This window comes from Clostridium estertheticum subsp. estertheticum, assembly GCF_001877035.1.
GTDB lineage: Bacteria > Bacillota > Clostridia > Clostridiales > Clostridiaceae > Clostridium_AD > Clostridium_AD estertheticum.
In genome coordinates, this window is sequence record NZ_CP015756.1 from 3,401,807 (window position 1) to 3,517,149 (window position 115,343).

Here is a 115,343-nt window from a genome sequence, read left to right on the forward strand (position 1 = left end):
AAAAGGTATATAAAGTAGGGATAAAAACTTAACTGCAAAACCTGCCGCAGATAATATTGCAAAACCTTTCGTGGTAGATTGTTTATTTAACTTTGCTTTTTCACCCATAAATTCACCCTCTAAAATTTAAATATATCCCTCTTAATCTTTTTAAGTGCTGGTGGTAAGCTCTCTGCAATAGTTTTATTCTCCATATAAGACAAATCCTCTGGACAATTTTTAAATATTAACTTATATGCATACAAATATTGAGAGTCCAAGCCATACTTATTATTAAAAAAGCTATTTATTTTTTTATTTCCATATTTAGGATCACCAAGAATAGGATTACCAAGCATACTCAAATGAGCTCTAAGTTGATGGCTTCTGCCTGTTAAAAGGTTAATATCAAGTAAAGAAAATGTACCACAACTTTCTATAGTTTTAACGTCCATTGCTATTCTTTTAGTATCTGGCTTTGGTTCTTTAAATACTTGAGATATATTTGCATCTTCATTTTTGTATATATATCCTTCATAAATTCCATCCTTAATTCTTCCTGATACAAGTGCCATATAGTATTTTTCAATGTTACGATCTCTTATCATTTCATTCAATAATTTAAGAGATTTAAAATTCTTACCAAATATAACCATTCCCGAAGTGTTTCTATCTAATCTATTACAAGGTGCTGGCGTAAAGGTTATTTCATTTTCCGGTTTGTAATCACCTTTATCAAATAAATAAGAAAGTGCATAATCTGTTAAAGTAGGTTCTCCATCTTTTTTATCAGCATGAACTAAAACCCCTGGCCATTTTTCTACCATTAATATATTAGCATCCTCAAAAGTTATCTTAAGTTTATTATCAATTCTTACAAATTCATCCCTCTTAAACTCACTAGTGATATATTTTGTTTCAACAATATCACCTTCTACTAATGAATGTTTTTCCTTGATTTTGCTACCATTAACTCTAATATCACCTTTTCTAAAAGCTTTATATATTTTGCTGAGTGGCACATCTCCAAGTACCTTCCTCATAAATTTATCTGTTCTTTGTCCTGCTTCATTTGCTCCAATTTCTATCCTCATACATATCCTCCTAGATCTCTTTTATCTATTGATTAATTTCTATACATAATTCACATCAAGTATCAATTATATACTAAGTTGCATTATGATTTCAATAGAAATTCATAAGCTAACGTGCATTGCATAGCTACCCCTATCGATAAACATCTCTCATCTATATCAAATAAACTGCCATGAGCCGGGTTTATTATACCTTTTTCCTTGTTTCCACTCCCTAAGAAATAAAATAGCGATGGTTTTTCCATAGAGAAATAAGCAAAACTTTCCACACCCATAGTAGGCTTATCTAAATTATAAACATTACTTTCTCCGATTAATTCTTTTGACTTATTATCAAACATATCTGAAAGTTCATCATTATTATGAAGACATGGATAACTTTCCTCAATTTCAATTTCACATTTCCCTCTCATGGCTTTAACTATACCCTCCACTACTTGAACTAATCTTATCTCTATGTATTCTCTGTGTTCACTCTTCATTGTCCTAATAATCCCCGATATTGTAACGTCTTCAGGTATAATGTTTTGAGCTGTGCCACCATGAATTGAACCTACAGTTATAACTGCAGGATCTGTAGGTGGAATCTCTCGACTTACTATGCTTTGAAGTGCAACTATAACGTTGCTTGCTATTACAATAGGATCAATAGTCACATGTGGGCTTGCACCATGTCCACCTTTGCCTATTATTTTTATAGTAAATGGGTTTGATGCAGCGTACGCGATATCTCTTTTTAAACCAACGGTTCCAGCTTCTAACCATTCTTCTACATGAAGCCCAATAACAGCATCAACATTCGGATGCTCTAGTACCCCCTCTTTAATCATTAAAGGTGATCCACCAGTAGTTTCTTCTGCTGGCTCAAAAAACAATTTAACATTTCCCTTGAGTTCATCCCTCATATTATTTAATATCCTAGCTGCACCTAAAAGTATAGTGATATGAGCGTCATGTCCACAAGCATGCATTTTACCATTAATCTTAGATGAGTAATCACAAACTTTCTTATCTTGAAGAGGAAGTGCATCCATGTCTGCTCTTAAAGCAACCGTCTTTTTACCATTACCTCTTATAATAGCACAGATTCCAGTTTGTGCTACCTCATAAAATTCAATGCCTTCCACCTTCAAAAAATCTTTTACCTTTTGGCTAGTTCTAAATAAATCAAATCCCAGTTCTGGATTTTGATGTATATCGCGCCTAATATCTACTAACTCACTCTCAATATTTTTTGCCATATTTAAAAAATTCACAATTTCCACCCCTTCACTTATGTTAAATCATCCTATTTTTAATTTTGTTTCATCTGTGCTAATAATATCTTCCCAATATATTTCAATTACATCTCCATTATTTAGCGGCTGATAATACTCAGCTTTACTACCATTAAGCTTTAATATTAAGTTTCCTTTTGAAATAGTCAAATCAAAATCCACGTAATTAAAAATATCTACAAATATGTATTTATCTTTTCCTTTAAGACTTATCATATTTTTATTCACTTTAATATTCAAATTTTGTGTTTCCTTTTGTTCATTCTTATTAACTATCTTTTCCACCTTAATTTCTTTAGTAATTTCTGCTACCTTATATATTCTGTCCCCTTCTTTTATAACATAATCCGAAAGCAATTTTTTATTATCTATCATAAAATCTAAACCACAAGTATCATCACCAAAATACTTTGCATATTCACTAATTGTAGTAGGTATTACTATTGAAACATCATCATCTTCCCTTATTACACCATTTATTATAGTTCTTATACCATTAATAAATGCTACAGGCTCAATGTTACGAATTTCATCTTCAAAATAGAAACTTACAGTTTGAATGCTCTTTACATAATCCATAATTTTAGGCTCAGCACTTTTCCCATCTACACTAAAGCTAATGTCAATGATATCACCCTCAGCTACCTCAGAATCAATATTACTAAGCAAGTTATTAATCTTAATTTCAGCGCTCTTTGCTAAGCTTCCAAATGCCACTCTCTTTATTCCATCAACTATAAATCTTATATTACGTCCATTTTTACCAATCAATATCTTAGGATTTATACCCTCTTGCATCATCACATCCATAACAGTATGTTTATGTGCATTAAATAAACTTATAATCTTGTCATTTATCGTCACATCAACAAAATCATTTCCTAACCTTTTAATTGATACCAGTGCTATCCCTAAAACTGTAACACCAGTACTTCCAAGGTTAGAATCACATATACAGTCAGTTACTGACTCACGACCTTTAATAACGACACGGTTAATTGGTAGATTTAAAATTTTAACAATATTTTCTTTGATAAAAGGAGTATGTGCTCCACCCCCTACAAGAAATACGGCATTTGGTGCTTTTCCACCATTTAATTCAATTATCCTATTACCAATTTCTTCGGAAATTTTCACAACAATAGGATTAATTATTTTTAATACTTCCTCTGGCTCTAAAATATTTTCAAAACCTAACACATCTATGTATTGAATTTTATCTTTCCCACTACATTCTTTTTTAATTTTCTCAGCAGTATTAAAATCAACTAAATATGCTTGAGATATTATTTCAGTTACCTCATCTCCTGCCATCGGTACCATACCATATGCACTTATACTCTCTTTACTACTAATCGCAATATCAGATGTTCCTGCACCAATATCCACTAAAGCCAAATTTAGAAGTCTTAAGTTCTGTGGCACGGCAGCTTCCATTGCAGCTATAGGTTCAAGTGTTAAACTTACAACTTCAAGCGATGCCTTATCCATGACCGCATATAAACTATCAACTACTGATCGTGGAAGAAATGTAGCAATTATCTCTACTGCAATTTTTTCTCCTTTGTGCGATTTTAAGTTTGTGATTACGTATCCATTTAAATAGTAATTTTTCACACTATATCCCACACAATAAAGCTTACCTTGAGACGACTTTGCCACTTCCTCATCTGCCATTCTAACTGCAGTGAGTTCTAGACTTCTAATAGTTTCCCTATCAATTTCTTTATCAATATCAACTTCTATTTCAGACTTAACTTGCGTTGTCCTTAAAAAGCGCCCTGCTGCTGCAATCGCTACTTTAGTTAATTTAACATTTAAATTATCTTCTAATTCTTTTTTCACCTTTAATACTCCACTGGCTACCAATTGAATGTCATGAATTTGGCCATCAATCATAGCTCTTTCTTCATGTTCAATATAACTTTCAGCGATAACCTGGAATTTTTTCTCAGATATTATACCAACTGTCCCTATAATAGATCTTGTTCCTATATCTAAAGCAAATATCAGTTCCTCTAAATTTACATTTGTGATTTTCATTTTTATACCTCTTTCTCACAAAATTATTTGAATGTTACTAATCCGAATTAAGCTCATATTCATAGAATATGAGCTTAATGAAATTATATAACATTATATAACAATATTCAATAAAACTACTATATTAACTTAAATCATCTCCTTCGGAGCTGCAATATTAACGACTTCAGAAGGAAATTTATACACCCACTGAAGTTTTTTATTTGTTAGGGCATGTAATTACTACTTATAGAAGTGGGAGACTTTCCTTCTGAAATGTCGTTAAATGTCTCATTAATAAATAATTAAATATTATAATATATTATATAAAAACATTATATCCAATTATTTGTATTTATTACATTATATTCGCTATGCTTGCATCTTGCAACAATAACCCTTATAAAATATTATTTTAGGCTTATTATTATGGTACAGTTTATTTGCAATTTTATATAACCGCTCTATTAATTCCAATTTATTCCACCTTGTCACATAGCCTGTCTTCAACATTCATTCAAAATTTTCTTTATAATTCACATGTTTTGTGTTATAATACAGTTGAGGTGATTATCATCAATACTAAAACAATAGAAAAAATATCAACTGTAAAATTAGCTCATAAACTTGAAGCTCAAGAAAAAAAAGATTTAATATCTACGAATAATTTAATATATGATTCTGCTGAGGAGTATCTTAATAACTATAAGATTAATTAAACAAGGTAAACAATCGTTATATAAATAAACATTTACTTTTATTATATGTTTACCCTATTTTTAGTAATATTGAATTATAAAAAGTTGTACTCTTTTAGGGAGTGCAGCTTTTTATATAATGATTTGTTTGCATTTTTTTCAGTTATTTTCATGTAAACGTAGGTCATAAAGATATTTCTTTTATATTTCATTTTTTATATTGCGCAATTCTTGGACATACTGTATAGTGATAATTAAACATACTATATTGGAATTTTGGAGGCGTAAATATGAGAGTAAATGAAGTAATAATGAATGATAAATCAGCTTTTTTAATATATGTCACTCAGCAAGAACATGATGATCCGTCTTTTCAAACTATGTTGGATGGCTATAAAAAAAATTGCAATGACGTATCCGTTTTTATTAATGAATCTCTACCTATATGTGAAATGTTAAAAAAATTTGTTCAACAATATCAGCATTAAATCATCTCCTGCGGAGCTGATTATTAAAGACTTCAGAAGGATATGTAACTCGCACTTATAGAAGTGGGAGACTTTCCTTTTGAAATGTCATTAAATAAAAAAGGACTATCCACCAACTTCGGTAAATAGTCCTTTTTTTGTTTTGTACAAAATTTATGTGTAATAATTTAAATTTATACAATTCTCAATATGTTCCATGCCATCAAAATCACTTGTGCTGAATATTTATATTTATACTGCTATGCTTACCTGTTGGTGTAATTGCCGTTATATTTGCAGACATTAAAGCAGTCATTGGATTATACACTTTATTATTTTTTATGCAAGCAGTTCCATCAGAGTTCCTTTCAAATGTCGCCCCTACAAGCCTAACATGACCATCCAATTCACTAAATTTTGTGATTAAGTTTGCATTTTGATCTAATGCTATAAATGGAATTACCTTTGATTCACCAGAATATATATCTTCACTTGGAACTATTAATATGAACGAATCTATTTCCGCTTGCTTCTTCAATGTAATACTTATTGTTGAAGATGTACCTTTCAAAGTAAATGCATTGATTACTACTGGCCTATCCGTTAAAATAGTATCACTAGTTGCTGTTACTTTTATTAATCCTATCGATGGGTCTATAGGATCTTTTACAAGTTGGGCTACTACATATGGACTTGACGTATTCAGCATATGATCACCAGTCAATATCAATCCTTGTTCCATAAGCGTATAATTTGTTGTAGGTATCCCACTAATATCTTTAGCTAGGTATCCAGCATAGAAAACAGTTGTAGTATCCCCTGCAGTCAACATTTTACCATCAACATTTTTTAATGATAAAAGTTTTATATCACTTAATGTACTACCTTGTGTAGCTCCAGCTAATGTAACGCTTAATTTAGTATTTGTTGAAATTCCACTTATTGGGTCATTGGCAGTTATTACTATACCCGAAGTAAATGTCAAAAGATTCATGTTTGGTGTTACTTTAAGTCTACCATTTTTTCCTTCTACAGTACCCACTCCAGATTTGAAGATTATACCGTTAGCAAGAGATGTCGTTGTAATATCATTTCCTAATGAATCTAATACTTGATAAGTTGCATGTCCATCTCCAAAACCACTAGTTACATTATCAACTTCTAATTTAGTTGAAGTAATGTTAATCTTAGCAATTTTTTGTTGAGTTATTGCTATACCATTATTATATTTAATAGTTGAAATGTCTACAGAATCTTTATTCACACGCGACCCATCATTATTATTTATCCAACCGTTATCGTCTATTTTTATAAAAATATCACCTTTACTTTTAAGTACTGCATCACTAATTTGCTTTGCATTATTTAGATCGTTCGCATACTCTAAAGTATACATATTTTCTCCTATTACCACAGAAAAATTTGTAACATCGCTAAAACCACTTAACCCCAGTGCCATCACTGGCCTTGACAGCGTAGCTATCAATAACACAAATCCCATCATCATAATTTTTTTAAAATTTTTCATTAATCGATTCCCCCTATTTTTATTACATAAAAAAAATGCAATAAAAGCTATGTAAATATGAATTAACAAACATTAATATTTACTTTTTTATGTTGTTAATAGTTACATATTAACACAATTTATGTTAAAAATAAATATTTTAAAATTTACTTATAGGCGAAATGCAAAAACTTTATTCAACAATATCAGCATTAAAAACAAAAGGTCTATCCACACAATTATGTAAATAGCCCTTTTTTTACTTTTATAAATTTGAATAAGTTTTATATCTACCAATAACTATTGTAGGAGAAAATTTAAACACCCTTATTTGTTAGTATTTTATTAAACCAATTATTTTTTTTCTCACTCTTATATTCTACCCTAGATTGTTGCATATTTTCTAAACTTTCTTGTAGGTTATAACTACAATAGCAACAAAAAATTTCATTTTCATCTGCATCTTTTCCGCAATTTTCACATATAATCAATTTTATCCTCTACTTTCAACTATTATCTAATCTCTGATTAGTATTATCTAACCTAAACTAAATTATTCTATTCCATAATGAATAGAATTTTGAAAATAGTCTATAATTTAGACATCCTTTTATTTAGAATGTTTTAACTGAAAATAAAAAAGTACTGCACTTAGGAATTTGCCTTTGTGCAGTACTTTTTTATTTATAATTTCATTACCTATGATTATGTAGTTGTTTATTCTCACAGATTGTAAACATTGGTTGATTTATACTTTTGATATCAATGAATTATTATAAAGTACACTAGTATCAAATTTGCGTATAATATCCCCTTCAAACTTAATCTCTAAATCCTTATCATTAATGGAAATAACCGTCCCACCTCCGAAACTTTTATGCATTACAGTATCCCCTTCTTTAAAAGGTAAATTAACATCATTACCACCTATGATATTGCATTCCTTAATGAATCGTGAGGTTTCTTTAACCTTTCCTTTAACACTTTTACTAATGCATAACCAAACATTGTCTATGGCTCTTGTAATTCCTACATAAAATAGTCTTCTTTCTTCTTCTAAGTTATTCTCTATACTATTTACATGTGGGATATTCTCTTCATTACAATTGATCAAAAATACGTTTTTAAACTCCATACCTTTTACTCCATGGATTGTACTAAGTATTACCGCATCCTCTTCTACATTTCTCTTATGCTTACTTATTTCCTCTTTAACCTGTTCTACATGGGCTAGAAAAGCTATTATATTGTTATATCCTTCAGCTGATTGCCTAAATTCGTCTATAACATCTTCCATCTCGCCTAAGTCAATTTTGAATTTAGTACAATATTCTTTTATATAATCATGATACCCTATGCTTAATACTAAATTATCTATTGCACTGGCTAATGAAATTTTGTTTAAATAATGTATGTCTTTTTTTAACTTATCTATCATCTTCATCTGAAATATAGGTATACCATCAATTTCCTTTAACATTTCAAAACAATCCTCGCGTACAATATTTCTTTTTATATTATCTAAATTTAATCTGCTTACATATCTAAATGGCTTATTAATTATTCTAAGAAAACTTTCTTTATCACTTAGATCAATGCTTAATTTTAAATATGCAATTATATCTTTACATATAAAATGTTGAAAAAAATCATATTCTTTATCTAAAAGCATGAAAGGAATCCTTTTTTTAATAAAAACATCTATTAAGCTTCTGCATTCTACATTTGTTCTATATAATATGGCATTATCTCTATAATTTTTATCAGGGCCTGCCATATGTTTTTGAATAATATTACTAATTTCCTCTGCTTGTACATTTTCATTTACATTATTAAGTACAACAATGCCACCATCTTGCTCCTTAAATGCTACAATATTTTTTTCATTTCTCATCTGATTGTTTTTTATAGTATTCATGGATATTTCTACTATATTCTTTGGGCATCTGTAGTTCGTTGATAATTGTAATTTCCCTCCACCCTCAAAATGCTCTGAGAATTTAACCATACATTCAGGATTTGACCCTCTAAATCCATAGATACATTGATCCTCATCCCCCACTGCAAATATTGAGTTTTCCTCATTTAAAAGTTTTAATATCTCAACCTGCATAGAATCACAATCTTGAAATTCATCAACTAAGATATGTTTAAATAAAGATCTATATCCCTGAAGTATCTTATAATTTTTTATAAATAAATCTCTACAGCCTATTTGTAAATCATCAAAATCAAATAAATTTCTTTCTTTCCTATATTGCTCATAAATATTATATGCTGCTATAAATATTCCTTTATCAATACTAGGAGAGAACTTTTCTAAGATATCATCGCTTGTTTTAAATACTGAAATATTATTTATAACTTCTTTTACCTTTTCATCACCTACCTCATCCAAGTAGGACATTAGTACGTTTTTTATAAGTTTATATACCTCAAATGTATCTATTATTTTTATTTCACCATAATAATTTTTAAGTATTTTATAAAACAAACCGTGAAATGTTCCAAAAAACGGAACACTTGCCCTTCCATTAATAGCAATGTACCTATTTTTCATATTAATAGCTGCAGCTCTTGTAAAAGTAATTACAATAATATTTTTCGGGCTAAACCTTTGTTCATTTATTAGATGAACGATTCTATTAACAATAACAACTGTTTTACCACTTCCTGGTCCTGCTGTAACTAATAAATTTCTATTATTAGAAAAAACAGCATCCCTTTGCTCTTTACTTAATGTAGTGCTTATTTTACTATCTCCAATTTTATTATTCATATTATGTTTCTTCTCCACTCTCATCCACCTACTTTAATTTATCATATATTGTGTTTAAACCTAAAATACTAGTATAATAATCCTAACAAAACATTAATATATAATTATGTTATAATTCCATTATATACTTTTATTAAATTTCAAAGGGGAAAAAACTATGATATATTCAAAAGATTTTAATGTGAGAAATGAAAGAAATCTAACAATGCTTGTAGACTTTTATGAATTAACTATGGCAAATGGTTATCTTGATAATAATGTTCAAGACAAAATTGCATACTTTGATATGTTTTTTAGACGAATTCCTGATGGTGGCGGTTATTGCGTTATGGCCGGTGTACAGCAATTACTTGAATACCTTTCTGATTTATCATTTTCAAAGGATGATATAGCCTACTTAGTAAGCAAAAATACTTTTTCAGATAAATTTATTGATTATCTAAAGAGTTTTAAGTTTTCTTGTGACGTATGGGCAATACCCGAGGGTTATCCTGTTTTTCCTGGTGAACCCCTAGTTACAGTTAAAGGACCTATTATACAGGCTCAATTTGTTGAGACAATGATCCTTCTTACAATAAATCATCAAACATTAATTGCTACTAAAGCTAGTAGAATATGCAGGGCTGCAAAAGGTAGACCTGTAATGGAATTTGGTTCAAGGCGTGCTCAAGGCTATGATGGTGCTATATATGGAGCTCGTGCTGCTGTTATTGGTGGTTGCGTTGGCACTGCCTGTACTATCGCAGAGGAAATGTTTGATATTCCAGCACTAGGAACTATGGCTCATAGTTGGGTACAACTTTTCGATACTGAATATGATGCCTTTAAAGCTTGGACGATAACCTACCCAGATAACTGTGTACTTCTTATAGATACTTATAACGTACTACGCTCTGGTATCCTTAATGCTATAAAGGTGTTTAATGATGTACTTAAACCTATGGGTAAAAGGCCTAAAGGAATACGAATTGATAGCGGTGATATTACTTATCTAACTAAAAAAGTTAGAGAAATACTAGATGAAGCTGGATATGCTGATGTAAAGATTACTGTTTCTAACTCGCTCGATGAATATATTATTAGCGGAGTACTAGAAAACGGGGCACAAATTGATAACTTTGGTGTTGGCGAAAGGCTTATTACTGCAAGATCTGAACCAGTATTTGGTGGCGTTTATAAACTTGTTGCCGTTGAAAATGATGGAGTAATAATACCAAAAATTAAAATTAGTGAAAATGCAGAAAAAATTATTAATCCTGCTTTTAAAAAACTATATAGAATTTTTGATAAAACAACTCATAAAGCCATTGCAGATTTCATTACCTTGCATGACGAAAAATTTGATGAAAACAGACCCCTTGAAATATTTAATCCTACTTATACTTGGAAAAAGAAAAATCTTAAACACTACTATATAAAAGAGCTTATGGTTAAACTATTTGAAAATGGTAAACAAATTTATGAATCTCCATCTGTTATGGAAATAAAAGCATTTTCTGAGCAAGAAGTCTCTAAATTATGGACAGAGGTTTTAAGATTTGATAATCCCCATGCATATTATGTAGATCTTTCTTGGAATTTATGGAACCTAAAACAAGGTTTATTAAATCATTATTCTGAAATTCTTGAGGAATAACATGAATATGCCTATTACATCATAGATGAATGTTAGGAGGACGTATGGCACAACCATTAAAAATCAAAATTTCAAAAATTGCTCTAGATGAGCTAATGGAAATGATTCAACTTGATGAAACATGTGATAGCGTAAGATTTGTATTCGACAGTGCTTGTTGCAAGACTTCGAAAGTTGACATTTACCTAGATAATTTTAAAACAGGAGATATTAAAAACAATATTGAAACTTTAAAAATATTATATGATAGTACTCTTTTAGATAACATATGTGAACTCACAATAGCCTATAGCGATTCTAGATTTTGGGTTAAAACAACGCTTACAGTCGATAGTAAACCTAGTTGTCCAAAACATGGCAGTGACTCTTGTGGTGGTTGCTCTGGGCATTGTGGTTCACATTAATTACTAAGATTACAACAAAAAGCTAACCAAACTTAAATTGGTTAGCTTTTTAATATAGATTTATGTTGTTAAATCATCTCCTGCGGAGCTGCAATATTAACGACTTCAGAAGGAAATTTATATTCCCACTAAAGTTTTCTATCAGTTAGGGTATGTAACTCCCACTTATAGAAGTTGGAGGCTTTCCTTCTGAAATGTCGTTAAACATTTACTAACGGTCCCTGTGTTTGAGCAAACAAATTCTTAGAGCTCCCAAAGATATCCTTGCACGTAAGTTCTGGGAACCAAATTGAAATTTCACGTTCTGCACTATCTATACTATCAGAGGCATGAACTAAATTATTAGTTTTATCTATTGCAAATTTTCCTCTTATGCTTCCAATTTCTGCTTTAACAGGGTCCTTATCTCCATTAATTTTCCGTGTTATTTCAATAGCTTTTTCACCCATTAAAACCATCGCACATATGTTCCCTTCAGTAATATAATTTATTAGTTTTTCAAAATATTCGCGTCCCTCATGTTCACTATAATGTTTCCTTGCAATATCTTTTGTAGCCGTTATCATTTTAAGTGCTACAATTTCTAGTGATTTCTCTTCATACTGGTTAATGATTCTTCCAATTAGTCCACGTTTAACTCCATCAGGTTTAATTAATATCAAGGTTCTTTCCAATTAAACTCACTTCCCTGCTTAATATTTTAGGAAAACAAAATTAAGTTCCATTAGTTAATATTATGCACAATTACATAATATTAATACTACAAGTATCGATCTTTGTACAATGATTTCAATTGTGAATTTCTATCCTCACTAAATATATCATAATCAGTAATATTATTAATGATAAAGGGCTTAAAATCTTTTAACTCAACAAATGGACATTTGCCTCCATTGTCTGACCATTTATGTAAATCACACTCTTTAAAACATTCTACCTCTTCCTCCATAGTTGTTAAAAAAGGACACTGTAACATCTCATCACTCCATTCCCATATTTTGTCACTAAAGTAACTTTGTAACTTTAGTAACATTATAAGGCATTTTACCAATAAATTGAAGTGTTTTTTTAATATTAACTATAAATAATTAAATGTCGTTAATATCCAAGTTCCTCACCAATCACAATCACTGTCATATCTGTTCTCACAGGCCTTCTTTTAATTACAGAGTAAACTCTACATATTCTACTAGCTGCTTTACAATCCATGCAAACACCAGTTTTAGTACAAGGATTTGGCATCTTTAGTCTCATGTTATTCATTGGCGCCGCAATTTGTTCTAGTCTTTCAAAAGCTGAAGATTCATTTTTACAAATTTTATTAACACCAACTACAATAATAACTTTTTTAGGTCCAAATGTCATTGCGGCAATTCTATTTCCTACACCATCAATATTGACAAGTTCACCATCCATTGTCACAGCATTAGAACTACATATAAAAACATCACTAAGGAGTTCCCCTCTCATAGTTTCCATTTTATCATCAGGTGATAAAGTCGGATCGCCATGATCTAGAACAAATCCTCCAAGGGATGCTACCTTTTCTTGTATGCCGAGTTTTACTACGGTCATAGACCCTCCAAAGCCAACCTTATCTCCTTTACGTATATTATCCATTATAAATTTTGATGCCTCAACGCCTGTTTTTAAATAAATAGCTGAAAAATCATTTTTTTTAAGATTTTCTACCACCTTTAACCCTATAGTCTCATTATGTAAATTATAAATTTCTTTCATTTTTTTCCTCCTTTTTTAATATGCCTTATAGGCATATTGTATATAAAATATATCAATGATATAATTGTACATACTAGATGTTTTTTAAACAAGTACTAACTTATAAGTTACTTAGTATCTTAAGTGACCTAATATCCTAAATTACTATATATTACTAAATTTACAATAAGAAATACAGGAGGTATTTATGAGTGATAAAATAATGAAAATAAATAACAAAGAATATAGTTGTGCTATAGAATTAACATTAGATATTATAGGTGGTAAATGGAAGCCAATAATTCTTTGGAGATTAGCGAATAACGGTGTATTAAGGTTTAGTGAATTAAAGCGATCCATGGGTGTTATAACACAAAAAATGTTAACACAACAACTTAGGGAATTAGAAGCATACGAAATGGTTCATAGAAAAGTATATGCCGAGGTTCCGCCAAAAGTAGAATACTCTTTAACAAAACAAGGTAAAAGTGTAATGCCAATACTTGACATTATGTGTAAATGGGGAACAGATTATTATGAAGAATCTATAGATGACAAAAAAGAATAGTGTTATGTTTTAACTTTTAGGGCATATTATTTCCTAAAAGGAGTGATTTTTTTGAACATAACAAGTGTATCTCTATCATATATATTTTTTGTTGTTTCTATAATAGAATTTATATTTTTTCTATATTACAAATTTCTTGTGATTAACACTGGTGCTAAAAGTAAACGTCGAGAAAATATTATTGGAACTATGAAAGATCCTGAGCATTGGAGAAAAAGAAATAATATAATAGCATTTATTTCTCTATTTTGGTCCCTTATATCAATTTTTGCTTTTATTTATTTGAAATTTTTCTATGCTACTCATTTACTTTCAATAGTATATGTTTTTATCTATATAGCTGCTATTGTATTAAGTGTTTTCGTATTCATTAAGAAAAATAAGATTGTTACTAAAAAATAGCATAACCTAAAAGGCAGTAATAATTTAAACATTATTACTGCTTTTTAAAACTTTATTTTTCTAATACTTTGATAAAACTTTGATAAAACTTTTAATAATCTGAGCTGTGAAGCCCCATATTACGTAGTTATTATACTCATAAAAATATTGATCTAAAAAACCTTTCCTAAACTTGTAGTTTTTTCCTCCATTAATTAAATGGAAAGGAAAACCTTCTTGTTTTAAGGGTCCTATCTCCATATTATAATGTAATGGCTCACTCTCTAAAAAGAATTTTAATGGGACTTTAAATATATGATCAACTTCATATACGCTGGGGTTTATTTCACCATATTTTAGATACCCCACATAAGCATACATTATATTTCCATAAGGACTTATATAATAATCCATATCTCCAATTATTTTAATTTGATCTCTTTCCAAATTCAATTCTTCCATAGTTTCTCGCACTGCGGCTTCTTTTGGATCTTCATTTAGCTCAACTCTCCCGCCTGGTAGACAAACATCACCTGGCTGACTTCTTAATTTCAAAGCTCGTACTTCAAATACAATAGATAATTCATCATTATCCTCTACAAGTAATATCATAACCGCACTTTCATCAAACTCACCTATTACTTTAGGAATTCTATCCTTAAATATTTCTTCTACCTTATTTATTATCTTAATCACAACCTTTCTTACGCCACCAACGTGGCAAGTTTTTTAATAAAAACCTTTTATTTAAATTTTTATATTTTCATTTTAATCTATAAACCCATTTTACCATAAAAGACTTTTTTTGTGCCACCCACATGACAAGTGGCAAGTTTTATTAAAGTACTGACTGTGAATTGTAATTTAAAAGTAATTAACTTCAATACAAAGAAATCATTGACAGCCTACTGTGTCTATTATATAATAACAGTAGATAAGGAGGTGGTGTGCACGAATATTCTTATATCAGCACTTTCACAAACACCTATATATGAACAAATACAGAATCAAATAAAAGAAATGGTATTAAGTGGGAATATAAAATCTAAGGATCAATTGCCCTCTATAAGACTTATGGCAAAGGATTTAAAGGTGGGAATAATAACTGTAAAACGTGCTTATGAAGAACTTGAGAAAGAGGGCATTGTAATCAACTTACAAGGAAGAGGATGTTTTGTAGCAGAGATTAACCTCAAAAAAGTTAAAGAAATTCATATTGACATGCTTCGGGAAAGACTTCTCGAAATTAAAGACTTTGCCGACACTTCAGGGCTATCACATGAGGAAATCATTGAAGTTATAAATGAAATATATGGAGGTAATAAATATGACAAATAAGGCTTTGGAAATTAATAATTTGAACTCACAAATAGGAGATTTTTCTTTAAGTGGTATAAATTTTTCAATTGAAAAAGGAACTATTATGGGCTTTATAGGAAAAAATGGTTCAGGTAAAACAACGCTTATTAAAACAATACTTAATATGATTCCAAAAGCATCAGGAGAAGTGTTATTCAACGGTATTTCTATGTTTGGGAATGAAGAAACTGTCAAAGCAAAAATAGGAGTTGTGTTTGATACTCTAATCTATCCCCTTAATCTCAAACCAACTAAAATCAAAAAAATGATATCACCCTTTTATAAAACTTTTGATTGCCTTATATTTGACGAACTGATGGAACGGTTTGAGCTTGATCCAAATAAAAAGCTCTTAACATATTCAAAAGGTATGCAGATGAAATTCGGAATTGTAATGGCACTGTGCCATAGTCCAGATTTAATTATACTTGATGAACCCACAGCAGGGCTTGACCCAATCGCAAGAGCTGCTGTTATTGATCTACTATTAGATCTTATACAAAATGATCAAAAGTCCATACTATTTTCAACACATATTACAAGCGATCTTGAAAAAATTGCTGATTATATAACAATGATTGATAATGGTAAAATTATTTTTTCTAAAGGCAAAGACGAAATGCTTGATACTTATCTCCTTGCACATATTGAGAGAGACACTATGACAGATGTTATTAAATCTGAACTTATAGGAATAAAGGAAACGACTTTTGGATATGAGGGATTATGCACTAAAATTTTAAAACTTCAAGATTTAGCAGGTGTTAAAACTGTAAGGCCCACAATTGAGGACATTATGGTTTACATGGGTACGATAAAACGAAGATTAAAGGAAAGAGGTGCTTAATATGTTAAAAAAGCTAATTACTTTTCAGAAATTATTGATAAATTCAATGCCACCAATTAATATTAACTCCAAAAATACATCTGAGAAAATGCGTTATGGTCTTGGTGCTTTTGCTATGTTTCTTATGAACATGTTGATATTTACAGGAAATACATCATCTTCAAATGATGTTACCCCCATTCTTTTCCCTGTAATAAGTATATGGATGATTAACCGAATGCTTTACAGTGATCAAAGACTATTTGAAACTGTTCCTGTTAGTAGAAAATACACAGTGCTAAATGTATTCCTGCTGTCAATAATACTCATATTTATATTATATATTGCCGTCTCTATTGTTGGCTCAGCGTTTGTAGGTATTCTATTTGGATTTTTGTACCTTGTGTATCCCCAAGGATTTAGTCAATCACCCCCAGAACCTGCTGTCCATCAAATAATAAATACAACAAAAGGTAATATGTTAATGTTATACATATTAGTCATAGTTATTTTTGCTGGAGTTGCAATTACTTTTATAAAAAACAAAAAACTCAGGCTCACAAGCTTTGCAGGATTTGCTATTATTGGTTACGGACTTTTGTTTTTTCTAAAACTTACTATGCCTATATCACCGATCACTGGTAAAGTAGAGTTTCTTGAAAGTTTTTCTATCATGCCTCACGCAGGTACAATCTTGCTTTTCGTAGCTATTGCGACAATTATAATAAGCATTACTTCGGTTTTAATAGGCTATAAATTATATGTTGGTAAATCAAACTCTAGCAAATGCTACTAATTAGTCACTCAGAAAAATAGTAATCATTTTCAAACACAAGTGTTTTTTCTTCTTCATTAAACAATGTACCTTGTTCTTCATAAATTAAAATGCTATACTTATGCTTGTGTTTACTCATAGATAAATATAAAATTTAATTAAACTGGAGAGATGAAAATTGAAAAGAAGAAACCGACTTTTATTATTCACACTGCTCTTTACTTTAGTCTTTTCTACAACAGTTTTTGCCGCTACTAACCCACCAGAATTAGATGGTAAAGCTGCAATCTCTGTAGATATGGACACTAATGAAATTATTTACGCAAAAAACATTGATAATAAGATGTACCCTGCCAGCATAACAAAACTTATTACAGCTTTGCTACTTGCTGAAAATAAGACTGCAACGGACAACTTAAAATACACTAAGAATGCAAAGGCGCAACCACCATACTCTTATAACCTAAATATTCATCCCATAGCTATTGGAGATACAATGTCCGCTGACAATGTAATGGATGGACTTCTTCTTTATTCTGGAAATGATATTGCTTATATGATTGCAGACAACGTTGGTGGAAATCCAGTTAATTTTGCTAAAATGATGAATGATAAAGCCACGAAACTAGGAATGACAGCTTCTCATTTTATCACCCCGAATGGTTTAGATGATGCAAATGATAAGCATTTTACAACGCCTTACGACTTAACTCTCGCTGGAAGAGCCTCTTATAAAAATGATTGGGTAAAGAAATCTATGGGTAAAAAAACAAGTGTAATTAAATCTGCTAATGGTCCTGTTGCTACTGTTACTAACAGAAATAAACTGCTTGGCATAGATGGTAACGTAGGTGGTAAAACTGGATATACAATAAAGGCTGGAAGATGCCTAATTTCTATATATGAACGTAATGGTCGCCATATTTTGGGTGTCGTTATGAATTCTACATATAACCTACCAAAAGATACAATAGTTTTTGATGACATGACCAAACTTATTAATTATAGTTATGCTGCTAAAAAAGAAGTAACTACAAAAAAAGATACTGTTATTAAAACAATAATATCTGTACCCTATAAAGTTATTCCATTTATAGGACCAACAAAAACAATTAATATACCACTAGACTCAAAAGAAGATGTGACTTTTTATAAAAATGATGTCAAACGAGAAACTACCATTAAAGTCGATCCTATAAAGCCATGGAAACTTAATAAAAAAACCTCTATTGGAACTTTAGTTGTTAAACAAAAGGATTATGTAAAAACTTATAAATTATATCCAATGGTTTCAAAAGCTACTATACTCAAAAATAATATAATTATCTATGCTGCAATTGTGATTGTACTAATTGCTATTATAGTATTAGTTTTCCTATTGATATCTTCTATTCGTAGACGCAAAAATCGCAGTGGTAGAAGAATAAGATACTAGTACATTTATAAAAGGGATTATGTTAACTTTTTAGTTAATATAATCCCTTTTTAAATATAGTTATAAATTTTCATATACCTTCTTCCGTTTTCTAAAATTTAACCTACCGTCTAAACTAACTAAAGTTACTCCTACTATTATAACTACACACCCTAATACCTGCCAAATCGTAATGGTTTCATTTAGTATAACTGCTGCTGCAATCAGACTCATAATAGGCTGTAAATTTATATAGGTAGTTATAATTGTTGCTCCAAGTTCCTTAAGGCAATGTACATATACTACATATCCGACACATGAGCAAAAAATTGATAGAAAAATTAAATTTAATATAACCTTTGCAGAAGGAATTTGCAAATTACTAAACAATAGTGAGGGACTAAGAAATAATGATCCCCACATGATCTCATAAGTAGTTATAGTTATTACTTTATAATTTCCTTTGAAGCTACTACAAACCATGTTATAAATTACCCAAGAAAACACTGCCCCAAGCGCCATAAGATCTCCTATATTTCCTTTTGATAAAAAACTTACTCTTTCTTTAGATGCAATTATTATAATAATTCCAACTAAACTTAAGGTAGCGCCAGATATTTTTCCATAAGTTAATTTTTCTTTAAAAATTATTTTTTGGGAAAATATAGTAAATACAGGTATTGATGCAATTAAAATTGCGACATTTGATGCGGATGTAAATGCTACAGCATAATTCTCAAAGATGAAATATATTGCTACTCCAAAAAGCCCACCTAAAGCAAATTTAGATTTGTCTCTTTTTAAAACTTTTTCCTCAGGAAATTTTACTTTTAATATTATAAATAAAATTATAGCGGCTAGTACAAACCTATAAAAGGCTGATAATACTGGACTTACCTCTTCTGATACGACCTTTATGCTTAAATAAGATAAACTCCATATAAACATTAATATAATTGCCATTATATGCGGTGCCACTTTATTTTTCAATATATCATTCCCCCTTACTTCTCCTTTATTTTTATCAATGCTATAATTATATAGCAAAACTTTCAAAAATTAAACTCAATTTTGTCATAGTTATACATTTATTTTAGTCTCTTATAATAGTAGGTTTTCTAATATTATAACCTTAGTACTTACACCCTTTAATTAACATTCTAAAATAGTGTTTTGCAATTTCAGCATTGTCAATATATCACTTTTATAGTATTATAATATTGTATTCTAATATATATCGATGTTTATGATAATTTTCATCAATATATATTTCAATTATCAAAATAATTACGTAATCATACGTGGAGGTGTCAACTTGAGAAAAGAATTTTCCCTAAGTAATGATAAAGTAATGATAAATTTTACTGCAAAATATTGTAATACTCCTGTTAAATTATTAGAAAGTGTTGGATTCAGAAGAGTTTTTAACGCTTATCTCAAGAAAATCAAAAAGAAGAAATCAAATATATACAAATATTTGATAGAAAACACACACACAGAAACTGAGGATTTAGATATTTTAATAATACATTTGTTTAAACTCCTATCAGTACTAAATGCAAATGAAATTGTAGATTTAAATACTAAATATAGTTCTCTTATAAACAATAAAAGTACTTTTATAGATTTCGTAGAAGACTTCTACAGTTTTTGGAGAAAACTTGAAAGATATACTGTAATTCACAACAATAAAATAAATGAAGGTATAGAAAAAACAAGTTTTGTTGAAGCTAACAATGGTTTTTCAATGCTTATACTTGATTTATATAGAAAAATCGAAGAAAATGTTGTTGGTTATAAACCTAAAGTTTACAGACAATTACCAGCAGGTGGTAATGCTGGTTTAATTGTTAATACTATAAATTGGCCAATGCCTTTAGGATATGAACAATTGAAAAACATTCCATTTATTGATGCAATAATTCTAGATTTACCTTATATAAGTTACCCTAAAAAGAATACACGTGATGGGATTTTTGACGAATGTTTTGAAAACCCATTAAAAAATTGTACTATAACCCCAGACCATTGGTTTTGTTATCCAGCTAAGGTAGGTACACTCCTTGCATTCATTTATGTTCATAGAGATTTTATGGCTCATGCAATAACCCTTTGTAACTTATTCGAAATGGCAAAAGAAAAAGAGTACAGAGATATTAAACCAGATATAGTTTTTGTTTTCGGTGCCAAAGATCCTGCCCTTGATGTCAAAACAGTATTTTATGACGATAAGGAAAATGATATTATGCTTGGATATATAAATTATGGTGACGAAATAGATTACTTTGGATATGTAAAAAAGATGGCATTAACACTTCATAATTTAATAATGATTAAGCGAGGTTCACTACCAATTCATGGTGCGATGGTACACATTATTATGAATAATGGTAACAGTGCTAATGTTGTTATTATGGGTGATAGCGGTGCTGGTAAATCTGAAAGTTTAGAAGCTTTTAGAAGTTTAAGTGAAGATTATATAAGCGATATGACCATAGTATTTGATGATATGGGTTACTTAACTTTAAAAGAAGATTCAAAACCACTAGCCTTTGGAACTGAAATAGGAGCATTCGTAAGACTTGATGATCTAGATGCAGGTTATGCTTTTAAAGAAATAGATAGAAGCATATTTATGAATCCTGATAAGATTAACGCAAGACTTGTTATGCCAGTAGCAAGCTATAAAGATATTATTAAGGGTTACCCTATAGATTTATTCCTTTATGCAAATAATTATGAAGAAGTAAAAAATGGTATGGAAGAAATTAGTTTCTTTACAAATACAAAAGATGCAATTGATGTTTGTAAAAGAGGCGCTAGAATGGCAAAAGGTACTACAACCGAATTAGGTCTTGTAACATCTTATTTTGCAAATCCATTTGGACCTGTACAAAAACAAGAGCTAGTAAATGTTCTTATTGATAAATATTTTGAGGACCTTTTCAAAACAGGAGTAAAAGTTGGACAAATTAGAACATCCCTTGGAGTTAAAGGACAAGAAAAAGATGGTCCTAAAAAGGCTGCTAAGAAATTATTTGAATTAATTATAAAATAAATAATATGTGAAAAGGCCACTGAAATTTATGTGAATATTTCAGTGACCTTTTCGTTATTATTTGAATTCTTTTGTTATAACATCTGTTAGTTTTTTACATGGTATAATCTTTAAGTTCTTAAATTTAACCCCCGCTTTTAAACAATTCTGAGGTATGTATGCCTTTTTAAATCCCATTCTGTCTACTTCTTTTAATCTTTGTTCTAGAGATGGGACTTTTTTTAATTCACCGGTTAAACCGAGTTCTCCAATAAATACTGTATCTGTAGCTATTCCGTGGTTTAGCGATGAGGATGCTATGCTCATAACTACAGCAAGATTGACCGATGTTTCAGTTAGTTTAAGACCGCCTGTTGCTTTTATAATAACGTTCTTATCATAAAGCCCTATTCCTCCCCTTTCTTCAAGAATAGAAATAAGGGTTCCCAGTTGTTCCTTCCTTGCAAAACACTCACTTAGCCTGCTTGGGTAAGGAGTAAAAGATTTAGATACAAGGCTTTCTATTTCTATAACAATGGGTCTTGTTCCATCCTTTATAACCGCTAAAGCACTTCCTGGAACTAACTCATCTCTTTTGGTCATAAAAAACTCAGAAGGGTCAGTAATCTCTTCCATTCCTACGTCCGAAAGCCTAAACATGCCACTTTCTTCCGTATTTCCAAAACGATTTTTCTTACTTACCAAGTGTTTTAGTTCTTCTCCATCTTCTCCTTCAAGATATAATACAGTGTCTACTAAATGCTCAAGTATTCGTGGTCCTGCCATCTCATCGGCCTTTGTCATTTGGCCAACCAAAAAAACAGCTCTTGGTCTATCAGGATTTTTAGCTATATTCTTTAAAGCTGTTGCGCATTCAATTACTTGAGTAGGTGAACCTGCCCTAGAACTTGAATATTCGTCCAAAGTAAATGTTTGAATACTATCAAGTATTATTAAATCTGCATCGACTGTTTCTATATGTTGTATTATTTCATCTAACTTTGTATCCGAAACAACCCAAAAGTTATCGGCTATTTCTTTTACTGTTCGGTCAGCTCTATTTTTAATTTGACTTTTACTTTCCTCTCCAGATGCATATAAAATTTTATATTCTTTCAATGAAAGTGAATTTGCGAGTTGCAGCAAAAGTGTAGACTTTCCAGCCCCTGGTGGAGCCGATATAATAGTAACACTATCTCTAACTATTCCTCCACCCATAACTCTATCAAACTCTGAGACTCCAGTAATTATTCTATCACTGTTAGATTGAAGAACTGCCTTTAGTTTTGTAGGTTTAGTTGCAGCTACCAAACTATTTAAAGTATTTTGTTTAGCAGAAGTCGCCTTAACAAGTTTCTCTTCATATGAATTCCAGGCACCACAATCACTACATTTACCCATCCATTTTGGAGCATGTGACCCACACTCTTTACAAACATAGATTATTTTATCTTTTGCCAATTAGAGCCATCTCCCTTTAATTGTCATATTAGTAAAATTCACTTGCCATATCAAATTTGCTCTTAAGCCTCAATCCATTATTTAGTTGAAGTACTCTATCAGTATTTTTAACTATATAATTTTCAAGTTTATCCATGTATATATCACCCGGTATTTCACTTTGAGTAACCATTGTTAATCCTTTTTCCCAACTAGCCGTTAATTCTGGATTTAAAAGAGTAGGGATAGAATTTTTAACTACATCGAAGATAATTTCTCCAAGTAGTGTAGGCATAACCACTTGAGTTTTATTATTAGATTTAATATATTCTATTTTTTCAAGCTTTGTTAAAATTCCTGAGCGCGTGGCACTTGTACCAATACCAGAGCCTTTTATATGCTCTCTTAGCTCTTCATCTTCAATAAGTTTACCTGCATTTTCCATGGCTATAATTATCGAACCTGTAGTAAACCTTTTAGGAGGTGAAGTCTTACCTTCTTTAACTACTAATTCCTTAAGTGTCACCGTCTGTCCTTTTTTTAGCAGACTTAAAAATTTCATATTTGTACTTTCTCTATCATTGCTTTCATTATCAGGTTTTAAAACTTCTAAGTAACCAAGTTCGACACAAACCTTATCTGACGTAAAAAATCTTTCCTTATTTATCTTTGTTATAACAGAAACTTTGTTGTACACAGCCGGTGGATAAAATATTGCGAGAAACCGTCTTAGCACTAAATTATACACTTTCTTTTCCATTTCTTTTAATGATGAATAATTTTGAAGTCCTTCACCTGTTGGAATAATAGCATAATGATCTGTTACCTTGCTATCATCAACATACTTTGTTTTAGCAATACCACTATACCATTTTTTTTCTATAATATTCTTAGCTATATTATTAATCTCTGTATTTCCATTTAATTTCATTAATTTTTTTATATTTTGATCTATTTCTTTAGATATCGCTGTAGACAATACCCTAGCATCCGTTCTTGGATATGTAAGCATTTTTTTCTCATATAAAGCTTGAATTAGGCTAAGAGTTTGCTCTGGATTTATTTTAAATTTCTTAGAACATTCATTTTGCATTTCTGCTAAATTAAAAAGTAATGGTGCATTTTTATTTTCTTTTTTCTTAGAAATATTTTCAACCAAAACATTATTATCAATACTAGAATCTCTTAGCTCTCCTATTAAGTTTTCGGCATCTTCCTGGGTCTTAAATCCACCCTCGTTATATAGAATAGGTGATTCAAAATACTTTGAACCCTCTACAGCCTTCCATTCTCCATCATAATTACAGTCCTCGCTTACATTAAAGCTTCCAATAATTCTATAAAAAGGAGTAACTGTAAACTCTCGAACTTCTCTTTCCCTTTGGACAACCATCCCAAGAACACAGGACATTACTCGTCCAACAGCGATAACTATATAACTTTTTCCAAGATAAGTGCTTACAGTCTTTCCATAGACTAAACTTAGAAGTCTTGAGAAATTAATTCCCATTAAATAATCCTCTTTTGCTCTTAAATAAGCCGCTTCTGATAAATTATCATATGCGCTTAAATCCTTAGCTTCTTTAACACCTCGAATAATCTCCGCTTCTGTTTGTGAATCTATCCACACTCTTCGTTTTTGCTTATCAGGACACCCAGCCATTTCATCTACCAATCTGTAAATGTACTCGCCTTCTCTTCCTGAATCTGTACAAACATATATTCTATCAATATCTTCGCGAAGTAATTGACTTTTGACTATATTAAATTGTTTTTTAACTCCTTCTATAACTTCATATTTATATGATTTAGGCAAAAATGGCAACGTATTTAAAGACCATTTTTTAAGTTTTATATCATATTTTTCAGGATAACTCATTGTAACAAGATGTCCCACACACCATGTTACTACAGCTTTGTCAGACTCTATAAATCCATCTGACTTTCTACCATTTATTTTTAATGCTTTGGCAAACTCCGCAGCAACACTTGGTTTTTCTGTAATAAATAACGCCTTACTAATAACTACCACTTCACTTTCCATTTAATTGCAATAATAACCCTGTTATAAATGCCTCTAATAATTGCTTTTAGCAATCTATTATACCATTTCTATGCCCCTATCTCAAAGAAATTTAAATCTACCTTATAGTTCTTTAAGGTATTCTTTTAAATTCTCACCTGAACTTTTTGTAAATTTACCCTTTTCTAATTTAAAGTATAAAACATTAGAAGATTTCGCCATTATTACCTCTACTAGAGTTGCATGACAAGTAAGGACAAAAATTTGATTTGTTTTTGATAATTCTACTAAAGCTTTAACTGTATTTTTTGTATGTGCTATATCAAAGTTAACAAAGGAATCGTCAAAAATCACTGGCAACCTTGGTTTAATTTCTTTTATTCTACTTATACGAACTGCCAAAAATAATTGCTCTTTTGTGCCACGACTTAACTCTTTTGAACTTTCCTTTATACTCTCATCCGATAATTTTGTTTTAAAGTCTCCCTGCATTAAATCATCTTGCGGCATAATATCTTTATATTCACCAGATGTTATTTCACTTAAGATATTACTAGCTCCTTTTAATAACTTATCCTTGGTGTTTTCTAAAAATCTTTCTCTGATTTTCTCTAAAAATAAGGCTGCCGTACTATAAACGGCATACTTCTCTGCAAGTGGCCTTAGCTTACCTCTTGCTTCTATAATATCTTTCTCATACTGCAATAACATCTCATCTGAATTTAAAGCCACAACCTCATCTTTTAATGTCTGTTTTTCATTTTTTAAAATATCCAGTTCCCTAATTAATTCTTTATTTTCATTGCTTGAAACTTTATAATCATAATTAATCTCATCAATGCTAATATACTGATTATATAACTCTTGAAGGATAATTAATAAATTTTGATTTTCATTATCAGTTTGTAAAGCATCATGCCTTACATTATGTAGTATATCTTTTATACGACCGCTCTTTACTGATTGCAACAATTTTTCTTGTATAATTTTAAATTCATCTTGCCGTTTTCTATATCTTTTATACTTTTCACCATGATTAATATACTTTTCTATATCTGAAATTATATTTTCTGTATCCTTTTTACAAAGAAAATCTAATATTTCCTTCTCTAATATTTTAAGCTTTGAAAAACTCATATCAGCTTTATCTAAAAGAATCAAATTTTTATATAAGGTTTCTATTTTTAATAATAAGTCACTACAAATACTTTCTATATTGTCTAAACATATTTTTGGTAAACTTATTCCCTCTAAGCTTTTAATATTAAAAAAAGTAAATTTATTAATTATATTGTCAATGTTATTTAAAGTTTCACAAAGGTCATCAAACTGATCCATTAATTTTTTCTTTAATAGATAATACTCAAATATCTCATCCTTTAAATAAACTACTGTTTTAAAATAATCTTTGATCCCATCAACTGACACTTGCTCGTCAAGTTTAAGAATATCCCTATACTCATCCATTATGTTGTTTAGCTCTTTTAGGTTTGCATCTACCTTTTTTATTTCCTGGGAATTATTTTTAGAATTTATTATTATGTTATCAATCTGCGTTTTAATTTCTGCATTTCTAGCCATAATTAATTTCCTATTAGAATAATTTATAAACAAATATAGTGCTGTACCTAACGCTCCACTTATTATTATTGAGCACCCAAGCATCTTATCTATAAAAAATAGTACTAACCCTATAATCATAAATAGCATTGTGATATACAAATATTTTTTCATATAGGTTATAGCATCTCGAGGGACTATTTGTTTTTCTAAAACATCTCTGTGTATTTTTGCGTCTTCTATTTTTTTATCAAGATTTATTTTATCACCCTTTATCTTTTTATACTTTTCAATGTTTTGATTCAAAATATGCTGTTGCATCTCATCACAACAAACTTTTGTAACATCATCAAATTTAATCCAATTATCGTTAGCTTTTTTTATCTTATTCATTATCGTTCCAGTTTTTTCATAGTATTCAGTTTTAACACAAATAAGATTCTTACTTATCTCTTTAATTCCTGATATTCCATTATAATAGCTAATAATTAATCTTTTATTTTCCATTAAAATTACCTTAACAAGTTTTTCCTTGGATGTTTCCCTTTGGAATTCATAATTATCGTTATTATACTTCTCTAATTCTTTAATATATTGAATTTTTAAGTTTTCTGCTCCTTCTATATTATATTCTTTTACATAATCAGGTCCAAAAGAATATGTTTGAATTTCTGTTACAAGATTCTCCTTTTTTTCATTAAGCTCATAATTATGCTTTATAAGTTCTAATTTAATTATATTATTATCACTTTCAAGAAGCTGCTTTTCCTTTGAAATTATATTATCCTCAAGGCGTAACAAATTATTTTTTTTTTGCATATAAGCTGTTAACAGAAGATTGGATCTTTTTCTTCCCTCTAAACCTTTTCTAATATTCTCCTCAAATGGTTTAAACATTTTAGTAGCAGGATTTCCCCTAGTTCCGCCAATAACATTAGCCTTTTGTCTTAATTCTTTAGCAACCCCGGGAATCTTAACAATATGTTTAAAACCAGCCCCTAGAAGCATTGATTGTAAATTACTATCTTCCTTATCCGAACTCTTATTTAGCTCATCAAGACTTATTGTAAACAATTCTTTGTAGGTTCCCTTATCTATATCATATAATCCTTTATTGTAAACTTTAACCTCAGCATTTTTGTAAACTACCTCTGGATTACTAAACCCTTTTAAGAGTACATTTACTTCTTCTCCATTATCTGAACTTAAATCACATCTTACATCATATTGGAATTTAGGCGGTGGTAACTCGCTACCTTTTGAAAACCCAAAAGGTATATTTCTAAGTATTTGCATCAAGGTGGTTTTACCAGACCTATTTGCCCCACCAATAACTATAATTCCATTACCCAATTCTTCTAATTTCTCGCCTTGAAATACTCCGAAATCCCTAATATCTAGCTGTGTTATTTTCAAATTATCACCACCCTACATTATTTCCAAAACCTCTGTTAATTTTTCGATAAGTAGTTCTCTAGCTTGTGATATAATATCCGAAATCGTTTCTTCATCAAAATCGAATTTATCGGCCTCTATATTTTCCGTAAATATTTGCTTCTTCCAAATTGATCCCCAATTTTTCACAAGTTCATTCTTAAACTCAGAATCCGTAGTATATAATCCAATCACCTCTTCTAAATCATTAAAAATAGAATTTTGTAATTTAAGCTCTTCAAAGTTTTGAACCATCGATGTCCTAAATATTATAGAATCTACCCATATAAAATACTTCTGCGAACTTATTTCTTCATTTATATTTTCTAAAAACTGTTTATAATCATCCTCTGTCATATTAGTTATCTTATTATGCATATCGGTCTTTCCTCTTATAACCAATCGAATAATATATCCTCTAAAATCATCTAATAATTCCACATTCGATGATTTTACTCCAATAGAAATTTCAGGAAATTCATATGATAAACTACTTAGTTCATCATTAATAACTAGGAGCAAATCACTATAATTTTGTATCTTTTTATCATCTTCTATTGTTATCTCTACCTTCTTATACACAACTGTTGATATGGGTAAAAACTCCATATGCACAACCTCTTTTTTGTTTACTTCGACGAAATAAACTCCGCCCACTCCCTGCTCGCCCATATCACGACCTTGTGGAATTCCTGGAAAAGCTATGATAGGTTTAGTATCATTTATAATACTTTGTTTATGAATATGTCCTAATGCCCAGTAATCAATATTGGGAACCGCCTTAAGCTCATTTAAAGTACAAGGAATATAATTTTTATTATCTCCCTCTAATGCAGTGTGTAACATCGCAATATTAAAAACATCATTATCTAATAAATAATTTTCGTAAGATTTTTCTTTTTCGGATCGATGTTTATAGGATTTTCCTATGATTTTTGCAATAACTTTATCTTCTTTATATACCTCGAAAACTTCTGTTTTTTCAGAACTTATGATATGTAAGCTAGGAGGCAAAGCAAACAATTCCTCATCACCATTCATAACATCATGATTACCGTAAATTACATACACGCTTATATTTTTTTGACCTAAATGTGCACATTGATCTATAAAAATTTTATTTCCTCTTACCGACCTTAAATGACTGTCATAAACATCTCCACAAATTAATATAAAATCCACCTTTAATGAAATAGCTCTGAGGCAAATTCTTTCGAAGCCATCATATACAGCACCTTTACACAATTCTTGTAATTTTTCTTGTGGTTTTCCATTTATATTAAGAAATGATCCTAAATGTAAGTCTGCAACATGAATAAATCGAAATGTTCCACTCATTATCTCTCCACCACCTATTATATATTTTACCATAAAAATCAAAACTAAATATAATTACAATTCCTTAAAGACGAAAAAAAGCTAGTCTTTTAACTAGTTATTATTTTATAAGACCTAATAGTATAATAAATTAAAAAGAGCATACAATAATGTTAGTAGATGATTTAAAATGGTTGAGCCTAGAGTGCTTGTAGGCTGAAATAGCTTTAGAGTGTTCGGCCAAAGGTGTATATGAGATCTGCTAAGGTTTTTTATATGCCGGCGGGAAGATTATTATGGGTTCTTAACAGCTGTATATGTGCCTAACTGTATATATATGGTTCTCCCGGATGTGTAATATTCGAGCTAAGATAATATGGGTCTCCGCAGGTTTTATTAAGACACATGAAAATTAACTAGCATTGTTTTTAACTATTTATATTGATGTCATCTTTATAAAACTAGGGGTTTTTCTTGGTCGAGAGATTATTTTTAGCTCCCAAGGGGTTCCATATTGTCGAGCAAAGATGTATGCATGTGCTGTAACGCTTGTATGTTGTCGAAAGATATAATATGGGTGTGTAAGTATGTGTATGGGTTGTAGTGAAGATCATTTTAGGTTGTCAAAAAATCCCTAGGGTAAAAGGCAAGTTTTTAGGTACATAAAAATAAACAACAAAACAAATAGACTAGCATATTATTTTGTTATTTATTTAATTGTACCTAATATAAAACTTGCCTTTAACATTTTATAAAAACTATAGTATTGTTACCTACTTTATATTATTTCATCATTTCTTTATTTTCACTCATAGGTTCACTAACATCAGATTGACCACCGATAGTCTTAACCTTTTCTCCATTAAGAAGAAACTGAACTTTTGTAATTCCTAAATCCTTATCTAAAACCAATGTATTAACTATTGAAAATAAAGCCATTTGTTCTCCTGCTGATCCCTTTACCTTTAGTTCCGATTTCAAATTAACATAAGCTATTTTTTCTTTGATTTGCACATCTGACACTTGAAGATTCTTAGGCAATGTTGCATATGTTTTTGCTGTACTGCCACTTTTAGTAGCTGGTCCCTTTACTAATTCCTCTACAATTGACTTAGCTGTAGGTGACGTTATGGTTCTTTTTTCTGAGGCAAAGTACATAGCTTGGTCATCACTAAAATACAATACGACATCTCTACTTTTTATGTCTTCATTTTTAACTGCTGGTGTAACTGTAGGCGCCACTGTAGATGCTGCTGGTTTTTCTACTTTAGTTGCAACTGTTGATTTCTCTTTTACTTCACTTTTTGTGCTAGTGTCTTTTACCTCAGTTTTTCCACAAGCGGCTAATGCAAAGACAACTACACCACATAATATTACTGAAAGAAATTTTTTCATTTTTGTCACCTTCCTATTAAAGTATTGTATAATTTTGTTAAAGATAATTCAAAATTTTATTATCAATTATTACTAGATTATATCATATATTATAAAATAAAGTAGTTATCTTTCTAATAGTTAAGTTTTCCAAATTGTACATACCACTTAGAATACTTATTACCTATGTCATCTCTATAAGTTCCCTTATTATCCTTAACCATAACTGTTGCTCTTTTGTTAATTTTATATATGAAACCATTATATTTATTACCATCATTTAGAAAACTTACCTTTTGTCCTATTTTTAATCCATATTCTTGTGATATTATTTCCTTTTGACTTGGCAATTGATGAACAACATCTGTATGATAAAACATATTGTGAACCATAGTTTTAAACCTAATCTTTTTGCAACTAGATTCTTTGTAAAGATGTAGCTCAATTAAATGGCATAATTCATGTTCAAACACTATTTGAAATGCCTCTAATGAATCTTTTGTTTTAATTCCCGATACAATCTTATCTCTTTCTACCTTATAATACTGAAAAAAGAATTTTATGCCCATCCTAATTTCATATGTTTCTTCTGATTCTTCTAATAGTTTTATTTTCCTACTATATATGGTTTTTCCTGCTGCTGACGTCATTCTTGTAGATAATGAAAATTTTAAAGTCCCCTTAAAGTTTCTTCTAAAATAAAAATTAAAGAATTCTTCATCATATAAATGGAATAAAATTTTAAGGTCATCATTTGACATACATTGTATATCACCTGTTTTCACATTTTTAGATTTACTAATGAACATATTTCTTATATTATTTCTTTTTATAATTATTTCTGAGTCATAATATTTTAAATCTTTTATACCTTCAATTATCATTACCCTACTTCCTTATACTAAGCTACCTTAAAATAAACAATATGTATTTTTGCTATTTTCTTTTCAGCTTCTTTATTTTTTTATTGAATCATCTCCTGCGGAGCTGCAACAGCTTCGCAGAAGCTGCATTGATGACTTCAGAAGGAAATTTATAATCCAACTTAAGTTTTTTATTTGTAAATATATAACTTCCACTTATAGAAGTTGGAGACTTTCCTTCTGAAATGTCATTAATACTAAGACAAAAATCCCACATATAGATGTAGGATTTTCATATTTAAATGTTTTTTAAGATTGTTGTATTAATTATAAAATCAAGTGTATTCTTATACTGATTAGATACTGAATTTAATCCTTCAATTTCTAACTTTAACCCATTAACAAATTCTTTTTGAATCTCATCTACATTAACATTTTGATATTGAAATTTTTCTTCAATTTCTTGAATTTTCTTTTCAATATTTTCTTTGTGGAAAGATAATGCTACATCTTTTTTTATAGACAATTTAAAAACTAACAATAAACTTAGATAATCTTGTTTCTTTAAATTTAATTCATCATTTAAATTTATGTCAATATTTTGTAATGTTTTATTTAAAAATTCTAAGGATTTATTTAATTGATTCTTATATATTTTTATGTCTCCGCTGCCTATCATAAATGCTAATATTGTCTTTATAGTATATTTTATATTATTTCCTAAAGTGTCTTTAGCATTTATACCAAAGGCACCGCTAGCAAACTGATTAGAAGCTAAAAGTCTGAGTAACTCATTTCTATTATAGTTTTCATATTTATCATGGTTATCTTCTTGTTTTGAAACATCTTTATAATAAAATGATGTTGATTCAGAATCCTCATCTAAATCATCATAAAAGGATTCCAATCTTTTCGTTGTTTTAACAGGCAAAATCTCTCTTATTCTTATGCCTACTATTGGGTCTTCCATTTCCTCATAAAGAATAAACGCGGTTTCTTTGCATATTATACCGACCTTTTTAGAGATTTCAACAATCTTATTATTCATTGCTTCTTGAAGTTCTCCTCGTTCATATTTAACTCTATGTTGAAGTGATTCTATTCGTTTTTTGTACCACATTTTTTCAATTAGATTAACATTCTCCTCAAGTTCTAAATCATTCAAGAAAATTACTCTCTGAATTCTATTTTTGCCTACTTTTCCTTTTAATATTACAACTCCGCCCACTTCTCCATTAACCTTCGCAAAAATAGAAAATGGCTCCTTATCATACATATATTCAATAGTTCTTGGGAATGTTGTTTCAACTTTCATTTTACCCCAATCTATTTCAATATCAGTAACTATCGGATTTTTAATTCTATTAAATTGTTTAAGTACTATATCTTCAATTCTCTCATCAGGATTTATAACTTCTGCAGCGCCATAACTAATTCTAGCTAATTTGTTAATAAAATAGCTATTTACTGAAGTATTTATCCCAAAAGGGAATATTCTACTTTCCTTAATATTATCTTCTACAAAATTCAATATTTCTTTTTCATCGTAAACTACATCGTCTGTAAATAAAAATATTATATTTTCCACTTTATCATCTTTATCAAGGAGAGCATATTTTATTGCGTCAAAAATAGCTGCACCATTTTCAGCGGAAAGTTCTTTAATCCATTTACTAGCGGTACTCAAATTTTCTTCATTAAATTCAACCTTTATTTCTTTAGAAAAATAATGAAGTTTATCTCCAAACGCAACAATATTAAATGTATCTCCTACTGCTAAATTTCTTAAACATAGTTGAAGAGCATTTTTACCCTCTGTTAACTTGTCTCCACCCATTGATTCTGATATATCTAGAAGAAAAATATAATTTTCTCCAGAGGTTATTTGATCTATTTCAATCTCTGGAATGAATCTTAGATATAAAATCCCTTTATCCTCTCTCGGATATTCATATATCATTCCGGTAGTTTCTACCTTCTCTTGCTCTTCTAGTATTATTTCTAAATCTTCATCCATTCTTTGATTTTGTCCATCAAGTGTCACTTTATATAAATTATTTTCTTCATATTCAACCTTTAATTTATGAGAAGAACACTTAAATTCTAATTTTGTTAAAGATTCTACTAATAAACTCAAAGTGAATTTGTAATCATCATTTTTATTAATGATTCCATTCTCTCTAGAAAGATTTATTGGAGTTATTATCGTCGGAATAATTAATTTCAAATTTCTATTTTCATAACTAAGTTCCTCTATATATGATACTTTTATTTGAACAACTTCATTAGAGATTATCTTACCAATAACTATTCTAATTATATTATCTCTAAATTCCTCGAGCAAAAAAGTATTATTATCATTATTTTTAAAATTTTCATATATTTTATTTGCTTCCTCTTTATCTTGTATCAATCCCTTTATTGTCCTCCCGCCGAGCACTGCCTCAAAGCCCGATATAACAGCTCCATCTGGAACCGGGAAAGTATAAATTGCTTCAACATCATTGCTTCCTTTGTTCTCATATACATGGTCGATAGTATACTCAGCAAATTCCCCACACAAATTTCCTTTTATATTAACTTCTTTTAAAATTATGTTATTCTTATGTCCCTCTTTATGGTTTATATTATTGATTGGCATTATATCCCTCCTGATTTTATATAACAAAAACTTAACAGAAATTTTAAAATATCATAGATATATTTTATCATTAATATTATAATTAGTCTTTGAATTTATACAATATTTTTATTTTCAAATGATATTCTTGTTATTTGTTTTTATCTACCTTATAATAATTAATGGATATGTTAATTATTATAATTAAATACTTTTAAAGGAGAAATCTTATATGAAAAATTGTATAGTGGCACAATCAGGTGGTCCAACGTCCGTAATTAATGCTAGTGCTATAGGCATTCTTGAGTCAAACATTAACTCTCATTATTATGATAACGTGTATGCCGGAATAAATGGGATTCAAGGTATTCTAAACAAACATATTGTAAACCTATCTGACATTAATTACGATGAAGTTAAAGGATTAAAGTATACTCCCTCTTCAGGTCTTGGTTCGTGTAGGTATAAGTTAAAATCATTTGAAGAAAACAATGAAGAATATATAAAAATTTTTGAAATATTAGAAGAATACGAAATTAAAACTTTCTTTTATATAGGTGGAAACGATTCTCAAGATACTGTGCATAAATTTAGTATTTATGCAAATAAGCACAATAAAGATGTAAAATTTATTGGCATACCAAAAACTATAGATAATGACCTACCAATTATGGACCATACACCAGGTTTTGGAAGTGCAGCTAAACTAATTGCCACATCAGTTCTTGAGAACTTCCTAGATGCCAGTGTATATTCCCCAAAAGGAGTCTTCATACTTGAAACTATGGGACGCGATACTGGTTGGCTTGCGGCAAGTGCTTGCATAGCAACTATTAACGGTAATCCTGTTGTAGATTTCATATATTTACCAGAAATTGCTTTCAGTCCTGATAAATTTATAGAAGATGTAGCTAAAAAACTCACTCAAAAAAATCATGTTTTTGTGGTAGTATCTGAAGGAATCCGTACTAAAGAAGGTAAATTTATAGGTGAAGCGGAAGGCACCAGTCATGACAAATTTGGACACACTCAGTTAGGTGGAGTATGTGGCTTCCTTAAAAATTTAATTTTAAACACCAATACTGCAGAGAAAGTTAGAGTTTTAGAACTCTCCACACTTCAACGTTGCTCTATGCACTGTGCTTCTCAAACAGATATAGATGAAGCCTTTGAAGTAGGAAAATCCGCAGCGCAGTACTCTATTCACGGAGTTAGCGGAAACATGATAGGTATAAGAAGGCTGTCAAATGCCCCTTATACTTCAGAAACTTTTGCACTTGAAACTTCAAAAGTTGCAAACAAAATTAAATACTTCCCTAAGGAATGGATAAACGAAGAAGGTAACAATGTAACTCGCGATGCTTATGAGTACACACTTCCATTGATTATGGGCGAACCAAAAATAACAATAGAAAACGGTCTTCCAAAATACACGTTTTTAGATGAAGCCTTTAAATTATAGATAAAAATGGATCCAAATAATAAAACTCTATGAAGTATTTTCATAGAGTTTTATTATTTATTATGGTTATGAATTCTCATTACCATATTTGAAATAAATTAATGAGTTTAAAAATCTTTGGTATTTACTAATTTCAGAACTAACTTCACGTCCAGGAAAAAACACCATCGAAATAACTTCCCATAAAAATACCCATCCACCTATGTTAAATCCTTGTTGTATGGTTCCAAGTATTATATTTTTATCGCCACTTGAGCCTAAAAAAACAGATACACCTAATAGACTAAGGGCTATTAGTACATACTTAAATATCTTATGATAATTATTCTTTAGTATTTTAATTTCTTGATGTAAATAAAAGGAGTAGTAAGTTTTAATTCCTGCAATTAATGATTCTTCTCGGCTTATGTCTTTTCCACCTTTGGGTAAATAAAAACATATATCTACTCCGTATTTTTCCGGAATTTCTTCAAAACAGTTTTCAAGAAAAATCACTAAATCCGGATCCATATCTCTTTTTCTAAACGGGGCATTATCCCAGTCATTAAATATATCAGTATACTTATCTATCCCTACCTGTATAACGTAATTTCCTGTAGTAGGATTTCGTTCATAAATCTTTTGAAGATAATCACTCCGCTTTGGCTTAATATATCTTCTCTTAAGCTTAGTTTTAATTCTGTGCAATATATTGTGCATTTTATCAACCCTTCATAACTAATTCTGTTATGTCTTATTATACAACTTATAATTAAATTAGCCAATATAGACATTCATGGTAACCTATCAATTACTCTAGCTATTTGAGCGAGTCTAAAAGATTCCATGTTAATATTTATAAAATGTATCTAGGTACCAATTTAAAATTTTATCTCCCCAAATTATCATAAACAAAGTAGCCATTATAATAGATGGACCAAATGCCATTTCAGATCTACCATTTTTCTTTTTAACCTTCAATAAGTAAACACCAATTACTCCTCCAATTATAAAAGAAAAAAATATCATAACAAACGTTAGCTTAAATCCTAAAAACAGTCCACAAAGACCACAAATTTCTACATCTCCCCAACCCATGCCCTCTGTTCCTAAAATAAGTTTTGATATTAAAATAATAAAAATTATGATACCTGCACCCAGTAAACCCCCATATATATAGTCAATTACTGGTTCTCCAAGATATAAATTCACTCCTAGAGAAATGATACCTACAGCTATTGCGAGCCATGTAGTCGTGGCATAAACCTCCATAGTATCGTAATCTATCATAGCTATAACTATTAAAAATGGTATAAGTATTAAATATTTTACAAGGTAAATACTATATCCATATTGAAAATAAGTTAAAATAAAAAGTACAGCTGTGATAAGTTCTACCAATGCGTATCTTATAGATATCTTCTCTCCACAGTTCCTACATTTACCCTTTAAAAATATCCAACTAATTACCGGTATTAGATCATAACGCTTTATTTTTTTTCCACATGATGTGCAGTGAGAAGGTGGATATGATATACTTTCTCCTCTTGGTATCCTATATATACATACATTCAAAAAACTTCCTATTAATAGTCCTAATATAAAAATATATATTCCTATGATACTTTCCATTGATGTAACCCCCTTAAATTTGAACTTTATATTTAAATACAAGTTTCTAACTCTATTGTATTTATTACCATTATAACTTTACCATATATATGCAAATAAAAGCATTAAAAAGATTAAATGTCCAAAGTTATAATAACTTTAGACATTTAGATTATTCAGTTTCAGTCGTAGTTTTCGACAAGAGTTTTCGACAAGTGACAGTCACCACTATAAGTTTATTTATTCCCGTATCCAGTCTCAGGCGTAGGATACAACTGAACGTCTCCAACTGAAACCTCAACATTATCATCAGTTGCAATTTTTACGGAAAACGTACCATTAGCAACTGCCTTAACAGCCGGTGATACTTGCATATATGCTTTTATTTCATTACCTACAGGAGTTGGACTTTCATAAGTTGCTTTAGTTATACTATCTTTAGCAATAAGTGCATATGTGGCATCAGCAATAACTTTTGCACTAGCGATATCTGCCTTTACCTTAGCATCCTTTAGTACCCCACTAAACTTAGGCACCGTAATTACTGCTAAAATCCCAATTATTGAGATTACAATTATAAGCTCAATTAAGGTAAATCCTTTTCTTTTAATTTTATTCGTCTTGTTTTTGGGAATCCGCTTTAAAATATTTGACATAAAAATACTCCTCCTTACAACAATTGATTTATCTCAATTATTGCCAAGAAAGAGTAAGTTGTATTCAGTTTATAAAAATGATTATTTAAAGTTACCAGCCTTCTTATTCAACATCAGAATTTATAAACCTAAATTTGTTATAATCAAACAATCCTCTAGCAGTAATTTTAACTTCAGGTATTACAGGCAGTGTCATAAAAGATAAACTTATAAAAGGATCATATTCGGGCCTCACTCCAAAAGCTCTGGCCATTCTACTAAGTCTTTTTAAATTCTCTGCTACCATATATGGAGCCTCAAATGTCATTATTCCTCCAATTGGCAAAATTAACTGAGCGATAACTTTTCCTTCCGAAACCATTGCTATCCCCCCACCAATAGAAATAAGCGTATTAACTGCAACCTCCATATCCTTTTCATTGTCTCCAACTACTATTACATTGTGAGAGTCATGAGCTATAGTTTGTGCTATTGAACAATTTTTCAAACCTAATCCTTCTATAAATGAAGTAAAATGCTTGCCTGTATTATGATGACGCTCAAATACAGCTATTTTCAATACATCTTTGTCAATTATTCTCTTTATATAGCCATCTACATTTGCTGTTTTTCTCTGCACCAATTTAGTTTCCAATGAATTAGGAATTAACTTTATTACATTTACGGTGGGCGTTCTACTTTCAACTTTAAAAATTTCACTCTTAATGAACTCCATATGCATAGAAGATTTTATATTTAATTTAGAACGTTTTTTATCTGGTAATTCTTTATACTCTTTACCGTTTTTTATAACTTTTAATATATTCAAACCCTTTAATTCTTCAAATATCACAAGGTCTGCTTTATACCCTGGAGCTATAGCTCCTCTATCATGCAAATCATAACACTTAGCTGCATTATATGATGCCATTATAAACGCCTTTATAGGATTAAGTCCCTGCTTTATGGAAAGTCTAATACAATTATCTATAGAACCTCTTTCTAATAAATCATCTATATGCCTATCGTCGCTGCAATATAAAAATCTTCCGTAATTACGGTTGTTAACCGATGGAAGTACGGCCTTTAGGTTTTTTGCAGCTGACCCTTCTCTTAGCATAACATACATTCCTCTACTAACTTTTAGTAATGCATCTTTTACATTATTGCACTCATGATCTGTCTTTATGCCACAGCTGATACATGCATTTAACCCACTAGGTGATATACTAGGACAATGACCATCAATATGTTTATTTTTTGCCATATCTATTTTTTTTAGTAATTCATCATCCTTATTTACAACTGATGGAACATCCATTACTTCACCGAGGCCAAGTACGCAATTATTGTCAATTAACTCTTTTAAGTCTTCAGCATTAAGTACGTACCCACTATCCTCAAATTTTGTGGCCGGAACACAAGATGGTAACATAAAAAATATGTCTATTGGTGCTTCTTTACTGCTTTCAATCATTGCTTTAACACCTTCTATTCCTTCAACATTAGCTATTTCATGAGGATCTGCTATTATTGTAGTTATGCCTTTTTTAATTACCACCTCCCCAAACTGTTTTGGCATGATCATAGAGGACTCTATATGAACATGTGCATCAATGAAACCTGGAGCCACATATAAGTCTGAACAATTAATTTCAAGATTCCCTGAGTACTCACCAATTCCTATAATAATACCAGCAACAATCGCAATGTCCCCTCTATCTACCTCCTGCGTAAATACATTAATAAACCTTGCATTTTTCAGCACCAAATCTGCCTTTATTCTTCCCATCGCAACATCAATGTTTTTCTTAACTTGCTCCATATGATTCCTCCCTCTATATTTTGCTAATCCCTTTATATAAATTATTACGAAAGTAGTTACAGTATTCCTTATTACTACTCCAAACATATTTTCATTGTTTAGAGTTCAATTAAATAAGCGTATGGATAATTTATACTTGCTATTACAAAAATAAAAACACAGCTATTGCTGTGCTTCATCACAGTCAGACTGTGTTTCATCTTCCTCCATTTTTAACCCTACTCTATTATACCAATCTACATATATATAGAATAAACTTACAACATCCTGTTGATTATATAATAGTATTTTTTCTTTCTTCTCAGGGGGCATTCTATTGATATAATCATTATCCTTAACTATCTTACTAAAGGTTTTTGCTAAATTAGAACCACTTATTACTTCACTTTCTCGATCAATCTCAAATATCTTTTCTAGAGCTTTAAGACCAATGCAAGTTCCCTCTGCCTTTTCAAAACATTTTTGTAAATCTATTTCTCCAAAATAACCCTCTAATACAAAGTCTATTTTATAAGCTTTTAATAGATAGTTTATAACTGTAAAATCATTGTTCCCTGAAAACGTGACAATGTATTTTTTATTGTACTTAGTCTTCATTTCTTCAAAATAATTTTTAGCTAAAGATAATATTTCTATAGCATCTTTTTTATTTTCTGCCATATACTGCGTAACCTTTATCTCATTTGTTATCTCATCATAAAAGCAGCACCCAAATACTCCAATACATATAGGCTTTTTATAAATGTAATGCTCTAAATCGAAAAACAATGCATCTTTAAAGAGTTGTTTATTTCCGTCCATGGTAAGAGAGCCTTCTACTGAAATATCTCCTACCTTAATACTATTAAGTTTTGTAATCACAATATCACTCTTTTCTACTAAGTTTTAAGAAGCAAAACCGTAAATTTGCACATGTCTAATTTAAAACTCTGCTCTACTTACATGTTATCACATTTTAACTATTTTATAAAAGCATTTTATACATTTAATAAATTTTATTCTTGTTCTTTATTGACACTAATATAGAACCATGTTAGTATATTATTGAGAATAGTTTTCATTAAGGAGTGATTGTTATAAGCATTTATGATTTAAAGCCAGGAGATAAAGCACTAATTCAATCGGTTTGCGGGGACGACAAGTTTGCTAAAAGATTACTCGCATTAGGCTTCATTGAAGGTACCGAAGTTAAATTAATTGCTACTGCACCTTTAGGAGATCCTATAATTATTAATTTACGTGGTTTTAATATAGCCATTAGAAAGAATGACGCTAAAAATATATCTATACTAAAATCGTAAATATTATACCCAAGTTATCTAAAGGAGGATTTGAATGATTACTGCCGCTTTATTAGGTAATCCTAATGTTGGTAAAACGACTCTATTTAATGCCCTTACAGGTTCTAACCAATATGTAGGGAATTGGGCTGGAGTAACAGTGGAAAAAAAAGAAGGCTTCGTAGAAAATAAGATTAAAATCGTCGACTTACCTGGTATTTATGCCATGGATACTTATTCAAATGAAGAAAAAGTTTCCAAGGAATTTTTACAAAGCGGTAACGTGGATGTAATTATAAATATTGTTGATGCATCAAGCCTTGATAGAAATTTATATCTTACAACTCAATTAAAGAAGTTTAACAAACCAATAATTTTAGTATTAAACATGATTGATGTAGCAATTGCTAATGGTTTGGATATTAATTATACTCTACTAGCGCAAAAGCTAGGAGTAAAGATAATACCAATAGTTGCTTCAAAGGGAAAAGGAATTTTAGATGTTAAAAATTGTCTTCTTAAAGGGGATTATGTTAGTAACACCACAAACAATTTAGACTTCAAAGATGAAAAAGAAACTTATTCGTACATTGAAGTTTTACTAAAATCCTGCACTAATAAAAAGAAAAATAATAAAGTTTCTATTACACAAAAAATAGATAAAATCGTGCTTAATAGAATTCTTGCTTATCCTTTATTTTTCCTAAGTTTATTTATAATTTTTATGTTTACATTTAACTGGGTTGGACAACCATTGGCTGATTTGCTCGATAGCTTGCTTAATGATATTATTGTACCATTTTTAACTAATATATTATCGAATAACAGCGCTTGGTTCTCTTCTCTACTAATTGATGGTGTCGTAGGTGGAGTAGGTTCAGTAATAGTATTTTTGCCAGTTATATTAGCACTATTCTTAGGTATTTCATTTTTAGAAGATAGTGGTTACATGGCAAGAGCTGCCTTTATAATGGATAAATTAATGAGGAGAATGGGTTTATCAGGTAAAGCTTTTATCCCCTTAATTGTCGGTTTCGGTTGTTCTGTGCCTGCTATAATGTCTGCTAGAACTCTAGAAAGTGAGAAAGATAGAAAGTTAACAGCGCTTTTAGTACCTCTTATGTCTTGTAATGCTAGACTTCCAGTTTATGCATTGTTTGCATCAGTGTTTTTTCCAGGAAGCAAAACCCTAATGGTATTTTCATTATACTTAATGGGAATTGGTATAGCCTTTGGAATTGGTATTTTATTTAAAAACACATTATTCAGGAAAGACGAAGAACCTTTTATTATAGAATTACCTGAATATCAATTACCGGAACTAAAAAGCTTATTAATACATACTTGGGCAAAAGGTAAAGGTTTCTTAAAGAAAGCTGGTACTATAATCTTTTCTATTTCCGTATTAGTATGGTTTTTATCAAACTTTAACACTACAGGTATGGTTGATATAAACTCTAGTTTTTTAGCTAGTATAGGTAAATTTATAAATCCAATATTTATTCCTCTTGGATTTGCCTCATGGCAAAATTCAGTAGCACTTTTAACTGGTCTTATGGCTAAAGAAGTAGTTGTAGGAACCATGGGTGTTATATATGGTGGTAATTTAACACATTCTTTAGCTAATCATTTTACTTCACTATCTGCTTATAGTTTCTTAGTTTTTGTATTATTATACACTCCTTGTGTATCAGTAATTGCAACTATGAAAAAAGAATACGGAAACAAAATGGCAATTTTTTCTGTATGTTACCAATTAACATTAGCTTGGGTAGTTTCTTTCATAATATTTAATGTTGGAAGCATAATAATGAGGTAATATAAAATATAAAGAGGTGATGTAGCCGTGGAATTCATTATTGTTGGTGTGATCGTTGTCGCAGCTGGATATATCTTATATACTAATATAAAGAAACAATCACATGGTGATTGTGGCTGTGGAAATGGCTGTAAAGGCTGTAACCATAGTTGTGAAGTAAAATCATCTAATAAAAAAAGATAACAAAATCGAATAAAAAAGTGGTATAGTACATAAATGTACTATACCACTTTTTTTATAACCTACCACTTACTGTTTTTAGTGGCTGCTTTGTGTTTATATTATTCTTCATAAGAGACATTTGTTTTTTAGCTAATTTTTCTTTTCTCAATAGATCTAAATCATTATCGATAACGTTAACTACCTTAAATATTTCAGGCAAATTTACAACATCTTCGTAATTATGAAGCATAAGAATCTCTTTCAGCTTTTCATCATGTTTTAGTAGGTATTCATTATACAATTCAACCCACTTTGCTCCGTTAATTTCATCTTTTCTCTTGATACCAATAAACTGTTCCACACTTTTTAAACTACAACTCTTAATTCCCATTCTTTTGTGAAATGGTCTTATAAACTTATACAAATCCATGTGATCCCTTGGTAATCTATAGCCGAAATTATATCTATACATCTTCCTAATTATGAAAGGTTCATCAAATGCTGTACCATTATAGGAACACCACCTTTTAAACTTACCCATAGCTTTCGTAAATTCTTTTAAAATATTCACTTCCTCACTTGGTGACTCAGCGAAATATTGAACAATTTTAAATTCACCTTCGCTTAAGTAATACCCTAAAGATATTAGTACTATTTTGTCATATTCTAGATCAAAACCCGTAGCTTCAATATCCAAATATGCAATAGTACCCATCTTGTATTTGCTGAAAATTTCGTCTGGTAAAATAACCTTAATTTGATATTCTTTTATGAACATAGTTCCCCCTAATCTATAAAAAAAGAAAAGCATACATTATAACAAATGTGTTTTTATTTGTTTAGCAAATGTATTTTTATTTGCTACGTAATCCTAAACAAGTTTTACATTTTTCTATAATCTAATAATACAGTAAAATTTGCGTTATTGCAAATGCTACAATAAGGTAACTATTACAATAACTCAAAATTCAATAACTGGTTGTTTAATCTTACATTCTATCTACGACTTCTATACCTATAAGTCCTAATGCGTTCTTAATTACTTGGCAAGTAGCTTCTACCATTTTAATTTTCGCTTTTTTATCAGCTTCATCTTTCAAATTAGATATATTATACTGATTGTAAAATTTATTAAAAGCTTTAGCTACATCAATTACGTATCTTGTAACCATAGATGGTTCTAATTTATCAATAGCAAACAGGATTGATTTTTGGAAACCTTCTAACTGCTTCACAAGTTCAAATTCTTCTTTAGAATTTAATTTATTGTAATCTAGCTCTATATCAGTTTCATTGTTTTTGCTAGTCTCTTCAACTTTTCTTAATATACTTTTTGCTCTTGCATAGGTATATTGAACATAAGGACCTGTTTCTCCATCAAAGCTAAGCATTTCTTCCCAATTGAAAACAATGTCTCTCTCTCTATGATTTTTTAAATAAGTAAATACAATAGCACCTATTCCTACTTTTTTAGCTACATCTTCTTTATTTTCAAGTTCAGGATTTTTCTCGTTTATTACTTCAAGGGTTTTAGCAACCGCTTGATTTAATAACTCATCTAGGAAAATAACATCACCTTTTCTTGTAGATAATTTTTTATCTGCAAATCTTACTGTACCAAAAGGTACATGCACACAATCATCTGCCCATTTGTTTCCCATAAGCTTTAAAGTAGTAAATACTTGTTTGAAATGAAGAGCTTGATCTTTTCCAACTACATAAATATTTTTATGAAAGTCATAAGTCTTCTTTCTATATGTCGCTGCTGCTAAATCACGAGTTGCATAAATTGTAGCTCCATCTGATTTTTTAATTATGCATGGCGGAATATTGTATTCATCAAGCATTACAACCTTAGCTCCATTACTATCAACTAGTAGTCCTTTTGCATCTATATCCTTAATAATGTCATCCATCTTATCACAATAGAAACTTTCACCAGCATAAGAATCAAATTTAACATTTAGTGTTTCATAAAGTTTTTTAAACTCAACTAAACTTACGTCACGAAATTTAGTCCAAAGCTCAACTTCCTCGTCGCAACCATCTTCTAATTTTTTAAAGTACATTTTTGCTTGCTCATTAAGAGTTGGGTCAAGGTCAGCTTCCTCATGGAATTTAACATAAATTCTTAAAAGTTCTTTAATCGGCTCGCTAACTAAAGCATCCTCATCTACCCAGTTCTTATAAGCATAAATAAGTTTACCGAATTGAGTGCCCCAATCTCCAAGATGGTTAATTCCAGTACAATTATATCCTTCGAAAGATAATATTTTATATAATGAGTTACCAATAACTGTAGTGAATAAATGTCCTACATGGAACGGTTTTGCAATATTAGGTGATGAATATTCTACTACTATATTCTTACCTTCACCAATTTTAGATGAACCATAATTATCTCCCTCATCTAATATTTTTTCTACTGTATTTTTAATAAACGCCCCTTTGTCTAGGAAGAAATTTAAATAAGGACCAAAACACTCTATTTTCTCAAAACCGTCTTTTTCTATTTTTTCTTTTAAATCCTTAGCTATCATATTCGGTGCTTTTCTCATAACTTTCGATAATTGAAAACACGGAAAAGCAAACTCCCCCATTTCAGGTTTTGGTGGTATTTCAATTAAACTTTCTATTGTTTCTATGTCAAGCTCCACCAATTGTTTAATCCTCTGCGCAACTGTTTTTTTATAATCCATAAAATTCCCCTCCTGTTTTGCTCTAGGATAGATAACAATTATTAACTGTTATCCCTCCTATTATGCATTTTGCTTCATAATAATTATTATCACTAATTTAAAACTCATGTATATCGTAATATAACAAAAAACCCATCTCTAAATAAAGAGACGGGTTATATTTCCGCGGTACCACTCTGATTGACTATACAGTCCACTCAATATTTTAACGCTAATTAGCGACTTACCCTATAAGAGTCAAAAATTGTTGCTTTTAACTAGTTCAGGCAGCTTCTCCAAGGTTCTTTTCCTAAAATTAATGTATCATTAATTTTGTTAAATAGTTACCTATCTAACTTCCTATATCTTATAAGGCTTACACTATCTCCTTACTCGCTTTAAGATTAATAGGAAAGTACTGTCCTCTTCACAGAATTTAGTAATTATAAATTTACTCGATACTAAGCTTTATTATATCCCTAAGAGTACATATTTGTCAATTTTTTAAATTTTATATATACAATTTATAGTTACTAATTCCCTCTAAATATTTCACTCATTGATAGACTCATAAAATTCTTGTAGATTAGTAATAGGTTCCCTGCATGTATAATTCTCACAAATATAAGCAGTAGTTTTCCCCAGTAAAGGCTTATGCGCAGCCAACTCTGAATTAATAGAATTTAGACTTCCATCACCGGCATTTAATACTGCTGTAGCAAAAGGAAGATAAGTGCTATTAATCTCTTTAATCATAGTTTTAGTTCCGCCTGAATTCTCATCTCCAGAGATTATAATATCCTTTCCTGGTACTGTACTATATAGTAACGCTGTCATAAAATAAGCATGAGCACTTTCTATAGTTTTAACCTTTGACGCAAAAACTTTAAATTGTAAAGCGGCCTCATTTTGTAATTTAGTATTAGCCGTTAATCTAGCAAGTCTTAACATGTTTAATGTAGCTACAGAATTTCCCGATGGCATTGCACCATCATATATATCTTTAGGTCTTGAGATTAGTTCTTCGCCGTCAACACCATATAAATACAATCCACCCTGCTTTTCATCTTTAAACAGTTTAATCATATTTTCATTAAGTTCTATGGCCTTGGTTAAATATACTGCATTAAAAGTAGCCTCATATAATTCAATTAAAGCATGAACCGTAAAAGCATAGTCGTCTAAATAACCTAAATGGGCAACATCACCATCTCTATATCTAGCCATTAACCTTCCTTTATCATTAATCATCTTACTTAATATGAAATTCATAGCCTTTTCTGCAACATTTATATAACTCGCATTTTGGAAAACTCTTCCACCATAGGCAAGAGCTGCAATCATAAGTCCATTCCATGAAGTTAATATTTTATCATCCTTATAAGGATGTATTCTTTTTTCTCTATATTCAAATAACTTCTCTCTCATTTCTTCTAATTTTATATTTACTTTTTCATCTATATTAGTACTACTTTGTTTTCCAATAAGATTTGGAATATTTCGTCCCTCAAAATTACCCTTCTTAGTAATATCATATTGTTCACAATATATTTTATAACTCTCCTCACCTAAAACTAAAGCTACTTCCTCATTCGTTAACAAATAGTATTTCCCCTCGATGCCCTCACTATCAGCATCTTCGGCTGAGTAAAAAGCCCCTTCTTTTGAAGTCATATCCCTTAATATATAAGTAAATATTTTATCAGCTACTTCTTTATAAAATTTTTTACCTGTGGCTTCAAAAGCTTCAATATATACTTGTGCTAAAAGTGCATTATCATATAACATTTTTTCAAAGTGAGGCACTAACCATTTCTGATCTGTGGAATACCTTGAAAATCCAAAACCAATATGATCAAAAATTCCACCTGAGTACATTGCTTCCAAAGTTGTTTCTACTATTTCTAATGCCTTAGGCTCATTGTAATTTTTCCAATATCTCAATAAAAATTGTAAATTGTGAGGAGCTGGGAATTTTGGAGACCTTCCAAATCCACCATACTTATCATCAAAAACACTTTCAAAGCTACTAAATGCATTATGTATTTCAGATTCACCCATTTCTCCAGGTTTAACAAAAACATCATTCTTTTTTATATGCTCCACTATTTTTTTACTAGATTCTATAATACTCTCTTTATTTTCATTCCACTGCTCCGCAATAGAAATTAGTACGTCTTTTATCCCTGGCATTCCACGCATGCTTTCCCTAGGAAAATAGGTACCTGCATAAAAAGGTTTTTTATCTGAAGTCATAAAAATTGTTAATGGCCATCCACCACTACCGGTGAGAGACTGACATACAGACATATAAATACTGTCTACATCTGGTCGTTCTTCACGATCAACCTTTATTGCTATAAAATATCTATTTAGTATTGCTGCTACTTCTTTATTTTCAAAGGATTCTTTTTCCATAACATGACACCAATGACAAGTTGAATAGCCGATTGAAAGGAAGATTGGTTTATCTTCAGCTTTCGCTATAGCAAAGGCTTCTTCACCCCATGGGTTCCAGTTTACTGGGTTATATGCATGTTGCAAAAGGTATGGAGACTTTTCATTAATTAATTTATTAGGTTTTTGCTTTTCTTTAATGGTATCGGGTTTAGTCATAGCTACAACAACTCCTTACAAATATATGTTAACAATATTATACCCAATGTAACTACTTTAAGTCCCTAAATATAAACCGCAATTATATAAGATTTATAAAAAAATATTTCATATATATTTTTTTCAACTAACTATTGTACTCTAAAATAGTTTTTGTTGCACCGCAGTTTCCAATTTTGGATTAGCTGTTTTATCCTCAATAGTATCAAATCCCTCCCCTATAAACTTACCTGTAGCAACGATTACCATACTACCTTCTTTCGTTACATCTGAGAGCTTCTCAATTTGAAATTTCTTTTCCTTTTTTGACATTCCTCCAGTTAATGTAATAACATTATCTATTTTTTCTTTTAAAGCATCCGATAGTAATTTAACATGTGCAGTTCTTTCAGTTAATACTATTGGATTTCTTCCCTCTTTAACACAATTAATAACGTCTTGGATAATCATCGCATTTCTTATTTCACTTGTGCTTATTTCAGAATAAATTTTTGTTATTGACCATTCTTTTTCATCTTGTAAAACTGGTTTCCTAAAACACGTAAACATTGGAATTATATAGTGCTCAAAAGGAAGTTTTTCCGTTTGCTTTAGCACGTTCACTTTATATCTAATTGGACCACATTGCATAAATATTATAGGTTGATGCCCATCCTTCCTTATTGGAGTAGCTGTTAATCCATAAACATATTTAGCTACTACATTTTTTAATATCTGTTCGAAGCTAAAAGCTGAAACATGATAGCATTCGTCAACTATAATCATCCCATAATCCTTTACTAGTTCTTTAACTTCCCCTTTTCTTACCAAAGATTGCATAGTCGCAACGTCAATAATACCACTTAATATATTTTTACCTGCACCTATTTGTCCTATAATACTAACATTCTTTTTTCTTCCTCTTTTTTTAGTATCATCTATAGGTAAAACTTCATTTATAATTAAAAACTGTTTTAACTTTTCCTTCCACTGTTCTAACAACTGCTGTGTATGTACAATAATAAGTGTGTTTACTTTCCTTTCAGCTATTAATTTTGCTCCAATAACAGTTTTTCCAATAGCAGTAGTAGCGGATAATACTCCATTGTCATATTTCAACATAGTATCAACTGCTACTATCTGTTCTTCCCGGAGCTGTCCATTAAATTCAACACGAATTGGTTTACCTATGTAAGTTTTATTATCCCAACTAAAATCAATTTTATTTTCTGTTAAAAAGCTACAAAGATCATCCTGGCAACCTCTTGGTATACATAAATATTCTACTGTTTCATCTGATAAAGAAATAATTCTTGGTTTATCAAATGTAGATAACCTCATAGCCTGTGCTTTATAAAATTCAGGGTTTTTAAATGCTGCCATTCTTTTAATAAAATCTAGTACTTTATTAGAAAACCCTTCTTTACTTATGAAAATCATATTGGCTATCGTAATTTGAACAATATCTGGGAAATCAGCCTTACTGAATTTAAACTTTTCTTTATTTTTTTCCCAAGGCTTTATACTTTCCTCATCCATTTCTTTTAAATCACCAAGTTCATTACCAATACAAAACTCAGAAATATAAAACTCTATTTCATCTTTCGTTATTTTGCCTATGTGACTTAAAAAACTCCATTGATCTTTAAATGGTTCCAAATTTTCATCAATAAAAATACTATTATTGTTTTTCCTAGCACTTTTCTGCATAGGTAATGCTATAAGATTTCCAAGTCCGCCTTTTGGCATAGTATCCTGATTAGGAAATAATCTATCATATGACTTGAATTTGATTTCATGCCTTTGCATCATTGCATAGGTTAAAAGTGATGTTCCAAACTTTCTAGCAGCTAACGCCGTTATCCTTTCCTTAAAAAAGAACCATATATGTGCTCCATTTCCGGATCTTGAACGTTCAACTGCAAAAGGTATCTTCTTTTCATAGCATAATTTTCTTAAAACACAAATATCTTTTTCCCACCCATCATCATCAAAATCAATTGCAAGAAAGTAACAGGTTTCATCTGTTTGCATGGCATAAATACCTAAAATTTCTATTCCTCGTAAATGTCTATTAATAGCATCTGCATCTAAATCGGTATATTTTCTATTTTTACATGCTGAACATTTTATTTGAGGTTTATCACAAATTCCTTTTACCCATTCATTTTCACATACTGGTGAATATCCGCTTTTACCTTGTTTGTTCTGCCAACGTTTAGCATGTACATCTTTTCTACCTTTAAATAATATCATATATAATTCTACTTTTTCTTGAGGCAAACTACTATTACTTACTTCACTAAGCTTATCCTTTTGAATTGATTTATCATTCTTTGTCTCAACTATAGCTTTATATTCATTATCCATACAAATTTCTTTTGTTTGTAATTCTAAACGTTTTCTGAAATCCATATTTTCTATTCTCAATATCTGATTTTCCTCTAATAGCCTCAAGTATTTATTATAAAGCTCATTATAATCCATATTCTTATTCCTCCTAGAGAAACTATTTCAAATCTATTATTATATATATCAAAATTATTTTATTTACATAAGAGATTAAAATTTCTTTATTTACAGAGTAAAGTGTTGCTGATTCAACCTTAACTTTTAAAATTTGTATCTCCTCTAAAATTATATCCTATTTATAGCCTTATGTATCATGAGGATAATTATATTAATATATAAAATTTCCATTGTATAAAGTTACATACTTTTAGGATAAGATTAAGATTCCATATTAAATAAAATTATTCACTTATAAAATTATAAAAACTTAAAATAGCTAATCAGAATGAATACATCACCTCAATTAGCTGTTAATTTATTTTCTATTTTATTTTCAATCTCTATGCCTTTATTAAGGTGAGCAGTCACTAAAAAGTTAACTTTCTAAGCTGCCATTTCAGAATAATTAATAACAAATATTTCTGCTTTACTCTTTTTTGCATCTTCAATTATTTTTTCAAGATTTAATTCTACATTATTTTCTAAATAATACTCACCACATTGTTTACAAATATTAGCTGGCACACCTTTAATTATATGTCCATCAAAGTCTACAATATGATTAACAATACCTTTAATTAAATTAGATTTACATAAAATACAATTCATCCTTATTGCCTCCTCGTTTTTAAATCTTCATACCATTAATCTTTATCAGGATAATAAGTTGTTATGATTCATACATAATTTTGTCCTACTGCACATACTACATGAACTCCACTATGAGTATCAGTAATTCCTAAAATTAAACAACTTGGAAAGGGATAATCACTTTCATAGTATTCTATTATTTATACAGTCAATTACCTCTATATAATACTTAATAATTCCTGCCTATCAATCTTTTTATCAACCATCTTACTATAAGATACTACCTTATTATAAGCCCCTATCATTTCCCTCACATTTGTATCAACATTTTCAGCTATAACATTTATAGTATCATCATCTATGAATAAAAGCTCCTCCTTGCTTATTCTACTTTTAAGTATTTCAATTTTTGTATTTAAATCTGGTTTTGTCAGTTGAAATGCCGCACTAACCTCAAATACAGATTCAAGCTTTTCTCCATTTATTATAATTTCGCGAGATGGTTTTGATGATCCCAAAACTACTTGTTTTCCCATAGCCAAAACTGTATTTAAAATATTCTTAAACTCCTCTTGACTTCTCTCTTTTCCATCTATATCTTGTAGATCATCAAAAACCAGTACATCTGAGTTGTAAAATTCACTATTAAATAAATCATTTTTATCATTTGATATACTATTTATCATATTATTAATAAACTTATATATTGTGATATTGATAACCTTTAGGTGTTTACTATTTTCTACTATATAATTGTTGATAGAATTTAATAAATGTGTTTTACCCATTCCCGCTTCACCATATATGTACAAAAGTCTCATATCCTCACCTGGCGATTTGGCAACTTTCAGCGCACTTTTATAAGCTAATTCATTATTTTTTCCTACAACCATATTTTCAAATAAATATTTAGAATTAACTTTACATGGTATAAATTTATTCTTATTTGCAGTATTTATAGAACATATTTCACCTTTACTCTCTAAAATTTTAATTACACTAATTTCAATCTTATATTCTCTGCCCGTTACATTTAGAATAGCACTTTTAATGCCCTTCAAATATCTCTCTTTTACTATTTCTTTGTGAAATTCCGATGGTACCGCTAGCTTAATAGCTACTCCATCTAATTTAATAACACAGATAGGTTCTATCCAAGTATTGTATGAAACATCCTTCATTTGTACCTTTAAAACAATCTTTACTTTTTCCCATTCACTGCACCTATTTGAATCGATAGTTGTTGTAATCTGTTCACCTTTCTTAACATGTAATCCCTTTTCTATTTCCTCCAATTTTTCTTCTATATTATTAATAGAATTTTTTAACTTTTTAACTTCTAAGATAAGTTCATATATCATCTTTTCCATTTATTCTCCCCTTTATTTAGTTATATTGTCCATACTTCGCACATGTTATTTCTACTATATCCATTATGAGAGTTAAAATATTAGCTATAAAAAACCTTCCTAAATTTGATTTATACAAATTTAGGAAGGTACTCACTCATTAAACATTTCATTTATTTAATTCATCTCATATTCTCTCGAATAGAATTTTTCCTTCATCAACTATATGCTTCTTAAGATTATCATTTGATATAATCTCATAATGAAGTATGTCAAAAAAATAAGGTAAGGGCGAGGTTTCATTTAAGTAATCATCTAGCTTAAAAATAACCTCACTTGTAATCTGTTCACCAAAAATAGCTATATCAACATCTGAGCCCTTCTTATAGTTCCCCATCGATCTACTTCCAAATATAATAGCCTTTTCTATAGTTGCAAATTTTGATATTGCATCTTTAATGTATTCAATATCCCTATCTATTAATCCAAACATACTATAATTCCCCCGATAATCGATCATGCATTTTTTTAAGTTCTGGAAAATATAGTTCCACTATTTCTTTTGACATTTTATCAGCTAACATTTCATCATAAGTATGTGTCGTCAGATTCCTGTTTGCTAATGCATCTATCCATACATGGCCATTATCTATTAACCCAATTTGAAATGCTTGCTTAATTGCTTCTCTTGGACTCTTTACAACATATCCTTCAGCTTCTAAATAATCTTTTAGTACCTTCCATGCTAATTCAAAAGTCATTTCAAAAAATTGAATTATACCTGCTTTCTCTAGTTCCGAAGTTATTTGTTGTTTTGAATATTTCTCCATCAACTTATATGCTTTATTAAAATTCTCGAATCTCTGTTTCCATCTAATATCCTTTAAGTTATCCATAAATACACCTCTTACATATAGTATATATTAATATTCTATTTGCACAAGTTTAATATAATAAACGTCTTTAAAAAATTAAATCAACTAATTAAACCTATAATGTCTTACCAAACAGTATTTTAGACTATAATTTTATAACAAACATTATTGAAAAGTATTTAAGTTTTATTTTGATTAGAAAAAAGGAAGCTAACAGTTAATATACGTTAGTTTCCTCTTAATTTTGATATTTATAATAAATAGGGGGTATTAATAGTATACCCGTCTCTTAATCCTTTTATGTAAGTAGAAAATCAATCCTCTTAAAATACTTTAAAGTAACATAAAAACAAAATATACTCCCACCTATCAATTCTTATTTTCTTGGATTCTCAAAACTTGGTGCAGTTGGATTAGGTGCATCAAAATACTTACCTGGTGTTGATAAATCAAAGTATAATCTAGAATCTTCAGTTATACCAAAGTCCTTATTGGATCCTGTATCCTTTACCTTATTAAGAGCCTCTCTAAATAAAGCATTGTGTGCTTCTTCACGGTTTAATAAGAAATCTATTGTTTCTCTCACATATTTATCTTTTATTTGACGATATAAGTATTCATATACAACTTTCGCCCTTTGCTCAGAGGCTATGTTAGAAAGTAGGTCTGCAACTAAATCTCCTGTAACAGTTACATAATCTGCTGTCCATGGAGCACCCGATGCATTTATTAAAACTGGTGCTAATCCTGCCAGTACATGACTTTGAATTTCACCGACGCCGACATTTTCATAATTTATATCGTGTCCATTTAATAGATTTATAGTTTGTGCAACCATTTCCATATGACTTAACTCTTCTGAACCTATATCAAGAAATAAATCTTTGATAGTTTGATCTTCTACTCTAAAACTCTGAGATAAGTATTGTAAAGCAGCTTTTAGTTCTCCATTTGCCCCACCTATTTGTTCCTGCATTAATGTTGCATATTGAGGATTAGGTCTTTCTACTTTTACCTCTCTTAATAGTTGTTTTTCGTGCTTAAACATATTTAACCTCCATTAATTTAATATTAACTCTTATATTTTATTATGTTCATCTTTACAACACTTAAACCTTAAAATACTAAATAATTACTCACAATTTTTTATTTAAATTAACTACAGATATTATTTTTTGTTTAAACACATTTAAATTCTGGAAACGTATATAATGTAAGCCTGTATTTCATGTTTATGAAATGCAGACTTATATGCTTTTAATTTTTGGCCAGTAACTTAGTTTCATACTCTGTTTTGTGAATTTTACTTTTAATTATTTCTATGAGAGGTTCATATTCTTCAAAAAATACAATTACAATATCTCCAGGTTCCGCTATACTTAAAGCCTCTATAAATGCTTCCTTTTCATCTAGTACTTTTTTTATATTTATGATATTAAAATTAGATTTTAAAGCTCCTTCTTCTAAAAGGTCTGCTACTTTACCTTTACCTCTACCTCTTCTGTCTTTATCTTCCTTTATATAAATATAGTCAAAATTTTTTCCTGCACATTTCCCAACATCCAATATGTTAGTGTCTGACCTATCTCCTGGTACTCCAATAATTCCGATAATTTTATTGTGTTTTATATTCTTAAGCCCTTCTAATACACATCTATATCCATCAATATTATGACCATAATCCAAAATTACCATTACATTATCTATTAAATACGTATTAAACCTTCCTGGATTTTGCTCTTCATTACAGTAGAATGTTTTTAATCCCTGCTTAATAATATCATAACCAATTCCTAGACCTACTGCAGCCGCACAAGCAGCCATAGCATTTTGGATGTTATATTTTAGAATACCTTTGAATGTTATACCTATATTTTTTATGTCTATTAGCTTCACAAAATTAATGTTATTTTGTATTATTAAACTGGTTCCATCTACATAAATTCCCAACCCACCATTTTTAATGTTCTCTATCATTATTTTATTGTCCTTATCACTAGAGAATATTATAAGCTTTCCTTTTATCCTAGGCAAAATACTTAAACTCATCTTGTCATCTCCATTAATAACAACATACCCATCTTTTTTAACTGCTTCACCAACTAAAGCTTTAACTTTTGCCAATTCTTCTATCGTGTTTATCCCATCTATTCCAAGGTGGTCATCAGTTATATTTGTAATAACAGCAACATCTGCAAGATCATAACCTAGCCCTCCTCTTATTATTCCACCTCTTGCAGTTTCAAGGACTGCTGCATCTATATTTTTATTCATAAGTACAGCTAAAGCACTTTTAGGGCCTGTAGTATCACCCTTAAATACACATTTTCCATCAATATATATTCCACTAGTCGTGGTCATTCCAACAGTGTATCCTGCAACTGTTAATATGTGTGCAATGAGTCTTGTCGTTGTTGTCTTTCCATTGGTGCCTGTTACAGCTATTAATGGAATGTTTGTGGGTATATCCTTAAACAACTTATCAACTATATGGCCTGCAACATTACGTGTTTCACCCATATACGGATTGTGATGCATTCTAATACCAGGTGCAGCGTTTACTTCTAAAATTACCCCCTCTTCACTTATAGGTCTACTAATGTCAACACACCGCACATCTATTCCACAAATATCAAGTCCTATGGCACTTGCGGTTCGTTTACATATTTCGATATTCTCGTCGCATATCATATCTGTACAATCTATTGAAAAACCACCCGTTGATAAATTTGCATTATCTTTTAAATATAATTTTTCTTTTTCAGAAAGAATGAAATTTAATGTACATTTTTTTTGTTTAAGATATTCTATAAGCCCTTTATCGATTTTGATCTTAGTTAATTCCTTCTCATGACCTTCTCCACGCCTTGAATCCTCATTAATATCTTGTATAAGCTTCTCAATAGTACTAACGCCATCACCTATAATATATGGTGGAATTCTCTCTGAAACCGCTACAATATCTCCATAAACACAGCATACTCTATAGTCTTTTCCACTTATATGCTTTTCTATTATTATATTCTCATAATCATTGCTTAGAAGTTCATATGCATCCGATAACTGTCTCTCATGTTTTATATTGGCAATAACCCCCTTACCTTGATTACCAAACTGAGGTTTAAGTACCACAGGGTAACCAATATCAACTGCACATGAGATTGCGTCAATTATGCTATCTACCTTCATGCCATCGGCTACAGGTAAAAAGTGCATATTTAATAAGTGTTTAGTTAGCATTTTATCTTGTGCAATACCTACAGATATCGCACTTGTATTACTTCCCATAGTTGCTTGTATAATTTTAGAGTACTTTCCATAACCTAATTGGAACATACTTCCTTCACCAATCTTCAATATGGGAATTCCTCTCTTTCTTGCCTCATTACAAATATTAAATGTACTTACTCCTAGTTTCTCACCCATTAATATATCCTTTAATCTATTTAATTTTATGTCTAATTCAAAATCTTCGTTATTAATTAATGAATTGACAAAGTCTACTGCTATATTAGCAGCCTCTATGCCCGTTTTCTCATACTCGTATTGAAAAATAATATAATAATTATCTCCAGATATTTCTCTAGATTTTCCATAACATATATCAACACCAATCATATTATGAAGTGCTATTATTATATGTTCAGTAATGTGTGCCAGATAAGTTCCCTCTGTAAGTCTCTTAATAAAACCTCTATCTTCATCTATTCCACATCTATGCTTATTAAGTTCAGGTAACATACATACTAACTTTTTATTAAAGCCATAAATCTCTTTACTAGGAATTTCACTGTATCCTTCTAAATCTAAGTTAATTCTTATACACTTCTTATGAGAATATATATTTCTTCCATTAAACACCCTATAATTAAGTATTTTCATGTAATTTTCCTCCCTAATGTGATATTACCTTTCCCGTTTTTATATAATATTTATATCTTTCATGCAGAGGTTATTAATAAGGAACATACAGGAAATCTATTTAAACTAATGGTTTTCTTTCTGTTAGATTATACTTATTCCCATCCTTTAATACATGCATTTTAATATCAAACATTGACAATATATTTTCTTTATACTGTTCTGATACATTTGTATTGCTTATATTACCTCCATCAATAATATAAACTGCCCCAGAACCTACTACTCTTAAAATATTATCTCTATTTATTATAATTGAAGTATCTTCATCTATCCCAATTCCTAATATCTCCGGATTTTCAGCTATTCCAACTAATAGCCTTCCCACTCTTCCTCTTTCTGCAAAGTGCATATCTATTAAAACCCCAGTAATTAACCCAAGTCCTGGAGCCATTTTAAGTGTACATTTTTTTGCTGATTCATCATCTGGACCAGTTACTATCATAATATCACTCATTACTGCTGCTCCAGCTGAAGTACCTACAAACACACATTCTTCTAAATGCTTACGCTTCATAGTGCTATATAGCTGAGTTCCTCCAAGGATGCTTGTTATTCTAAGTTGATCCCCTCCAGTAAAAAATACCAATGAAGCTTTTTCAATTAATTCTACATTTTCAGGTTTCAAAGCATCTTCCCTATTCCTTACATCAAGTACTTTAATATTTATAATACCTAAATCATGAAAAATATCACTATACTCATTACCCACTTGTACAGGTAGTTCTGTTGCTACCGTTACAATAACTAATAATTGACTTTCCTTTTCAATATGGTCGCATACTTCTTTAAGTATCTTTTTATCACCCTTCTTATCTTCTGCTCCACCGATTATAATTAAACCTTCTTGTTTATTAATGGCAATCACCACCCCATATAAATTTGATTTAAAAAACTATAACATTAATAGTTTTTATATCATTTTCTCCTGCACCATTACCTATTAGATGGGTAGTAATAAAAAAAACAGTAACTCTTAAACAATATTATATCCAGTTAATAGTATTTATATGTATATATATTTATAAGGTAATAAACTTTATTTATTCCTACTTATTTTTTCATTCTTAACTTTCACTTCCCTATCATAGTTAAAATCAAATTGAAATTGCTAGGCCTTAACTGATTTTACAATTACAACTTAGTTTCACATTTACTAATGGATTTACTTCTTATTATTTCTAAAAGAGGCTCATCTTTTTCAAAAAATACAATAACTATATCTCCAGGCTTTGCAATATCTAGGGCCATTTTAAAGGCTTCCTTTTCCTCTAAAATCTTTTTAATATTAATAATGTTAAAATTAGATTTTAGAACTCCTTTTTCTAAAAGGTCTGCTACCTGCCCCTTTAACCTGCCTCTGCCATCTTTATTTTCTTTTATTAAGATATAATCAAAATTTTCTCCTGCACATTTGCCCATATTTAATATATGACTGTCTGATCTATCTCCTGGAACCCCAATAACTCCTATAAGTTTATTGTGCTTTATATCCTTAACTGCATCTAGTACAACCTTATAACCTTCTATATTGTGCCCATAGTCTAATATTACTGTTACATTATTTAATAAATATATATTAAACCTTCCTGGATTTTGTTCTTTATTACAGTAGAATGTCTTTAATCCTTGTCTAATAACATCATAATCTATACCAAGTCCTACTGCAGCTGCACATGCGGCCATAGCATTTTTAATGTTATATTTTAAAATACCTTTTAATGTTATGCCTATGTTTTTTACGTTTATTAGCTTCTCTGAATTAGTACTAGTTTGTATTATTAAATTACCCTCATCTACGTAAATTCCATAACCACCTTTCTTAATGTTAGCTATCATAACCTCATTGTTTCTATAACTAGAGAATACTATGAGTCTACTCTTTAGCCTTGGCAATATGCTTATACTCATATTGTCATCCCCATTAATGACAACATATCCATCTATTTTAACCGCTTCGCCAACCAGAGCCTTAACTTTAGCTAAATCTTCTATAGTATCTACTCCATCTATTCCAAGGTGATCCTCTGTTATGTTAGTAATAACAGCAACATTTGCAAGGTCATATGCTAAGCCCCCCCTAATTATTCCACCCCTTGCAGTTTCAAGGACCGCTGCATCTATACTTCTATTCATAAGAACTGTTAATGCACTTTTAGGACCTGTGGTATCACCCTTAAACACACATTTTCCATCAATATATATTCCGCTAGATGTTGTCATTCCCACCGTATACCCTGAAATTGAGAGTATATGTGCAATAAGTCTTGTGGTAGTTGTTTTCCCATTTGTACCCGTCACTGCTACTAATGGAATGCTTTTTGGTATATCCTTAAATAATTTATCAACAATATGACCTGCTACATTATGTGTGCCAATGCAAGGATTATGATACACTCTAATTTCAGGCGCAGCATTTAAATCAATAATTACTCCGCCTTCATTAAGTGATTTGCTAATGTCAATGCACCTCACATGTATTTCGCAAATATCCATACCTATAGCACTTGCTGCTCTTTTACATATTTCTATGTTTTCATCACATATTAAATCCGTACAATCTATTGAAAGACCACCCGTAGATAAATTTAAATATAATTTTTCTTTTTCAGGAAGAATAAACTCTAATGAAAAGTTCTTTTGTTTTAAATATTCTACTAGTCCTTCATCTATTTTTATCATAATTAAATCTTTTTCATAATCGTCACCACGCCTTGAACCTTCATTAGTCTTTTTTATAAGTTCTTCTATAGATGTTATGCCATCACCTATAATATACGGATGTATTGTTTCTGATACGGCTACAATATCTCCATACACACTACATACTCTATAGTCCTTTCCAATTATGTACTCCTCTATTATTATATCTTCATATTTTTTTGCTAAAAGACCATACGCATCTGATAATTGTTTCTCATGTTCTATATTACCTATAACCCCCTTACCTTTATTACCAAACTGTGGTTTAAGTACAACCGGGTAGCCAATATCGAGTGCAAATGAAATGCAATCGCTCACGCTTGTTACCCTCATACCATTTGATACAGGTAAACTATTCATACTTAATACTTGTTTGGTTAGCAATTTATCCTGTGCGATTCCTAGTGATATTGCGCTTGTATCATTGCCCATAGTCGCTTGTATAAACTTTGAGTATTTCCCATAACCTAATTGGAACATACTTTCTTCCCCTATTTTTATTATAGGAATTCCCCTTTTTTTTGCCTCATTACATATGTTAAATGTACTTACTCCTAGTTGTTCACACATTAATATTTCCTTTAATTTATCTACTCCTATATCTAAGTCAAATAATTCATTCTTAATTAATGAATTAACAAAATCCACTGCTATGTTAGCAACCTCAATTCCTATACTTTTATATTCATATTGATATATAATGTAATGATGATTAACAGATATTTCATGATTTTTTCCGTAACTTATATCTGAACCTATCATATTTTGAAGTGCTATTATTATATATTCAGTAATATTAGCTAAATAAGTTCCTTCTATGAGTCTCTTTATAAATTCTCTATGCTCATCTATTCCAGACCTATGGGTATTAATCTTTTGTAACATACAAATTAATTTTTCATTAAAGTTATAGATATCTTTGCTAGGAATTTTACTATATTCTTCTAAATCTAGGTTAAGTTTAATACATTTCTTGTGACAATATATATTTCTACCATTAAATATCCTAAAGTTAATTATTTTCATATGCTTTCCTCCCAAGAAAAAATTTAATGCCTAGTGAAACAAAAGATTTGACAGAACGGGAATTTCAAGCTTTCCTGCTTTCGATGATTTAAACTTTACAGCTGAAAAGGTAATGGTAAATTTAAAAAAATACTTAGAAGTTCTACTTTGTAAAATCTCTGATAAAAAAACGCTATGTACTCTTGTACCACTTGTTCTTGATCACATGAATAGAGAAGAACTAAACTTGCAACAGTTTCTAAAATAAAATCTCCTAATTGTGACCCTACAAAACCTAGGATTTAATTAGTATTGCAAGACACATATTATCTAACAAGTAACTGTAACATAATTTATTGTAATGTGAAAATTAAATGGAGGAGCATAAGGCAAGCTCCTCCATTACCAAAAATTATTCCTGATAATTTGAAATTGTAGTATTTGCATTTTGTAAAGCAGTATCTACGGAATTAAGAGTATTTTGAATTTGTTGTTTATTTTCAGGTTTTTCTACTGAATTTAATGCATTATTTAAACAATTTTTAGCATCTTGAAGATGAGTTGTTACATCTTGAACATGTTGTTTAGCATTTTTAGTTTGCATTTAATTACACCTCCCTATTTCTAAAAATATATATTATGAAATTAACTACAATAACAGTATCTGCATTTTAGTATAAAAAATACATAACAAACTAAATTAAATTATAGTTTTATATAAAACTATTAATCATTTTAAAAGGGACAAAAAATAACACCAACAATTATGTCAGTGTTTATATATTAATATCATATTTATACTAGTTAAATCTAACATATATTTTTATTTTTTAAAATTAAGATTAATTTCAACTATTTCAGATCGGCTTCCTATCCTAATTGGAGGTCCCCATGTTCCATAACCTGAAGATACAATAAAGTTCGAATTGTTTTTTTTCAGATAACCATAGTCTATTTCAAATATCAAATTTGTTATAAGATTTGCAGGAAATAACTGTCCTCGATGCGTATGTCCAGATACCTGTAAATCAATCCCATTCTTTTGTGTATCAGCAAAATCTCTTGGCTGATGATCCATTAATATAAGAGGCCTCGACTTATCTAAATCCTTTATTATGTCTGATAGATCTTTTCTTTTAATTTTCGTCTGCGATTCCTGTGATATATCGTCGCGACCTATAACATAAAAACTATTATTTATTAAGATTGCTTTATCTCTCAGTACATTTATTCCGGAAGCCTTAAAAGTTTTAACAATATCCTCTACACTTCTGCCCATTTCATCATGGTTTCCAAGACAAGCATAAACTCCATATTTACTTTTAAGTCTTTTAAAGTTATCACTCATATTTTGTTTTACAAAAGGCTCTAGACTACTATCAATTATATCTCCAGGTATTAGAACAATGTCTGGATTCAATTCATTTATTTTATTAACCATCACAGTAAGCCTTTTATTATCTACTACAAGACCAAGGTGAATATCCGAAACCATAATAATCTTAAGTTTCTTTAAATCGCTAGATGTTTTATTTACATTCAAATCATATTTAGTTACTTTTGGGCTTCGAGCGCTCCAAGTACCATATACCATTAATCCTGATAAACACACAATTACAACCATTGCTATTATTATTGACAAATTAGCAGTTTCATTTATATTCCTTGGAATAAATGAAATCTTACTATTTAAAAATCTTATTAAATCAATGATAGGCAATAACAAAATAAGATAAAAAATTATCCCCATCCAATATGATCCCACAATATTCAATGAATTTAAAACTACAGAAGGAATATACGAAGACAATAACATACTTACGATATATGCCGATGCTATTAGTCCAATTACTATCCAATATACTTTATTATTTAAAAACGAAATATGACTTCCTAAGTTTTGCCATCCCCTTAACCCTATATAATAATTTATACCACCATATAAGAAAAGAAATAAAGCAATACCTAATAACATTAATTTGTTCATTATACACCTCTCATTATCTTAATAAACATTCATACCTATTCTATAAATTAATTATCTATGTAAGCATCCTTTTTAATTTCTAACTCTTTGGTTTAAAATACTTTGTTATCAATTTATCTCCAATATATAATATAATAAAAGCTGCGAGTATAAATGCCCATCCAAGTCTTTTCCAATATGTTAACGCTATAAAACTAACCAAACAGTACCAAATGGCCTGTAGAAAATAATAATAAAGATTTTTTATTTTCATAATATACTCCCTTATCTCAATATTTTAAATACTATAATACCTTATATTCACTCAATTTTTTACGTAAATATTTTGAATTTATGAAAAGTATGGCTTCAAAACCCAACTTCCTAGCACCTTCTATATTTTCAATTGTATCATCTATAAAAATGGATTCCTCTGCCTTAATTTTATATCTTTTTATTAATTTATTATAAATTTCTTTATCAGGTTTTATAAGCTGTTCCTTATATGAGAGGATTCCTCCATCAAAATATTCAAAAAATTTATATCGTTTAGTAACATCTTCGTATGCTAATAAATGAAAGTTAGATAAAAAATAAAGTTTATATCCATTATGTTTTAGTTCTTTTAAAACTTCTACAGTATCTTCAATTGGTGTAAGTAATTGATACCAATTATGCATTACCATCTTTATTAGTTCACTATTTTCTATGCTTCTGTGACATATTTCATTTACTGCTTCTTCTTGTGTAATTATACCCCTATCAAGCATAACCCATTCTTTACTTGTGAATATTTCCGCATAAACTTCCTGAATTTTTGCTTTATCAGAAATTAGTGTTTTAAGATATATTATTGGATTAAAATCTAATAATACGTTTCCTAAATCAAATACAATATTTTTAACCATACTTTTATATCCCCTTTTATGTGTATAATTATAAATTACAATAAAAAGGTCTAGCAATTACGCTAGGCCCTAAATACTTTAATAAATATACTACTAATCTGTTTTACATTTTAAACTTTTTGTATTTTCATCATATTAGTAGTACCAGATTCACCAACAGGTATTCCAGCTGCAATTATAACAACGTCTCCTTTTTTTATATATCCAGAAGCTAGGCTTTTTTTCACTGCATCAGCCATTAATTCGTCTGTTGAAGTTAACTTAATTGAAAGTATTGTCTGCACTCCAAAATTAATAGATAAACCTCTTGCAACTTGCTTGCTAGGTGTTACAGCAATAATCGGACACATTGGTCTATATTTGGATACTATTCTAGCAGTATGACCACTTTGCGTTGCTGTTATTATTGCAGATACATTTAATTTATCTGCTGTGTTACATGTAGCAAGGCTTATACCATCTGATATATTTTCAAGAACTTCATGATTTCTTTTATTTAAAGCGGCTCTAAAATCAATATTTGACTCTGCCTCAATGGCTATATTTGCCATCGTTAAAGCAGATTCCAATGGATATTTTCCATTAGCACTTTCACCACTAAGCATTATTGCATCGGTACCATCAAAAATAGCATTAGCTATGTCTGAAGCTTCTGCTCTAGTAGGTCTTGGATTTCTAATCATAGAATCTAACATTTGTGTTGCTGTTATAACAGGTTTACCTGCCTTATTACATTTATGAATTATCATTTTTTGAACTATAGGAACCTTTTGAATTGGTATTTCAACACCCATATCTCCCCTGGCAACCATAATGCCATCAGAAGCCTCTATTATCGCATCTATGTTATCTACGCCTTCTTGTGTTTCAATTTTTGATATTATTTGGATATGTTCGCCACCATTTGCATTAAGTATATTTCTAACATCTGTTACATCGCCAGCTTTTCTTATAAAAGAAGCTGCTACGATATCAACCCCTTGTTCACATCCAAATATTAAATCTAATTTATCCTTGTCAGTTACGGCTGGAAGACCAATAGATATATTAGGAACATTTATTCCCTTATGATTTCCTATAAAACCAGAATTTAATGCTGTACAATTTATTTCAGTGCCCTCTATTGAATCAATCTTAAATTCAATAAGACCGTCATCCACAAGAAGTCTACCATTAGCCTTAAGATCTTTATAAAGCTCTGCATAAGAGACAGAACATCTCTCTTTGTTCCCAAGTATTTCTTTACCACAACTAAAGATGAATTTTTGACCTTTGTCAATTGCTACAGTATCTCCCATAAAATCGTGTGTCCTAATCTTAGGTCCTTTTATATCAAGCATTATAGCAACAGATTTATTAAGTTCTTCCCTAAGACTTTTTATTAGGTCAATTTTTATTTTGTGATCCTCATGTGTACCATGTGAAAAATTAAGTCTAGTAACATTCATTCCAATTTCCATGAGTTTTGTAAGTATTTCTTTACTGTCACTTGCAGGACCTATTGTGAAAATCATTTTTGTTTTTTGCATAATCAATCTCCCCTTTATTTTTTAAGTCTTATAATTTATTTATAACATATACTCTTCCCATTTACAATAATGTTTAGCCTTTCCTAATTTTCATTGTGTTAATTTTTGAAATAGCATTCTTTAATCCTTCTATAATACAATTTTCATATTCTAAATATACTAATTGATTTTTGCCTATATTAAGACCAAATACATTCTTTAGATTTGTTGGAACAGATAAATATATTGTTCTTTCTATTTCTAATTTCCACCCTATAGTGACTTCTTCCAAATCTTTTTCTGATAGTTTTATATTTGTAAATTGTTCTGGTAATTCTTTTGATGCATCATCTGTTAAATTTCCAATATTGTTTATTATATCTTCTTGTGTTAACTTATTATATCCCCTTTTTAAAATTTTTACATTGAAAATATTTCCAGCAAAAACAAGACCAAAATAAGTTAAGTCATTTAAGGAATAAATAAATATTTTCCTTCTACATTCTTCTATCCGAACCCCTGAACCAATAGCCGCGCACATAAAATTACTAAGAATATATATATTGCTCCACTTAAATTTTGAAGCTTCCTCAACAATTGATGCTTTATTCTTTATGTCAGAAATCTCAAATGGGATAGCAATAACCAATCCGGGCCTAAATAATGATTTTTTAACATTGCTTAAGACGTAATTCAATAATTGCTCCATGGCATTAATATCATACCAATAGTTTTCATTATTTATCGGATTAAATATATTGGGAAGTATTTCTCCTATAGATTTATCTATGAAAGTATTCTCTTTTTTTTCAAAAGCTCTTACTTTTCCATTTAACAAATCAACACCTATATATCTTTTCCTCATAAAATTAATTATATTTTCTAGCATTTATTATCCCTCTTTTCGTATAAAGTTTATATTAATATTGCCGACAATTGCATTGTTTTTATTTAGCTGATAATTAAAAAGTCCCGAATTACCTTTTGGTATTTCAAGACTTTCAGAGACTCAGTAACATTACTATTCCCCATATACCATAATTGAAATTCAGGCAACTGTATCTTATTTGAAAATACAAGCACAATTGCGGCGTTCCTTAGCCTGATAAAGTGCCATATCAGCTCTTTTAATAATCCTTTCTATGCTGTCCTCTTTCATGTACTCAGTAATCCCAAAACTACAAGTTAGATGTTTAGGTGTTCCAAAGTTATGGTTAGATACTTTTAATCGTATCCTCTCAGCCAATACATATCCATCATTTGCACTTGTATTTGGTAAAACAATAAAAAATTCTTCTCCTCCCCATCTTCCAATGTACTCAGTAGTACGAAGGCTACACTTCATCAGTTGAGCAAGTTCAAATAAAACTTGGTCACCAGCTTGATGTCCATATGTATCATTTACTAACTTGAACCAGTCAACATCGATTATAATAACCGAAAAACTTATCTTATAACACTGTGCCTGAAGGTATTTTTCATTAAATATCTCGTTAATTTTTCTTCGGTTATATATCCGTGTAACTCCATCAGTGGTTGAAACTTCTTGAAGCTCCGCGTTCTTGGCAAGTAGTTCTAATCTTTTGAAGTCCAGTTCTTGATTCTTGACATCAAGCAAGTTCTTTTGTGCATCTAGCTTGTCTATACTAGAACGATAAACTAAATCATAATGATCCATTGCCTGCTCTATAAGTCTTCGGCTATGTTCCGAGCGTTGCAACTTTTTTTCCAAAATCGCTATTCGCCTAATCATAACATCTATATTATAATTCTCCATTCTTAATCTCCAGTCTATTTACTTTAACGACATTTCAGCTCCGAAGGAGATGATTTAACCTAGCAATACAGTTACAAATGTTTCATTATGGAACTTATTTGTTAATTTATTTAAATTTGGACAAAACTCACCATAGGAATAAAATCCAACAAATTTTACACTTTCCCCTATCTTTTCCTGAAGAATCTGGCACTCCTCTTTAGTTCGTGTTCCAAGTAGAACCCTTCGAGCTGAACAAGAGAAACATAATGCTATAACGGGTAATTTATTTGATGAAAATGTGCTAATCGCATGGTTGATTGAACTTTTAGCACCTGCCAAAATTGACTCACGGTTTACCATGGTAATACGGACTTTATAACCAACCGGAACATTACCTAGATAGGTTATTGATCCAATGTTATCATCATAATTTTCGAAGCTAGTGCGCATAAAACAAAAATCACCCTTATCATCATATACTGCAATTGGTAGTTCAAGGGTAGCCTTAACATTTTGGCCAAGAATATTACTATAGAATTCAAGTGCAGGCTTATGGTCGATTTCATAGATCACATTACCATGCGATCTTGTTATAGTCCCCACATCACCCACTGGATGCCAACCACTGTCCATCCCGAAAGAAATATCAAATGATCCAGCTAAAAGTAAAAATGGAGATATATTTTGTGATGATGCTTTATTGTAAAACTGTTTAGAATCAGTAAATCTCCAACTATCTGCTGATATTCCACCCACAATTGGAAGTTTACCCTCTGTAACTGTAGTTAGCTGTTGCATAACTGTCTCACCACTTGTTTTAATCACATCTGAAAATAATATACATAGGTTAGGATTCTGCCCTAATCTGGTAATAGACTCTGATAATACCTGACTACATTCTTTTCTCATATCTATTGCTGTATTATTGATAAAGCCAGAAACAATTTTTATTTCTTCAGATATAAATAATGTCAAAACTAATGAATCCTCTACATACTCACATTCTGAAGAAAATTCTCCATCTGTTGTACATCCAATGAGCTGTAACTCCGGCCATTTTTCATAAATTTTATCAAGTACCAACTGATGATCAACGTCTATGCTGGCATAAAGAATTCCTGCCGTAGGGTGATGTTTATCAAGCTGAAGCTCACAATCTTCAATTAGTTCCTTAACCGCTAAAAATGAATCTAGTTCTATACTGTGAGCTATGGCTACAAAAAAATCTTTTTTCATAAGTTCCTCCCCTATTCATCTACAATTCCATAAAATTCTTAAAATTATAACATTATCTATCATAAATTACTTTTATTTCATCTTATTTTATCTACTTCAATTTCTATGTTTTGCATTTTTATATCTGTTGCTGCTATAATATCTGCACAATCTTTTAAATCATTTTTTATATGTATTGCAATGCCTTCCCCTTTTTTATAATATAACTTATGTTCTAAACTTGCCCAAAAATCCATAGCGATTGTTCTTATTTGTACTTCTACTCTTATGGGTTCTACATGATCCGAAAAAAATATAGGAATTTCCAAAACCATATGAAGGCTTCTATACCCATTAGGCTTTGGATTTTTTATATAGTCTTTCTCTTCAATTAAAGTAATATCCTCTTGCCTTTTAAGCATATCTGCGACCTTATATATATCACTAACGAAGGAACAAACAACTCTTATCCCCGCTATATCATTGAAATTTTCCCTTGCCACTTTAATACTTGGTTTTAAATTTTTACGAGTAAGTTTGTCCATTATACTCTTAGGTGATTTAACCCTAGATTTCATATATTCTATCGGATTTCTTTTCCCCTTTATTTTAAATTCATAATCTAAAATTTCAAGTTTAGTACTAACTTCCTTTATAGCACAACTATAAATCATTATAAGTTCCTCTATTTCTTCTATTTTGCCTTCCATATCGCTTGGAGATACTGCTTTATCTATTATTTGCTCAAAGAATACTTTATCTGTTTTTGTGGATTTACCCATGAATGTTTTGCTCCTTTTCGTCTAATTATGATATCAATAGCTGCTAAAACCACTTTTTCATGGATTAAATCATTCTTCCATAAGCAGGATTTTCTTCAATTATACCATTAAATAACCATATATCTTGAAGTACAATAATAAAATCATTGCATGTTTTTTCATATACTAATATGATTATAGTATATGAATTCCCATACTAGTAATATATATCTTATATTGTGGTATACGATATTCATATATAATAAACATGAATTAATGTTTGGTTTTGTAATTTAAATTATATCTAGAGTACCTGCATATGCATAATAGGAGGTATAATATGGACATTAAACAACTTAGATATTTCCTTACAATAGCAGAGGAAGGTCAAATAACCGCAGCAGCTAGAAGACTTCACATTGCTCAACCCCCTTTAAGTCAACAACTTAAACTTTTAGAGAGAGAACTTGGAGTAAAACTTGTAGAAAGAGGACCAAGACATATCCATTTAACTGATGCTGGTGAAATTTTAAGAACTAGAGCAGAGCAAATTTTAGAACTTTCAGATTCTACAATAAATGAAATAGATGATTTTAAAAAAGGTTTAAATGGAACCTTATCTATAGGAATGGTTTCATCCTCTGGTGCATTACTTATAAAAAATACTTTGTCAAAATTTCATGAAGAATATCCTGGTGTAAAATTTTCCGTGCAAGAAGGTAACACATTTAAGATCCTAGAACTATTAAATAGAGGGATTATAGAAGTTGGAATTGTTAGAACACCGTTTAAAGCTTTAAATTGCAATTGTAAACATATGGTAAAAGAACCAATGATAGCAGCAATGACAAAAAAATATTCTTCGGATTTAGAAGGGATTTACATATCATTGAAAGAACTAAATGGAAAACCTCTGATTTTTTATCGAAGATTTGAACAGTTAATAATGGATACCTGCACGGAAAGTGGCTTTAAACCAGAGGTATTCTGTAAAAATGATGATGCACGAACAACGCTTATGCTAGCAAATGCAGGCTTTGGAATTGGAATAGTACCTAAATCTGCCTTTGAACTTTCACGTAATGAGAATCTTATTTATAAAGAAATAAAAAACGAAAAATTAGAAACATCACTAGCTGCAATATGGATAAAAGATAGATATATGTCCTCACTAGCAGATAAGTTTATAAAATTTTTCAATTAATAGTTTGCTTTAAAAATGACTGTGTAAAAACTATTTTATTCGTTTTACACAGTCATTCTAAAATTAAAATTAAAACCATTAGGATTTTATCAAAATTAAACAGCAGCAAACTGACTGTTATAAAGTTTTGAATATTGTCCACCTTTTTCTAATAGTTCTTCATGAGTTCCACTTTGAACAATATTACCATTATCCATAACCAAAATTATATCGGATTCTTTTATTGTAGAAAGCCTATGAGCTATAATAAAACTAGTTCTCCCCTTTAACATTTTAATAAATGCTTTTTGGATTTTAATCTCAGTTATTGTGTCTATATTACTTGTAGCCTCATCCAAAATTAACATAGGAGCGTTAGTAATCATTACCCTTGCTATAGTAAGCAGTTGTCTTTGACCTTGTGAGAGATTTTCACCTGCATCAGTAATTATAGTGTTATAACCCTTAGGTAAACGACGTATGAAGCTATGAGACCCAGAAGCTTTGGCAGCGGTTATTATTTCATCTTCTGTTGCATCAGGTTTACCATAGGCTATATTTTCCTTTATAGTCCCGCAAAAGAGCCATGTATCTTGAAGAACCATTCCAAAATTACAACGTAAACTATCACGACTTATTTCATTTATATTAACATCATCGATAAATATACCTCCACTGTTAATCTCATAAAATCTCATCAATAAATTTATAAGAGTCGTTTTACCTGCGCCAGTTGTACCAACTATGGCAACCCTGCTCCCAGGTTTTAAATTTAAATTAAAGTTTTTAATAAGAGGACGATTAGATGTATATCCGAAATTTACATTTCTAAAGGAAATCACACCTTCATTATTATGAAGATTTATTGTTCTTTTTTTGTCAGCTATTTCTGGTTCCATGTCAAGGACATAAAATACACGCTCAGCAGAAGCTTCTGCTGCTTGAATCTGTGTAAATATCGCAGTTATATCATTTAAAGGTTTTGAGAATAATGTGGCATAAATAAGAAAACTTGATATATCACCTATTGTGAGTTTACCAAAGATCACAGCAAAACTTCCAATAATACCGATAAGCGAATAAATTATGTTATTCACAACTCTTGTAGTTGGACCTGATAAAGAACCATAAAATTGAGATTTTACACCTGCACTATATAAATCATTATTTATGTCTTTAAATTTATTAATAGTTTCATCTTCATAATTAAACGCTTTTACAACTTTTTGACCATCTATAATTTCTTCAGCATAAGCGTTTAAATTCCCCAAAATTTTAGCCTGCTTTTTAAACATTTTTTGAGAACGGTTTGTTATAAATCTTGCCATAAAATAAGAAGCTGGAGACAAAATCAAAACTACTAATGTCATAACAGGATTTAAGTAGAACATAAAACCTATAGCCCCTATTATGGTAACAATACCAGTTATAAGTGTGGACAAACATTGAATCATTCCATCTGAAATTGTTTCTATATCGTTAACAAACCTGCTTATGGTATCACCATGAGGATTAGTGTCAAAGAAATTTAATGGTAGTTTATTTGTTTTTTTGAAAAGATCCCGCCTCATATGGTTAACAGATGAAAATGCGATTAAGTTAGTTAAATAGATCAAAAGCCAATTAAATATGTTTCCAGCTATATAAACTATTGCTATTGCAATAATAATTTTGAATACATAACTAAAGTCAACAAGACCTTTTCCTATCATCTTATCTATAGTTTTACCTATTAGTAGCGGGGCAATAAGACTTAAAATTACTGTTATAATTGCGCTTAGAAGGGAAAAAACAATATATATTTTAGAGTTTGACATATATTTTATAATTCTTTTAAATATAGTTTTATTCATTATTTGTTTACCTCCTTTTTTGAAAGCTGTGAAAGACATATGTCTTTGTATGTTTCACAATTTCTCAAAAGATACTCATGTGGACCCACTCCTACTATTTTTCCATCATCAAATACAATAATTTTATCCGCATGTTTTATAGAACTTGCACGCTGAGAAACAGTAAGTACAGTCATGGTATTACTAAGACTTTTAAGACCAGTTCTAAGGGCTGCATCAGTTGAAAAATCAAGTGCACTAGATGAATCATCAAGTATTAAAATTTCAGGTTTTGCAATTATCGCTCTAGCAATTGTGAGTCTTTGTTTTTGTCCGCCAGAAAAATTAAGACCACCACGAGTTACCTGTGTATTATAGCCATCTGGTAGCTCTTTTATAAATTCGTTTGCTTGAGCTGTTTTTGCAGCGTCTATGATTTCTTCTCTAGTAGCTGTTTTCTTTCCCCAGCGAATATTGTCTGAAATAGTACCAGTAAAAAGCACAGATTTTTGTGGTACCATGCTAATTTTCTCCCTAAGTTTTTTCAGAGAATAATCTTTAACATTTATTCCATTTATTAATATTTCACCTTTACTAACATCATAAAATCTTGGAATTAAATTTATGAAAGTCGATTTACCTGAACCGGTAGCTCCTATAATACCTACTGTTTCCCCCTTGTTAATTGTTATGTTAATATCAGTTAGTTCACGATCACTGGCACTGTCATATGAAAAGGAAACCAGTTTAAACTCAATTAAAACATCGTCTCCACGAGAAGATATTTCTAAGTTATTACCATTGTCCTTTATTGATGCTATGGTATTAAGTATTTCATTGACACGGTTAGCCGAAGCAAATGCTTTTGTAAATATGATAACAAGATTTGATACTGCAACAAGTGCGAATAATATTTGCGTGGCATAATTTACAAATGCAATAATTGTTCCCTGAGAAAGGGTACCAGCATTAATATGATAACTACTAGCCCATAATATAGCGATTATTGCTACATTCATAACAAGAGTTGTGAGAGGGTTTAAGAGCGCTGAGGTCTTGCCAACTAAAACTGCTGTTGAAGTTAGATCATCGTTTGTAGCTTTAAATCTTTTTTCTTCGTTCTTTGTTTTTGCAAATGCACGAATTACTCGTGCTCCAGAAAGATTTTCACGAACTACAGTGCCGAGTCTATCTAATTTGTTTTGATATTTACGATAAAGAGGAGATGTCCTACTTATGATAAGATATATAATAATTCCAAAAATAGGGGTAGCTAATATCAATACGAGAGCTAATCTAAGGTCTAATAACATTGACATAATAATTGCACCGATACATATAAATGGTGCACGAAACGCCATACGAATAAGCATAGCAACTGCTAGTTGGAGCTGATTTACATCGCTAGTAATACGATTTGTTAGCGATGCTGCACCGAACTTATCTATTTCCACATAGGAAAACGTAGATATATGTTCAAATAATTTATTACGTAGCGTTGTACCAAAACCTTGAGAAGTAAGTGCAGCAAAATACTGACATGTCATAGAACTACAAAATCCTAATATGGCCATAGAACACATAATTCCGCCCATTTTTAGCACATAGCTTGTATCATGCGAGCTTACACCGTTATTTATAATAAGTGCCATAAGTGTTGGAAGCAAAAGTTCTAATAATGCTTCAATAAGCTTAAATGTAGGTCCTAAAATACATTCTTTCCTATATGGTTTTAAAAATTTAAAAAGTTTAAACAAAAATCATCACCCCAGTATAAAAATATTGCATGTTTTGTTCCATGCGAATACGATTATATCATAGGGATCGCCATATTAATAATATATGTTTTGTATATATGGTATACGATATTCATATATATAATTAAACTTAAGGTAACTTAGTTCCACACACTTTTATATAAAGAAACGACGTGAACCCTATCACTGCAAGGGTAATCACTCCCATAATTAAGTTTCTGTCTACACCCGGTAGAATGAATATAATTACCATAGGTATAAACCCAAATAACATTCCACCCAAAATTCCAATTACAGATGCCATACTTTGCTTTATTACAGTAACTTCAGATTCCCATTCAAAATTAGGCATTTTAAGATTAATGAATATCCCCCAAACACAAGTAAATGCAACATATGCAAGTGGTGTCACAAACATCCACATAGCAGGCATAATAGTTGGCTTTAAACAAAGACTCATAAATAAAGAACTTAACAATGATATAGGTAATAAAATAGTTGCATTTACTGACATTTTACTTCTATATATAGTTGCTGCTTCTATAGGTGCAGATTTCAATATCCATAAATTTTTACCTTCAAGTGAAAGCGATACCGCACTGGTACATGTCATTGCTAATTTGTTTAATATTTATTTGGCCGCCACTCATCGTTCCTGCGCTCATGCTTACGCCCATAAAACCAATAGTTAAAACAAATGATAGTATGATATTTACCATATTAGTGTGTTTAAATCTGGATGAAATTGCACTAATAATTGCTCCAAGTACCGCAGCTATTGTCATTGGCACAAGCGCTGTTACAAACATAGAAATAAACCAAATTACATAAAATAGTATCTGTGGATGTGCGAATAAGCAATAGGCAATCCCCATAGGCATCATAACAAGAATTGAAAAAAGCACATTTTCTCCATACATCAATAAAAATCTGCTTGTTATTACTGTAGTTGTTTGAACTGGTAATGCCATAAGCATATCATAGTCCTTAAATGCAAATAGTGTACCACTTGCTTTAAATAGAGTAAAGAGCATTACAATCACACTTGTAATAGTAAATGCATATCCCGGAATAATTGCAGTAAGTCCAATTCTACCCAAACCATACGCCAATATAAAGCAATATGTAGACATCATAATCACAGTTATAGTCATTGCAACAGCAAATATAACAACTTTATTTTTCTTTTTTTTATCCTTCTCATATCTAAATGTATTCACTCCAGACTGATTAAGAAACTGCGTCTTTAAAAGAATCCAAGTGTTATTGTTCATTTTCTGCCACCTTCATATAGAGTGATTCTAATGATTGATTTTTAATTAAGGTTTCTGTATCTCCTGCTTCAATAAGCTTTCCATCTTTAATAATCGCAATTTTATTGCAAAGCTTCTCCGCAACATCAAGCACATGGGTAGAGAAGAAAATAGCACTTCCTTGTTTACATATTTCATGCATCGTATTTTTTAATATCAGAGATGCTTTTGGGTCTAATCCTACAAACGGTTCGTCGAGCAATAGTAATTTAGGTTTATGAATTAGGGCAGAAATTAAAGCAAGTTTCTGTTTCATTCCATGTGAATAAGAAGAAATCAAATCTCCGAGTACACTAGTAATCTCAAATAATACACCATATTTCCGAATAGACTCTTCCCTCTCTTCTTTTCCAACTTTAAAAATGTCCGAAATAAAATTCAAATATTGAATTCCCGTTAAATGCTCATATAAATCTGGATTATCTGGTATATAGGCGATTACTTTTTTACACTCTACCGGAAATTTTTGTACTGAATGTCCGTCAACAAAAATCTCCCCTTCTTCAAAATCAAGTACCCCTGCAATAGCTTTTATCATTGTGCTCTTTCCGGCCCCATTGTGACCTATAAATCCATAAATATCTCCAGCTTTCACTGTAAGATTAAAATGATCCACGGCTTTTTTTCCACCCTTATATACCTTTGAAAAATTTTTAATTTCCAACATTAGCCTATCTCCCTTTTATATATTAATTTAGATATCTTTACATTAATATAACGGATAACTAAACAAAAAGTTCACAATTGGTGGTAAATTTTCTTTATAAATTCTTTTATTAAGCACTAAAAAAGCATCTATAAATTAATATAGATGCTTTTTTAGATGAATTATTGATTAATAAAACAGATAAACATTTTATCTAACTCTACGTCCATATGTAAAGTCACCATTTAGTGATTGAATTCTAAGTACAGCACCTGTATGAGGTGCATTTATCATATTACCATTTCCAACATATATTCCTACATGATGAGCTGGTGACCCAAAAAACACCAAATCCCCTGGTTGAAGATTTTCTCTAGATACAAGTGTACCTACATTTTGTTGATCTTCTGAAACTCTTGGTATGTCTACTCCGAAATGTGCGAACACATATTGTGTAAATCCTGAGCAATCAAAGCCTGAAGGGCTTGTCCCACCCCAAACATAATTAACGCCTAAAAATTGTGAAGCATATGATATAAGCGCACTAGATGAAGCTCCTGATCCACCTCTAGAAGGACTTATACTAGGAGTCTGTACTGGTGATTGGTTTAGTGCATATTGATTTGCTGCTGCAGCTTGGTTTGCTGCTGCTTGTTTTGCTTCCGCCGCAGTTTTTGCTAAGGCAACTTGTTTTGCTGCAGCCGCTTGGTCTGCTACTAGTTGCGCCGTGTATTTAGCTTCTTGAGTATTTAATTGCGCTACCAATACCTTTTGTGCTTCTTGTTGTTTAGTTACACCGCTTAATGTATTTTTATTGTCAACTCTTAAAGCTAACAATTTTGTATTTTCTTTATCTAACGCTACCTTCTTTAAATTAATTGCTTCCTTTTTTGTTTGCAAATCTTTAATAATCTTTTTGTCAAAGTTTATTATAGTTTTTACATCTTCTAATCTGGACATAAAATTATCTATACCCTTTGAGTCTAGTAAAATATCTACATAACTTGATGTACCATTCATATACATTACTTTCATTCTTTTATCATAGAGTGCTTGTTCTGCTTTAATATCATCTTGTGCTTTTGCAATATTTATTTTAGATTCTTTAATACTATTTTGTGTATTATTTATATTTTTTTCATTACTTTTAATTTTAGATAAGATTTTTTCAATTTGACTATCCATCATCTCTACTTTAGTTTCAAGGCTACTCCTTTGAGTTTGAACCTGCTTTATTTTTGCCTTATCAGAAGCAGTATCTGCGTATACGCTAGTATATCCAATGCTCATTGTTAAAGCAAGTGCCATCATTGCTGTAATAATTTTTTTGTTCAATTCTCCATCTCCCACAAATAGTTTTATGTTTAAACATATTATTAACAAATATTTATAATATTTAAACACAGGTACTATAATACACAAAAACCGCAAGTTTGTAAAGTAATAATCTTACATATTCCCCTTTGAATTTGTATTTTTCCCATTATTCCTTGTTTTTCATTTTTTAATCAGTTAAATATATCACTATTTTTCTTATCTCCGCTAATATCGATACCATAAACTTCAATTTCTGTTAGCGCCGCAATTTGTGATGGTTCATCAGCCATCTTAAAATCCATTAATTTAACCCAACTAATTCTTTTTTTCTCAAACTCAATAGATTGAGCATCACTGGTTTTTATAGGTCGTACATTCTTTTGGGTTCCATCAGAAAATACTATTGTTATATCATTCCAATAAGTATCATGCGGAAAATCTGCTCTTAGGTATAAAACAATTTTATCCACTTCTACATCTCTACCAAAATTTAGAAGTAGCTCTGCATCTTCTCTTTGCCCTGTCCCCCAAGATTCATATGGCCATACTCCATGCCCCTGATTATTCGTTTTCCCATCAATTGTATTTCGAGCAGCAAAAATCGCCTCATTCCCAGTCTCAATATTTTCCGTAACATGAGGATAGTATGTTGTATTGCAACCCTTATCCATTACATTTTTCGCAAGATTTCTATAACAATAAATTTCTTCATTTGTTGCAATACGCATATCAATAGTATGATTGCTACCCTTAAATGCACATAATGAATATGGTATGGAATCATCCCCAAATGGTATAGAAAATTCTAGCATATTTCCCGGAACATATATTAACGCTTCTGATAATTCATTATCTATATTAATAACTAAATATTTATTGCCAGATAAATTAGTAAAACAAACTTTATCCCCTTTTTTATATTTTTTGGTGTGTATAAGTGAAATTTCTTCCACACCAGACATTTCACTTATAGTTATATTAGATTCATCTTTTATCTCTATTCTTAGTGTAGTTTTTTCATCTCTCATTGATTTACCTTCCTCTCTATATTATAATTTACTTATCTATATATTCAAAGAAATCAAAATCTGATGGTGTATGTTTTAAATTTAACTATACTCTCCATTATTAGACTTATATTATATATTATACCTTTTTAGGATTTTGTAAAGGATATCATTTAATAAAAGTTCCTGTTGTAAAATAAATTTTATAACTGCTTTGATTTGATTAAGTACCTTTAAGATATTTTGTAATCCTAATCAGTTTATTGCAATATATTAGGTTTTTGAGTTATAATAAATATACAATAAGAAGGTGTTATAAAATGAGTTTAAAAAAATGTATGAATATTATAGCTTTTCTTTTAGCATTATTTATCTTCATAGTGATAAATAAATTATTAGCTTTTCTTTTTATTATTTTATATTTAGTCCGCATGAATCTTGCAACAATTATTTATTATATAGGAAGTAATAAATATAAAAGGAATAAAATTGATGAAGCTTATAAATACTTCGAAAAAGCCTATAATGTAAATTTCTCACCTATGAAAATAAAATTATACTACATATACTATTTGCTTTTAAAAGGTGACTTAAAAAAGTCAGAAAATTTATTGAACCAACTTTCAAATAAAAAGGTAACTCCTGATGATGAAATTAATATAAAGCTCAATATATCAATTGTCTTGTGGAAAAGAAATAATATAGATGAAGCAGTTAATATCCTTATGAAATTATATAGTAAATATAAATCTTCTATCATATATCAAAATCTAGGTTACTTTTTGCTTTTACAAAATAATTACACTAAAGCTCTAGAGATAAATCTTGAAGCTTATAAATTCAATTCATCAAACGCAGGCATAATAGATAATTTAGCAACTACCTATTATATGTTAGGTGAATATGATAAATCATTAAAACTATATGAAGAATTAATGCTAGAGAAACCCTCTTTTCCATCAGCCTATTATTACTATGCATCTACTCTGCTAAATTTAAATAAACCTCAGGAAGCACTCGAAAATTTAAAAGAGGCCTTGAAGTGCAATTTTACATTTTTGAGCGCTATATCGAAAGAGGAGATAGACACTAAAATAACTGAAATTGAAACTTCAATTAAATAGATTTTGTTAAAGGAGTAATCAAAAATATGAAAAAGTACACTTTTATAGCCATCGGTGGTATGCTGGGGGCTATATTAAGATATGTTATAAAAAGCATACACATTTATCATTATAAAGAGGTTATACCAATAAATACTTTGCTAATCAATATTTCTGGTACTTTTCTATTATCCCTTATACTAACTATTGCCTTTGAAATCTATGAAATGGATTCTGATATAAGACTAGGAATTGCTACTGGCTTCTTGGGTGCCTTCACAACTTTTTCTACACTTTGCAAAGAAACCGTAAATCTTATAAACCAAGGATACTATTATTCTTCTATATCTTATATTGGTTTTTCAGCAATGTTCGGACTTGCCGCCGCTTACTTTGGGGTTATAGTCGCAAGAGAGGTAGTTCCGATTTTTATAACTAGAAACATCCCTAGTGATGTAGACTAGGATGAGCTGTAGGAGGTATAATTAATGACATACGTGTTAGTAGCAGTGGGTGGCGCCGCGGGAAGTTTGGTTAGGTATAGCCTTGGTAAATTTATAAGCGAAAAATCAAAACACTCTTTTCCAATAGGAACTTTTATAATTAATATTACAGGGGCCCTTTTGCTTGGTATTGTAAGTACAATTGGAGTAAGCAGTAATATAGCACTGCTCCTAGGTGATGGCTTCTTGGGTGCATACACAACTTTTTCAACTTTTATGTATGAAGGCTTTAACCTATTTAAGGAAAAAGAAAAATTAAATGCTTTTATATATATTCTCTGTACATTAATTTTAGGTGTTGTAGGCTATGTTATAGGAAGCAAAATAGGCAGATTATAAAAGAGGGTAAGATAGAATGCTATTTTACCCCTTTAGCTGTTACTATATTTTGATAAGATGAAAATATTGGTATACTCAATCCATATGTTTTAATTTCATATTTTTTATTAATTATAAGTCCCCAATACATATCTTCTGATAGTATTTTAAATTCTAATATACTATTATCATCTTTAAATACTCTTATATCCCCATTTTGCATTTCCGTATAAATTAAATACGTATCCTTATTATCATGTTTTATTATTCGTTTGCTCTCAATTGTTACTACATAAGTATTTCTAAAGAAATGTGGAAAAAATATAATTACACTAACTATTACAAAAAAAATAATAATTACTTTTCCGAACTTAAATTGAGAAAAATTCTTATTTCTAAATAGATAAGATTTTTTTTTCATAAAGTCTCCTTTATTTTATTAATCTCTTATATTCTATTCAAATAACGCTTTAACATTCTTTAATTCTGCACGAATTAAAATGCCTTGAGGGCAATGAGTTTCACATTTACCACACTCTATGCAATTTGATGCTCTTTCCTTATTGGGAACTGCTAAAGAATAATTCTCCTCTTTGTCAAACATAAAATGATTATTATAGAAAGTGAAATTTTTAGGAATATTTACACCCGCTGGACAGGGCATACAATACTCACAGGCTGTACAACTAACTTTTACTTTTTCCTCAATAACAGTTTTAACCTTGGTAACTATCTTTAATTCTTCGTCTGTTAATGAATTAACCTTAGCCATATTTGCTGTTTTTATATTTTCTACAATTTGCTTCATTTCATTCATTCCACTTAATATAACTGATACTTCTGGATGGTTCCATACCCAACTTAAAGCCCAATCCACTGGCGTTCTTTTTACATCTGCTTTATCAAAAACATTAATAGCCTCTTTGGGAAGATTAGCTGCGAGTTTTCCTCCCCTAAGCGGTTCCATAATTGTAATTCCAAGCCCCTTTTGAGATGCATACTTTAAGCCTTCTGTTCCAGCCTGAAAATCCTCATCTAAGTAGTTATATTGGATTTGGCAAAATGACCAATCATAATAATCTACTATTTCTTTAAAAAGAGGAAGTTTATCATGGAATGAAAATCCTGCATATTTTATTCTTCCATCTTTTATAGCTGCATCTAAAAATTCAGAAATTCCAAGTGTTTTTAGCGTTGCCCAAGTATCAACATTAAGAGCATGTACTAAATAAAAATCAATACTATCTGTCTCAAGTCTCTGTAATTGTTCATTTAAATATTTATCCATATCTTCTCTTGTTTTTATAAGCCAACTAGGAAGTTTTGTAGCAAGTTTTACTTTCTCCCTGTATCCATCTTTCAACACTTTTGCTACAAATGGTTCACTTGCTCCACCACTACCCATACCTGTCCCATGGTAAGGATAAGCGGTATCTATGTAGTTAACACCTTCATCAATTGCGAAGCGAACAAGTTTCATTGATTTTTCCTCATCTATTTGAGATTGATTTCCTCCTGGAAGAATTGGAAGCCTCATACACCCAAACCCCAAAGCTGAAACCATTTCATTTGTCTTTCCAAACTTTCTATATAACATTATAATTCCTCCCTTAATAAAACTTAATCGATATTTATAATATTTTGAAGCTTGTTTTATATGCAATATTATAACATAATGATTGATCTAATATGTCCATTTTAGAGTCTCAAATATAAATAAAATTTTCTTAATCTTAATATTCTCTTAATATCCTTTTAACATAGTTATGGTATTATTTATATATGAGGAAGGGAGTGAAAACTATATGAATAACAAAAATGAATTCGTTATCAGTAAAGATGTTATTGATGAATGTCTTGCTGAATCAGTAGAAAAAACAACTAAGTAAAAAACAAGTCTGACATTAATAATGTAAGACTTGTTTTTTATTTTCACCCCCATTAATTACTACATGTATTTATCATAAATGCTGCAGAACCCTTTAAGAAATCCAATATAAAACTCTTGTGGAATATCAACTTCTGGAAATAATTTTGAAAGCCTATCAAATTTATTAACAGCTAAAACATTAATATTTTTAATGATGTTTGGTAATAGTCCCTTCTCTAAAAGATTAAGATATGAAATCAGACCTACTTCAAAACCATTTATTTCATAAGGATGGATCTCTCCTTGCTTCTCGTCCTCATAATAAGCTTTAACAAATTGATGAATAACTAACAAAGAATCCTCTTCAATATCTTCTATAACCTTATTGTTAGCTTCTTCTTTTTTCCATTCAATTATTTTACCCATTATTGATACCTCCTTGTTTCAAGTTTTCAAATTCTATTTTTTGTTTTATTTACTATACTATCATTAGTATTCAATTCAATGATTAATTGCTCTAAATATTTTTAGACATAAAAATGCTCCCTTTCTCACAACAAATTTTTTTATAATTTGTTATCAAAATGGGAACATATAGTTGTTTAAAATATAGATCTATTTTTTATAGATTTCTTATTTACTTTTTATCGTAATTGCAACTGATTCTAGTTTATTTACAGAGGTTCTAGTCACATAAAGCTTGCTTGCAGTAGTCTTAAATGCAGCAAATAAATATGAATATCCTTTACTTACAGTTGCCTTAGATATTGCTTTCGCACCTTTTGTTAAGGCAGGATTTACAGCGTAAACATTTATTATGTCACCTGCTAATAATCCCTTCACACATACTTTACCCTTTGCAACTGACACATAAGAAGAATTTAATGTTACACTTTTCTGCATTGCCGCTAAAATTTTGGGTACAGTAGTATCTGTATATACATTATATTTTTTTGAAGCTACTGGAAATAAAGTCTTGTCCCAACTGTGATCTAACCTCATTTCTGCATCGCTACATAAAGAATATGTTTCTATGACTCTTCCATTTACATCAGGTAAAGGATCATTCCAAGTCGTATCCAGGTGATACCAACTGCTCCCTACCATTACCATATTCCAAGCATGACTTTCACTATCATTACCATTATATGCGGCTCCTGTTATTATTCTAGCCTGAAGACCTGCATCTGTTAGCATTCTATATGCTAGTAATGCATAGCCTTGACATACTGTTTTACCACTTCCAAGTAACCCCTCATAAGCAGAAAAGTTAGTATGTGTTGTGTCATAAGATAGTTTTTTACAAATATAAGAATTTATAGCCTTTACTCTTTGACCTTCCGTCATTTCAGGTGTTACTATTTGTCCGAGTATCTCTTTGACCTTTGCCTTTACCTGATTTTCTTGCTCCTTGGTTTCTAGATAATCAAATGTGTATACTACATTAAATTCATTATCACCAAACTCTGTAATGCTATAAGCATATGATTTTAATAAATTCTTTTCATAGTCATTTCCAGCTGTCTTAACTGCTGTCAAAACTGTGTCTTGCATAAAGTTAATACTATCCCCAACACTTTTAGACCCTGTATAATTAATATTTACCTCAGAAACTCTATTAGATATAGCATAATTTACTTTTGCTTTAAATTCATCAATAGTAGTCACATTATAAGTAACCACGGCTTCTGATTTATTTATTGTTTTCGTTGCATAAACATTACTAAAATTTTTAATATAATTACTTTGTTTTAGTCTATTACCTCCAATTAAAGAAACAGAACCAGTTTTGGTTTTACCGTTTATTTGATTTGCATACACTAATGAACCTATACTTGAAACCGATACACCTAAAACTATAATTAAAGACAATAATACTCGGCTTATTTTTTTACTTTTTTTCATATAATCTCCCCCCACTTTAGATAATAAAGCGATAATACATCGATAACAATCTTATATAATTTATTATGATTATATCATAATAAATTATAACTTACGTTACTAAATTATTACATTTCTAATAAAAATTAAACTGTGCTATAATTGTATTATTTAACATATAAAAACATTTAATAATACGAAATAAAAGAAGATGAAAAAATGAATAATAAACTTACTAAAAAAGATGTCGAAAAGCTTCAAAAAGAATTTGATTATCGCAAAGGACCACTAACAATGGAAATTGCCCATGAAAAAATGCTAGCTGCGGCTCATGGTGATAGAAGTGAAAATGCTGAATATAAAGCTGCAAAATCAAATATGTACGAGAACTTTCGAAGAATGGGTTATTTAATAAAAATGATTAGAAGTGCTGAAATTATGGATGACGTCATTGGTAAAACTGCTGGTGCAAACATAGGCAATAAATTGCTGATAAAATTTGAAGGCAGTGATGATATCGAAGAAATAGAACTTGTAACAACACTTCAAGTAGATATAATAAACGGTAAATTTAGTATTGAGTCTCCAATAGGAAAAGTGTTATTTGGAAAGTTAATAGGAGATATAGTTGAAGTGGAATCCCCTGATGGAAATTATAAAATAGAACTTATAAACATAATTAAGGAATAACTACAAAAATTGATATCACCCCAGGGGTACTTACGGGAACAGTTGGAGCGCAGCGGGGACTGTGCTCGTTTGCTACGCAGCTTTCGACAAGTGACAGTCACCAGAGCCATGGCTTTTCTAGACTACATCAAATCCATATATTCTATCAACTATCTTGCTATTAGAATCATATTTTATAAGTTTAAAAGACATATACAAGTCCCCTGAAGCACCTAATAAGTTAAGAAGAAATATTATGCCCCCTAGCCAACTAGGTAACAACAACGTAGCAATAGACATTATTGTTAATGGTGATAAAAGAATAATTAAAAATTTAGTACGATCTATAGGTATCCCAGATATTTCTTGCGTATATGCATAAATCCCCTTAAATCCATACTTAACTTTACCACCAAAAATCCTATATGCGAGTCCATGAATACTCTCATGAACAATTGATATAGGAATCATTAAAAGTAGTACATATAAACAAAAATTAATTACTAAGTATTTAGTTGGGTAAAATATATAAGGCTTTAGAAAAAAGTTATCAAGTATATTATCTGTGCTACTCCCCAGGAGTTTCACAGTTGCAAAAGCTATTATTATACACATTATGTGTGTTTTCCACGTAATTTTAAAAGACATGCCATCACCTCTGTTAGAAGTATTGACATGTCTTTGGGTTATTAAACTGATTTCTTGCTATTAGTAAATTTTCACCCAGGGGTACTTACGGGAATAGTTGGAGCGCAGCGGAGACTGTGCTCGTTTACTACTCAGCTTTCGACAAGTGACAGTCACCATTGTGTGGAGCTTGCTTCCCACTTGCTATTAGGTGATTAATTCGACTTCTTTCTAATAAATAAATGTAGTAGAACAAATCCGCTTATTGGTTGCTACTGTCAATGTTATATTCCCTTTAGAACTGAGTTTACCACTTATTGAACTTCCACTCGACATCTAAAAGTTTTCATTCAAATGGACGGTTACTAACTTTCACCATACATGATTCTTCCTTACATTACAAGTGCACACTCCGTTGCATATGCAGTGTAATTACAGAATTTTGTTATTTGTTTAACTCAATTATTAACTCGACTAAATTTTATAGCTTTATCTGTAATTTCACCCTGTATTATTGTAACAGGAGAAGTCAAAGAAAAGTTTATCATTTTAATATTTGTTGTTGATTGATATGCTTGTGAAGACAGTGAAATACTTAAAACATCATCACCGGCTTTACTAAAAATATTGTTTTCTGTTAGACCTTCGGATAAAATAAGTTCAGTATATGTTCCAGAATTATATTTGTAATGATGTATCTTGCCATTTTCAATAAATATATAATCATTAGCTTTATTATTGAGCAAATCTTGCTTGGCTTGTTCTATTGTTATAATAGAAAGCGAAGATGCATTTCGAAGTTGCTTTGATAAATACTCCAAAGGTATACGTACTCCACTTTGTGTTTGAAATCTCTTTTCACTCATACTTAATCCTCTTTGTGCAAAAGACAAAACAGAAAATATAGCCGTAATCAATATACTCGAAATAGCAATTACTACAATTATCTCTATTAATGTAAATCCTTTTTTATTATAATAACAACTCATAATAATATTCTCCTTTTAGAGTAAAGAATGTACTATAGGATACTCATGATTATTTCAAACAAATCAAATAAAGTAGCTCACCTAAATACAAATTATAGGTAGCCATGAAATAGCCTCAATATTTAATCAGGCTTAAATGATTTAACTATAGTCTTATTCCCATTGTTACCAAATGGTATTTCAGTTAGTATTGCTTTTCCGTTAACATCAAATTCAGCACCGCTAAACTTAATTGTTATTCTCTTAGGTGTATCAGTTGAGTTAATATCTGTACCCCCATGTAATTTCTTCTCTATCCCTTCTTGACTACTATATAATGCATTGCTCTTTTTCCCAGAATTAGTTATTCCCTTAAAAGAATTAGAGAATACTGGCATAAAACTAATGATTATAATCCCCAATAAAGCTATTCCTACAACGACCTCAATTAATGTAAATCCTTGCTTATTATCTATTTTTTTTTCCATAACTTCATATCCTTCTTTACTCTTTATTTCCATTTATCATATTTATAACTACCACTACTACCAAATATGATGTCTAGGCTGCTATCCTCTACAAGCGATGCATACTCTAGTAAACTACCACCAGTCATTTTTAAACTCTGAGCAATAATTGAGCCTTTAATTTTACCACTTCCATCAAGATTAACCGCAGCATTAGGAGCATAAATAACTCTAACATTTGCACTTACATCCCCATCGACCTTTACACTAGTTCCTCCAGCAATTATATTCCCATTTATTTTATCAGACCCACCTATATGAATATTTGATTGCCGTCCATATATTGATGCATTCACAATCATATTACCATTTGTATCAAATATATTGGTTTTAAAATATATTAAAAGATCATTAGAATTACCATCTACATTTATCATACCACTAGACACCTGAAAATCGCTTTGATCTGTGCCATCAATATAGACATATACCTTTCCTATTCCAGTCTTATTTATTTTAATTACTCCCCCAACTCTTAGGTATTTAGTTCTAATAATCATGTCAGAGTCCTTAACATTAATATTTAATATTTCACCAGGCGGAACCTCTATTCCTCCTTTATAATATCCACTATTAATTATTGTGTATGGACTATTACTCCAATCTAATTTGAGAGTATTATTAATTCCTGGTAAACTGCCAGATTCAAGAGGGTATGTTGGAAATACAGGCATTTCAAACGTAGGCATACTTGTATCTGATAATTTCAAACTCCCTTGAATTTTATATCCATAATTAGTACCCCACCTATTTATATCAGCTTTTTTCATAGATGAGTTAAGAACAAGTAAATCGCCTGTAATATATTGTTCTCCACTATTGTCAAATAAAATTTGAGATGCATCTGTGAAGTTTGTCATAACAGAGCCTTTTATCTTTGTGCTTCCAGTAAATTCTATGCTACTATTTACATAAAGAGCGTTCTCTAATTTAGATATAGATGATCCACTTGATTTTTTTAGCGAAAGTGTTACTCCCTCACTGTGCATGCCAACCGTACCTGTAGATATAATATTAAGTTCAGAAGAAGAAATTTCTTTAACTTGAACTTGAAAATAGCCTTTATCAGAATTATCAATTCTAGTAATATCGCTTGTCTTACCTTTAATGTTAATTATATCACTTGGCATATCTATAATATGCTTAGCTACTGCTTCAGCTCCTGCTCTAGCAAGATAATAAGCTTGCATTTTATTCTCCTGATATGCTGATTCTTTGTTCTCAGCAAGACTTATACTTAACACCGTTATACCTAATATACTTAATACAACTAAAACAACCAATACTAATGGTAATATCATTCCTTTATTATTCTTTGTTTTTTTAAATATATTCAAAATCTCACTCCTTTACTTCCACTAAATAGGCATAAACTAAATTTAGTAGAAACTTTGCCGTCAGTAACAGTCAATAACAGATGCTATTTAATTAAAGTTGCTTCACCTAATATTATGACATTTTCATTACCAAATAAAGCACCATGTTCTCTCTCTGCTGCTAGTTTAGCTTTTTCTATTATCTAATCATTTCATTTAAAATGAAGCCGTTCCTGTTTTTTTCTTAAGTAAATATATTTTTATTAATATTGACGACCATCTAGTCGAATTTCTTTTATAATGCATTAAATAATAAATTCCCCTAAAACTTCTAAGTCTTTCTAATCACTTATTAACATATTGAATGTAATTTCTTACAACCGAAATATCACCTATTTGTTTTAGTATTTTCACCCTCGGCTTATTTTTATCATCATCTAAAATATCAACATCAACTTTTTTATCAGTATCATTTGTAATATTAATATTTACTCCTGATAAATCTGAGCCTAAGCCTCTTTTTTGTGAAAAAATGTCTAGAGCTATATTTTTCCCAGTAGGAACAAATTCAATAGGCTTACTAAAATCTTTAGGATATGTTCCCTTACTTGTTTTATATTTATAAAAATATTTAGTACCAATTTGAGTGAAATAAAACTCTACTAACTCTACCCCCGCATTGTCAACATAAATATATGATAACTTTGACTCATCTTTTCCCTTTTCTATTGTTACTGTATGCAAATCAGCTGTTTTAGGTTTTGCATATAAAACAAAGTCACTCTTGCTATTATCATTTGCTACAGTGTTTTCATCTTTTGCCACAGTTTTATCCCCATTTTTTGCAGTTATCTCATTATTAGTTGGTGATGTAGTTGGACTTTGAAAAAAAGGATTTTCACTACCATTAGGTTTTTTATAATTCCACTTAAAGTCATCATTATTATTGAGCTTAGGGACACCATAAAACTCTAATGTAATATTTCCTGATACTTCACTGCCCTCAGCTCCAGTTAGTGTTATGCTTTTTATAATTATCTTTTTATCGTAATCTTCTACTTGTGCTATAAAATTTATAAGTTCATCATACACACCATTAAATTTAAGTGTGACTTCCATTTTATATGCGCCAATAATCTTTGAGTCATTAGTCTTCTTACTATTAGTTTCATTTTTAGAGGTGCCATTAAAGTCGTTTACTAATTTGTCTAATTTATTTGTAGTATTTTTGGTTTTATCTTCATTATTTACAGTTTTTGTCGTATCTACAAAATTGTTTCCACTACTTACTTCTGAAAACGCTAATACATATGCTTGAAGATTACTATCTTTAATCATTTTATCTAATATCACTATAATTTTTTCCTGCTCTAGTGATGGAAATAGCATACCTGTTGCATTAAATATTTTAGAATTTAAATTTTTATACTGTTCTTTTATTTCATTTTCTGACGTTATCTTTGCCTTAGCTTGATCCCATTTTTGTGAATACGCATCTCTACTAGCTTTTAATTCAGCTATATTTTGACTTTGTTTCAAAAAAACAAAATTATAAAACCCATAACATAACAACACTATTAATAAGACCCCTATTAATACTTGTTCTCTTTTAGTTACCTTCATAATTATCAACGTCCTTTAAATTACACTTCACACTAAACGTAAACTTTTTATTACCTGTCAATGAAGAATTTATGATATCAATGTGAATGTCCTTTACAAAATCTAAATTTCTTAAAGTGCGCTCAAACACCGCTATTGTTTCTCTGTCTTTTGCTTCAGCTTGAATTTGAACTCCATTCGCATCTAAAGTCATAACTTTAAAAGTCACACCTTCCGGAACGCAGGAATTTATTTTATCCATTACTTTACTACCTACAAAATCTTTATTATTTATACCCTCACTGATATTGGATACTACGCCATAGTACTTGTTCATTATAGCTAATTTTTTTTCTTCATTTTTTATTTCATTTAACTTAGCAATATTTTCTTTTGAATTTAAATTTTGCTGAATATTCGTAATTTCAGAATTTAACTTACTTATGTTAAAATAATTAAATGCATATGTAAAAATAATTAATAAGACTAAACTTGCAGATACTATAACAGCATAAAAATATTCTTTTTTAAAATCTTTTTTAACTCCTGTATAAGCATCAAAAAAGTTAAAATCATTCATAAGTCTCACCTACCCCAGTCTTATTATCGCTCCTATAGCATTCAAATATTTGCTTAATTCCTCATCTATTCTAGCTGAATCTACATTAGCTGCATTTATTTTAGAGCAATTTACATTACTTAAGCTATGAATTCGGGTAACAGGTAAGTTTACAATGTCGTTCATAAACATTTCTATACCTTTAAGATTTGCACTTCCTCCATAAATATATATTTTGTCTATTTTATTTCCTTGTTTTTTATTTTTATAATAATTTAGCAATTTCTCTATTTCACGAATCCAATTTCTTACTTGTGCTTTCGCAATATCGTTTACCATTGAACTTTGCATATCACTTAGAGATTCCCTTTCTAAATTACAATCTTTAAATTTTTGATCCTCTGCTTCCTCTTCTGAAATAGACAATTGCTTAGCAATATCAACATCTATATGTGATCCACCATAATTAATAATTCTAGTAAACAACACATTACCATCCGAAATAATATTTACATTTGTAAAATCATGTCCCAAATCTATAACTGCAACAGTATCTTCTAAACTGTAATTTTCATCGTTAACTTGTATATTATCAATAAATAACTTATTAATACTATTTGAACTTATATCTAATGCTATTGCATTACCCTTCAATTCCTTTATCAACTTATAATATCCATCCACCATTAATTTAGGATAAACTACTACTGCAAATTTTGCCTGTTTTATATTTTCATCTTCAAACTCTTCTAATATTTTATATTGCATTATGTAATCATCAAACTTAATTGGTAAATATCTTTCCATCTGAAACTTTATTATAGAATCCATATCCTCTTTTTTTGCTACAGGAATATCGATGTCTCTAGTTATAACTGTTGTACTTTTGGTAGTGATAATAATATTTTTACATCTTATATTTTCAGCTTGCAAAACGTCTAAAATTTCATCTTTTAATTTGGTTACATCTAAAATATTTCCATCATTACAACATCCTTCCGGTGTAATCATCGTAATGGCTCTTTCTATAGTAACATTTTTTCTATGTTGTATTCCTAAAACTATTTTTGTATTTTTTGAACCTATATCTAAAGATAAGACTTTTGAGTTGAACATGAGTAGTCACCTCTTTTAGTATTTTGATTAAACTATTTAATATTAACTTACAGTTAGTGTTACTTTACTCTAAGTTGAAACACTAACTGGAAGTTTTTATTTACTACCTTGAATTATTAGCCAAAATAAATTTTTCTACCTCAGGCTTCATTAATTGTTCATGACCCCCAGGTGGATTTGTTCGACCTATAGGGTTGAACTTATTCAAATGTTAATTAGTGTGTGTAACTTCACCTTTAGCGCTGATTGTAATAACACTACCCATATTTTGCTGATAAATTTTTGCCCCAACTAAATCTGTATATAGTGATGTGCAAACACCGGCTACAGGTGTAGTAATACCAGCTGCAGTGTATACTAATACACCATTTGTTTGAGTTACAGTTATCGTACCACCAGCTCCCGGAACAATTGTGCCATTTGCGACTAACATCTCGGTAGAATGGGCAATAACAGCTGATAACTCTTTGTCTGCAGCAACTTTCGCTTGGTCTGTAAATCCAGTCAATCTTGGAATTGCAATCGCAGCCAATATACCCAAAATCGCAATAACCACAATAAGTTCAATCAAGGTAAACCCTTTCCTCTTCTTTTTCTTAATTACATCCATTCTCCTTAAGCTCATTTCCATTAATAATTCCCCCTAATAAATAAATTTTAAATATATAATAATGATAAAACTACAAAACTTATATTACTAAAAATTGTAATTTTAATATACCCATTTTGTAGTTTTATCATATTAATCATCTCCTGGGTCGCTTCATATTATTGAACTGTCTTCGTCATATCAAATATCGGTAACATCATTGCAATTACTATAAATCCTATAATAACTCCCATCACTATTATCATAAGTGGCTCTATCATTGTGGTCATTTTTTTTAATGATGTCTCTAATTCCTCATCATAAAAATTTGCTGTCTTGTCCAATATATCATCTAGTGAACCGGATTCTTCTCCAATTTTTATCATAGAATGTAACATTTCTGGGAATATCACTTCTACTCCTAATGCCTCCGCTAAAGATACCCCTCTTACTACTTTTTCTTTGATTTTTTCTAAAGCATTTTCTGCTACTTTATTTCCAACTACCTTTTGAACTACTTCTAGTGCTTGTACCAAAGGTACACCACTAGCAATTACAGTAGATAAAGTTCTAGTAAATCTAGATACTATTGCCTTCTCTGTAATATCTTTAATTATTGGCAATTTCAATTTTAATCCATCTATTGATAATCTACCTTGTGGAGTTTTGACATAACTCTTCATACCATAAATTGCTCCACCAATAACCGCAATTAAAATGTACCATTTAGTTTGTACAAATTGACTTATTTCCATAATTATTCTGGTAGGTGCTGGTAATGCTACCCCCGAACTTGTAAACATTCCTGTAAATGTAGGCATTATAAATGTTAAAAGGAAAATTACTATTACAACTGATAAGGCACCGAGTACCATTGGATAAACCATAGCACTCTTAAGTTGGTTGTTTATCTTATTTTCTTTTTCAAAATGGGATGCCATTCTATTCATTATTGTATCAAGGTTACCACTGACTTCTCCTGTATTTATCATATTTATAAGTAAATCTGGAAACACATCTTTATGTTTTGAAAGTGAGTCTGAAAGAGCGACCCCCTTTTGCAAATCATCATGAACTTCGTATAAGCTTTTCTTCAGTTTTTTATTTTCAGTTTGCTTTTTTAAAACATCTAATGCATTAGCAATATTAGCACCTGCGTTTATCATTGTATAAAATTGTCTACAGAAAATGTATAGATCCTTTGTTTTAACCTTTTCAAAGGATTCAAATAAATCCTTTTGCTCACGTTCTAATACTTCTTTAATTTCTATCGGATAATAATTATTATCTTCTATCATGGCTAACACTTCATTTCTACTATTAGCTTTAAATACTGCTTCTATTTTTTGACCTTTATGGTCCATAACTTTATACTTATAAGTAGGCACTTACTCCACCCCTATTCTTTCAAGAACGCTATCTTAACCAGTTCCTCAACCGTTGTCATTCCTTTTAACACTAAATCAGTACATGATGTTTTTAGCGTTTTCATCCCTTTTTCTATACTTATATCTCTTATTTCATCTACACTAGCGTTACGCATTATGTATTCTCTGTGTGTGCGAGTTACTTCCATTATTTCATATACACCTATTCTTCCTGAATATCCAGTATTGTTACAATGCCCGCATCCCTTACCTTTGTGAATAAGTAAATCCTCCACTGAGTGAATATTTAGGATCTCTTTTTCAAAATCAGAGGCAATGAAAACCTCAGAGCACATTGGACATATTTTTTTTACAAGTCTTTGAGATATAATTCCTGCTATGGCACTAGCTACAAGGTAGGGTTGTATATCCATATCTATAAGTCTTACAATTGCTGAAGGTGCATCATTAGTGTGTATTGTACTTAACACTATATGCCCAGTTATAGATGCTCTTGTAGCAATTTCTGCCGTCTCATTATCCCTTATTTCACCTATCATAACAACATCAGGATCTTGCCTTAAAATTGACCTTAAACCAGATGCAAATGTTAGTCCTGCTTTGGGATTTACATTTACTTGATTTATTCCATCTACTACATACTCTACAGGATCCTCTACTGTTATAATATTCTTACTGTTATCATTTAATTCACTTAATAGAGTATATAGTGTAGTTGATTTTCCACTTCCTGTAGGGCCTGTGACTAGAATTATCCCATATGGATTTTTAAGTATTCTTGCTACTTTCTCTAAGTCATCTTCGTTCATACCAAGTTTTTCTTTACCAACCAAGAAATTTCCTCTATCTAGTACCCGGATAACAACCTTCTCACCATGAATTGTCGGCAATGTTGATACCCGCAAATCCACCTTCTTATTATCTACAATTGTTAAAATTCTACCATCTTGTGGAATTCTCTTTTCTGCAATATTTAATTCAGCTAGTATTTTTATACGAGTTATAAACGCACTAAATATATCTTTATTGTATTTAGATATTTCTTTTAACGTACCATCTATTCTGTATCTTATTTTTATATAACTTTCAAAAGGTTCTATATGGATATCACTAGCTTTCAGCTTTATTGCATCACTTATTATAAAATCAACAAGTCTAACCGCTGGGGCGCTTTTTATATCATCTAATTGTGCTTTATTATCTTCCGTATCGCCCTTTGTTCCTTGAGCTTTCGATAAATCGTCAGCAGCTTTTTTAGCGCTTTGACTAGCATAATATACATCAATTGCATTTTTAATATCTTTTGTTAATGCAATAAATATTTCAACATTAAAACCTGAAGATATCTTAACATCATCTATCGCAAATATATTTAAAGGATCAGACATGGCAACTTTTATTTTATTGTCTTCTATACCAAAAGCAACTAAATTATACTTTTTTGAAATAACTTCTGGAATTAATTGAACAACTTTTTGATCTATCTCTTGCATATCTAATCGTACTCTTTTTATGCTTAATTGTTGCTCTAGAACTTCTAAAATATCTTCTTCGGTTAAAGTCTCATCTTCAATAAGAAGTTCTCCTAACCTTTTTCCATTACCTTGCTGTTTTCTGAGTACTTTATTAAGTTGTTCTGAAGTTATCTTTCCAGATTCAATTAATAAATCTCCCAATCTTTTTTTTGCCATATTCTTCATTGGCTATACCCCTTTATTAACTATACTATATAATGTTTTAATCTATTCATATATGGATAAACGCATCTAAAACATCCCCTGATCTTTGTTTGTTTTAAGACCAATATTCCACATTTTCAAGTTTATTTCTAACTATTGCTTAATTATATATTACATACATTTTTCTACATTATACATTGTTTATTAATGCTATGCAATGTCCTTTTAAAAATTTTCCATTTTTTCAAAAGCCAGCAATAGTGTGGTTTACAGTACTTTATAAGGGGGTATAAATTTCTTATAACTATCTACATAATAATCTAATTTAATACAAATTATTTGTGATTAGCAATTTAAAACTTACGAAAAATTTAATTTAAGTTAAAATATTATTCAAACTAATTAATATCATTAAATGCAATATGAATTTATTTACTCAATAATACTAGATATTATTTTTTACTATTCATTCTAATAATCCCATCACAAAAAATCATAGCAGTTAATTTATATAAAACTATAAATTGACTGCTAAGCGAACCCTAATTCATTTTTTAATTATTTACCCAAACTACACTTTCAGGTTAAGTATTAGTATAATCTACTTTCACTTTTATTTTTTCATCATACCGCAGGTCCATTAGCTAATTTCTTCATTTTATTTTTAGTCATCAATTTAAATGCATAGGAAACAATAAATGGACAAAGTATAGCGGATATTACACATGAAGCTGCAACTTGTGCTGTTGCTATTGTAGCAATAGCGACTAATGATGGATCTGCTCCTGCGATAATAGCTGGCGTTGCTACAGCATTTCCTGCTGTTGACCCTGTTGCGAGCCCTATTATAGGTTCCTCTTTAAATAATTTTAAGAGTACATAAGCTCCTATTCCAGTAAATGAAGCTATTATTCCGAGTAATATACCAGGACCTCCAGCTTTTACTATAGTTTCAAGATTCATTCCTGCACCTAATGGGAAGGAGAAAAATGGAATTAATAATAATCCACTACTTCCAAGGAATTTTCTCATATCAAGATCAATATTTCCTAAAATCATTCCTATTAATATCGGAACTAATACTGCTACAAGTGCCATGAAAGGAACTTGAGCAAGTCCTGATGCGCCTAATGCAACTAATGTAAAAAACGGACCATCTTTTAAAGAAAGTAATGCGTAAGCGCCTACATCCGTTTCGTCCCCATACTGCGAAGCAAGCGATGCATATAATCCGCCATTACAATTTGTTAATCCTGAAAGGATTGCAAGTGGTGATAAACCGAGTACTCCAGCAGGCCCAAAAACTTTCCCTACAAATATACCAATACCAGCACCTACTATAAATTTTCCTGATATTAAAATTGCACCCTTTTTTAATGCCTTTGGTGCCAAATTAAAATTAATTTGTGAACCAATTAAAAACATAAAACAAGCTAAAATTGGTGTTGATGCAGCTTTACCGAATAATCCTGTTGTAAAACCGCCAATTTTTAAAAATTGCGGAAAAAATGTATTAACTAATACCCCTAAAAAAAGTGGGACAACCATCATACCACCTGGAATTTTATCAATTGTTCTCTTAATTGGAATTTGCATTTTTCAGCCTCCTATTTTTGTTATTTGGAGACCATACCTTAATTTTCAGATATGCCTCCATTAACCTTACCGTTAAATTAACTTATTTTATATTCTTGCTACTCCTGTATCTCTTGCAGCTTTCGCAATTGCTTCTGCTACTTTTGTTGCTACTCCTTTGTCTAATGCACTTGGTATTACATTATTTTCGTTTAAATCTTCATCTTTTATATAATTTGCAATAGCATACGCTGCTGCAAGCTTCATTTCTTCGTTTATTTCTTTTGCTCTCACATCTAAAGCACCTCTGAATAGCCCTGGAAAAACGAGTACATTATTTACTTGATTTGGGTAATCAGAACGTCCTGAACCTGCCACCCTTGCGCCTGCTTTTTTAGCTTCATCTGGCATTATCTCAGGTGTTGGGTTTGCCATTCCAAAAACTATAGAATCTTTATTCATAGACTTAACCATATCAGCTGTAACAATTCCTGGAGCTGAAACTCCTATAAATACATCTGCCCCTACTAAAGCATCACTTAAACTTCCTTTTATATTTTCCGGATTAGTTATTTCTGTAAGAGCCGTTTTTGCATCATCAATTTTCTCCATTCCTCTATAAAGTATTCCTACTTTGTCACAAGCAATTAGATTTTTAATTCCAGACCTTAGTAAAAGTTTTGATATTGCTGTTCCTGCAGACCCTGCACCGTTTACAACAACCTTTAAATCGCATAATTTCTTTCCTACTACTTTAGTCGCATTAATGAGTCCTGCAAGAACTACAATAGCTGTTCCATGTTGATCATCGTGAAATACTGGTATATCCAATATTTTTTTAAGTTTGTCTTCTACCTCAAAACATCTTGGAGCACTAATATCCTCTAAGTTTATCCCACCAAATCCTGGGGAAATAAGTTGAATAGTACGGACAATTTCATCTACGTCCTTTGTATCTAAGCAAATTGGAAAAGCATCAACATTTGCAAATTCTTTAAATAGTATTGCCTTACCTTCCATAACTGGAAGTCCTGCTTTTGGTCCTATGTCCCCAAGCCCTAAAATGGCAGTACCATCTGTAATAACTGCAACCATATTTCCTTTAGCTGTATATTTGTATACGTTTTCTTCATTCTCATGAATCCTTCTACAAGGTTCAGCAACTCCAGGTGTATATGCAAGTCCTAAATCTTCTTTTGTTTCTATTTTTACCTTTGATTTTATTTCAAGTTTACCTGTGTATTTTTCATGCATTTTTAGACTTTCTTCAAAATAATTCATTTAATATCTCTCCTCTTCGTTATATTATTTATACGTTTTCATGATTAATATTTACGTTTTATTTGTTGATATCATCATAACAACAAATTCAATATAATTAAATATTTAGAAAGTTTAAAATTCTTTGTGGTCATTAAAAAATCTTTGTATTATTTTTAACAATATATTATTCAAAACTAGATATGTTATAATTTTTGTAAACGTATCCTATAAAAAAGATATAAGAGGAGCTAAATATGAAATTAAAAACAAAAATCACTACTACAGTAATCGGAATTTTACTCCTGACTATTGGAAGTATATCTATCCTTTCCTTTAATCAGATGAAAATAGTGCTTAAAGACCAATTTGGACGTAACCTTTTAAATATTGCAAATTCCGTCTCAATGAGTTATCTTGTTAAAAATTATTTAACAGAAAAAAATCAAATTGATGATGAAAGCTTAAATAATCAGATAGAGGCCATAAGAATTAAAACTAAGGTAGAATTTATTGTAGTAATGGATATGAAAGGAATAAGATATTCACACCCTACTAAGTCTAAAATAGGTAAGAATTTTGAAGGTGGAGATGAAAAACGTGTTCTCACAACTGGAGAAGAATATGTATCTGAGGCAAATGGAAGCCTTGGACCCTCTCTTAGAGTATTTACACCTATAATAAAAGACGGGAAACAAATTGGAGCAGTGGCTATAGGTAGCCCAATTGCTGAGGTTTATAATGAGATTTATTTAAAGATAGATAGCTTTATACCTTTTATAATACTCGGATTAATTTTAGGGGTTATTGCTGCAACTCTCTTATCTTCCAATATTAAAAAAGCAATTTTCGGTTTAGAACCAGAAGAAATAGCATTGATACTTAAAGAAAAGGAAGCTGTTATTGAAAGTGTTACGGAAGGAATTATAGCTGTGGATAAAAAAGGTAGAGTCACCTTATTTAATAGAGCTGCGGGAGAAATCCTTGGACTAACATCTGAAGACATAGGCTGCCCCATAACAAATCTTTCTTATGAACATAAAGTTTCTGAAGTACTGAAACTTGGAAAGTATTTTGAAAATATAGAAATGAAAATTAGACCAGGTTTAACGATTTTTTGCAAATATAATCCACTTAAAAATGATAAAGGTGAAGTAATTGGACTTGTAATGAATTTTAGAGATTTAACAGAAGTTAAAAAAATGGCAGAAGAGCTCACCGGAATAAAAAAAATGACTTGCTCCCTTAGAGCACAAAATCATGAATTTATGAATAAACTCCATGCTATATCTGGCATGATACAATTAGGTGAATACACAGATGCTGTGAAATTCATATCAACGGTTTCTAAAACTCGAAAAGATATTAGCAGTATTCTGCAAGGTCAAATCAAAAACGTATATATTGCGGCATTGTTACTCTCAAAATATAATAAAGCAGAGGAAGCTAGGATAATATTTGAAATTGATTCAAGTTGTAAGTTAGATGAACTACCTCAGTATATGAGAGAAGACGAATTAGGATCTGTTATTGGAAATTTGATAGAAAATTCTCTTGACGCAGTAAGTACAAATGGAAATGGTTTTGTTCACTTTAAAATTTTCAAATTAAAAAACGAGTTGAAAATTCAAGTTAATGACAATGGACCAGGTATAGCTACTGAAATGAAAGATAAGATATACGAAATTGGAACTACTACTAAAACAGGTCAGCGTGGAGTAGGTATGTATATTGTTAAAAAAATCATTGATGAGGCTAGAGGCACAATTGAATTTAGCGTAAATAACGGAACATGGTGGGATATAAGTATTCCACTGGAAAGGAGCATAAGGCAATGATTAAAGTTATGATTATTGAAGATGACCCAATGGTACGAGATATTAATACTAAATTTTTAAACCGTGTCGAGGGCTTTCAATTAATTAAAGCCACTAGTAATCTTACGGATGCACAGGGTTTTATAAAAAAACATAAACTAGATTTAGTTTTACTTGATATTTATCTTCCTAATGAAAATGGAATAGATTTTCTAAAGTGGCTTCGAACTGAAGAAATTGAAGTTGAGGTTATTTTAATTACTGCTGATAAAACAACAGATCGAATTCAGGAATCTTTTCGATATGGAGCTCGAGATTATTTAATTAAACCCTTCACTTTAGAGAGATTTAAAGAATCACTCCTTAAATTTAAAGATAGATATTATCATCTTCAAAAGGAAAATATAATTGAGCAAAGTGAATTGGATAAATATATTATAAGCAATCGAGATTTAGCTGTTGCAGAAAATAATAATTCTGATTTAACTAAGGGGCTAAATAGATATACTTATGATACAATCTGGCAACAAGTGCAGCAAATAGGAGATAATTACACCTCGCCAGAAGAGCTAGGTGAAATACTCGGAATTGCAAGGGTCACATGCAGAAAGTATTTAGAATATATGAATAAAGAAGGAAAAATTGATATGTTAATTGAATATGGTAAAATTGGAAGGCCACAGCACAAATATAAGGTAAATCATAGTATTTAAAAAATAGTGACACTTCTTAAGATTAAGAAATGTCACTATTTTTTAAATATGTTCGCCCCTGGGTCACTTATACGAAGCTTTCGACAAGTGACAGTCACCTTTTTTAAAGGTCTAATTTCTTATCTATTAGATAAGATGTGCTCATAAACAATCCTATAAACACAATAATATCAAATATGGCACCAGCTATATTAATATTATACACTCCAGTTGAAGATGTAAAATCAGAATTCAACTGAAGACCAAGATTATTTATCGAAAAATCACTCAAATTCAAGTTTTGAGGTAATAAATTTGTAATTTTAGTAGATAACCAAATTATTACTATAGATAAGATTATAAAAATCACAAAAGAACCTATTTTGCCTAATTTTTTACCCTTTAAGGCTATTTTTCCAATAACCATGCAAAAGTATATAATAGTTAAAAAGTAAATAATGGCCCATATATAATTAACTATACTATATAATATTAGACCAGGCTTAAGCTCCCCCAAGAAACTAAAATCTATCTTGTCTGTTACTGTCAAATAAGACATTAAAAAAGATACAACAACAATAATCGATATTTGAATTAGTGCAGTTATAAGCCTTGATGTTATTATCGATTTTCCAGACTGTGGTAGTGTAAATAACAAGTAGCCCGAGTCTCCATACAAATATTTACTCATTATTTTTAATGAAGATATAAATATGACTATTATTGTAGCAATAATTAAGCAACCAGATAATCCAATAACTATATCACCCCATGAACTTTTCTTTGCCATAAGAAGCAAGTTAGCAATTATCACAACTATGCAGCTTCCAATTATGGTTAAAAAATTTGCTCTCAATTCATATTTTACAAGTTTAAACATTACTGAAATACCTCCCTATATAATTCATCGATTGACTTTTTCCTACTGGTTCGTAATTCCTCTGCATTACCCTCAAGCACTATCTCTCCCTCAGATATAAATGCTACATCATCAAAAATTCGTTCTATATCATTTACAAGGTGAGTCGTAATTATCATGGAACTATCTTTACTAAAGTTATTAACTATAGCATTAAGTATCTTTTCTCTAGCAGTGGGATCTACACCACCAAGCGGTTCATCAAGTATATAAAGCTTAGCTTTTCTTGATAACACCAATGAAAGCTTTAACTTTTCTTTCATTCCCTTTGATAAACTCTTTACAGTATCGTTCTTATCAAGATTCATAAAGACCAATAATTCCTCTGCTTTTATCTCATCAAAATCAGAATAAAAGTCCTTGAAATATTTCACTGCATCCTTTACTTTCATCCACTTTAGAAGATATTCATTATCAGGCAAATATGAAACTACCGACTTTGTATGGACACCAGGTATATGCCCATCTATTAAAATTTCTCCTTTAGATTGATGTAGTATGCCCGCTGCAATTTTTAAGAACGTAGTTTTACCACTACCATTGGGTCCAAGAAGTCCTACAATTTTCCCAAGCGGTATATTTAGGTTTACCCCACGTAATGCCTTTTTATTTAGATATGATTTGCGTATTTCTTTTGCCTCTAATATATTATCCATTTTGTCATTAAATTCTGTAACCATTGTTCCATCTCCTTTTAGACATATAATTGATCCTCTAGTGAACCGTATCAATAGTACACTAGAACGTTAGTAGTGTCAACTTAAAATTAATATTATATATATTTATTAAAGCTACTTGTTAGAACTTAATAAATTTAGTCTGAATAATAGAAGATTGTAAAATCGGAAGGCCACAGCACAAGTATAAGATCAATCGTATTATTTAAAAGATATAACAACTTTTCTTCCAATTATTATGGCCCTTATTTCACCAAAGTTTTTCACATAAAAAATAATAACGCTCCCCCAAAATCGGAAGCGTTACTATTTATTAATCTCTTTAATAAATGAGATTATAATCTAAATAATTCTATGAAAGATCTAATTTCTTATCTATTAGATAAGAGGTGCCCATAAATAATCCAATAAAAACAATAATATCAAATATAGCACCAGCTAAATTAATATTAAAAGCTGACTCTGATGCTGTAGTACCAAAATTCAATACATTAGTCGTATTTATAGAAAAATCACTAAAATTCAAATTTTGAGGTAATAAATTTGTAATTTTACTAGATAACCAACCTATCACTATAGATAAAATTATAAAAATTACAAAGGAACCTATTTTGCCTATTTTTTTACCCTTTAAGGCTATTTTTCCGATAACCATACAAAAGTATATAATAGTTAAAAAGTAAATGATACCCCCTACATAATTAATTATACTATATAATATTAGACCAGGCTTAATATCTGCCAAAAAACTAAAGTCTATCTTGTCTGTTAGCGTCAAATAAGACATAAAAAAAGATACAGCAACAATAATTGATATTTGAATTAGTGAAGCTAACAGCCTTGATGTTATTATTGACATGCCAGACTGTGGTAGTGTAAATAACAAGTAACCCGAGTCATTATGCAAATATTTACTCATTATTTTTAATGAAGCTATAAATATTACTATTACGGATCCAATAATTAAGCACCCAGATAATGCAAGTATAGCGGTACTACTCCAAGTCCCCTTTTGGGTCATAAGAAGGAGGCTAGCAACTATAACTGTTATACAAATACCAATTATAGTCAGAAAATTTGCTCTTAATTCATATTTTACAAGTTTAAACATTACTGAAATACCTCCCTATATAATTCATCGATTGACTTTTTCTTACTGGTTCGTAATTCCTCTGCATTGCCCTCAAGCACTATCTCTCCCTCAGATATAAATGCTACGTCATCGAAAATGCGTTCTATATCATTTACAAGATGAGTCGTAATTATCATGGAACTCTCTTTACTAAAGTTATTAACTATAGCATTAAGTATCTTTTCTCTAGCAGTAGGATCTACACCACCAAGTGGTTCATCAAGTATATAAAGCTTAGCTTTTCTTGACAATACTAATGAAAGCTTTAACTTTTCCTTCATTCCCTTTGATAAACTCTTTACAGCATCGTTTTTATCAAGATTCATAAAGACCAATAATTCCTCTGCTTTTATCTCATCAAAATCAGAATAAAAGTCCTTGAAATATTTCACTGCATCATTTACTTTCATCCACTTTAGAAGATACTCATTATCAGGCAAATATGAAACTACCGACTTTGTATGGACACCAGGTTTATGCCCATCTATTAAAATTTCTCCTTTAGATTGATGTAGTATGCCCGCTGCAATTTTTAAGAACGTAGTTTTACCACTACCATTGGGTCCAAGAAGTCCTACAATTTTTCCAAGCGGTATATTTAGGTTTACCCCACGTAATGCCTTTTTATTTAGATATGATTTACGTATTTCTTTTGCCTCTAATATATTATCCATTTTATTTTACCTCCATAGTTTCTTCGGAAACAGATTTAATTATTTCATTGTCATTAAAACCTAGGTTTCTCATTCTAAGTATAAAAGAATCAATAACTTCCTTTGCCATTTCTCTTTTTAAATCATCTACCATATTTTCACTCTCAACCACAAATGTCCCTGTGCCTCTTTGGGTATAAACAATTCCAAGTCTTTCAAGTTCTTGGTAAGATCTCTGAAGAGTATTGGGATTGACATTAAGGTTCGTTGCCATTTCTCTTACTGACGGTAATTTGTCATTTGATTTTAGTTTTCCTATAACTATATCCATTTTTATAATGTCCATAATTTGTAGGTATATAGGCGACTTGTCATTAAATTCTGTAACCATTTTTTATCTCCTTTCGCCATGTTGCTAACGTTCTAGTGAACTATGTTAATAGTACACCAGAACTATAGCAATGTCAACCTGGAAATTAATTATAAATATTTGCTAGAATTTAATAAAAGTGATAATAAATTTTGTTCCTATGTTTACCTTGCTTCGTACTTCAATTATTCCGTTATGTGCTTCAATTATTGATTTAGAAATGGATAGTCCTATTCCAATAGAGTCACTCCTCTTTGCGGTCTTTGCTTTGTAAAACCTTTTAAATATATTTGGCAAATCAATCTCCGTCATACCTTCTCCCGTATCCTCTATTGTAACCCTTGTATATAATGGATTTTCCATAAGCATAAGCTTTATACTTCCACCAGGAGCAGTATGTTCTATACCATTCTTAATAATATTAATAAATGCCTCTTGAAGCCACAAAACATCATGATTAAACTCTATTTCCTCTTTTTCATTAAATATAATCTTAACCTGGCCTTCAATTGACCTACTTTCTAATGAATCTATTGAATCATGCAACGTTCCATTTAAGCTTTGTTCTTCTTTTACAATTTCTATGGCTTTAGCATCGAGCTTTGCAAGCTTAAGTAAATTTTTAATTAGCCGATTCATCTTCTCAAGTTGGTTTTGATTATTTAATAAAAATAGTTCATTTTGCTCATGGGTAAGCTCCTTTGTAACCATAATATCGTTATATAAAATTACTGATGATAATGGAGTTTTTAACTGATGTGATATATCCGATAATAAATCTACTAAAAATTGTTTTTCTAAACCGAGCTCACTTAAATTACTTTTAATAATCCCTCTCATAGAGTTAAATGAAATTGCTAGTTTTGAAAAATCCCCTTCCAGGTTTTCATTAATAGCTATGTCATAGTCTCCCTCAACTACGTTTTGTGCAGCAATGGTTAATTGTCTTATCCTTTTATAGAAAAAACTATATTGAAAATAATTGAGTACAAATAATATAGATGCCATAAAAATAAAAATTAATATAATTGAGTAACTATTTTTTATAATAGTTGTACTAACATATGGGAAAAGTTGATTTTCCAAATCCTCCGTTAGACCATACTCCTTTAAAAAAGCTTTTCCACGTTTAGCCTCTTCCTTTGAAACCTCTTTTGTAATAAGAGGTATGATTTCTTTCTCCATTTTAGGGTCTTTCGCTACTACCCTTTGCGCAATTGCCCCCAAACTTTTTATGTAATCATTCTTTAGGTTATCATGATGTGATTTTAAGCTTAAGGATGTAATGATTAAAAACAAAGTCATTATAAATAATAAAGTAACCGTACTTATTTTAAGTTCTGAATTAATAAAATATTTCTTCATACATCTACCCCACATCTTTATTCCATTTATACCCTAGTCCACGCTTATTTACTATATACTCTGGCTGCCTTGGAATATCTTCTATTTTATCTCTTATTCTTTTAATATAAACTGATAATGTATTTTCATCAAAAAAAGGATCATCCCCTTCTAATAATTCACTCAATATCTCATCTCTCCTCATCAAAACATTAGGTTTATTCATAAATATTAATAAAAGCTTGTATTCTTGAGCCGTTAAATTTATGACTTCCCCATTTTTTCTTACTGTTCCCTTTATATTATCAACAAATATGCTTCCGCTTTTCATAAAGCTTTCTATGGACATATTTTTAGAGTTCCGCCTTATAGCAACTTTTATTCTTGATAAAAGTTCCCTTACACGAAAAGGTTTTGTTATATAATCATCTCCACCAATTTCAAGACCTTGAACTATATTAACCTCATCATCGAGAGCTGTTAAAAATATAATAGGAACATCACTACTTTCTCTTATGTACTTACATAATTCATATCCGTTTCCATCTGGCAAGTTAACGTCTAATAAGATCAAATCAAATGGTTCATTATGAAATAAGTCCCTTCCGCCTTCTACTGTTGAGGTTCTAAAAACTTCATATCCCCCATCTTTTAGAGAAAACTCTATACCAAGTGCCAATGATTCATCGTCCTCAACTAATAATAATCTACTCATGTAATTCACCTCTCACCCCAGGGGTGTAAAAAGAGAAGATTATTAATAATCTTCTCTACCTGGATCAATTTTTTTCTCCCTTATTCCTTATATTCAATATTAAACTCAGCCAGTGCATCACCTAAAAATACGATTCTTCCATCTTTAGGTAATGTAACTTTTTCAGTCCTTGTAATTAGAGAATCATTCACTAAATCTCCCTTACTATCATAAACTGCAAACGCTGCCTTTTTCGGTATTTTTACAGTAATTTCCTTGTCAGTTGATTGATTACCTATTTTATACCATCTACCATATCCCTCTTTATTAATTGTACATGTAAATTTATTTTTTGTTGGAAAAGTTTCAATTGCATCTTCTTCAACATAAGTAAAACCACCTGCATTTAGGTATTCAAATTTATCCTTTTTATAAAATGTATAGTCCACTAGATCACGTGATAGCATTCCTGGCCCATCTAAGATGGCAACAGCTGAATTATTATCTACAATTTTATCTGATCTGAAATATCCTTCAAGTCCTTTCGTAAAACTAACTTGTATTTTTGGACATGATAACATAAATATTGAGGAGTATTTCTCATCTAATAAGAAATATTTCTTACCCTCCCTTTTTGCCCAAGCCTCTGAAACACTATCTGTTAATTTATTTACATTCTCTTTTTGTGCTATATACAAATTTGATGTTGTTTGGCCTAACAACTTCAAACTTTGATAACCAGTTTGTTTCATATATATTTTTCCATTTGTCTCTTCTACAAATTTTAAGCTTGCCGACCCTTCGCTGGATACAAAAGTTCCATCCTTTGTATAAACAAGAGTTTGTGTCCCATTTTCTGGTGCCTGAGGAGATGATAAACTTAATGTACCTGTTTTATCAATTTTGATATCGATAAATCCTGAAGGTAATATATATAAGCCCTCATATTTTTTCACCAACTCTGTTGGAACAGTTGTTTTTTCCGGCACTACAAATGTCTTATCTTGTTTAATTTTACTAATTACACCTTTTTCTTTTAATGCAGCGAGGAGTATTTCTTGAGCAAGTACTTGATTACAGCTACCACTTCCACCAGAAGTTACAACAGCCACTGCCATATTTTGTTCTGGTAAAACAGTCAAATTACTGTGATAAAACATACTATCTCCGTCTTTTGATAATGCCTTTATATTATACAAATTAAATGGATAAAGATTTACGCTATCCCACCCTAGTCCATAACCCAATGTATTATCGGTATCGTCTGTCCAAATACCATTTAAATATTCTTTATTCTCCATTGCCTTTATGGCATTTTGTGAAATGATTCCATTTGAATTTTTAGTAAATGTTGTTGCAAAAGTGCATAAATCTTCTGCACTTGAATAAACCCCACCTGCACCAATAGCATTTAAATTTTCTGCTGGCAAATAACTAGAAATCCCATTACAATATGTCTTAGCTAATCTATCTCTATCAAATTTACTAACTGGTGTCTTAGTATCATCCATTTTAAGAGGACTCGCAAAAGTATTTGTTATATAAGTTGTATAATCAATTCCTGTCACATGTTCCACTAAGATTTGAGCAAGTGTAAAACCATCATTGCAGTATACCGAGTAAGCACCTGGCTCTGCTTTGAGACGTTGCAACTTTAATTGATCTAAAAAAGTATCATGGGAATATGTATCATTATCTCCAAGAAGAAGTGTATTGGAAAAACTAGATCCCATTAAGCCCGATGAATGATTTAACAACATTCTAACTGTAATTTTCTTATATCTATCATCTGCCATTTTAAACTCTTTAATATATTCCGTAATTGGAGTATCCAATTTAATTTTACCCGAGTCTACTAATTTCATTACAGCAGTTGTTACAAACATCTTACTAACTGAGCCTATACAATACATACTATGAGATGTTAATGCTTTAGTATTTTCTTTTGAATATACACCTGAATTACCAGATAACACAATTTTTCCATTATCTATTAATGCATATTGTACACTTAAACTATCATAATCAGTAGTCATATGGAAAGCTTTTTCCTCTGCAACAGCTTTCGTATCAACGTAATCATTTGTTGAAAAACTTTTAGCCTTATTGATATTTCCTTTCTTTAATTCCACAATACCGCTGGTTTTAGTCCTTAAATTTTCTGGAAGTAAGCCATATACAGATTTTGTTGTCAATGGTCCTATTGATGTATTGTTTGTTGCTAGAGCTGTAATTGATGAAGTACATATTAGCATAATCAATGATAATGACAATGTAAATATACGTCTTTTCATTTTTATAAGTCCCCCTTATGTTTATGAATATTCTCTGACAATATCATATTAACATAAAGTAATGGGATATTGTTACTTAATTGTTTAATATATTAAGTTATACCTCTGCAAAAGGTTGATAAATAAAAACAAGTCATAAATTTTCTAAAAATCTTCTCTGACTGATTCTATTAAATTTGATTGTTTAATTCTTGCTAATGGTGATAATACAGATATATATCCAATAATTAGAGATGCTACTATTGCAATACCTATTGCCTGCCAAGGAACCATCCACCCAAATTCTCTAAAATCCCCCATGGATTTAAATAGTAGAAATGATATTCCCGCTCCTATAATCGAGCCATAAATCGCACCAACCATTCCATATAGAAGTCCTTCTAGTACTATCATTTTCTTTAACCCCTTTTGAGTTAAGCCAATAGATTTTAATGTAGCAAACTCTCTTTTTCTAAGGATAATATTAGTTGTTAACGTATTTACAATATTAACACTGCCTATTAAGGAAACTACCAATACAAATCCATACAATAATATTTTAACCATTAATATTGTAGATTTACTTTTTCTATTATTGTCTATATTATTTATTACCCTTAAAGATGTGTTTGAATTAATAGCATTTTCTATTCCTAGCTTCCCTGCATTCTCATCTTTTATATTTTTTAGAACTATGTTTAAGTTCACAGTATCAATATTTTTATTACCATTTAATTTTTCTCCTATTTCCTTAGTTGTAACTACCTTTAACCCATTTGAGGATCCTCTATAGTCAAAGGGCTCGCTACTTAGGATTGCCATAACCTTTACTTTATTAATTTTTCCTTTACCAAATTTTGTCTTTGTATCGGTTCCCCCTTTCACATAATCATCCTTTTGGAGGTCTATTTCATCACCAACTTTTATATTTGCTAGTGGTCCAAAATAGTCTTTCTTTGTATTTTCATCGTAGACTCTATTCTTATCAATTAAAATTACTCCGTTCTCACTGTTTAATTTATCTATATCTATTTTCCCTGATCGCAAATATTTTTTAGAAACCTCTAGTGACTCCTTATCATATATAACAATAGAACCTGCTATAAGAGTTTTTTCCACTCCAGCTAAAGATGTTTTTCCATATATATTTTTAAGTTTTTCCACTTCATTGATCTTACTATTTTTGTTTATTGCCATATCAAAAGAAAGTGTATCATATACTTTATACACCTTATCAACTAATTTCATAGCTTTAATATTGTTTTCTGATTTATTATCTATTATAGTTTTTCCTGAATCTTTACCATTTGCTACAACTGAAAAGTGAACGTCTTTTGATTCATTAAGATCAGTTGATATATTCAGTGACATATCCATGAAAGATTTAAATGTAACAAATAACACCACACTTATCACTATAGAAAAAACAGTTATTCTGTATCTTTTTTTATTTCTCTTTATATTTTTAGTTGCTAGTGCTCCTTCAAATCCAAATATTTTTTGAACTACTCTATTTTTTCTTCTCTTTATTTTCTCCTTTGTTATAGAAGTTCTACCACTTATCGCATTAAGTGGTGAAATCCTACCTGCAAAATATGCTGGCACGAGTGCTGATAGATATATTGCAAAAAGTCCCACTGCTGCGCTTATGCTTAAAACCATAGGTGATATTGAAATTTTTATAGGAATAACTGAATCTGCACCTATTAATTTAAATGCTAAAATTATTCCATTTATAGCAATAAGACTACATATTAACCCTAGTGGAATAGCTATTACTGCTAGTATTGTTGCTTCTCTTAACACAATTTTTCTAATTTGCCTTGGCGTAGTTCCAATTGCTCTTAAAAGTCCAAATTGCTTAATTCTTTCCACAACACTTATTTGAAAGGAGTTGTATATTACAGCTATCGTAGATATTACAACTATTCCAATAATTATAGATAATGCTCCAAGTAATCCTTCCATTCCAGAACCGGCATCCCCTGCTCCCTGTAGTTGTATCAAGGCTTCATTTCCTATAACAGAATTTTTCTCTCCTAACTGCTTTAATTCATTTAGTGCAGTTTTTAACTTCGTTTTTGAACTTATTTCCACAAGTAACATGGATTTTTGCATAACTATGTTATTATTTTTCAATAATATTATTCCGGTACCCTTCATCTGGCTATCTATATTATCTTGTAGTACACCTACAAGGTTATATTCTTTATTGTTAAGTTTAATTTTATTACCTAATTTAGCGTCTTTACTAATATATTTTAATTCCCACTGCTCTACCGCAATTTCATTTTGTTTTTCTGGAAATCTACCAAGTTTAGTTTTATAAGGAAATAGTTCTAATGCCTTATCTGTTGCTGTTATTATGTCAGCAACCAATTTATCATTTATCTTTACTCTCTCTTTTATTGTAAAAGATCCACTCCTTGAAACTTTAGGGTTATTAACTATTTTAGATACTAAATTTGCATTTGTGTTTTTAAATACTAAATGGTAAGAACCATAATTATTTTTAGCATCCTGTATCTCTGCATCCTGCATTCCTTTAAAAAATAGTCCTATTGTTGATATAAGTGCAACTGATAACATTATTCCAATGATCGTAAGTATAGTTCTTTTCTTATTTTTCTTTAAATATTTCCCTGTAAGCTGTTTATAACTAGTTATCATCTTTTTACCTCCCCCCTAATTAACTTTTAAATTTTTGTCCGTAGTTATTTCACCATCTTCAATGGTAATGACCCTATCTGCCATATTGGCTATATTAAGGTCATGTGTAATAAGTATTAGCGTTTGATTATATTTCTTAGCCGTAAACTTTAATAATTCCATAACATCTTTTGAATTTTTAGTATCAAGATTTCCTGTTGGTTCATCTGCAAGTATTATTGATGGCTTGTTAAATACAGCTCTACCAATTGATACCCTTTGTTGTTGTCCACCTGATAATTCCGATGGAAGGTGATTTTTCCTCTCACTTAGACCAAGCACCTTGATTAACTCCTCTAAATAAACTTTATCAACTTTATCATTATCGAGTAATGCTGGAAGAGCTATATTTTCTTCTACATCTAAAATAGGAAGTAGATTATAAAACTGAAACACAAAACCTATTTTTCTACGTCTAAATACTGCAAGTTTTTCTTCCTTATAATCATAAATACTTTCTCCATCAATAACCACATTTCCAGAGGTTGGTCTATCAAGTCCACCGAGCAAATGAAGAAGTGTACTTTTACCAGAACCTGATGCACCAACAATTGCTACAAACTCACCCTTATTTATTACTAAATTTATATTTTTAAGTGCCTCCACCTCATTCTCACCGGTGCCATATGTTTTATTTAAGTTTTTTACCTTTAAAATCTCCATTTATATCTCTCCTCATTACATCTCGCGTAGCATCACCACACGTATTTTTTTAAAAATCACTATAGCCATATTATACAACTGGTATCCCTTGCACTCCATGTCACTTCACTTACAAATAAAAATTTAATCTTACAATTCTGTAAGATTGAAGTGTAACTGTATATTTGAATTTTCTAGCAAGAATATGCAACGGAGCCATTCAAAATTGTTTTTGTCTAAAATTGTGTACTATAACTTGTTATATTTTGAATACTATTTTTGACGAATTTTTGACGTCAAATAAAAAGGCTGAACTTTCATCCAGTCTTTAGTTATATAATTAACCTATGTGCCCCAGCGTATCTTGGCAATATTTATGGATTTCTTTAAGCTGCTGTCTAAAAAACATATTTTCTTCTTTTAATTTGTAATTTTGCTCAATTACATTTTTAAATTGTAGAAATTCACGTTTTGAAATCATAACATTATTCTCATTTTCTTTTGTTTCTTTCATGTTTTTTATCCCCCTTTATATAGGTAATTATGTAATTATAACGTCTACCATCTATGCTCTTATATGGTATATAATAGCATGATATATTGTAAAAGTAAAGAACACTTGTTCGTATTATTGTCTGAGTAATGTTCTTATAATTTTATTAATTATCAGGTATTTATTATTATTTACCACATACTAATTGTAAACCTAAGTAGTGTCGAGCTCCCCGACACATTCGACATTTTCGCACTAAATTACTACAAAAAAAACAAAACACTCTACTTTTTAGCAGAATGTTTTGATAAAAGGTCTTCTATTGCTTCATCTAATAACTTTGATATTGGAATTCTTGTTTCTGCAGATAGAACCTTTAACTTTATGTATAATTCCTTTTCTATTGAATTACTTATTTTTTCTCTATGTACTAACATCTTATCACCCTTGCACAATTATAAATTTAATGGTAATTGCATACAAGAACCATAAGGTGATTGCAAGTGGAATAACTTACCTATATACATTGGTATCAGTGCTTTGTATAATTAAGACATGGACGAGTATAGACTTAGAATAAGAGAAAAAAGATTGGTTAAAAGAATGACACAAATGCAATTAGCTGCCAAAGTGGGTATAAGTAGGAATTTTTTAAGTGAAATTGAAAGAGGCAAATACGATATTCATTTATCTTTATTATGCAAATTCAGTAGAGCACTAAACTCGTCCCCAGGAAATTTAATTGAATACAAAAAATAAGGGCGTTGGATATTCTCCAAGCTCTTATTTTTATAGGCATTTTGATTTATTATTTTAATCCCAGTTGAGCTTTATTCATTAGTTTATTTCCTTGAAACATAAGGTTTGAATTAGCCCCCATACTTCCAATACCTTCATATTGATACATCACTGTATAATATGCATCTCCTTTGGTGCCTGATTCGCTTAGTACTTCACCAGGGCCACCTATTATTTTTGTAACTTCTTCATAATTCATTCCATTTTGAATCTCTGTAAATTTAGCTTTTGTCATTTTGCCTGCTGTTTTCTTAGCTTCTGCATCCTTTAGAGCCTGTGCATCTGCTTTAATTTGTGCAGTTGCAACTTTTTCATCTTCAATTAACTGTAGTCTAGCTGTTTCTTTATCTTTTATAGCTTGGGCTTCTTCAATTTTCTTATTTTTCAATGCTTGTTCTGGTGTAATTTTAGCAGCTGCGGTTGATTTTTTCTCAAATTCAGTTTTTTCGTTAATTGGTGCTTCCAATGTAGTTACTGATGATCCACTTTCTCTTCCATACAGTACACCTGGTTTAAACAATATTGAAAGCATAATTAGTGCTGTAAATCCACCAAATATTTTCAATATCTTTTTAGAATTTTTCTTTCTTATAACACTAATAAGTAACCAAATCAATGAAACTATAAAACCTAATATTCCAATTAAAAACATAATTAAAGTAAAACTTGACACGTAAATTCCCCCTTGTTTCTCTTTAATATATATTCTATGGACTTCTCAAAAATCCTTTATTATAAGAATTAGGGTTAACAACAAAAAACAAAAAACACCTCAAGGATTTTATTCCCTGAGGTGTTTTTTATTGCACTGCTGCTACTTGTACCGCCCCTTGTATCTTTGTTATTGTTTGCTTTAACTGTGTATTATCTGTTTGCAATTGAGTTGCTTGTGTTTGGAGTTGTTGCAATTGGGCTTGTTTTTCTGCTTCTGTTAAATCTTTATGGCCCAACGCTAATACCTCCGCTTCAATAATTCCATCTATTATTTTTTCAACGTCTGGTGTAACTTCTACTTTTAATAATTTTAATGCTGCATAAGTAGTTTCTTTAGATTTTGCATTTCTTTCATCTTTGCTTAATTTACTATCAATACACAATTGCTCTGCTTGGTCGACTCCTATACGAGTATAGTTTTCTAATGTTTTTAAAACATCTAATATTGGATTAACTGGCAAGATCTTATCTGCAACAATAATAGCTGCATCTGCTCCATCAAGAACTGAATCTAATTTTTTTATTACTTCATCTACTTTTATATTTTTCTTTTTTAAAAATGGCATTAAAAATAATACTGCAGCTCCTACTCCAAAAGTTACACCTAAGATTGTACCTGCATTTAATAAATTTTGCATTTTTACATTCCTCCAAGAAATTATTTTTTATTTTAATATATTATTGTAACGTTATATAATCAGCATAAACAAACCCACCATGTTCGCCATAATAGATACTGTAAAAATCGTCTATTTTTTTGTCGATTTTAACTTTTGTTCCCTTATCTAAGGTTCCTAATTTTGTGCTAGTCAAAGTATGACCATCTCTCACAAATAATGTCGATGCTGTCACTATACCGTATTGTGCTGTTTCAACTTGGCTTACATTTGTAATAGGTGAGGCAACAGTTTTTACAGTAGTTTTTATTACTTCTTGGCAATTTGCTTTAGATACACTCCCAATTAACAGTATCCACCAATTTTTATCTTCATTTACAGCCGTTAACATATCACCAACTTTAAAAGTTTTAACAAGTTCTCCACTCAATCCTACACACGGAGTCAGCTTAGTTACCCTTAAGATTTTACGAAATATAATAGTAGGAGGGATAACGGTA

The 115,343-nt window shown here is 30.3% G+C and carries 109 protein-coding genes (2 of these 109 running past the window's edge); 25 read left to right on the forward strand and 84 right to left on the reverse strand.

Annotated elements, in window-relative coordinates:
* The 4 genes from A7L45_RS16010 to A7L45_RS16025 form a co-directional block, all read right to left on the reverse strand.
* Nucleotides 1-108, reverse strand: partial view of a putative polysaccharide biosynthesis protein gene (locus tag A7L45_RS16010; RefSeq protein WP_071613719.1) — the 5' portion only. It extends 1,521 nt beyond the left edge of the window; only the first 108 of its 1,629 coding nucleotides appear in the window; its start codon is at nucleotides 106-108; its stop codon lies beyond the left edge, outside the window.
* An 11-nt stretch (nucleotides 109-119) separates the two neighbouring features.
* Nucleotides 120-1,073: an RluA family pseudouridine synthase gene (locus A7L45_RS16015; protein ID WP_071613720.1), complete on the reverse strand. Its 954-nt coding sequence runs from the start codon at nucleotides 1,071-1,073 to the stop codon at nucleotides 120-122.
* An 83-nt stretch (nucleotides 1,074-1,156) separates the two neighbouring features.
* Complete coding sequence (locus A7L45_RS16020) at nucleotides 1,157-2,314, reverse strand: M20 metallopeptidase family protein (RefSeq protein ID WP_151553410.1); 1,158 nt, start codon at nucleotides 2,312-2,314, stop codon at nucleotides 1,157-1,159.
* Between the two features lie 42 nt (nucleotides 2,315-2,356).
* Nucleotides 2,357-4,393: a cell division protein FtsA gene (locus A7L45_RS16025; RefSeq protein WP_071613722.1), complete on the reverse strand. Its 2,037-nt coding sequence runs from the start codon at nucleotides 4,391-4,393 to the stop codon at nucleotides 2,357-2,359.
* A gap of 524 nt (nucleotides 4,394-4,917) precedes the next feature.
* Between A7L45_RS16025 and A7L45_RS23565 the strand changes: the two genes are divergently transcribed.
* Both A7L45_RS23565 and A7L45_RS16030 read left to right on the forward strand, forming a co-directional pair.
* Nucleotides 4,918-5,091, forward strand: a complete 174-nt coding sequence (locus A7L45_RS23565; RefSeq protein WP_166520661.1) for a hypothetical protein — start codon at nucleotides 4,918-4,920, stop codon at nucleotides 5,089-5,091.
* A gap of 269 nt (nucleotides 5,092-5,360) precedes the next feature.
* The gene (locus A7L45_RS16030) at nucleotides 5,361-5,558 is read left to right on the forward strand and encodes a hypothetical protein (RefSeq protein ID WP_071613723.1); all 198 of its coding nucleotides are present in this window, start codon (nucleotides 5,361-5,363) and stop codon (nucleotides 5,556-5,558) included.
* 208 nt (nucleotides 5,559-5,766) lie between these two features.
* On the opposite strand, the gene A7L45_RS16035 is transcribed toward A7L45_RS16030, so the two are convergent.
* The 3 genes from A7L45_RS16035 to A7L45_RS16040 form a co-directional block, all read right to left on the reverse strand.
* The gene (locus A7L45_RS16035; RefSeq protein WP_071613724.1) at nucleotides 5,767-7,065 is read right to left on the reverse strand and encodes a hypothetical protein; all 1,299 of its coding nucleotides are present in this window, start codon (nucleotides 7,063-7,065) and stop codon (nucleotides 5,767-5,769) included.
* Nucleotides 7,066-7,361: 296 nt separating this feature from the next.
* Nucleotides 7,362-7,535 (reverse strand): hypothetical protein, encoded by a 174-nt coding sequence (locus A7L45_RS23335; RefSeq protein WP_169829613.1) that lies wholly within the window; start codon nucleotides 7,533-7,535, stop codon nucleotides 7,362-7,364.
* Between the two features lie 257 nt (nucleotides 7,536-7,792).
* On the reverse strand, nucleotides 7,793-9,841 hold the full coding sequence (locus A7L45_RS16040) for an ATP-dependent helicase (protein WP_318011231.1): 2,049 nt from the start codon (nucleotides 9,839-9,841) through the stop codon (nucleotides 7,793-7,795).
* Nucleotides 9,842-9,980: 139 nt separating this feature from the next.
* Between A7L45_RS16040 and A7L45_RS16045 the strand changes: the two genes are divergently transcribed.
* Both A7L45_RS16045 and A7L45_RS16050 read left to right on the forward strand, forming a co-directional pair.
* Entirely contained in the window at nucleotides 9,981-11,459 is a 1,479-nt protein-coding gene (locus A7L45_RS16045) for a nicotinate phosphoribosyltransferase (RefSeq protein WP_071613725.1), read from the forward strand.
* A gap of 44 nt (nucleotides 11,460-11,503) precedes the next feature.
* Complete coding sequence (locus tag A7L45_RS16050; protein WP_071613726.1) at nucleotides 11,504-11,863, forward strand: hypothetical protein; 360 nt, start codon at nucleotides 11,504-11,506, stop codon at nucleotides 11,861-11,863.
* A gap of 200 nt (nucleotides 11,864-12,063) precedes the next feature.
* Here the strand turns inward: A7L45_RS16050 and ndk are convergent, their stop codons facing one another.
* From ndk to A7L45_RS16065, 3 genes are all read right to left on the reverse strand, one after another.
* Complete coding sequence (ndk, locus tag A7L45_RS16055) at nucleotides 12,064-12,537, reverse strand: nucleoside-diphosphate kinase (protein WP_071613727.1); 474 nt, start codon at nucleotides 12,535-12,537, stop codon at nucleotides 12,064-12,066.
* A gap of 86 nt (nucleotides 12,538-12,623) precedes the next feature.
* Nucleotides 12,624-12,896: a hypothetical protein gene (locus A7L45_RS16060; protein WP_236900457.1), complete on the reverse strand. Its 273-nt coding sequence runs from the start codon at nucleotides 12,894-12,896 to the stop codon at nucleotides 12,624-12,626.
* 65 nt (nucleotides 12,897-12,961) lie between these two features.
* The gene (locus A7L45_RS16065; RefSeq protein ID WP_071613729.1) at nucleotides 12,962-13,603 is read right to left on the reverse strand and encodes a lactate utilization protein; all 642 of its coding nucleotides are present in this window, start codon (nucleotides 13,601-13,603) and stop codon (nucleotides 12,962-12,964) included.
* A gap of 187 nt (nucleotides 13,604-13,790) precedes the next feature.
* Here A7L45_RS16065 and A7L45_RS16070 point away from each other — a divergent pair, with 187 nt between their 5' ends.
* On the forward strand, nucleotides 13,791-14,150 hold the full coding sequence (locus A7L45_RS16070) for a winged helix-turn-helix transcriptional regulator (RefSeq protein WP_071613730.1): 360 nt from the start codon (nucleotides 13,791-13,793) through the stop codon (nucleotides 14,148-14,150).
* 51 nt (nucleotides 14,151-14,201) lie between these two features.
* Nucleotides 14,202-14,552, forward strand: coding sequence for a hypothetical protein (locus tag A7L45_RS16075; RefSeq protein WP_071613731.1), 351 nt, complete (start codon nucleotides 14,202-14,204; stop codon nucleotides 14,550-14,552).
* Nucleotides 14,553-14,612: 60 nt separating this feature from the next.
* On the opposite strand, the gene A7L45_RS16080 is transcribed toward A7L45_RS16075, so the two are convergent.
* Complete coding sequence (locus A7L45_RS16080) at nucleotides 14,613-15,227, reverse strand: NUDIX hydrolase (protein ID WP_309249095.1); 615 nt, start codon at nucleotides 15,225-15,227, stop codon at nucleotides 14,613-14,615.
* A gap of 249 nt (nucleotides 15,228-15,476) precedes the next feature.
* On the opposite strand from A7L45_RS16080, the gene A7L45_RS16085 reads away from it, so the two are divergent.
* The 4 genes from A7L45_RS16085 (at nucleotide 15,477) to A7L45_RS16100 (ending at nucleotide 18,926) form a co-directional block, all read left to right on the forward strand.
* Nucleotides 15,477-15,869 (forward strand): GntR family transcriptional regulator, encoded by a 393-nt coding sequence (locus tag A7L45_RS16085; protein WP_071613732.1) that lies wholly within the window; start codon nucleotides 15,477-15,479, stop codon nucleotides 15,867-15,869.
* Nucleotides 15,859-16,737, forward strand: a complete 879-nt coding sequence (locus A7L45_RS16090; RefSeq protein WP_071613733.1) for an ABC transporter ATP-binding protein — start codon at nucleotides 15,859-15,861, stop codon at nucleotides 16,735-16,737. Before A7L45_RS16085 ends, A7L45_RS16090 begins: the two co-directional genes overlap by 11 nt.
* 1 nt (nucleotide 16,738) lies before the next feature.
* Nucleotides 16,739-17,512 carry a hypothetical protein gene (locus A7L45_RS16095; protein WP_071613734.1) on the forward strand — a complete coding sequence of 258 codons (774 nt, stop codon included), beginning with the start codon at nucleotides 16,739-16,741 and terminating at the stop codon, nucleotides 17,510-17,512.
* A 157-nt stretch (nucleotides 17,513-17,669) separates the two neighbouring features.
* Nucleotides 17,670-18,926 (forward strand): D-alanyl-D-alanine carboxypeptidase family protein, encoded by a 1,257-nt coding sequence (locus tag A7L45_RS16100; RefSeq protein ID WP_071613735.1) that lies wholly within the window; start codon nucleotides 17,670-17,672, stop codon nucleotides 18,924-18,926.
* A 60-nt stretch (nucleotides 18,927-18,986) separates the two neighbouring features.
* Here A7L45_RS16100 and A7L45_RS16105 read toward each other — a convergent pair whose 3' ends face one another.
* The gene (locus tag A7L45_RS16105; RefSeq protein ID WP_071613736.1) at nucleotides 18,987-19,895 is read right to left on the reverse strand and encodes a DMT family transporter; all 909 of its coding nucleotides are present in this window, start codon (nucleotides 19,893-19,895) and stop codon (nucleotides 18,987-18,989) included.
* 325 nt (nucleotides 19,896-20,220) lie between these two features.
* Here A7L45_RS16105 and A7L45_RS16110 point away from each other — a divergent pair, with 325 nt between their 5' ends.
* Nucleotides 20,221-21,963: a phosphoenolpyruvate carboxykinase gene (locus A7L45_RS16110; protein WP_071613737.1), complete on the forward strand. Its 1,743-nt coding sequence runs from the start codon at nucleotides 20,221-20,223 to the stop codon at nucleotides 21,961-21,963.
* A gap of 57 nt (nucleotides 21,964-22,020) precedes the next feature.
* Here A7L45_RS16110 and radA read toward each other — a convergent pair whose 3' ends face one another.
* The 7 genes from radA to A7L45_RS16145 form a co-directional block, all read right to left on the reverse strand.
* Entirely contained in the window at nucleotides 22,021-23,403 is a 1,383-nt protein-coding gene (radA, locus tag A7L45_RS16115) for a DNA repair protein RadA (RefSeq protein ID WP_071613738.1), read from the reverse strand.
* Between the two features lie 28 nt (nucleotides 23,404-23,431).
* Entirely contained in the window at nucleotides 23,432-25,405 is a 1,974-nt protein-coding gene (locus tag A7L45_RS16120) for a DNA topoisomerase (RefSeq protein ID WP_071615014.1), read from the reverse strand.
* 123 nt (nucleotides 25,406-25,528) lie between these two features.
* A complete protein-coding gene (locus A7L45_RS16125) occupies nucleotides 25,529-28,381 on the reverse strand; it encodes an AAA family ATPase (RefSeq protein WP_071613739.1) in 2,853 nt (950 codons plus the stop codon).
* Nucleotides 28,382-28,393: 12 nt separating this feature from the next.
* Entirely contained in the window at nucleotides 28,394-29,770 is a 1,377-nt protein-coding gene (locus A7L45_RS16130) for a metallophosphoesterase family protein (RefSeq protein WP_084647491.1), read from the reverse strand.
* A gap of 729 nt (nucleotides 29,771-30,499) precedes the next feature.
* Complete coding sequence (locus A7L45_RS16135) at nucleotides 30,500-31,111, reverse strand: GerMN domain-containing protein (protein WP_071613741.1); 612 nt, start codon at nucleotides 31,109-31,111, stop codon at nucleotides 30,500-30,502.
* Nucleotides 31,112-31,224: 113 nt separating this feature from the next.
* Nucleotides 31,225-31,974, reverse strand: a complete 750-nt coding sequence (locus A7L45_RS16140) for a hypothetical protein (RefSeq protein WP_071613742.1) — start codon at nucleotides 31,972-31,974, stop codon at nucleotides 31,225-31,227.
* A gap of 277 nt (nucleotides 31,975-32,251) precedes the next feature.
* Nucleotides 32,252-34,594 carry a VIT and vWA domain-containing protein gene (locus A7L45_RS16145; protein ID WP_071613743.1) on the reverse strand — a complete coding sequence of 781 codons (2,343 nt, stop codon included), beginning with the start codon at nucleotides 34,592-34,594 and terminating at the stop codon, nucleotides 32,252-32,254.
* Between the two features lie 211 nt (nucleotides 34,595-34,805).
* Between A7L45_RS16145 and A7L45_RS16150 the strand changes: the two genes are divergently transcribed.
* Nucleotides 34,806-36,035 carry a 6-phosphofructokinase gene (locus A7L45_RS16150; protein WP_071613744.1) on the forward strand — a complete coding sequence of 410 codons (1,230 nt, stop codon included), beginning with the start codon at nucleotides 34,806-34,808 and terminating at the stop codon, nucleotides 36,033-36,035.
* Between the two features lie 66 nt (nucleotides 36,036-36,101).
* Here A7L45_RS16150 and A7L45_RS16155 read toward each other — a convergent pair whose 3' ends face one another.
* The 5 genes from A7L45_RS16155 to A7L45_RS16175 form a co-directional block, all read right to left on the reverse strand.
* Nucleotides 36,102-36,734: a hypothetical protein gene (locus A7L45_RS16155; RefSeq protein WP_071613745.1), complete on the reverse strand. Its 633-nt coding sequence runs from the start codon at nucleotides 36,732-36,734 to the stop codon at nucleotides 36,102-36,104.
* 129 nt (nucleotides 36,735-36,863) lie between these two features.
* Nucleotides 36,864-37,646 carry a prepilin peptidase gene (locus A7L45_RS16160; protein WP_071613746.1) on the reverse strand — a complete coding sequence of 261 codons (783 nt, stop codon included), beginning with the start codon at nucleotides 37,644-37,646 and terminating at the stop codon, nucleotides 36,864-36,866.
* Nucleotides 37,647-37,861: 215 nt separating this feature from the next.
* The gene (locus A7L45_RS16165; protein WP_071613747.1) at nucleotides 37,862-38,281 is read right to left on the reverse strand and encodes a prepilin-type N-terminal cleavage/methylation domain-containing protein; all 420 of its coding nucleotides are present in this window, start codon (nucleotides 38,279-38,281) and stop codon (nucleotides 37,862-37,864) included.
* A 103-nt stretch (nucleotides 38,282-38,384) separates the two neighbouring features.
* Nucleotides 38,385-40,085: an adenine deaminase gene (gene ade / locus A7L45_RS16170; protein ID WP_071613748.1), complete on the reverse strand. Its 1,701-nt coding sequence runs from the start codon at nucleotides 40,083-40,085 to the stop codon at nucleotides 38,385-38,387.
* A gap of 162 nt (nucleotides 40,086-40,247) precedes the next feature.
* Nucleotides 40,248-40,946, reverse strand: coding sequence for a ribonuclease H-like domain-containing protein (locus tag A7L45_RS16175; protein ID WP_071613749.1), 699 nt, complete (start codon nucleotides 40,944-40,946; stop codon nucleotides 40,248-40,250).
* Between the two features lie 215 nt (nucleotides 40,947-41,161).
* Here A7L45_RS16175 and A7L45_RS16180 point away from each other — a divergent pair, with 215 nt between their 5' ends.
* The 3 genes from A7L45_RS16180 to A7L45_RS16190 are packed head-to-tail and all read left to right on the forward strand — an operon-like array spanning nucleotide 41,162 to nucleotide 43,367.
* Nucleotides 41,162-41,386, forward strand: coding sequence for a FeoA family protein (locus A7L45_RS16180; RefSeq protein ID WP_071615015.1), 225 nt, complete (start codon nucleotides 41,162-41,164; stop codon nucleotides 41,384-41,386).
* A 34-nt stretch (nucleotides 41,387-41,420) separates the two neighbouring features.
* On the forward strand, nucleotides 41,421-43,184 hold the full coding sequence (feoB, locus tag A7L45_RS16185; RefSeq protein WP_071613750.1) for a ferrous iron transport protein B: 1,764 nt from the start codon (nucleotides 41,421-41,423) through the stop codon (nucleotides 43,182-43,184).
* 27 nt (nucleotides 43,185-43,211) lie between these two features.
* Nucleotides 43,212-43,367 carry a FeoB-associated Cys-rich membrane protein gene (locus A7L45_RS16190; protein ID WP_084647492.1) on the forward strand — a complete coding sequence of 52 codons (156 nt, stop codon included), beginning with the start codon at nucleotides 43,212-43,214 and terminating at the stop codon, nucleotides 43,365-43,367.
* Nucleotides 43,368-43,419: 52 nt separating this feature from the next.
* On the opposite strand, the gene A7L45_RS16195 is transcribed toward A7L45_RS16190, so the two are convergent.
* The 13 genes from A7L45_RS16195 to cphA (A7L45_RS16255) form a co-directional block, all read right to left on the reverse strand.
* The gene (locus A7L45_RS16195; protein WP_071613751.1) at nucleotides 43,420-44,124 is read right to left on the reverse strand and encodes a ribonuclease H-like domain-containing protein; all 705 of its coding nucleotides are present in this window, start codon (nucleotides 44,122-44,124) and stop codon (nucleotides 43,420-43,422) included.
* Between the two features lie 211 nt (nucleotides 44,125-44,335).
* Entirely contained in the window at nucleotides 44,336-46,045 is a 1,710-nt protein-coding gene (gene argS, locus A7L45_RS16200; RefSeq protein WP_071613752.1) for an arginine--tRNA ligase, read from the reverse strand.
* A 531-nt stretch (nucleotides 46,046-46,576) separates the two neighbouring features.
* On the reverse strand, nucleotides 46,577-48,640 hold the full coding sequence (locus A7L45_RS16205) for a thioredoxin domain-containing protein (RefSeq protein WP_071613753.1): 2,064 nt from the start codon (nucleotides 48,638-48,640) through the stop codon (nucleotides 46,577-46,579).
* Nucleotides 48,641-48,781: 141 nt separating this feature from the next.
* The gene (locus A7L45_RS16210; RefSeq protein WP_071613754.1) at nucleotides 48,782-51,106 is read right to left on the reverse strand and encodes a TOTE conflict system archaeo-eukaryotic primase domain-containing protein; all 2,325 of its coding nucleotides are present in this window, start codon (nucleotides 51,104-51,106) and stop codon (nucleotides 48,782-48,784) included.
* 408 nt (nucleotides 51,107-51,514) lie between these two features.
* Nucleotides 51,515-51,739: a type II toxin-antitoxin system MqsA family antitoxin gene (locus A7L45_RS16215; protein WP_071613755.1), complete on the reverse strand. Its 225-nt coding sequence runs from the start codon at nucleotides 51,737-51,739 to the stop codon at nucleotides 51,515-51,517.
* Between the two features lie 68 nt (nucleotides 51,740-51,807).
* Nucleotides 51,808-51,921, reverse strand: coding sequence for a DUF4258 domain-containing protein (locus A7L45_RS24315; RefSeq protein WP_404814599.1), 114 nt, complete (start codon nucleotides 51,919-51,921; stop codon nucleotides 51,808-51,810).
* Between the two features lie 18 nt (nucleotides 51,922-51,939).
* Nucleotides 51,940-53,091 (reverse strand): DnaA ATPase domain-containing protein, encoded by a 1,152-nt coding sequence (locus A7L45_RS22630; RefSeq protein ID WP_084647494.1) that lies wholly within the window; start codon nucleotides 53,089-53,091, stop codon nucleotides 51,940-51,942.
* A 166-nt stretch (nucleotides 53,092-53,257) separates the two neighbouring features.
* Nucleotides 53,258-53,563: a nucleotidyltransferase family protein gene (locus A7L45_RS16230; protein WP_071613756.1), complete on the reverse strand. Its 306-nt coding sequence runs from the start codon at nucleotides 53,561-53,563 to the stop codon at nucleotides 53,258-53,260.
* Nucleotide 53,564: 1 nt separating this feature from the next.
* Nucleotides 53,565-53,966 carry a nucleotidyltransferase substrate binding protein gene (locus tag A7L45_RS16235; protein WP_071613757.1) on the reverse strand — a complete coding sequence of 134 codons (402 nt, stop codon included), beginning with the start codon at nucleotides 53,964-53,966 and terminating at the stop codon, nucleotides 53,565-53,567.
* 355 nt (nucleotides 53,967-54,321) lie between these two features.
* Nucleotides 54,322-54,993 carry a manganese catalase family protein gene (locus A7L45_RS16240; protein WP_071613758.1) on the reverse strand — a complete coding sequence of 224 codons (672 nt, stop codon included), beginning with the start codon at nucleotides 54,991-54,993 and terminating at the stop codon, nucleotides 54,322-54,324.
* Between the two features lie 209 nt (nucleotides 54,994-55,202).
* Nucleotides 55,203-57,827 (reverse strand): cyanophycin synthetase, encoded by a 2,625-nt coding sequence (cphA, locus tag A7L45_RS16245; RefSeq protein ID WP_071613759.1) that lies wholly within the window; start codon nucleotides 57,825-57,827, stop codon nucleotides 55,203-55,205.
* A gap of 100 nt (nucleotides 57,828-57,927) precedes the next feature.
* Nucleotides 57,928-58,731, reverse strand: coding sequence for a cyanophycinase (locus tag A7L45_RS16250; RefSeq protein ID WP_151553407.1), 804 nt, complete (start codon nucleotides 58,729-58,731; stop codon nucleotides 57,928-57,930).
* Between the two features lie 269 nt (nucleotides 58,732-59,000).
* On the reverse strand, nucleotides 59,001-61,595 hold the full coding sequence (cphA, locus tag A7L45_RS16255; protein WP_071613760.1) for a cyanophycin synthetase: 2,595 nt from the start codon (nucleotides 61,593-61,595) through the stop codon (nucleotides 59,001-59,003).
* Between the two features lie 112 nt (nucleotides 61,596-61,707).
* On the opposite strand from cphA (A7L45_RS16255), the gene A7L45_RS22945 reads away from it, so the two are divergent.
* Nucleotides 61,708-61,842 carry a hypothetical protein gene (locus A7L45_RS22945; protein WP_187350195.1) on the forward strand — a complete coding sequence of 45 codons (135 nt, stop codon included), beginning with the start codon at nucleotides 61,708-61,710 and terminating at the stop codon, nucleotides 61,840-61,842.
* Between the two features lie 144 nt (nucleotides 61,843-61,986).
* On the opposite strand, the gene A7L45_RS16265 is transcribed toward A7L45_RS22945, so the two are convergent.
* The 9 genes from A7L45_RS16265 to A7L45_RS16300 all read right to left on the reverse strand — a co-directional run bounded on the left by A7L45_RS16265 (nucleotide 61,987) and on the right by A7L45_RS16300 (nucleotide 69,712).
* Nucleotides 61,987-62,178, reverse strand: a complete 192-nt coding sequence (locus A7L45_RS16265; protein WP_071613761.1) for an EscE/YscE/SsaE family type III secretion system needle protein co-chaperone — start codon at nucleotides 62,176-62,178, stop codon at nucleotides 61,987-61,989.
* Between the two features lie 219 nt (nucleotides 62,179-62,397).
* A complete protein-coding gene (locus tag A7L45_RS16270) occupies nucleotides 62,398-63,561 on the reverse strand; it encodes a metallophosphoesterase (protein ID WP_071613762.1) in 1,164 nt (387 codons plus the stop codon).
* 79 nt (nucleotides 63,562-63,640) lie between these two features.
* The gene (locus A7L45_RS23340) at nucleotides 63,641-63,814 is read right to left on the reverse strand and encodes a hypothetical protein (protein WP_153882482.1); all 174 of its coding nucleotides are present in this window, start codon (nucleotides 63,812-63,814) and stop codon (nucleotides 63,641-63,643) included.
* 31 nt (nucleotides 63,815-63,845) lie between these two features.
* The gene (locus tag A7L45_RS16275; protein ID WP_071613763.1) at nucleotides 63,846-64,448 is read right to left on the reverse strand and encodes an HAD family hydrolase; all 603 of its coding nucleotides are present in this window, start codon (nucleotides 64,446-64,448) and stop codon (nucleotides 63,846-63,848) included.
* Nucleotides 64,449-64,558: 110 nt separating this feature from the next.
* Entirely contained in the window at nucleotides 64,559-65,977 is a 1,419-nt protein-coding gene (pyk, locus tag A7L45_RS16280) for a pyruvate kinase (protein WP_071613764.1), read from the reverse strand.
* Between the two features lie 73 nt (nucleotides 65,978-66,050).
* On the reverse strand, nucleotides 66,051-66,845 hold the full coding sequence (locus tag A7L45_RS16285) for a rod shape-determining protein (protein WP_071613765.1): 795 nt from the start codon (nucleotides 66,843-66,845) through the stop codon (nucleotides 66,051-66,053).
* Between the two features lie 174 nt (nucleotides 66,846-67,019).
* Nucleotides 67,020-67,733 carry a GGDEF domain-containing protein gene (locus tag A7L45_RS16290; RefSeq protein WP_071613766.1) on the reverse strand — a complete coding sequence of 238 codons (714 nt, stop codon included), beginning with the start codon at nucleotides 67,731-67,733 and terminating at the stop codon, nucleotides 67,020-67,022.
* 54 nt (nucleotides 67,734-67,787) lie between these two features.
* Nucleotides 67,788-68,951: an FIST signal transduction protein gene (locus A7L45_RS16295; RefSeq protein WP_071613767.1), complete on the reverse strand. Its 1,164-nt coding sequence runs from the start codon at nucleotides 68,949-68,951 to the stop codon at nucleotides 67,788-67,790.
* A gap of 77 nt (nucleotides 68,952-69,028) precedes the next feature.
* A complete protein-coding gene (locus tag A7L45_RS16300; protein ID WP_071613768.1) occupies nucleotides 69,029-69,712 on the reverse strand; it encodes a GTP pyrophosphokinase in 684 nt (227 codons plus the stop codon).
* A 319-nt stretch (nucleotides 69,713-70,031) separates the two neighbouring features.
* Here A7L45_RS16300 and A7L45_RS16305 point away from each other — a divergent pair, with 319 nt between their 5' ends.
* Nucleotides 70,032-70,895: a LysR family transcriptional regulator gene (locus tag A7L45_RS16305; RefSeq protein WP_071613769.1), complete on the forward strand. Its 864-nt coding sequence runs from the start codon at nucleotides 70,032-70,034 to the stop codon at nucleotides 70,893-70,895.
* A gap of 95 nt (nucleotides 70,896-70,990) precedes the next feature.
* Here the strand turns inward: A7L45_RS16305 and A7L45_RS16310 are convergent, their stop codons facing one another.
* The 7 genes from A7L45_RS16310 to A7L45_RS16340 all read right to left on the reverse strand — a co-directional run bounded on the left by A7L45_RS16310 (nucleotide 70,991) and on the right by A7L45_RS16340 (nucleotide 78,767).
* On the reverse strand, nucleotides 70,991-72,727 hold the full coding sequence (locus A7L45_RS16310) for an ABC transporter ATP-binding protein (RefSeq protein ID WP_071613770.1): 1,737 nt from the start codon (nucleotides 72,725-72,727) through the stop codon (nucleotides 70,991-70,993).
* A complete protein-coding gene (locus A7L45_RS16315; protein WP_071613771.1) occupies nucleotides 72,727-74,463 on the reverse strand; it encodes an ABC transporter ATP-binding protein in 1,737 nt (578 codons plus the stop codon). Before A7L45_RS16315 ends, A7L45_RS16310 begins: the two co-directional genes overlap by 1 nt.
* A gap of 130 nt (nucleotides 74,464-74,593) precedes the next feature.
* Nucleotides 74,594-75,076 carry a hypothetical protein gene (locus A7L45_RS16320; RefSeq protein ID WP_071613772.1) on the reverse strand — a complete coding sequence of 161 codons (483 nt, stop codon included), beginning with the start codon at nucleotides 75,074-75,076 and terminating at the stop codon, nucleotides 74,594-74,596.
* The gene (locus tag A7L45_RS16325; protein WP_071613773.1) at nucleotides 75,042-75,737 is read right to left on the reverse strand and encodes a putative ABC transporter permease subunit; all 696 of its coding nucleotides are present in this window, start codon (nucleotides 75,735-75,737) and stop codon (nucleotides 75,042-75,044) included. Before A7L45_RS16325 ends, A7L45_RS16320 begins: the two co-directional genes overlap by 35 nt.
* Nucleotides 75,727-76,443 carry an ABC transporter ATP-binding protein gene (locus A7L45_RS16330; protein WP_071613774.1) on the reverse strand — a complete coding sequence of 239 codons (717 nt, stop codon included), beginning with the start codon at nucleotides 76,441-76,443 and terminating at the stop codon, nucleotides 75,727-75,729. The genes A7L45_RS16325 and A7L45_RS16330 overlap by 11 nt, the downstream gene beginning before the upstream one ends.
* A 189-nt stretch (nucleotides 76,444-76,632) precedes the next feature.
* The gene (locus tag A7L45_RS16335; RefSeq protein WP_071613775.1) at nucleotides 76,633-77,757 is read right to left on the reverse strand and encodes a C40 family peptidase; all 1,125 of its coding nucleotides are present in this window, start codon (nucleotides 77,755-77,757) and stop codon (nucleotides 76,633-76,635) included.
* A 173-nt stretch (nucleotides 77,758-77,930) separates the two neighbouring features.
* On the reverse strand, nucleotides 77,931-78,767 hold the full coding sequence (locus A7L45_RS16340) for a DUF7402 domain-containing protein (protein WP_071613776.1): 837 nt from the start codon (nucleotides 78,765-78,767) through the stop codon (nucleotides 77,931-77,933).
* A 299-nt stretch (nucleotides 78,768-79,066) separates the two neighbouring features.
* Between A7L45_RS16340 and A7L45_RS16345 the strand changes: the two genes are divergently transcribed.
* The 3 genes from A7L45_RS16345 to crcB (A7L45_RS16355) are packed head-to-tail and all read left to right on the forward strand — an operon-like array spanning nucleotide 79,067 to nucleotide 80,691.
* Nucleotides 79,067-79,870 (forward strand): tetratricopeptide repeat protein, encoded by an 804-nt coding sequence (locus A7L45_RS16345; protein ID WP_071613777.1) that lies wholly within the window; start codon nucleotides 79,067-79,069, stop codon nucleotides 79,868-79,870.
* A gap of 26 nt (nucleotides 79,871-79,896) precedes the next feature.
* The gene (gene crcB / locus A7L45_RS16350; protein ID WP_071613778.1) at nucleotides 79,897-80,313 is read left to right on the forward strand and encodes a fluoride efflux transporter CrcB; all 417 of its coding nucleotides are present in this window, start codon (nucleotides 79,897-79,899) and stop codon (nucleotides 80,311-80,313) included.
* Between the two features lie 24 nt (nucleotides 80,314-80,337).
* The gene (gene crcB / locus A7L45_RS16355) at nucleotides 80,338-80,691 is read left to right on the forward strand and encodes a fluoride efflux transporter CrcB (protein WP_071613779.1); all 354 of its coding nucleotides are present in this window, start codon (nucleotides 80,338-80,340) and stop codon (nucleotides 80,689-80,691) included.
* Nucleotides 80,692-80,710: 19 nt separating this feature from the next.
* On the opposite strand, the gene A7L45_RS16360 is transcribed toward crcB (A7L45_RS16355), so the two are convergent.
* The gene (locus A7L45_RS16360) at nucleotides 80,711-81,091 is read right to left on the reverse strand and encodes a DUF1523 domain-containing protein (protein ID WP_071613780.1); all 381 of its coding nucleotides are present in this window, start codon (nucleotides 81,089-81,091) and stop codon (nucleotides 80,711-80,713) included.
* Between the two features lie 33 nt (nucleotides 81,092-81,124).
* Entirely contained in the window at nucleotides 81,125-82,267 is a 1,143-nt protein-coding gene (locus A7L45_RS16365; protein ID WP_071613781.1) for an aldo/keto reductase, read from the reverse strand.
* A gap of 169 nt (nucleotides 82,268-82,436) precedes the next feature.
* Here A7L45_RS16365 and A7L45_RS24120 point away from each other — a divergent pair, with 169 nt between their 5' ends.
* Complete coding sequence (locus A7L45_RS24120; RefSeq protein ID WP_257786553.1) at nucleotides 82,437-82,559, forward strand: hypothetical protein; 123 nt, start codon at nucleotides 82,437-82,439, stop codon at nucleotides 82,557-82,559.
* A gap of 59 nt (nucleotides 82,560-82,618) precedes the next feature.
* Here the strand turns inward: A7L45_RS24120 and A7L45_RS16370 are convergent, their stop codons facing one another.
* Together A7L45_RS16370 and A7L45_RS16375 are read right to left on the reverse strand one after the other, a co-directional pair.
* Nucleotides 82,619-82,966: a hypothetical protein gene (locus tag A7L45_RS16370; protein WP_071613782.1), complete on the reverse strand. Its 348-nt coding sequence runs from the start codon at nucleotides 82,964-82,966 to the stop codon at nucleotides 82,619-82,621.
* Between the two features lie 207 nt (nucleotides 82,967-83,173).
* Nucleotides 83,174-84,445 (reverse strand): transglutaminase domain-containing protein, encoded by a 1,272-nt coding sequence (locus tag A7L45_RS16375; RefSeq protein ID WP_071613783.1) that lies wholly within the window; start codon nucleotides 84,443-84,445, stop codon nucleotides 83,174-83,176.
* A 198-nt stretch (nucleotides 84,446-84,643) separates the two neighbouring features.
* Here A7L45_RS16375 and A7L45_RS16380 point away from each other — a divergent pair, with 198 nt between their 5' ends.
* Nucleotides 84,644-85,114, forward strand: coding sequence for a GreA/GreB family elongation factor (locus A7L45_RS16380; RefSeq protein ID WP_071613784.1), 471 nt, complete (start codon nucleotides 84,644-84,646; stop codon nucleotides 85,112-85,114).
* Between the two features lie 117 nt (nucleotides 85,115-85,231).
* On the opposite strand, the gene A7L45_RS16385 is transcribed toward A7L45_RS16380, so the two are convergent.
* The 12 genes from A7L45_RS16385 to A7L45_RS16440 form a co-directional block, all read right to left on the reverse strand.
* Nucleotides 85,232-85,741 (reverse strand): DUF3267 domain-containing protein, encoded by a 510-nt coding sequence (locus A7L45_RS16385; RefSeq protein WP_071613785.1) that lies wholly within the window; start codon nucleotides 85,739-85,741, stop codon nucleotides 85,232-85,234.
* A gap of 437 nt (nucleotides 85,742-86,178) precedes the next feature.
* Nucleotides 86,179-86,709, reverse strand: a complete 531-nt coding sequence (locus A7L45_RS16390; protein WP_071613786.1) for a prepilin-type N-terminal cleavage/methylation domain-containing protein — start codon at nucleotides 86,707-86,709, stop codon at nucleotides 86,179-86,181.
* Between the two features lie 122 nt (nucleotides 86,710-86,831).
* Nucleotides 86,832-87,209, reverse strand: a complete 378-nt coding sequence (locus tag A7L45_RS16395) for a prepilin-type N-terminal cleavage/methylation domain-containing protein (protein ID WP_071613787.1) — start codon at nucleotides 87,207-87,209, stop codon at nucleotides 86,832-86,834.
* Nucleotides 87,200-88,552: a polymer-forming cytoskeletal protein gene (locus A7L45_RS16400; protein WP_071613788.1), complete on the reverse strand. Its 1,353-nt coding sequence runs from the start codon at nucleotides 88,550-88,552 to the stop codon at nucleotides 87,200-87,202. Before A7L45_RS16400 ends, A7L45_RS16395 begins: the two co-directional genes overlap by 10 nt.
* 324 nt (nucleotides 88,553-88,876) lie before the next feature.
* A complete protein-coding gene (locus A7L45_RS16405) occupies nucleotides 88,877-90,154 on the reverse strand; it encodes a hypothetical protein (RefSeq protein WP_071613789.1) in 1,278 nt (425 codons plus the stop codon).
* Complete coding sequence (locus A7L45_RS16410; protein WP_071613790.1) at nucleotides 90,141-90,713, reverse strand: PilN domain-containing protein; 573 nt, start codon at nucleotides 90,711-90,713, stop codon at nucleotides 90,141-90,143. The genes A7L45_RS16405 and A7L45_RS16410 overlap by 14 nt, the downstream gene beginning before the upstream one ends.
* Before the next feature lie 9 nt (nucleotides 90,714-90,722).
* Nucleotides 90,723-91,808, reverse strand: coding sequence for a pilus assembly protein PilM (pilM, locus tag A7L45_RS16415; protein WP_071613791.1), 1,086 nt, complete (start codon nucleotides 91,806-91,808; stop codon nucleotides 90,723-90,725).
* A gap of 211 nt (nucleotides 91,809-92,019) precedes the next feature.
* The gene (locus A7L45_RS24180; protein ID WP_071613792.1) at nucleotides 92,020-92,439 is read right to left on the reverse strand and encodes a type II secretion system protein; all 420 of its coding nucleotides are present in this window, start codon (nucleotides 92,437-92,439) and stop codon (nucleotides 92,020-92,022) included.
* A gap of 137 nt (nucleotides 92,440-92,576) precedes the next feature.
* A complete protein-coding gene (locus A7L45_RS16425; protein ID WP_151553351.1) occupies nucleotides 92,577-93,785 on the reverse strand; it encodes a type II secretion system F family protein in 1,209 nt (402 codons plus the stop codon).
* 11 nt (nucleotides 93,786-93,796) lie between these two features.
* A complete protein-coding gene (locus A7L45_RS16430) occupies nucleotides 93,797-95,485 on the reverse strand; it encodes a GspE/PulE family protein (protein WP_396022451.1) in 1,689 nt (562 codons plus the stop codon).
* A gap of 603 nt (nucleotides 95,486-96,088) precedes the next feature.
* Nucleotides 96,089-97,060, reverse strand: a complete 972-nt coding sequence (locus A7L45_RS16435) for a 2-keto-3-deoxygluconate permease (protein WP_071613793.1) — start codon at nucleotides 97,058-97,060, stop codon at nucleotides 96,089-96,091.
* Between the two features lie 87 nt (nucleotides 97,061-97,147).
* Nucleotides 97,148-98,320, reverse strand: coding sequence for an NAD(P)-dependent malic enzyme (locus A7L45_RS16440; RefSeq protein ID WP_071613794.1), 1,173 nt, complete (start codon nucleotides 98,318-98,320; stop codon nucleotides 97,148-97,150).
* 236 nt (nucleotides 98,321-98,556) lie between these two features.
* Here A7L45_RS16440 and A7L45_RS16445 point away from each other — a divergent pair, with 236 nt between their 5' ends.
* On the forward strand, nucleotides 98,557-100,137 hold the full coding sequence (locus tag A7L45_RS16445) for an ATP-binding protein (RefSeq protein WP_071613795.1): 1,581 nt from the start codon (nucleotides 98,557-98,559) through the stop codon (nucleotides 100,135-100,137).
* Nucleotides 100,134-100,829: a response regulator gene (locus A7L45_RS16450; RefSeq protein ID WP_071613796.1), complete on the forward strand. Its 696-nt coding sequence runs from the start codon at nucleotides 100,134-100,136 to the stop codon at nucleotides 100,827-100,829. Before A7L45_RS16445 ends, A7L45_RS16450 begins: the two co-directional genes overlap by 4 nt.
* A gap of 103 nt (nucleotides 100,830-100,932) precedes the next feature.
* On the opposite strand, the gene A7L45_RS16455 is transcribed toward A7L45_RS16450, so the two are convergent.
* The 12 genes from A7L45_RS16455 to A7L45_RS16505 form a co-directional block, all read right to left on the reverse strand.
* Nucleotides 100,933-101,688 carry a hypothetical protein gene (locus tag A7L45_RS16455; protein ID WP_071613797.1) on the reverse strand — a complete coding sequence of 252 codons (756 nt, stop codon included), beginning with the start codon at nucleotides 101,686-101,688 and terminating at the stop codon, nucleotides 100,933-100,935.
* Complete coding sequence (locus tag A7L45_RS16460; RefSeq protein ID WP_071615019.1) at nucleotides 101,688-102,383, reverse strand: ABC transporter ATP-binding protein; 696 nt, start codon at nucleotides 102,381-102,383, stop codon at nucleotides 101,688-101,690. The genes A7L45_RS16455 and A7L45_RS16460 overlap by 1 nt, the downstream gene beginning before the upstream one ends.
* A gap of 373 nt (nucleotides 102,384-102,756) precedes the next feature.
* Nucleotides 102,757-103,515 carry a hypothetical protein gene (locus tag A7L45_RS16465; RefSeq protein ID WP_071613798.1) on the reverse strand — a complete coding sequence of 253 codons (759 nt, stop codon included), beginning with the start codon at nucleotides 103,513-103,515 and terminating at the stop codon, nucleotides 102,757-102,759.
* Entirely contained in the window at nucleotides 103,515-104,210 is a 696-nt protein-coding gene (locus A7L45_RS16470; RefSeq protein WP_071613799.1) for an ABC transporter ATP-binding protein, read from the reverse strand. The genes A7L45_RS16465 and A7L45_RS16470 overlap by 1 nt, the downstream gene beginning before the upstream one ends.
* 1 nt (nucleotide 104,211) lies before the next feature.
* The gene (locus tag A7L45_RS16475; RefSeq protein ID WP_071613800.1) at nucleotides 104,212-104,580 is read right to left on the reverse strand and encodes a GntR family transcriptional regulator; all 369 of its coding nucleotides are present in this window, start codon (nucleotides 104,578-104,580) and stop codon (nucleotides 104,212-104,214) included.
* A gap of 102 nt (nucleotides 104,581-104,682) precedes the next feature.
* The gene (locus A7L45_RS16480; RefSeq protein ID WP_071613801.1) at nucleotides 104,683-105,924 is read right to left on the reverse strand and encodes a HAMP domain-containing sensor histidine kinase; all 1,242 of its coding nucleotides are present in this window, start codon (nucleotides 105,922-105,924) and stop codon (nucleotides 104,683-104,685) included.
* Nucleotides 105,925-105,928: 4 nt separating this feature from the next.
* A complete protein-coding gene (locus A7L45_RS16485; RefSeq protein WP_071613802.1) occupies nucleotides 105,929-106,618 on the reverse strand; it encodes a response regulator transcription factor in 690 nt (229 codons plus the stop codon).
* 80 nt (nucleotides 106,619-106,698) lie between these two features.
* Nucleotides 106,699-108,891: a serine hydrolase domain-containing protein gene (locus A7L45_RS16490; RefSeq protein WP_071613803.1), complete on the reverse strand. Its 2,193-nt coding sequence runs from the start codon at nucleotides 108,889-108,891 to the stop codon at nucleotides 106,699-106,701.
* A gap of 144 nt (nucleotides 108,892-109,035) precedes the next feature.
* A complete protein-coding gene (locus tag A7L45_RS16495; RefSeq protein WP_187350194.1) occupies nucleotides 109,036-111,540 on the reverse strand; it encodes an ABC transporter permease in 2,505 nt (834 codons plus the stop codon).
* 15 nt (nucleotides 111,541-111,555) lie between these two features.
* The gene (locus tag A7L45_RS16500) at nucleotides 111,556-112,242 is read right to left on the reverse strand and encodes an ABC transporter ATP-binding protein (protein WP_071613804.1); all 687 of its coding nucleotides are present in this window, start codon (nucleotides 112,240-112,242) and stop codon (nucleotides 111,556-111,558) included.
* A 319-nt stretch (nucleotides 112,243-112,561) separates the two neighbouring features.
* The gene (locus A7L45_RS23350; RefSeq protein WP_169829614.1) at nucleotides 112,562-112,735 is read right to left on the reverse strand and encodes a hypothetical protein; all 174 of its coding nucleotides are present in this window, start codon (nucleotides 112,733-112,735) and stop codon (nucleotides 112,562-112,564) included.
* Nucleotides 112,736-112,998: 263 nt separating this feature from the next.
* Nucleotides 112,999-113,151, reverse strand: a complete 153-nt coding sequence (locus A7L45_RS16505) for a ribbon-helix-helix domain-containing protein (protein WP_071613805.1) — start codon at nucleotides 113,149-113,151, stop codon at nucleotides 112,999-113,001.
* Nucleotides 113,152-113,269: 118 nt separating this feature from the next.
* On the opposite strand from A7L45_RS16505, the gene A7L45_RS16510 reads away from it, so the two are divergent.
* Entirely contained in the window at nucleotides 113,270-113,473 is a 204-nt protein-coding gene (locus tag A7L45_RS16510; RefSeq protein WP_084647495.1) for a helix-turn-helix domain-containing protein, read from the forward strand.
* Between the two features lie 49 nt (nucleotides 113,474-113,522).
* Here A7L45_RS16510 and A7L45_RS16515 read toward each other — a convergent pair whose 3' ends face one another.
* The 3 genes from A7L45_RS16515 to A7L45_RS16525 form a co-directional block, all read right to left on the reverse strand.
* Complete coding sequence (locus A7L45_RS16515) at nucleotides 113,523-114,185, reverse strand: DUF3862 domain-containing protein (RefSeq protein ID WP_207647742.1); 663 nt, start codon at nucleotides 114,183-114,185, stop codon at nucleotides 113,523-113,525.
* 127 nt (nucleotides 114,186-114,312) lie between these two features.
* Nucleotides 114,313-114,864: a hypothetical protein gene (locus A7L45_RS16520; RefSeq protein ID WP_071613806.1), complete on the reverse strand. Its 552-nt coding sequence runs from the start codon at nucleotides 114,862-114,864 to the stop codon at nucleotides 114,313-114,315.
* Between the two features lie 40 nt (nucleotides 114,865-114,904).
* Nucleotides 114,905-115,343 carry the 3' portion of an N-acetylmuramoyl-L-alanine amidase gene (locus A7L45_RS16525; RefSeq protein WP_071613807.1) on the reverse strand. 548 nt of this gene lie beyond the right edge of the window, so only the last 439 of its 987 coding nucleotides appear in the window; its start codon lies beyond the right edge, outside the window; the stop codon is at nucleotides 114,905-114,907.

Bases quoted from the DNA above. Each gene is read 5' to 3' on its own strand.
- A7L45_RS16015 (WP_071613720.1), bottom strand. From the start codon at position 1,073: ATGAGGATAGAAATTGGAGCAAATGAAGCAGGACAAAGAACAGATAAA.
- A7L45_RS16020 (WP_151553410.1), bottom strand. From the start codon at position 2,314: ATGGCAAAAAATATTGAGAGTGAGTTAGTAGATATTAGGCGCGATATA.
- A7L45_RS16025 (WP_071613722.1), bottom strand. From the start codon at position 4,393: ATGAAAATCACAAATGTAAATTTAGAGGAACTGATATTTGCTTTAGAT.
- A7L45_RS16030 (WP_071613723.1), top strand. From the start codon at position 5,361: ATGAGAGTAAATGAAGTAATAATGAATGATAAATCAGCTTTTTTAATA.
- A7L45_RS16035 (WP_071613724.1), bottom strand. From the start codon at position 7,065: ATGAAAAATTTTAAAAAAATTATGATGATGGGATTTGTGTTATTGATA.
- A7L45_RS16045 (WP_071613725.1), top strand. From the start codon at position 9,981: ATGATATATTCAAAAGATTTTAATGTGAGAAATGAAAGAAATCTAACA.
- A7L45_RS16050 (WP_071613726.1), top strand. From the start codon at position 11,504: ATGGCACAACCATTAAAAATCAAAATTTCAAAAATTGCTCTAGATGAG.
- A7L45_RS16060 (WP_236900457.1), bottom strand. From the start codon at position 12,896: ATGTTACTAAAGTTACAAAGTTACTTTAGTGACAAAATATGGGAATGG.
- A7L45_RS16065 (WP_071613729.1), bottom strand. From the start codon at position 13,603: ATGAAAGAAATTTATAATTTACATAATGAGACTATAGGGTTAAAGGTG.
- A7L45_RS16070 (WP_071613730.1), top strand. From the start codon at position 13,791: ATGAGTGATAAAATAATGAAAATAAATAACAAAGAATATAGTTGTGCT.
- A7L45_RS16090 (WP_071613733.1), top strand. From the start codon at position 15,859: ATGACAAATAAGGCTTTGGAAATTAATAATTTGAACTCACAAATAGGA.
- A7L45_RS16095 (WP_071613734.1), top strand. From the start codon at position 16,739: ATGTTAAAAAAGCTAATTACTTTTCAGAAATTATTGATAAATTCAATG.
- A7L45_RS16130 (WP_084647491.1), bottom strand. From the start codon at position 29,770: ATGGTAAAATATATAATAGGTGGTGGAGAGATAATGAGTGGAACATTT.
- A7L45_RS16135 (WP_071613741.1), bottom strand. From the start codon at position 31,111: ATGAAAAAATTTCTTTCAGTAATATTATGTGGTGTAGTTGTCTTTGCA.
- A7L45_RS16140 (WP_071613742.1), bottom strand. From the start codon at position 31,974: ATGATAATTGAAGGTATAAAAGATTTAAAATATTATGACTCAGAAATA.
- A7L45_RS16145 (WP_071613743.1), bottom strand. From the start codon at position 34,594: ATGCCAATCAATAATATAAACCATAAAGAGGGACATAAGAATAACATA.
- A7L45_RS16150 (WP_071613744.1), top strand. From the start codon at position 34,806: ATGAAAAATTGTATAGTGGCACAATCAGGTGGTCCAACGTCCGTAATT.
- A7L45_RS16155 (WP_071613745.1), bottom strand. From the start codon at position 36,734: ATGCACAATATATTGCACAGAATTAAAACTAAGCTTAAGAGAAGATAT.
- A7L45_RS16160 (WP_071613746.1), bottom strand. From the start codon at position 37,646: ATGGAAAGTATCATAGGAATATATATTTTTATATTAGGACTATTAATA.
- A7L45_RS16165 (WP_071613747.1), bottom strand. From the start codon at position 38,281: ATGTCAAATATTTTAAAGCGGATTCCCAAAAACAAGACGAATAAAATT.
- ade (WP_071613748.1), bottom strand. From the start codon at position 40,085: ATGGAGCAAGTTAAGAAAAACATTGATGTTGCGATGGGAAGAATAAAG.
- feoB (WP_071613750.1), top strand. From the start codon at position 41,421: ATGATTACTGCCGCTTTATTAGGTAATCCTAATGTTGGTAAAACGACT.
- A7L45_RS16195 (WP_071613751.1), bottom strand. From the start codon at position 44,124: ATGTTCATAAAAGAATATCAAATTAAGGTTATTTTACCAGACGAAATT.
- argS (WP_071613752.1), bottom strand. From the start codon at position 46,045: ATGGATTATAAAAAAACAGTTGCGCAGAGGATTAAACAATTGGTGGAG.
- A7L45_RS16205 (WP_071613753.1), bottom strand. From the start codon at position 48,640: ATGACTAAACCCGATACCATTAAAGAAAAGCAAAAACCTAATAAATTA.
- A7L45_RS16210 (WP_071613754.1), bottom strand. From the start codon at position 51,106: ATGGATTATAATGAGCTTTATAATAAATACTTGAGGCTATTAGAGGAA.
- A7L45_RS16215 (WP_071613755.1), bottom strand. From the start codon at position 51,739: ATGAATTGTATTTTATGTAAATCTAATTTAATTAAAGGTATTGTTAAT.
- A7L45_RS22630 (WP_084647494.1), bottom strand. From the start codon at position 53,091: ATGGAAAAGATGATATATGAACTTATCTTAGAAGTTAAAAAGTTAAAA.
- A7L45_RS16230 (WP_071613756.1), bottom strand. From the start codon at position 53,563: ATGTTTGGATTAATAGATAGGGATATTGAATACATTAAAGATGCAATA.
- A7L45_RS16235 (WP_071613757.1), bottom strand. From the start codon at position 53,966: ATGGATAACTTAAAGGATATTAGATGGAAACAGAGATTCGAGAATTTT.
- A7L45_RS16240 (WP_071613758.1), bottom strand. From the start codon at position 54,993: ATGTTTAAGCACGAAAAACAACTATTAAGAGAGGTAAAAGTAGAAAGA.
- cphA (WP_071613759.1), bottom strand. From the start codon at position 57,827: ATGAAAATACTTAATTATAGGGTGTTTAATGGAAGAAATATATATTCT.
- cphA (WP_071613760.1), bottom strand. From the start codon at position 61,595: ATGAAAATAATTAACTTTAGGATATTTAATGGTAGAAATATATATTGT.
- A7L45_RS22945 (WP_187350195.1), top strand. From the start codon at position 61,708: ATGGTAAATTTAAAAAAATACTTAGAAGTTCTACTTTGTAAAATCTCT.
- A7L45_RS16265 (WP_071613761.1), bottom strand. From the start codon at position 62,178: ATGCAAACTAAAAATGCTAAACAACATGTTCAAGATGTAACAACTCAT.
- A7L45_RS16270 (WP_071613762.1), bottom strand. From the start codon at position 63,561: ATGAACAAATTAATGTTATTAGGTATTGCTTTATTTCTTTTCTTATAT.
- A7L45_RS23340 (WP_153882482.1), bottom strand. From the start codon at position 63,814: ATGAAAATAAAAAATCTTTATTATTATTTTCTACAGGCCATTTGGTAC.
- A7L45_RS16275 (WP_071613763.1), bottom strand. From the start codon at position 64,448: ATGGTTAAAAATATTGTATTTGATTTAGGAAACGTATTATTAGATTTT.
- pyk (WP_071613764.1), bottom strand. From the start codon at position 65,977: ATGCAAAAAACAAAAATGATTTTCACAATAGGTCCTGCAAGTGACAGT.
- A7L45_RS16285 (WP_071613765.1), bottom strand. From the start codon at position 66,845: ATGCTAGAAAATATAATTAATTTTATGAGGAAAAGATATATAGGTGTT.
- A7L45_RS16290 (WP_071613766.1), bottom strand. From the start codon at position 67,733: ATGGAGAATTATAATATAGATGTTATGATTAGGCGAATAGCGATTTTG.
- A7L45_RS16295 (WP_071613767.1), bottom strand. From the start codon at position 68,951: ATGAAAAAAGATTTTTTTGTAGCCATAGCTCACAGTATAGAACTAGAT.
- A7L45_RS16300 (WP_071613768.1), bottom strand. From the start codon at position 69,712: ATGGGTAAATCCACAAAAACAGATAAAGTATTCTTTGAGCAAATAATA.
- A7L45_RS16305 (WP_071613769.1), top strand. From the start codon at position 70,032: ATGGACATTAAACAACTTAGATATTTCCTTACAATAGCAGAGGAAGGT.
- A7L45_RS16310 (WP_071613770.1), bottom strand. From the start codon at position 72,727: ATGAATAAAACTATATTTAAAAGAATTATAAAATATATGTCAAACTCT.
- A7L45_RS16320 (WP_071613772.1), bottom strand. From the start codon at position 75,076: ATGACATGTACCAGTGCGGTATCGCTTTCACTTGAAGGTAAAAATTTA.
- A7L45_RS16325 (WP_071613773.1), bottom strand. From the start codon at position 75,737: ATGAACAATAACACTTGGATTCTTTTAAAGACGCAGTTTCTTAATCAG.
- A7L45_RS16330 (WP_071613774.1), bottom strand. From the start codon at position 76,443: ATGTTGGAAATTAAAAATTTTTCAAAGGTATATAAGGGTGGAAAAAAA.
- A7L45_RS16340 (WP_071613776.1), bottom strand. From the start codon at position 78,767: ATGAGAGATGAAAAAACTACACTAAGAATAGAGATAAAAGATGAATCT.
- A7L45_RS16345 (WP_071613777.1), top strand. From the start codon at position 79,067: ATGAGTTTAAAAAAATGTATGAATATTATAGCTTTTCTTTTAGCATTA.
- crcB (WP_071613778.1), top strand. From the start codon at position 79,897: ATGAAAAAGTACACTTTTATAGCCATCGGTGGTATGCTGGGGGCTATA.
- crcB (WP_071613779.1), top strand. From the start codon at position 80,338: ATGACATACGTGTTAGTAGCAGTGGGTGGCGCCGCGGGAAGTTTGGTT.
- A7L45_RS16360 (WP_071613780.1), bottom strand. From the start codon at position 81,091: ATGAAAAAAAAATCTTATCTATTTAGAAATAAGAATTTTTCTCAATTT.
- A7L45_RS16365 (WP_071613781.1), bottom strand. From the start codon at position 82,267: ATGTTATATAGAAAGTTTGGAAAGACAAATGAAATGGTTTCAGCTTTG.
- A7L45_RS24120 (WP_257786553.1), top strand. From the start codon at position 82,437: ATGGTATTATTTATATATGAGGAAGGGAGTGAAAACTATATGAATAAC.
- A7L45_RS16370 (WP_071613782.1), bottom strand. From the start codon at position 82,966: ATGGGTAAAATAATTGAATGGAAAAAAGAAGAAGCTAACAATAAGGTT.
- A7L45_RS16375 (WP_071613783.1), bottom strand. From the start codon at position 84,445: ATGAAAAAAAGTAAAAAAATAAGCCGAGTATTATTGTCTTTAATTATA.
- A7L45_RS16380 (WP_071613784.1), top strand. From the start codon at position 84,644: ATGAATAATAAACTTACTAAAAAAGATGTCGAAAAGCTTCAAAAAGAA.
- A7L45_RS16385 (WP_071613785.1), bottom strand. From the start codon at position 85,741: ATGTCTTTTAAAATTACGTGGAAAACACACATAATGTGTATAATAATA.
- A7L45_RS16390 (WP_071613786.1), bottom strand. From the start codon at position 86,709: ATGAGTTGTTATTATAATAAAAAAGGATTTACATTAATAGAGATAATT.
- A7L45_RS16395 (WP_071613787.1), bottom strand. From the start codon at position 87,209: ATGGAAATAAAGAGTAAAGAAGGATATGAAGTTATGGAAAAAAAAATA.
- A7L45_RS16405 (WP_071613789.1), bottom strand. From the start codon at position 90,154: ATGAAGGTAACTAAAAGAGAACAAGTATTAATAGGGGTCTTATTAATA.
- A7L45_RS16410 (WP_071613790.1), bottom strand. From the start codon at position 90,713: ATGAATGATTTTAACTTTTTTGATGCTTATACAGGAGTTAAAAAAGAT.
- pilM (WP_071613791.1), bottom strand. From the start codon at position 91,808: ATGTTCAACTCAAAAGTCTTATCTTTAGATATAGGTTCAAAAAATACA.
- A7L45_RS24180 (WP_071613792.1), bottom strand. From the start codon at position 92,439: ATGGAAATGAGCTTAAGGAGAATGGATGTAATTAAGAAAAAGAAGAGG.
- A7L45_RS16430 (WP_396022451.1), bottom strand. From the start codon at position 95,485: ATGAAGAATATGGCAAAAAAAAGATTGGGAGATTTATTAATTGAATCT.
- A7L45_RS16435 (WP_071613793.1), bottom strand. From the start codon at position 97,060: ATGCAAATTCCAATTAAGAGAACAATTGATAAAATTCCAGGTGGTATG.
- A7L45_RS16440 (WP_071613794.1), bottom strand. From the start codon at position 98,320: ATGAATTATTTTGAAGAAAGTCTAAAAATGCATGAAAAATACACAGGT.
- A7L45_RS16445 (WP_071613795.1), top strand. From the start codon at position 98,557: ATGAAATTAAAAACAAAAATCACTACTACAGTAATCGGAATTTTACTC.
- A7L45_RS16450 (WP_071613796.1), top strand. From the start codon at position 100,134: ATGATTAAAGTTATGATTATTGAAGATGACCCAATGGTACGAGATATT.
- A7L45_RS16455 (WP_071613797.1), bottom strand. From the start codon at position 101,688: ATGTTTAAACTTGTAAAATATGAATTGAGAGCAAATTTTTTAACCATA.
- A7L45_RS16460 (WP_071615019.1), bottom strand. From the start codon at position 102,383: ATGGATAATATATTAGAGGCAAAAGAAATACGCAAATCATATCTAAAT.
- A7L45_RS16465 (WP_071613798.1), bottom strand. From the start codon at position 103,515: ATGTTTAAACTTGTAAAATATGAATTAAGAGCAAATTTTCTGACTATA.
- A7L45_RS16470 (WP_071613799.1), bottom strand. From the start codon at position 104,210: ATGGATAATATATTAGAGGCAAAAGAAATACGTAAATCATATCTAAAT.
- A7L45_RS16475 (WP_071613800.1), bottom strand. From the start codon at position 104,580: ATGGTTACAGAATTTAATGACAAGTCGCCTATATACCTACAAATTATG.
- A7L45_RS16480 (WP_071613801.1), bottom strand. From the start codon at position 105,924: ATGAAGAAATATTTTATTAATTCAGAACTTAAAATAAGTACGGTTACT.
- A7L45_RS16485 (WP_071613802.1), bottom strand. From the start codon at position 106,618: ATGAGTAGATTATTATTAGTTGAGGACGATGAATCATTGGCACTTGGT.
- A7L45_RS16490 (WP_071613803.1), bottom strand. From the start codon at position 108,891: ATGAAAAGACGTATATTTACATTGTCATTATCATTGATTATGCTAATA.
- A7L45_RS16495 (WP_187350194.1), bottom strand. From the start codon at position 111,540: ATGATAACTAGTTATAAACAGCTTACAGGGAAATATTTAAAGAAAAAT.
- A7L45_RS16500 (WP_071613804.1), bottom strand. From the start codon at position 112,242: ATGGAGATTTTAAAGGTAAAAAACTTAAATAAAACATATGGCACCGGT.
- A7L45_RS23350 (WP_169829614.1), bottom strand. From the start codon at position 112,735: ATGAAAGAAACAAAAGAAAATGAGAATAATGTTATGATTTCAAAACGT.
- A7L45_RS16505 (WP_071613805.1), bottom strand. From the start codon at position 113,151: ATGTTAGTACATAGAGAAAAAATAAGTAATTCAATAGAAAAGGAATTA.
- A7L45_RS16510 (WP_084647495.1), top strand. From the start codon at position 113,270: ATGGACGAGTATAGACTTAGAATAAGAGAAAAAAGATTGGTTAAAAGA.
- A7L45_RS16520 (WP_071613806.1), bottom strand. From the start codon at position 114,864: ATGCAAAATTTATTAAATGCAGGTACAATCTTAGGTGTAACTTTTGGA.